Below are 115,343 nucleotides of genomic sequence, written 5' to 3'. Positions count from 1 at the left end.
AAGGTATCTACGTTATTTACAGCATCGTACTCAAGCTCTGTTTTATACTGAGCAGGTAACGTGTAGGCTGTAACGCCTTCTGCCAGATTCTCAGTCCGCCAGCCTTCAGGTACCGCAACAGTTGTAGAAGATTTTTGGGTTTCTTTGATTTGGGTTTTGGTTACTTCTCCTATCTCATTTAATGGCTGAAGTTGCGATACATTCACCGAATACCAGCAGGCGATCGCCGTTATTGCAATTCCGACTGTAACAAAGCTTGGCTTTATGGGTGCAAAAGCTGGAGAAGTTTTAGACATGGGAAATAGCCCTTGATGGCTCCAAAGGGTTAAGACAAGTAAGAATGGTTGCAATGTTAAGAATGGGCAATCTGTACCCGGCAAAGTTGGCTTCCCTTCATCTTTGCTGATACAGACTACCCGGTAGCAGCGCACTCAACCTGCCGCTGTTATTAGCCATTGTGGAAGAAAGCCCTGCTTCTCGCCATGACCCCCAAGGGTTATTTCTCTGGCTTATTCGTCCACTTTGCCGCGCATCGTCTTAATCTGTCCGCGTTTTGCTTTACTGTCTAAACGCTTTCTCTTAGCGCTTAGACTAGGGCGACTGGGCTTGCGTTTTTTGGTGACAGCGATCGCACTTTTAATTAATTCTTGCAGCCGTCTGAGCGCTTCCTCACGGTTTTGCTCTTGGCTGCGATGTTCTTGTGCCTTAATGACCACTACGCCGTCTTTAGTAATGCGTTGGTCACTTAGCTGCAAAAGTCGTTCTTTGTAAACCTCAGGCAGCGAAGAGGCTTTAATGTCGAAGCGTAAATGAATAGCGGATGCCACTTTGTTCACATTTTGCCCGCCTGCGCCCTGCGATCGAATTGCAGTGGTTTCGATTTCGTGGGCAGGAATTGTTACAGTTTTAGAAATTTGCAGCATAGAGCCATTCTAACTGGGTGACCTCTCATGTTCAGAAGTCACGATCGCTGGCTCAGATAAATTTACCAACGGGTCTAGGGAAGGGGCTTCATCTTCTGGCTTTTTGGGTTTGGGCTGAGGCTCAGGTATGGTTTCTGATGAATTCGATTGAGTTGCGGTTGATTCGCTTGCTGAATTTGTCGCCAGATTTGTCGCCAGATCATTCAACGCATCATTGGGTGTAACGAGAGGCGTGAAACCTACCGCTTCTGGCTTGACCCGTTTAATCGGTAAATTTGCAATCAAAGCAGTGGTTCGTTGGTCGCTTTCTAGCGAAAACTCTGATTCATCAGGATCAATTTCTACGTATCGAGCCACAACCTCTAGAATTTCCCTCCGCATCTTCTCAACCATTGCTGGGTTAAGGTCAGAGCGATCGTGCGCTAAAACAAACTGCAACCGTCGCTTGACCGTTTGGCGGCTGTTCTCAGAATTACCGCGAGAGAAAATTCGGTCTAGGAGTTCGCTAATCATGTTGCTGTTGATGGGCATAGGAAAACTCTTGAAAAATGAAATAATAGGAGTGGATAAATATCATGACTTTATCTTTAAAAATCACAGAGACGCTCCCATAGAACGCCTCTGTTGCACTTCACTGTTAGCTTCGCGAACCCTTGAAAAACCGACGAACCCGTGAAAGCAAATCATCAGGCACGTTAAGGTCTAAAAGTGGCACTCGCTCCCCTTCTAAGCGTCGAACAATATTGTTGAGAGCAATACCTGCCAGCGAAGAACCCTCTTGGGCTAGCACCAGCGGTTCGCCTCGGTTGGTCGAAATAATTACTTTTTCATCATCGGGCACCACACCCAACAGCGGAATCGACAGAATTTCCTGGACATCTTTGACCGACATCATCATGTCTTTTTCGACCATGGCAGGACGAAGACGGTTGACAATCAGGTGCATTCGTCGCACGTCGTTGGCTTCGAGTAGCCCGACAACACGATCGGCATCTCTAACTGCCGAAATTTCGGGAGTCGTGATGATAATCGCTTCTTTAGCTGGGGCGATCGCATTTTGAAAGCCCATTTCAATTCCCGCAGGGCTATCAATCAGCACATAGTCGTAAGACTGAGCTAAAGCCGCCACCAGCTTCTTCATTTGATCTGGAGTAACTGCCTCCTTTGTCCGATTTTGGGCAGCAGGCAAGAGGGCTAAATTAGGCTGACGCTTGTCTTTAACCAAAGCTTGATCAAGCCGACATTCGCCTGCTAAAACCTCAACCGCCGTATAGACAATTCGGTTTTCTAGCCCCAGCAGCAAGTCTAGATTTCTTAAGCCAAAGTCGGCATCAATGACTGCTACTTTGCGTCCGCGTTTAGCAAGCGCCATGCCCAAATTGGCTGTGCAAGTCGTTTTGCCAACTCCGCCCTTACCCGATGTAATAACAATTATGCGACTCATGGATTACTGATATGAATGATTGATTTTGGCTTTGGGGGCTTGTTAAAGAAACAGTTTACTTAAACTAAGTCATTGGTCAACTGATTTTTAGAAAAGTCGATCGCCCGCGTGATCCGAATACCGCCGCCGCTAACATGGGCAACCTCAGGATGATACTGGTTGGGCGGACTTTCTGGAGCACGAGCCACAAAATCGGCAATGCGAATTTGGGTCGGTTCCATGCGTAGCGCCATAATCATACAACTCGCGTTACCCGCTGCTCCAGCTTGAACTAAACCTCGCAGCGACCCCCACACCAACACATCGCCATTGGCAATGATACTGCTTCCAGGGTTGGTATCGCCCAACACGACGACGGTGCCCGGATGCCGGATTTCAATGCCCGATCGCAGCGTGGTTTGAATGTAGAGCGGCTCTGCTAAAGCCTGCCCGTTTTCAGTTTGATTGAGGTGCGTCAGGAGAGAATGCTGCTCGACTGATAGTCCTGCGGTGACAGCGGCAACTGCGGTTTGGCGGCGACTGGTATACACGCGCTTTAGCTGAAGTTCGGCATTAGAGAGCGCATCGGCAATGTCTTGAATCTGACGACCATCAAGGAGGCGATCGCGGGCAATGAGATGAACCGGAGTTTGGGGCTGCCAAAACCGCTCTCCAGAATTCAGCCGTTGCTTCAATTGCTGCCAAACCTCCATCCAGGTTAGTGCCGAACCGCCTTCTGTCTCAGACGGCAATAGCAACAGCAACCGCCCCTCCTCTCCCTTAAAACGCACTTGGGCTTGGGGAGGTGCCGGAGTTTGAGGCATTGCCAAGGTGGAATCGGTCACGAGAGAATCGGAGTTCATGAATTAACTGGGTAAGTAAGTATACATTGAGATGTCAAACCCGCCGACGCTAACAGCACACTTCATATTAGTCGGCATGATGACCATCAGAACAAAATTATTGGAAAAATTAGGTTCGCTTTAAGTTCATTTTGTTTTAGGTTTGTTCATGTCTCGGTTGAGAGATCAGACGTTGATAGGCTGCGCCCAAAGCATGGCGATCGCCCACATTTCCTGGAAACAACACAACAGGCAAATTAGGCAACCGATGGTGGTCAGGCGTACACACCACCGACACACCCGGAAGAATTTGCCCCAATAGGCGGGCCGTCGTTAACGCCAGCCCCGTACTCAAAACATCATTTGAAGTAATACCACCCTTACTAATTAAAAACCCAATGTCTTGGGGTAAACCCTTGACAACATCCATTAATAAATCAGAAACGGCTAAGCCAAAATCGAGGCGGGTTTGAACATCATCAAACGTTAATTCATTCCGGCTGGTAAAAATAACTGGAGTTTTGCCTGCGGCATGAATGGCATTAACTTGCTCCAACGTCCGGTCTAGAAGTAAAAGTTTTTCAGAGGAAGGCTTTAATAACTGCGCCACGTTGATCTCAACGGCTTCTGTTCCTGGAAGCTTTAGCAATTCCTCTAGCTGATCAGTCGTTTTTTGAACGTGCGAACCGACAACGACGGCTCCGGGTTTGCCTTCGCGGGTGTAGATTGCCATATCTTCGGGAGCAACGGGCTGGGGCGGCAGATCTGCCAGGGCGGTTAACAGACTAGCGGCGCTACGAAATAGGAAGCGTTTGCCCTGTGCTGCTGCCGCTAGAATATCTGCGGCAAAGTGATTCATGTCTGCCTGGGTTTCTGAATCGACCACGACACATGAGTTATTATGCAGAGCCAGTAATCGTTCCAGCACGCCAGCGCGAATATCGCTGAGCACAAACCGCTCAACCTCGGCGGCAGGAATGCGTCCCTGGGTTTTCTCTTCTACATAGTCTGGCAAGTAGCTGTGGCTGTAGCCAAATACAGAGTCTTCAGCAAATTCTGTTTCATGGACGGGAGTGGGCGCGCCGTTAGGCTTAATCAAGTAATGAATGCTGTTTTTGGTAAACCGTCCGCCCTCGAAGAATGCGGGGGTCAGAAAATGAGCATCGAAAGACCCAAGTTCCTGGGCGATCGCATCCGTCTCTACGGGGTAATGTCCCCTCAGAGTAGAGTCAGAGCGGCTGACTATAAGAAAGTCGGAAATATTTTCAGCGGCGATCGCGGCTTTTAGGTTTTGGCAAACTTCTTGGGTTGTTGCTAGGGCTTGGTCAGCAGGGAGCGATCGGGTGTTGGTCAGCACAAAGAAAATCGGAGCTTTGTCGGCTAGCCCGAGGCGCAGTGTTTCTACATCCCAATGTAAAAGTAACAAACAGCTATGAACCGTTTGCGACCCAGTAGGATCGTCGTCTAGCACGATAATCTTAGGTTTGCTGGTCATTCCCTCATCTCCTCTTAAACATCCAATGGTCTATGATTGCGTTCCTCCATCCTCCCACTTTTCATCCTCCTGTAGGGGTCGTCTATCGGAGGTTTGGTTTGGGTACAATCTCTTTGAGCAAGCGGGAAGCGGCACGAGGCTTGAGATTAAATCTGGAGTTTTGCATTATTTTCTAGGTTTGGAGATATCATCGACAGTCAAAAGCGATCGATCACAAGCAGTCCGCTAGATCTGGCAATTTGTTTACGAGCTTACCAAAGAGGTTGGACAGGAATGGGGCGGCTAGAAAATCTACCCAAAAACATCGAGTCATCCGAAGGTTCGAGAAGTGCAGATGACCTTCTACGAACAATGACCCAGGACTTGCAAGATTTACAGCAAGAAGTGGTAACCCATCTCCAACAAGATGTCCGACGACTTCAGACCGAAAAGTCGCGGCTGATTAACGAAATTGAAAAGCTTCAGAACCAGCATGAAGCTGCTCAGTCTCAATATGAAGTCATTTTGTCGAGACAGCAGCAGGAACAGCAGCAAGTTTGGGCGAAGCAGTTGGCGCTGGCGCTGGCAAATCATTTGCAAGTTGCCCTGAGTCAAAAGCTGCGTCAGGCTGATCCCTTTTCAGACTTACAGGTTTTTTCAGACGTTTCGCCAGCCGATGAAGGCACGATCGCTTCGAGATCTCCGCAAGGCATCGCTTCACCCCAACTCACTGCGATCGATGACACCCTCAACCGGACTTTTACAACCCTACGGAGTGACCTCAACAGTTACCAAAGCTCCTTGTCTCAGCAGATTGACCGAATGCAAAACATGGGAAAACAGGGAGAGGCGATCCTGGAGGTTTTGGTTCGACGAATTAGCCAGCAACTGCAACTAGAAATGGCGCGATCGCAGGGCACACAGACTCAGCTACCGGGCGAAGCCCCAATGCGCCAAAATGAACGGTTAAGTCCCAGCCCCTTAAGTAAGCAGAATCTGAGACAGCGCGTTGACCAGATCTCAAACCATTTTCAGATTCCTAAGCACATTCAGAGATTGGCGGCGGTACCGCAAAAATTTTCGTCGTTTCAGTTGGGGCTAATTTTAATCCTGCTGTCTACGGTGGCACTCTCGTTGCACAACGTGGTAGTAGGAATTGTGGGCAACCCAAGTCAGCTTTTTGGCGTGTTGCCTGTGGGTGGGTTCATTAGCCTCAAGAGTTTAGGGAGTTCGCTACTGCTGTTGTGGCTACGGATGTTGGTCGTTGTGCCACTGATGGCGTTTTGGTTAGCAACAAGGCTGTACAAACCCGTCTGGAAGGATGTTAAAACGTTTTGCTTGTCCAAAGATCGGCGGCTAATCAGCAGCGTGATAGGCAGTGGTTTTTTTCTATTTTTGTCGCAAGTGATGATTTACATTGCCATTGGTCAAGTGGGACCGGGAGTGGCAATTACAATTTTGTTTATGTATCCGCTGGTGACGGTGCCCTTAGCGTGGGCGTTGTTTGGCGATCGCCCTACGTCTCTGCGCGTTCTCGTCATGATCATGATTAGTTGTGGAATTGCCCTCACTACGGTTAAAGCAACTGCATCAAACTGGTCGGGCACAGGCATTAGTGCAGCGATGGTTTCTGGCGTTTGCTTTGCTTTGTATCTTCTCACCATGCAAGTCAGTTTTCGGAAGCTCCATCCGATTCCAGTTAGTTTGATTCAGTTTGCTACTATTTTTGTTCTAAGTAGTCTGAGCTTAATTGCGATCGGTATTGATACTCCACCCAGCAATTGGGCAGGACTTATCGGCGGCAGTTTAATGTTGGGAGGCTTAACCTTAGTCGGCTATCTGCTTAATAATTTTGGTGTTCGTTTCATGGGTGCGGCGCACGCTTCGATTATTGCGGCGAGTGGCCCTGCTTTAACAGCGCTCTTGGCAGTCATCATTAACCCCGGTGAACGCACATTTCTCTCGCTAGCGCAGATTGTTGGAATTTTGGTGGTGACGCTGGGAGTTGTAACACTGAGCTTTGAGAAGATGTTAATTCAACAAAGTAAGCCAATCAGACAAAAAAGGTAATTTTTCGCCGAAATCTCCTCAACATTTCTGAGTCAGTTTTTCTGAATTAACAATTGATAGTTTAGGGTTGCCTGAGCGCCTGACTTCAGGGTACCTTCTACAGGAGCCGCACTTTGAGCCGACGCACTAGCAACAAGCGCCACATAACCCGCTGCCACCGCTAATCCGTGGGTAGGATCATATCCGCGCCATCCAGCACCCGGCAGATAAACCTCCGCCCAAGCGTGAAGATGGCGATCGCCACTATCTGCATCTCCTTCTTGGTAGCCACTGACAAATCTTGCCGCTAAACCGATGGCGCGACACACTTCAATAAACAAAACTGCCACATCTCGACAAGAGCCAATTTGTTGAGACCAGGTGATGCCAGGTGGGAACGGGGTGCCTGTCTCACGGATAGCATATTTACAAGTTGTGTAAATCCGTTGATTAAGTTCGCTTAAAAACGCCAGGGTATTGCCTTCTGCAAACTGCCATAATTCTTGGGCGAGTTGAGTGGCGATCGGGTCGAGGCGATCGGCAAATTGTCCTCCCAGGTAAGCATGAAGTTGGCGGGATAAGGAGATGGGATAATCGAGCGGGAGTTGAGTTGCCCAGGGTTCTAGCAAATAGTCGAAAGGGTTGGTGCGAAAGGTTTCAACCTGGGACAGAGTTTGAATAGAAAGAGAGGTCGTTTCGACTTCTTTGAACCATACTTTGATAATAGAATTACCGTCCAGGTCAACGAGTTCTGAAATGCCGTGGGGATTGGGTGAAACAGTGAGAGAGAATTGGCAAAGTCTTTGTGCTACATCGCTCCGAGGCCGCAGCCGGATCACATGGGGAGCAAGGATGACTGGGCGATCGTAGGTATAGGTGGTGATATGGGAAATTTGATACATCAGATCACAGATTAGCTCACAGATTGCAGTTCAAAAAATGTTTCAAAAATGCCCCGCCCCACCTGATTAAGCTGCATCTGAGTATCATCTAAAAACTCGTGTAACCCTCGCTTAATAATTTCTTCAATGGTAATGAAATCAAGTTCAGATCGGAGTTTTCCTAGAGTTCGATCGGCAGCGTTACTCCAGCGTCCAGGCGTGGTTTCGGTAATTTGGTAAAGAGATTTTTCTGCCTGTAAGAGGCAAAACTGAATCGATCGCGGAAAATCTCGATCTAAAATCAAAAACTTGGCAATGTCTTGAGGGCTAATGCGGTGCTGGCATTTACGATACATTTCATAGCCGCTGGCAGACTTAAGTAAAGCAATCCACTGAAGCTCGTCAAGAGCCGTGCCAATATCTTTGGCAGAAGGCAGCAGGATAAAGTATTTAACGTCCAGGGTGCGGGCAGTTTTATCGGCTCGTTCCAAAAATCTGCCCAGTTGTCCAAAATGCCAGCCTTCATTATGAGTCATGGTCGCATCCATCACGCCCGCAAATAAGTGGCTGGCTAACTTCACTTCGGCAAAAAAGCTAGGAAGCTGTGACAGCGGTGGAGCCTGAGAGATTTCTTTAACCATGAGATAAAACGCATTTACCCGCTCCCACATTTCTGAGGAAATAATTTCGCGTACCGATCGCGCGTTTTCGCGGGCTAGCCGCAAACAAGACGTAATGGAGTTGGGATAGTCGCTGTCAAACGCTAAAAACTGCACCACGTTATCGGCGGTGGCGGTGCCGTAACGCTCCTTAAATAGCTCCAAGTCTCCCGTCGTCATCACCAAGGGTGCCCACTGTTGCTCTACGCCCACAGGCGAATCTAACAGCAAATTCAAATTAACATCAACGAATCGGGCAATGTTTTCTGCCCGTTCGACGTAACGGTTGAGCCAGTAAATTGAACCAGCGACTCGGCTTAACATAGGGAATTTTGGAGTTTAGAGTTGGAAGAGCTATTGAACAACCCAAGTATCTTTGCTGCCACCGCCTTGGGAAGAGTTGACGACTAAAGAGCCTTTTTTGAGGGCAACGCGCGTTAAGCCACCTGGATTGATGTAGATTTCCTTGCCATATAGGATATAGGGACGCAGATCGACATGGCAACCTTCAAAGCGATCGCCAAATAAAGTCGGGACACGAGATAGAGATAACGTTGGCTGAGCAATGTAATTTCGTGGATTAGCCTTAATCCGTTCCGCAAAATTTTCTCGCTCTGAGGCAGTAGCGTGAGGCCCAACCAACATGCCGTAGCCGCCTGAGCCGTCCGCAGGCTTGACTACAAGTTGATCAAGGTTTGCTAGAACATAATTTTGCTGGTCTGGCTCCCAACAAAGATAAGTCGGAACATTGGACAATAATGGCTCTTCGTCAAGGTAGTAACGAATGATTTTAGGAACGTAAGCGTAAATTACTTTATCATCTGCAACTCCCGTTCCTAACGCGTTTGCAAGTGCTACCCGTCCAGCCCGATACACGTCCATCAACCCAGGGATGCCCAGCAATGAATCGGCTCGAAATGTGAGGGGATCAATAAAATCATCATCAATGCGTCGATAAACCACATCGACCCGCTTTAAACCTTTGGTCGTCTGCATTTGCAAGTAGCCATTAGCAATCACCAAGTCTCGGCTCTCGACCAGTTCAACGCCCATTTGTTGTGCCAGAAACGAATGCTCGAAATATGCCGAGTTGTACATTCCAGGCGTTAAGACAACAACGGTTGGATCGGGAAGTCCAAGGGGCGCTAGATTCAGTAAAGTTTCGAGTAAATGACTGGCATAATCTTCGACGGGCTTAATTGCCATTTTGTTGAAAACGAGCGGAAAGGTGCTTTTCATCACCCGTCGATTTTCTAATACGTAAGAAACACCCGAAGGACACCGAAGGTTATCTTCTAGAACGTACCATTGACCATCGCGATCGCGGATTAGATCTGTTCCGGTAATATGACACCAAATTCCCTGGGGCGGTTGCAAACCCATGCACGGCTTAAGAAACCCCGTTGCAGAATAAACTAATTCTTCAGGAATCACTTTATCTTTGAGAATTTTCTGTTCGCCATAGATATCTGATAAAAACAAATTAAGTGCATGAATTCGTTGCTTCAAGCCTTCCTCTAGGCGTGCCCATTCTCTCGCCGCCAAAATGCGAGGCACAATATCGAAAGGAAAAATGCGTTCTGTCCCTTGGTTGTCACTATAGACATTAAAAGTAACGCCTAACTGAAAGAGCGCAGTCTGTGCCGCCCGTTGACGCTGTTGAAGCTCTTCTATAGAGAGCGAATTAATCCGCTCGATCAGAGGAACAGCCTCTGCCCGGGGCTGACCACTTGCCAAGAACAGTTCATCGTAAAAATCGCCTGGTTCGTACTGCTCAAATCTCACGGTTTGTTCCCGAGCATTGCTTTCGCTAAAAGCATATAGAGGATGGTAGAAGACAGTATGTATTACAAGATACTGTTTTTTAGTGCTGTGCCTCTCTGTTGTTGCCAAGAAAAACTCAACTGTTAAGGGTTGCTCAGTGATTGACGTAACAGTTTCTAGGGCAAAAGATATGAATGATCCGGCTAATGAGTTACGATAAAACAAAAACTAGGTAACTGGGGTCGCGTTCTCAGACATTTGGCGATCGCAACTTTTTAGAGCAATTCACTGAGGCAACTCTCGCTACAAAGAACCTGGGTGTTTTTCTGCTACTGTTTGAGCTATTGCAGCTTAGACTGTAGAATTTCAGAGTAATTTCTGATCTGCCTCAAACGAATGTCATTTAGTGAGGAGCGCTCCCCCTTTTACCACTGAGCTACCATTCGATGTAAAGGCTAACCTGCATCTACCCAAGAGTAAAAATCGAGCCAAGAGTGAAAATCGAGCCAAGAGTGAAAATCGAGTAAGTAAGGAGCTAAGTGGTGACGATTGCAGCAGAGCTACTTCCTGGAACCTTAGTGGATCGTCGCTATCGCATTCAGCGCGTTTTGGGACGGGGCGGTTTTGGACGAACCTATTTAGTTGTAGACAAGTGGCGTTTTGGTGAACTCTGCGTCCTCAAAGAATTTGCCCCTAGCAACCGAGGTGATGCCGTTGTTACTCAAAAGCTTCGAGAATTATTCCAAAGAGAAGCCACCATTCTCCACAAGCTCAACCATCCCCAAATTCCTAAGTTTTTAGCAGTTTTTGAAGAAAACAGCCGACTCTTTATCGTTCAAGAATATGTCAATGGCAAAACCTACTGGAATCTGCTGCGAGAGAAGCATCAAAACGGCACCACCTTCACCGAAACTGAGATTTTGCAGTGGTTGAAGGATCTGCTGCGGGTGCTGGCATATCTGCATCAACAAAACATTGTGCATCGCGATATTTCTCCCGATAACGTCATGTTAGCCCGGGGGAAGAAGTTGCCGATTTTGATTGATTTTGGTGCAGTTAAGCAGGCGGCAACCCACTTAAATCAATCCCATACCCCTGCCGATGGGTTGATTCAAGCTTCGGTGTCTGTTGGTAAATCGGGCTATGCGCCCTATGAGCAACTGCGGCTGGGGCAATGTTCGCCTCGGAGCGATCTCTATGCAGTAGCCGTGACCGCAGTGGTATTGCTCACCGCAAAACCGCCCAGCCAACTCATTGACCCCAATTCTTTAGAGTGGAAGTGGCAAACGTTGGTCAAGCTTGATCCCGTTCTGATCAGGATTTTAGAAAAGATGATGGCAGAAAAGCCAAAAGATCGCTATGCCTCGGCAAAAACCATTTTGAAGGATTTACAACAAGTTCATCCAAACGCCGAAGCCCAGTCTGAGCGCATCTCCAAAAACTTATCTGGATGGGTACAGGCAGATACTCACGTGCAGTCTCAGCATCTAGGTTTGCTTCCTTCCCGACCTGCACAAACCACACGATCGCAAAAATCTTCTGCGGTCAACAGGTCTAAAATCTCTCGGAAACCCAAGCTTTTTCCTTCTCATCCCAATGTCTTTAAAGTCTCTAAAGCCCCCAAAGTGATGGTTGGCAAAATTGGCACATCTGAAGAAAAGTTTTTTCTGACCTGGAGCAAACTGCTCATTGGTGGCTGTCTGGCACTCTTGCCACTGGGCGGAATTTTAATTGGAGTGCAATCTTCTTATATTTCGGCGGTTTGCCAGACTTTAGATAACTGTGCAAACAATCAACAGGCAGAGTTGCTTTACCAACAGTCTGTTAGGCAAGCCACGACAGCACAAACTCTTTCAGAAATGGCAAAGAATTTGCCTGATCTGAAACTTGCCCATCATCAACTTTCGGCGGCTGTTGCACAACTCAGTGGCTTGGCTAATGACAGCAAGCTGGCTCCCATCGTCCAGCAAAGGTTAGCCCTTGATCGCGGTCACCTAGACTATCTGGAGTCTCGATTAGAAAAAGAATCTAAAGCGGCTGAGTTACTGAGTCGTGCTAAAGCAGAGGCTCAGAAGGCAACTGAGCTAACGACGATCGCTCAGAAAACTCAAGACTATGAAACGGCAAGGCGGCAATGGGCTAAAGCATTAGCAACCTTACAAGCTGTTCGACCCTCGACCTTTGCCCAAAATCAAGTCACCGCGCGATCGCAAGAATACACTGCCCGTCTCGAAACCCTTGATTTGCGCATTGCTGCCCTTAAACCTCAAGTCATTGCCCAAACCCCAGCCAATCCTTTTCAGCCCCTAGTCAATGAACCTTTAATAGAGCCAACCGTCGCTCCACGTCGCATTGCTCAACCCCCCCTAATTTCCCCCCCTGAGCAAATCGTCTATGCCCAGACAGCGGCTATTCCCCGAACTGCCCCAACTAGAGCAATCGCCCCTAGAACGGTGGCGCTTCCAGAACGAAGTCAGCGTCGCACCACCCAAAGAAGTGCACCCGTACAATTAGCTCAAGCCCCTAGTGCCAGCCGTCCACCTCAGGTTACCCGCCCCCCAGCGATCGCCTCTTCCCAACCTACACGCCTCCAACCTACACGCCTCGTGGCAACGGCTCCACCGCCCACCCTCAGCCCAGATATAGCGCCACAAACTTTGTCACAGCAAACCTTAAACAACGTATCCATTCAGCTTGACGACGCGAGAGTTTCGCCCAACGGGACAGTTGCCGCTAACTTAGTGGTCGAGAATCATAGCGATCGCACCTTTGGCTTTGTTCCGCTTTTTGCCGAAGTCGAAGATGCCAACGGCAACGTTGTCCGCTCCCGAGTTCACTTTACCAACAGAGAAGACGGCGTAGCCGAACCGGGAGAAGTCTTATATGGGCAAGTTCACATGTTTAATCGAGAGTGGAACTCATCTGGTTCCCAAAATCTAGCGCTCGTTATTCAAGAAGGAACGACTGGCAACCGTAATTTTCGTCTTGTCTTCTAGGCTCTTTTCTCAATATCCACTCGATATCCAATAGAAAGCTTTAACACGCAAGAAGCAAGAACCCCCATAGGGAATCCTTGCTTCTCAAGTATTAGCTTGCTTTTTGAGTGTTAACTTGACTCGTTACACTGCTGCACCTAAAAGGCTAACAGCCTCTTTCAGCAATGCTGCTTTGTCAGTTTTCTCCCAAGGTAAATCTAAGTCATCTCGCCCCATATGACCGTAGGAAGCCACATCTTGATAAAAGCGACCGCCCCGCTCAGCAGGAATTGTCGTTAAACCAAAGGTTTGAATAATGCCCGCTGGACGCAATTCAAAGTGGTCTTTAACCAAATTGAAGAGGCGATCGTCATCTACCTTGCCTGTGCCAAAGGTTTCCACCAAAATACTGACCGGACGAGCCACGCCAATGGCATAGCTTAACTGCACTTCGCACTTTTCAGCCAAGCCCGCTGCCACAATATTCTTTGCCACGTAACGCGCCGCATAGGCCGCGCTGCGATCGACCTTTGTAGGGTCTTTTCCCGAAAACGCGCCGCCGCCATGACGAGAATATCCACCATAGGTATCGACAATAATTTTGCGACCCGTCAAACCCGAATCGCCCTGAGGGCCACCTACTACAAACTTGCCTGTGGGGTTCACTAAGAAACGCGTTGTGTCGTCCGGCTTAATGGCAATATCTTCAAAAACAGGGAGAACCACCAGCGCCCATAGATCCTTTTTAATTTTGGCTTGAACTGCCACAGGATCTATGACCTCGCCAATCTCAGCAGTATGCTGCGTCGAAATCAGAATCGTATCGATACCGACAGGTCTACCATTTTCGTAAGCCACTGTCACCTGGGTTTTTCCATCAGGACGCAAGTACGGCAACTGTCCCATTTTACGGACAGCTGCTAGCTTACGAGCAATGCGGTGTGCCAGGCTAATGGGCAAAGGCATTAGCTCAGGAGTTTCGTTGCAAGCAAACCCAAACATCAAACCTTGATCGCCAGCACCTACGGCATCAAGATGTTCATCACTAGAAAGTTCTCGATGTTCCTGGGCTTGGTCTACGCCTTGGGCAATATCAGGCGACTGCGCATCTAGGGCAATCAACACAGCGCAGCTATTGGCGCAAAACCCATTCACTGCATCGGTGTAACCAATTTCAGCAATTTTTCCACGAACCAAATCAACATAATTGACTTGTGCTTTTGAGGTAATCTCGCCAGTGACCAACACCATCCCCGTGTTGACCACAACTTCCGCCGCTACTCGGCTAGAAGGATCTTGTGCTAGGAGTGCATCAAGAATGGTGTCGGAAATTTGGTCACAGATTTTATCTGGATGACCTTCTGTTACAGATTCAGAGGTAAAAAAATAGCGACGGGACAAGGAAAGACCTCCCTTTATCAAAGTTGAGCAATTGTTCAGAACTAGAACAGGAAACTACCACTTTTCGGATTCAGCAAAGTGAGCCTAAATTGCATCTACCACTTTGCCGATCGCCCAATAGGCAACCCAATTGAGTAATTCTGCTTTAAAAAACTGGAAGACGAGTAAACAACCCTGCCAAGGGAGCGAAAGAGAAAAGCGACTAAACCACTCGCTAATCAAGCTCCTGTTGTAAAACTTAAACGTAAACCTTTCTGAAAGCAAGTAGCTTTACCTAGAATTTACTGCTTTAGGATCTACATTAGACAGAATTTCAGACGAATGGGGGTTCGTTTAGAAACAAAGTCATTGACGGCAGAGTGGAAACAATATTAGCAGCTTTTCACCCCAATACTTCTTCCCTTAAGGACTCAGTTCTTCCCAGAGCCTTGTAAAAGACCCAAACCGAGTTGACTCTGTCGTCTTTTTGCTCCTCTAACTCAAGAATTTTTCTCTGTAGAATCTCTGAGAGATTAGCGATGTAAAAATATAAAAAATATAAACTTTAATATAGTCCTACTCTGAAAGAACTTCAATTTCCGCAAGTTGATGGATCACCGCATCGGCTGACAGATGAAATGCACTGCTCCAGCCGCCTGTTACTCCAATACAACCTGCTGCTCCTGATCGAGCCAGTTGCATATCGGCTTGTGAATCTCCAAGGACAAGGGTTCGACTTGGAGCAATGCCTAATCCATAACAGGCTTGTTGAAGGAGTTGGGGGTCAGGTTTGCTAAGCATTCCATGGGTTCCCATTTGAAGCTGAAAGTAGGGAGCAAGCTGATATTTCTCAACAAAGTCCTTAACGTTATTAGTGCTGTCAGACGATAGAATTCCTAGACGGAGTCCTGCTGTAGTCATCGTTTGTAAGAGGGGTAGAACTCCTGAAACTAAAGGCGTGTGATCAGCTTTGCGTTTCATATATTGGTCAGCTTCTGCAAACGCCGATCGCACCGTTTCGAGAGACTCTATCCAATCACGTCCTGTTTCAGCCACATAGGCAGCGGCAGCAATTTCGTTTTCTTGACGAGTGCCGATCGCCATTAACCCTGCCGGATTAAGTCGATCGCCATCCACTCCAAACGCCATGAGTAACGGCTCTTGAACACCAGGAAATTGAGCATCAATCAAGCGCGATCGCTTATGCGCCAAGCTTCGTAAAAATGACTCTGAATTTGCTAAAGTCCCATCTTTATCAAACAGCACTGCTTGAATACTGTGGAACGCTCTACCCTGACAACGAATAGTAACCATTGAAACCCCTTCCTAAAACTCCAAAAAAGAGGAGGGATGATTCCCTCCTCTTTCATCGCTAAACCAGCCATGGCTGAATCAGTGAAAAATCTATTCTTCCACCGCCGAGGGTAAATCTTCCTCAAACGCTTCTTCAACTTCGATCGGTTCTTCAGCGCTAACCGCATCTTCAATGTCGATCGCCTCTTCAACCTCACTCTGAGGCTGAGACTGTTGCAACATCTTTTCACGATATTTTGCAGCCATCTCTTCCGCCATGTCATAAACAATTTGCGGGTTCTTGACCATATCTCCTGGCTCTGGCTCAAGTTGCTTAGTAGAAAGAGAGATTCGACCTCGTTCCGCATCCAAGTCAATAATCATCACTTTGACTTCATCATTCACGTTGAAAACACTATGAGGCGTATCAATATGATCATGGGAGATTTCGGAGATGTGCAGCAAGCCACTCACACCGCCAATATCAATGAAGGCACCATAAGGTTTCAGACCTCGAACCGTTCCAATCACCACTTCGCCCACTTCCAAACGGTTCATCTTCCGCTCAACCAGTGCCCGACGATGGCTAAGAACTAGACGGTTACGGTCTTCATCTACTTCCAAAAACTTTAGGGGCAACTCTTCACCCACCAAATCTTCTTTAGGTCTGCGGCTACTGATATGAGACCCAGGGATGAAACCCCGGAGTCCTTCAATCCGAACCAACGCACCGCCCCTGTTTGTAGCGAATACACTAGAGCGAACTGTGGCATCTTCATTTTGAAGCTGACGCACTCGTTCCCAAGCCCGCATATACTCAATGCGGCGAATCGAGAGAGTTAGCTGCCCGTCTTCGTTTTCATCAGTCAAGATGAAGAACTCGCGGGTTTCATTCGACTGTAAAACTTCTTCTGGGTTGTCAATTCGGTTAATCGACATCTCCTGAATGGGGATGTACGCTGCCGTCTTGGCACCAATATCAATCAGTGCACCTCTGGGTTCGAGACTAAATACTGTACCCGCGACTACGTCGCCAGGACTGAAATGATAGTCATATTTATCGAGAAGAGCGGCAAAATCTTCAAGTGTAAAGCCGATATCTGTGGGCATGCGATAAGTTTCCTGGTGGTTTTCTCCGTTTTAGTAGTGGTCTGTTTACAATACGTATGCTGTGGACATCCTCATTCGCCTAAAAAAGACGAATGTTGTTCAGCTACTCAACGAATTTACTTCGCTGGAAGCTAAATTGTAATACTGTTAGACCCCAAGTGATCAATCATATCTCAATTTAGCTAAGAATCATTCTTTAGTCGGAATGATGTTTCCCAGATACGGTTAAAAAGACTTGAAAACTAATGAGTCATGGAAGGCTCGACATCAGATTGCCAGCTTTCTGGTTCAGCATGAGAGCTAATGTGAGGGTCGAGCAACGGCTCGGCAGATTCTGCTAAAGATCTATCAGACGATCGCAGCCGACTGAGGATATCAACAAAATCATTAAAGCCAGTAAACTGTTGATAAACCGAAGCGAAGCGAATATACGCCACTTCGTTAAGGGTTTGAAGATGCTTTAAGACAAGTTCCCCAATTTCGCTACTTGGGACTTCTCGAATCGATTGCTGCTGAAGTTCTGCCTCAATTTCATCGACCAAATTTTCGAGCTGAGGGTGCAGCACTCCTGTTTTTTCGCAGGCGCGAACCATTCCTCGCAGCAACTTAGATCGGTCAAAAGATTCACGATCGCCATTGCGTTTAATGACCACAACAGGAACAAACTCAATCCGCTCGTAGGTTGTAAATCGGCGATCGCATTTAAGGCATTCTCGACGACGGCGGACACTATGCCCGGATTCTGCTGAGCGAGATTCCAAAACTCGGTTGTCTGGATATTGGCAGAATGGACATCGCATGGGTGGCACCCTCCGAAAAGAATCAGACTAAAAAGATTGTTTGAGGGGCAATATCCTCAATTACTTTGCAATCATACTGCAATTGTAAATAGAAAAAACCTGAGTATTCCCGCTCAAAAAACAGCAGAAATACCCAGGCTTTTAGAAATACTTAAATTCAAGGCAATTTAAAAGAATTAAGAGAACAAGAGTTCTAATCCTTGTTAATGCGAGGGGGTTCACGAAAAGCGATCGCAAAGAACAGAACCCCAAGTGCAAGTGCCAAAACCAAAATGTAAGCAACGCTTTCCATGATCAAATCTCCCTACATTGAGGCAATTTATAGTCACTAACGAAGAGTAATACAAGAAGCGATCGCTGCCAGATATCTGCCGGCGATCGCCCTTTATCACACTAGACCGGCTCTTTTCTTCGAGAGGATTTATCACCCAACTTCTGATAAAAACCCCACTCTACCTGCTCTTCAGAAAGGTCAGGATCAATCCCTGCGAATACATCTCTAAACAAGGTACGAGAACCGTGCCAGATATGCCCAAAGAAGAACAGCAGCGCAAACACAGTGTGCCCGTATGTGAACCAACCCCGTGGGCTACTGCGAAGTACCCCATCAGAATTGAGAGTTTCTTGGTCAAACTCAAACGGTTCGCCCAATTGCAGCTTACGCGCATAGCGCTTGACAGCGGTTGGATCGGTGATGACCTGACCATTCAAAGCACCGCCGTAGAAGGAGGCAGTGACACCCACCTGCTCAAAGCTGTACTTCGACTCAGCCCGACGGAACGGAATATCTGCTCGAACAATCCCATCTTTGTCAGTCAAGATAATCGGGAAGTTCTCAAAGAAGTTAGGCATCCGACGAACGAATAGCTCACGACCTTCAGAATCCTTAAAGACCGGATGACCAATCCAACCCTTCGCAATTCCGTCACCCTTGTTCATTTGACCCGTACGGAACAAACCACCCTTCGCTGGGTTGTTGCCAATATAGTCATAGAACGCCAGCTTCTCAGGAATCGCTGACCAAGAATCTTCTAAGCTTACGCCTTCAGCCACGTTAGACTGAACCCGCCGCTGGATTTCTTGCTGGAAGTAGCTGCTATCCCATTGATAACGAGTGGGTCCAAATAGTTCAATGGGGGTGGCTGCGCTGCCATACCACATGGTTCCTGCAACCACAAAAGCTGCAAAAAACACTGCTGCAATACTGCTGGAAAGAACTGTTTCGATATTCCCCATTCGTAGAGCGCGATAAAGCCGCTCAGGAGGACGGACTGTGAGGTGGAATAATCCAGCAATGATGCCAACAATTCCGGCGGCAATGTGGTGAGCCACAATACCTCCAGGATTATATGGATCGAAGCCCTCTGGTCCCCAGGATGGTGCTACAGGCTGAACGCTGCCTGTTAGCCCGTAAGCATCGGAAACCCACATCCCAGGACCAAACAGCCCTGTGAGGTGAAATGCCCCGAAGCCGAAGCAAAGCAGACCGGATAGGAATAAGTGAATCCCAAACATTTTGGGCAAATCTAGAGCAGGCTCGCCAGTGCGAGGATCTCTAAATAGCTCCAAATCCCAATAAACCCAGTGCCAAACGGCAGCTAGGAAAAGCAGACCAGATAAAATAATGTGAGCCGCAGCAACGCCTTCAAATGACCAGAAACCAGGGTCAACGCCCGTTTCTCCAGTCACGCTCCAGCCTGCCCAAGAACCCGATACGCCTAAACGCGCCATGAAGGGTAAGACAAACATGCCTTGCCGCCACATGGGGTTGAGAACTGCATCACTGGGGTCAAAAATTGCCAACTCATACAATGCCATTGAGCCAGCCCAACCTGCCACCAATGCAGTATGCATCAGGTGAACGGAAATCAGCCGACCTGGGTCATTCAAGACCACTGTGTGTACGCGATACCAGGGTAGTCCCATTAACTACGCTCCTCCTATACGTTTCAACTCTTCTTTCAGCTTTTTATTAAGAAATCCCATACTGGTAAGACTACCAGATTTGGAGACACCATAAGATGTGCGATCGCCTACTGCCACCCATTCCTAAAGCTTAAAAGCCCGAAACAAATCAACATAAAGTTGTAATGACAGTAACCCTGGCACTCCCACAGCTTAGAACACATAGGATTCAGCTAGGCTAGGATACAGAATTCTGTGTCTCTTGCGAGCATTCACCTAGTCCACTGCGACAACCCAAACCCGCAAATTTGCTGGGCTTTCTGCCTAAATTTTGTAAAATGAAAGGGTATAAAGAAGTGTAACCAGTGTGAGAGGCGATTGCAAGCATGACCCAGGCAAGCTCCGAAGAACAGATTCAAGACCCCTCGCAAGCCCTGGCAACGGCAGCTTCCGAAGATAAATCTTGGAAACCTATAAGTATTAAGTTTCTTAACGAAAAGAAGGAAGTGATGGCAACCGACGGAGCCAATCTTCGGTTTAAAGCCTTAGAGAGCGGCATTGATCTCTATACCTTTGGTGGCAAGATGATGAACTGCGGTGGCTACGGTCAATGTGGCACTTGTGTCGTTGAGATTGTAGAAGGGATGGAGAACCTATCGCCTCGAACCGAGGTGGAAGATCGGAAACTACGGAAACGTAATGCCCAATGCCGTTTAGCTTGTCAAACTTTGGTGCATGGAGTGGTCAGCGTGGTGACAAAACCCAAGAAGTGACATGACGCATTCAGGGCTTATTGGGAAAAGATCCGCCGCTTTTTCACTCGGTTTTGGGCGAGTTGAGGTGTATCCTTAAAATGATAAGGGTTCGTTAAAATCAGCTTGAATTACCGAGGCGAGTTCTCATGCAAGTTAATGATTTGGGTTTTATTGCCACTATTTTGTTTGTGATGGTTCCTGCACTTTTTCTAGTGATTCTGTATATTCAGACAGCAAGCCGCGAAGCGAAGTAAGTGTCTATTTTCCATATAAGTGAGTCTGTCAGCGTCTGAGTCCTGCTTTTGACGCTGACAGACTTATTTTTTATTCCAGTACTTAGCGGACAAGCAGAACCGGACAGTTAGCATACACCCGGACGTAATCTGACAGCGATTGACCTAAAAGGCGATCGAGATCGGGTAAGCCTTTGGCAACAGAGGGACGGCGATCGGGGGAGCCAAGTATTAACAGATTAACATTGAGTTCTTCAGCAATTTGGCAAATTCTGGCACCCGGTTTGCCCTCGGGAGCAACACATTTGAAAGCAACGCCATATTTTTTGGCTTCTGCGATCGCAGGCAGTAACACCGGGTCTTCGTTTGGGTTCACAGCGATTTCGCCCGGCTTAAGTTTCAGGTCGGCATTGGTGTGGGCAAGAATAATTTGGCTATTTTTAACATCTCTCAGCAGGGTTAAGGCTAGCTTTAGAGCTTGTTGAGCCGACTCGGATTTGTCGATCGCCACCATGACTCGGTTAATTTTTTTAACAAATAGGTCATCCCGCACTAGCAGCATGGGACGGGATGAAAGCTGAAACACATATTGGCTGACCGAGTTTTCTAAAATTGCCTGAATGCGCTTCAGACCCCGTGAACCCATGATGATTAAATCAGAATCTACTTCTTCTGCAACCTTGCACACCACGTCTTTAGGATCGCCTTCTCGTAGCATTGCGGTTACTTTAGTCGGGTCAAGGTTGAGAAATTGAATGGCACTGGCTAAGCTTTTACCGCCGAGTTCCCATTTCTCGGTCATGGCATCGGCGGTCACTTGTGGGGGGACGACTTGTAAAACAGTGACCTGTGCCCTTTGAATAAGGGGAATGTCCATTAAGGTTTTGAGCATGGCTTGTCCCGTTTCAGAATTTGCCAACAAAATTTTTTCTATCATAGATACTCCTTAAACCTAGGCTTTTGGCTAATGTTGTGAACAGAAATTAAATTCATGTCTAGTTTATGATGGGGCGATCGCTGACTTTTGAATTAATCATCAAACGTTTCAATTCATCTTCCTTACTTCACATCAAATAAAGCCCAAATCCCCAACAGCGCTAAAACCGCACCCAAAATTGACCGCAAGCTCACTTTTTCCCGCATCCAGAGTGCAATAGGAATCACAAATAGGGGGCTGGTTGCAGTTAGGGCTTGAGCAATGCCTGTGGCTGTAAACTTTAGCGCAATCTGCTGTAGCCAAATGCCTAAGTAGGTGCTGGCAAAAGAAGTTGTGATCAAACTGAGCAGGAAACGGCGATCGCGCAAAGGATAAAATTCTGCCCAGACTTGACGCTGGCAAATCATGAGAATTAGCAGGATAAAAACTCCTGCCAATAGCCGAATCAAGCTTCCCCAAAGCGGACTTACGCTGGTTTCAGCCAAGGCTGCCCGTGATAAAACTGCTCCCGAAGCTTGAGCAAGTGCAGATAGAACTCCGAATCCAATGCCACGCCAAAGATGCAATTTACCCTGGAAATCATTAGGAACTCGCTCTAGAATGACCCATGTGACCCCACCCACGGTCAGAAAAATGCCAATCCAGGCTCGGGAGTTGAGGGTTTCGTTTAGAAAAATGGCAGCAAATAGGGCAGCTAGTGGAGGGGCGAGGGCTTCGATGAGCAGCGATCGCCTGGCTCCTAAGCAGTTCAACGCTTCAAAAAATGCAGTATCGCCTAAGCCAATGCCGAGGGCTCCGCTGACGAGCAGTAATCCTAACGGCAGCATTCCTGTTTGCAGCGAAAATCCGGGCGAAAAGTCGCCCATGAGCCATAAAGTCAGCAAACTGAGGATAATGGCGATCGTACATTTGGCAAAGTTCAGGACTAAGGGCGGAATTTGTCTGCCCATGATCACATAGACAAAGGAGGCGATCGCCCAGATTAGGGCAGCACTCAAAGCAGCGAGTTCGCCTTTGAAAGAAACAAGGTTCATGGGAAAGGCTCTCATTCCGCCATCTATTAAAATGACAGTTGCGTCAGGTAGATCGTGCTAATTTTCAATTCTTGATCTCTAATTTATGTCTTCTTCTCAAAATTTGACTGCACTGGCGCAACTGATTGCCGGAGAGTTTGACAACAAGCTTCAGGCAATGGAACAGCCTACTTGGTTTGTTCATCTTCGGTTGTGGTATCGCCCTCTTCCCATGCGGATTGAAGGAAATCTGGCGCTGTTTGCAGAACAGGCAAATGCGTTAACGTGCGATCGCCCTTATCGTCAGCGCGTTGCCGTCCTCGTAGCATCTTCAGACTCTCTTCAAGTGCAATATCTAGCATTGAAACAGCCTGAGAAGTTTCTAGGAGCAGGGGCAAATCCTAGTTTATTGGAGTCGTTGAGTTTGGATGATTTGGAAACACTGCCAGGATGTGAGCTAACGGTGACTGAACAAGCAGGTAGATTTAAGGCAGTGCCACCGCCAGGAGCAAAGTGCTACTTCCAGTACGATGGAGCGACCCGGCAGGTTGTTTTGGGATTTGAAGTCAGTCCAGGCAAATTTTGGAGCTATGACCGAGGCGTTGAGCCTGATACAGGTCAGGGGCTATGGGGAGCGCTAATGGGTGCTTACGAGTTTCAGAAGTGCGAAGATTTTGCAAAAGAATTACTCATTTGAGGTAATGCTGGCTTTAACGGTACAGGTTCTTGGGAAGCTCAGAAAACTGGGAGGTGATTTTGAAGCGGAGTTGGTTGGGCGGCGGTGCCGCGATCCGGGGGACTTCCCCCCGTACCCCCGCGATGTGGGGGCCTAACTCCCCCACGCCCCCCGAAAGGGAGGGTTAAATTTGTGCGTTATTTTGGGTTAATTTAGGTTCTGAGTAGAGCGTTCTTTGTGTCGGCATCAGCCTAGCCCCGATTTCAGGGTTTGACGAGCAGCCTCAAGCGCGTCTGGCAACTTATTGGCATCTTTGCCGCCTGCTTGTGCCAGGTTAGGACGACCGCCGCCGCCGCCGCCGCAAATTTTGGCGATCGCACCGATCAACTTGCCTGCCTGTAATCCTTTTTGAGTCACATTAGGGCTAAACGCTGCTACTAAACTTACTTTCTCTGGCTCCGGCACTGATCCCAGCACAACGGCTCCTTCACCCAACTTCTGTAACAAACTTTCTGCCGCAGTCTTCAAAGACTCGGCATCTACACTTTCTAGGGAAGCAATGATAATTTTGAACGAGCCGACAGTTTCAGCTTGGGAAAGAAGCTGATCAGCCTTTGCTAAGGCTAATTCCGACTTAAGAGATTCCAGTTGCTTTTGAGTCGTCTTCAGTTCGGTCTGTAATGCCATCACCCGATCGCCCAACTCTTCTGGCTTCACCTTAAAACGATCGCCTAACTCTCGTACCACTTTCTCTCGCACATTCAAGTACTCCAACACCGCTGCCCCTGCAACCGCCTCAATCCGACGAATGCCTGCTGCCACACCCGACTCTGAGATCACCTTGAACAGTCCAATTTCGGCAGTATTGTTAACGTGAACACCGCCACAAAGCTCCATCGATACTCCCGGAAAGTCAATGACGCGCACTTCATCGCCATACTTTTCGCCAAACATTGCCACTGCACCGTTCGCTCTTGCTTGGGCAATAGGCATAACTGCAATATCTGCGGCGTGGGCTTCGGTAATCCAAATGTTAATTTGGTCTTCAATTTGGTGCAGTTCGTCTGGTGTCACAGCCCGCGATAGGTTGAAATCAAAACGCAGGCGATCGAACGCCACTAACGAACCGGCTTGAGAGATGTTGGCATCGACAATCTTTTTCAAGGCTGCTTGCAGCAAATGGGTTGCCGTATGGTTTGCCTGTGCTCGTCGCCGACTTGCCAGATCAACTTGAGCCGTGAGCCGATCGCCTATCTCCAGTATTCCCACTTCCACAGTGCCAAAGTGAACGAAAAGACTCCCTTCCTTTTGCACGTCCCTCACTTGAACCCGAACCATATCGTTAAAGAGGAAGCCGCGATCGCCCACCTGTCCGCCAGATTCTGCATAAAAAGGCGTTTGATCGAGAACTAGCTGCACATCAGTGCCAGCTACCGCCGACTCCACTGCCTTCCCTTCTGTTAGCAGCGCCTTTAACTCTGCTTCACTGACAGCCTGGGTATAGCCCAAAAATTTTGTCTCATGCAGATGTTCCGCCAATTGGTCAAGGGTCGATTGCACGGTTAGATCAATAGTGTCTTGCGCCTCGCGCGATCGCCCACGCTGCTCTTCCATGCGCTTTTCAAACCCGGCAACATCAACCCTTAAATTATTCTCTTCAGCGACCTCTTGAGTCAATTCCAGTGGAAAGCCAAAGGTGTCATAAAGCGTAAAGGCATCATCGCCCGATATTTCGCCTCGCCCGCCTTGCTCAGTCAACTGGCTAATAACCTCGTTGAGCAGCTTTTCTCCCCGGTCTAACGTTTCGCGGAAGCGAGATTCTTCGGCTCTTAGCTCAGTCTGAATCGCTGTCTCCCGATCGCGGACACTAGGATAAGCCGCCTCAGCCAGAGCGATCGCAGTCTCTGCCACTTCGCCCGTAAAGTCCTGCTCAATGCCAATCAATCGCCCGTGGCGCACCACCCGCCGAATCAGCCGCCGCAGAATATAGCCTCGCCCCAAGTTAGAAGCCGTGATCCCATCCGCAATCATATGAACCACCGATCGCACATGATCCCCAATCACTTTTAGCGAAACTTGAGTAGGTTCATCCACTGCAAAATAATCGATTCCAGCAATCTGTGCCGCCTTTTTAATGATCGGGAAAATCAAGTCCGTCTCGTAGTTATTGGGCACCTCTTGAAGAATCTGCGCCATCCGCTCTAGCCCCAAACCCGTGTCAATATTCTGGTTTTGCAGCGGCGTTAGATTGCCTTCAGCGTCTCGGTTGTACTGCATGAAGACGAGGTTGTAGAACTCAATGAAGCGCGTGTCGTCCTCTAAGTCAATGCCTTCATCGCCTCGCTCTGGATGAAAATCGTAATAAATCTCTGAGCAAGGCCCACAGGGACCCGTCGCGCCCGAAACCCAAAAGTTATCCGCTTCGTCCATGCGAATAATTCGCTGAATAGGCACGCCCACCTGATCACGCCAAATCGCAAAAGCATCATCATCCTCTCGAAACACGCTCACGACCAGTCGTTCGCACGGAAGTCGAAAGACCTGAGTCGAGAGTTCCCATGCCCAAGCGATCGCCTGTTCCTTGAAATAATCGCCAAAGCTAAAATTGCCCAGCATCTCAAAAAACGTATGGTGCCGTGCCGTCCGACCAACATTTTCGATGTCGTTTGTCCGAATGCACTTTTGGGAGGTCGTCGCTCGCAAAAACTCTGCCGTGCGTTGCCCCAAAAAGATAGGCTTAAAAGGTAACATGCCAGCAATGGTCAAAAGCACCGTAGGATCTTCAGGGATAAGAGAGGCACTGGGTAAAATTTGATGCCCCCGATCTTGATAGAAGGTCAAGAAAGTTTGCCGAATTTGGGAGCCGCTGAGGAGAATGGACATGGGGAGTTGTACAGTTCAATGAAGGAATTAGTGGTGTTCCGCTTTAGGTTCTGCCATACGTTTGAGCAAAAAGATGGACATTAGACTCTAAACTGGTGCGGTATACAATGAACGACATTAGATCGGGATTTACTGAATTCTATGATGTTTGTCGAGAGCCTGTCCTGATTTATGTGTAGCAGTGCGTAACTTTAGACAATACCGACCTGCTATTTTCAATTATGTCTTTGAAGTAGCTTCATGCATAATAGCGTCACATCTTTTTGGCAGGCAGCGCTCATCCCAAGGAACCATTGCCCTGACGATGTATTCTGCCTTGATTTAGATTAGAAACTTAAATGAGCGCTTCACTGATCTGCGTTGGGGAGAACAATTTTCGATCTGCCCTTCAAACTTTAATTCATGACTCTGCCACCTTCACAGTGGAAGTTGCTGCAAATCCGTTTGAGGCAATGCGGCTCGTTCAAGTGCAACAGCCAGACCTTGTGCTAATTCAAGCCCAGCAGCAGGGAGGAATTGAGCTCTGCGAACAGATAAAAATCCAGCATCGCCTTGCCTGGATCTACTGTATTGTCATTGAGGATCGTCCCCCTAATGATTCTCATATTCAAGCGCTTGAGAAGGGGGCAGATGCTTATCTCAAGCTCGACTTGCAACACCCTAACTCTAGCTCTACTAGACTCCTCCTTGCCCAAATGCAGATAGGATTACGTCAAGTGCTAGCCTATCAGAACCTAATGCGAGAGAACAATCTTCTAAGTTCTATTGCGCTTTCAGATCCCCTCACGAATCTTAGCAATCGCCGCTCTTTGGAGTGGGAACTGCCACGAGTTATTGCAAATGCCCGTGCCCGTAAGCAACCGATTAGTCTAGTTATCATAGACGTAGACTTTTTTAAGATCATTAATGATACTCATGGACACCTGGTCGGCGATCGCGCCTTAGAAATCTTAGCAACCCGTTTGCAGCACAACCTTCGGCTTTATGATACCCCGTACCGTTACGGCGGCGAGGAATTTGTCATTATTCTAAGCGACACTCACAGCATAGAAGGAGAAGCGATCGCTAACCGAATTTGCCAACTGATCCGAGAACAACCCTTCGTCGTCAATAGTGACCTAGCGTTAAACGTCACCATTAGTGCCGGAACTGCCACCCTACAACCCCACGATGATGCTGACGGTCTTAGCCTACTTGAGAGAGCCGATCAACGACTGCTCAGGGCAAAAACTGCGGGACGCGATCGGGTTATTGGAGGAGATTGAAGAATTTTAGCCGTATCTCAGCTACTGCCTACCAGCCGGTTGATTGCTGGGCTGACCTGCACCGCTGGGCAACGGTAGACGAGAAGACCCAGGTTGAGTCGAGGGGGCGCTCAATCTAGGCGAGGTAGGATTGTTTGACGAACTGGGCAAAGTTGGCTGAGCAGAAGGTAACCCAATCCCTGGCAGAGAGTTTTGGTTAAATGAGTTTTGCTCAAGCGAGTTAGGACTGAGTCCTGAGGGTGCAGGGTTCGTTAAACCCGGCAAAGTAGAAGGATTAAACGGCTCGCCAATAGGGTTTGAACCTGGAAACTGATCAACTTGACTGCTGCCCGGAAGTGTGGCTAGGGCAACGCGAGTGCCACCCACCGATCGCAGCAAGTCCAACACTCTCACCACATCGTTGTAGCTTGAAGCGCGCGAGGCATAAAGCACCATCAATCCATCAGGACTCTCTTTGCGAAATCTCACCAAAGCATCCATCAACTGAGACTGCGTCACCGGGTCTTTTTCCACATAGGTCTGTCCAATCGGATCGATACTGACTACTAAAATTTGCCGCATTTGAGTCGTGCCCGTTTTGGCAGCAGGCAAATCGACATTGATAGCTGCTTGACGGGTCAGCGTGACAGCCGCCACGATAAAAAAGGTGAGGATACAAAAAATGACATCAATTAAGGGAACTAGCTCAATCCGAACATCAGGCTCGGTACTGTCAACATCAATTTTCATCATGGCAAAAACTTTGTAAGGGGCGAGGATATATTAGAAAGTCTGCTCAGTCGTTTCTCTCATTGTTCCAGCAGGCTGCAACCAGTCTTGGCGATAAATCAGTTCTAAATCATTTCCAGACTGTCGAAACACCTTCGCTTGCCCTGAGACAAATCCTTGGAACAGTCGATAGAACGCCAACGAAACGATCGCCACAATCATCCCCATTGCGGTACTAATCAAAGATTCTGAGATTCCCAAGGTCACGCCTGCCGTAGCATCAGTTCCTAAATCGCCTAAGCGAATCGAGCTAAGAGAGCCAATTAAGCCCAGTACCGTGCCCAGCAGACCCAGCAGCGGAGCCAGAGTAGTAGCGGCTTCCAAAATCTTGTCCCCTCGGCGCATGGTAGCAAGCTCTTCATCGGCTGAGGCTTGCAGTGCCAGTTCAAACACGTCGGGCTGGGGGTTCTGAAGCTCTAGGGCAGAGTAAAGGAAGCGACCAATGGGCTGATTAACCGATTTGCGGGCAATTTCTGCCGCCGCGCCCCAGTCGCGCCGCGCCGCCTCTAGCACGCGCCCCGCAATTTCGCGCTCATGGGTCAAGACTTTTGACCAAAACCAAGCCCGTTCAATAACCACACTTAAAGTCAAAAATGAGAGTAACATCAGAGGCCAAATTGTAGGGCCGCCTTTTTCAAATAGCTCAGCAATATTCACAGTTTCGGTTTACCTCCCCAATTTTATCGTGACGAAAGAACTTACAAGAAGGAATGCTCCACAAGTTCTATCGCCACTCATTCTATAAAGACTCATCTAATAAGAACCAAGTTTTTGCCGCTGATTGCGTGGATTAGCTTCAAACCAATATAGATGAATTGGTCAACCTCCGGCAGTTGGATTTCAATTTTTAAGCAAGTTCCTTCAGTAACGTGAAGATATCTCCCTCCGATCTTTTTACAGGCTCTTGCTTCCAGGGTCGGGATGAAATGGCGGCAGGCAAAACGCTATCTTTGAAGAATGAAATTTCCCAGATCTCAACGGGTTCGAGCTCATCGATCGCCCCAAGCAAAAAATTCTCGAACCCTCTCTATCTTCCGGTACTGTGGTCGTGCTGTCGCCTTAGTTTGGACAACTCATCGTCAGCTAACCTTAGTTCTAGCTATTTTGACCCTGATCGCAGGCCTAATTCCAGCCGGGATTGCTTACTTAGGAAAGCTGATTGTTGATGGAGTAGTGTTGGCAGCCCAGTCACAGCGATCGATCGATCGCCTCCAGGCACTTCAGTACTTAGCCATAGAAGCGATCGCCGTGGCATTCCTTGCGGGTTGTCAGCAAGGTACGGCGCTATGTCAATCGCTGCTGCGGGTGCTGTTGGGGCAAAAGGTCAACGTGCTGATCTTAGAAAAAGCCTTAACGCTTGACTTAGCCCATTTTGAAGATTCTGAGTTCTACGACAAAATGACGCGGGCGCGACGAGAAGCCTCGGTGCGCCCCCTTAGCCTGGTTGGGCGCACATTTGGTCTAGTTAAAGATGGCTTGTCGTTGGTTACCTTTGGCGGATTATTGCTCAACTTTTCGCCGATCGCCGTGCTGATGCTAATGCTGGCAGCAATTCCGGCCTTTGTAGCCGAAACTCGCTTTGCCGGAGCAGCCTTTCGTCTATTTCGGTGGCGTGTCCCTGAAACCCGAGAGCAGCAGTATTTAGAAAACCTGATTGCCCGTGAAGACTTTGCCATGGAAGTCAAGCTTTACCAATTGGGTGAAACTTTGCTGAACCGCTATCGAAACACGTTCAATCGCCTTTACGTTGAAGATCGGGATCTAACGGTGCAGCGAAGCACTTGGAGCTATTTTCTAGGCTTAGTCAGCACTGCAACCTTTTACGCTACCTATGTTTGGATTGTGTGGGAGGCGATCGCCGGACGCATTTCTCTAGGCGATCTGACCATGTATCTTGTCGTTTTCCGTCAAGGACAATCGACCTTCTCATCTATCCTGACTTCAGTGGGTGGGATGTACGAAGACAGCCTCTACTTATCTAACCTTTACGAATTTCTAGAACAAGAAATTTCGCTTCCCCTCGGATATGCCCAGCGAGGCACCCTTCCTGGCGATGGCATTCGTTTTGAAAACGTATCGTTCACCTATCCAGGCAACAACGAGCCAGCCCTTTACAAAATTTCCTTCCACTTACGTCCGGGGGAAAAGTTGGCGATCGTTGGCAAGAATGGCTCCGGCAAAACCACGCTGATTAAGCTGCTAACACGCCTGTATAGCCCCGATTCGGGGCGCATTTTGCTGGATGGCTTAGACTTAGCCCAGTGGGATGTGAACGTGTTGCAGCGTCGCATTGGGGTAATTTTTCAAAACTTTGTCCGCTACCAATTTACCGTAGGCGAAAACGTTGGAGTAGGCGATGTCGATCATTTGGAAGACCAGCCCCGCTGGGAAGAAGCCACAGATATTGCGACAGCTCGACCTTTTATTGAATCCATGCCCGATAAGTTTCAAACCCGTCTAGGCAAATGGTTTAAGGGTGGACGAGAGCTATCGGGCGGGCAATGGCAGAAAATTGCATTGTCACGAGCATTTATGCGAACCAAAGCCGATATTTTGGTGCTTGATGAACCCACCTCAGCCATGGACGCAGAAGCGGAAGTCGAGATCTTTAATCACTTTAGAGCCGTGACTCAAAACCAAATGGCAATCCTCATCTCCCATCGCTTTTCGACCGTTCGGATGGCGGATCAGATTATGGTGATGGAGAACGGTCGCATTACAGAAAGCGGAACGCATGAGGATTTGGTGCAATCGGGGGGAGGATATGCCCGGTTGTTTGAGTTGCAGGCAGCAGGCTATCAGTAAACTTTTCACCTAAAATCCAATCACTTATAAATCATCCAGATCTTCGTCATCGCCCCAGTCTTCCCCTACAGGCTCAGGGGCGATCGCCCTTTCCTCTTCACCAACGGTTTCACCAACTTTAACCTCAACCTCAACCACTTTAATCTCGACAGCTTCAATAATTTCATCAACACCAGCGAAGGCATCCGTCTCCACCAAGGCAACGCCGTCTAACTCGATGATTTCTAGCTCTATGATTTCTGAACCAACGACTTCAGGCTCCTGCTGGGCGATCGCTTCCTCAAATACTCCCTCCGCTAGGATCGTTTCAGGCTCTTCAACAACTGCCGCGATCGCCCCCTCAATCTCTTCCCTCAACGCAATTACTTCTACATCTACCCCTTCTACTCCTTCCTGATCATGTTCTGAAGGCGCTGAAGTAGAATCACCTTCCATCAAAGCAGGTTGCTCCTCCATTGGAGCAGGTTCAATCTCAATAGGGAGCATCTGATCAGCGCTCTCGATCGCCTCATCAACACTCTCAACCCGTTTTTCCACGCTCTCGATCGCCTCATCAACACTCTCAACCCGTTCTTCCATGCTCTCGATCGCTTCTCCAACCCTCTCTTCCACAACAGCGACGATCGGTTCCTCCTCAACCACCGTCTCCTCCACTACAGTCACCTTCGGCTTAACTGGCTCCACCGGACGAATAATCACAGGCTTAGAAGGCTTGGGAATCAAAGTCGGCAAAATGCTATTCACCCGAAAACCCAACAGCGTAAAATCTGTAGGCACCTGCTCCACTGGATAAGGCTGCGTCGCCGTAAAAGTCCGATCGCCAATTAAAAGCACCCGCCCTACGCTGACAGGCACCTGGAGAAAAAGGTTGGCAAAAAAGAACGCGATCGCCGCCACCAATAACCCAGTACCGCGCGTTGCCATCGGAAAAATTAGACCATTGGCGATCGGGGCTACCTGGTAAAACCGCCATAGCACCCCCGCCATGACGACCGCTACGCCTACCGACAAAAATTGATTAACCGGACTCTTAAAAAGTCCTAAAAGCTTCCGCTGATCTTCACTCAGATGATCTGGTCGCAGAGAGAACAGCAACAAGCTAAAAATGCAGAATGGCTTCTGCCACTGCATCCAAAGAATCGGCGCAATCCCCAAACCACCCACAAACAGTAGCTCAAACCAAACTGGCATCAAAGATCTGCCCATCCCTAAACCCAGGAGGCACAGTTCTAGAAAAATGGGGACTGCCGCTACCCCTGCCAAGTGAACCCACAGATAAGGATCAGAGCGAAACGATCGCATAAATCACCTTTAAAGGCATTTGCAAGCAACAGTGTCATGTTAGCCGGAAAGAGGGGTTCGGTAATCATTCTGATGAACCCTAAATCACAAGTGCTATGCTATATCAGTCTGATGTTGCAAAGGATTACGGAACGTTGAAACTTTTCTCCTCAACTGCGTGCTCCTGGATGCCACTCTGGCACCTAGAAGTCAAATTACAACGGAAGCGCTTGACTGACCCGGCTCTGTCCTGGGCAGTGCGCTGCGAAGGGCCCAGTATCGGCTGATCGATCTGTAACTTAAGGTTTACGAGGTAGCTAATCTCCGTAGACTGGATCGATCGCAAGCTCATCCCCGAGCTTTAAGCAATTTACCGATAACTTTGATTATCTGATTACTAACGTAGAGTGCATTTTGTTTAATGCATTCTACAAGCTTTTGTTGAACCTCTAATTTGACTGTTGCAGATGGGTGGAATTCAGCAAAGAATGCTGAGTTGATAAGCCACTTCAGCCGCTTGTCTTGTCATTCTTAAGTGCGTCTAAATGGGAACTTTAGATTTCAAGACGTGTTCCAAAATCTAGATTCCTCCCTTCCACCTAGTCTTCCGTCCACTTCTCTCAACTTCGGAGTATCACCATGTCTCAAAAAATCCTCAGCCGTAAAATTGCGCCTTCACCCATGCCCGCCGAAATTAGCGTCGTAGACCTAATCGACAGCTACTTTACTGCCTACAACTCTGCCCGTTTACGAGAAATCTGCCAGCTTCTAACTCGCGAAGTCATGCAAGCAGGCGTGACTGTGGGTCTCAGTTTATCGGGGGCGATGACTCCGGCAGGTTTTGGGGTTTCGGTTTTGGCTCCGCTAATTCGCAACGGCTTTGTTGATTGGATCATCAGTACAGGTGCAAATCTTTACCACGATCTGCACTATGGTTTAGGACTAGATTTGTATGCCAGCAACCCATTTGTTGATGATGTGAAACTGCGGCAAGAAGGTCGAATTCGGATTTATGACATTGTGTTTGGCTACGATGTATTGCTAGAAACCGATGCATTTATTCGAGAATTGCTGCGGGCAGAGGCATTTCAAAAGCGGATGGGAACGGCGGAGTTTCATTATCTGCTGGGCAAGTATGTTTACGAAGTGGAGCAGCAATTAGGAGTGGAAAATCCTTCCCTGCTGTCCATGGCGTATCAATGTGGCGTTCCTATTTACACTTCCTCGCCTGGAGATAGCTCCATTGGCATGAACGTGGCGGCGCTGGCATTAGAAGGCTCGAAGCTGATTCTTGACCCGTCGATGGATGTTAACGAAACGGCGGCGATCGCCTATTCTGCCCGTGATTCTGGGTTGCCTGGTGTAGAAGGTAAAAGCGCTGCCTTAATCATCGGCGGCGGCAGTCCTAAAAACTTCCTGCTGCAAACTCAACCCCAAATCCATGAGGTGCTGGGGCTAGAAGAGCGCGGTCATGATTACTTCATCCAAGTTACCGATGCTCGCCCTGACACGGGTGGATTGTCTGGAGCAACGCCAGCCGAAGCGGTAAGCTGGGGCAAGGTAGACCCTGAAGAACTGCCCAGCACAGTTGTTTGCTACACCGACAGCACGATCGCCCTACCCATCATGACAGCGTATGTCATCAACCAATGTGCGCCCCGTCCGCTCAAGCGGCTGTACGATCGCCGGGATGAATTAGTCGAGAAGCTGCGTCAGGACTACTTGGCAGCCCTATCTTACTCAGCGGAACAGCCTCGGTCGGAAGAGCAGCCCATAGAAGTGAAAGCGCCTCGTGAACCTGTAGCGACATATCCTTGCGGAACCCCGATTCGGACGCGGTAGACCGATGGAAAGCGATCGCTAATTTGCCAAAAGATCTCTGGCTCAGCTAGGGATCTTTTGATTCCAAGATTAGAAGGATTGCGATACAACTGGGAGGTCAGTTCCTTCGCCCCAGGAAAAACTATGACCTATCTTTTGGCATTAATTGTGGGATTAGGCAGTCTAGGGCTTTACCTGGCTGCTTTTTTGTTTGAGGAAGTGCATCGGAAGTCTGATTTAATTTGGAGTGGCGTTGGCATGTTTTATGCCCTCGTGCTTTGGGTGTGTGCCGGACGAATTACTGGCGGTGTGTTGTTGGGACAAATGGCGGCAGTCTCTTTGCTAGGGTGGTTAGGTTGGCAGGTCCTGGAGATGCGGTGGGAACAAATTCCTTTGCCGCAACGGGCAGCTTTGCCCCACTCTCCAGCGTTGTTGCTCGGAGTGTTGCGCGATCGCGCTCGCCAACTTCAGATTAATCTGCAACAAAGTTCCTGGCGATCGTCTTCTCTCAATCAAGTGACCCAGTTTGCCGAAAAATCGGTGCGTTTAATGATTGCGCTGTTTGATTGGAGTGCGGCATTAATCGGCACGACGGTGAAATCCTGGGATGTAAAATCTTGGGAACAGCCCGTTCCGCCATCTGAACCCACACCCCCTGAATCTCCTGAATCAGTAGAATCTCCTCCCAAAACTGTTCAAGAATCATCCCCCTTCAATAACCAGAACCCGCTATAGGTCATCCCTGAATCATCCGGTTGCACCAATAAAAAATGAAGTCCCTTAGCAGCTTGTTGCCGTTGCCGAAATGTTTGAGCAGCAATCATTACGTCCGTATCATCGAACGTGGTTAGAATCCAGCGATCGCTTAATCCTGCCTCTAAAATTAAGCCATCTGGATCACCGGGAATAGATTGCAGGGCGTAGGGGCGCGATCGCTCTACCCATCTTGCTAACGGCATCGCCTGTCGTCCTCCATCAATGATTACGCCAGGAATTGCAGTCGTAGAAGGAAGGTTGAGATTTTTAGGTAACAGGCTTTCTGGCATTTCTCGGACTGGAATGATGCGGTTGCTAAAAATAGGAACCAGATCTTGGGCAGCGATCGCTCCGAAACGCCACTGTTCTCCCCACAGATTTTCAGGCAACGGCACAGGCGGCGGTTTCTCTAGCTCGATCACGCCATATCTTTTCTCAATTAACTGCTTGAGTGCAAACGTACGACGGGTTGGCTCAACAAGAATTCCTGAAGGCTGACAGGCGGCTTGCAGCAGGCTCAAACATTGGGGACGAAAGACTTGAATGCGATCGGGAAGATCGGCAATTTTCTGTATCTGCTGAGTCAGCCATAGGGAATTGGCTTCGCGTTGAGGACAGAAGGCGCTCAGAATTTGCTGTCCTTCTGCATCACAAATTAGGAGTTCCCATAGTTGACCACTCGGCTCGGTTTGGAGAGGACGGCGATAGAAATCGGCTTGCCAAATTTTCATGACTTCATGATCCCATAATTCGATCGCTCTCCATAGGTAAGGCAATACTAAGGAGTCTTATAAAAACAAGTGGTGCAAGCGAGATGCTAACGCCAAAATTTTAGCTGGCTGTTAGTTATCTAGACTTAGGCTGGCATCAACCCAAGTTGCTGCATCACTGCCAATAAATTGCACTCATACCACCACTCCGAAATCTTATCTTCAGATATTCGGAGTAAGGTAAAGTCATTGATCTTGACACATTTACCCGTAGGTGGAATTCCTAGGAATTCGCCTGTGTGGGTTCCCTGTAGGGTTGTGCGATAGACAACTCTGTCACCTTCAGCGATCGTATCCTCGATCTGGTGATGAATGTCAGGAAATCCTTGAAAGAGGTTAGCGTTGAATGCTTTGTTGGCTTCCAGCCCAACAATTGGCTCTAGGGAACTATTGAAATGATAGATGACATTAGTACTCATCAACTCATCCCAAATCTTTTTCCAATTGGAATTTGTGCCCCACCCATCTTGGGCAAAGCGTAGAGCGATCGATTTGTTTTGTTCTACTTGAGTCATAATACTTTTCTTTTGATCCAACATACAGTAGTGTATGGCAAGACTGTAGCAATCTCATTTTGGAATGTCAATACACTACTGTATGGAAAAAGAGCTAGCATCCAAACTAGGTCGGCAAGATTGGCTGACAATTGCCATCCAAACCTTGATCGACAAAGGAATTGAGGCGGTTAAGATTGACCCTTTAGCCAAGCTGCTAAACGTGACCAGAGGTAGTTTTTATTGGCACTTTAAAAATCGGGATGATCTATTGGCAGAAATATTGCACGAGTGGGAAGCCCGAAATACCAAGAGCGTAATTGCACAGATTGAAGAGTTAAACAGTTCTCCTAGCTCCAAATTATTGAGTTTGTTCGAGATTGCTGCCCAAGATGACAATCGACTAGAGAAAGCTGTCCGCATTTGGTCGGTAAATGATGATAGAGCAGCAGCAGCGATCAATCAGATTGATCAACAGCGACTAGATTATCTCCAAAATTTGTTCTTACAGCTTGGCTTTTCCGAAATAGATGCCAAAGTGCGTGCCCAAATTGTTTACTCTGTAAGGCTGGGTTGGTTTGTGATGGCATCGTCAAGCCAGTCAACAGAACGTTTAACAGAAATCAGACTCGTTCACACCATTTTGACTCAAATAAATAATCTTGAAGCAGTTCCCAACCAATAACTTGAGCAGCATAACTACCCGTTGTAGTACTGCGACATCACGAATCGATGACTACCCTAGTAGTAGACGATTTTGCAACCCAAACTCGTCTACTACTACGCCGAGGCATTTCCTTCGATTTTCCTGTCAAAACTTAAAGGCATCGAATGATATCTCGGAACGCCATTACTGTATCAAACTGTTCAGTTGGATTCACATAACTGGCTAAAAGTTGAATATCAAGACTCGGAACAAGTTCACTATTAGGAATCTGTTCATACCCAGTTGAGCGTAAATGAAAAATTACAAATTGTCCCTCTTGCCACTGCCAAATTTCTGCTACGCCCAAACCCTGGTAAATCTCTAATTTGTTGACAATGCCACTGGTCAAAACGACCTCGATCGCCAAATCAGGGAATTCCTTTTTTGTTCCCAAACAGTAACATTCGTCTGGCTCTAAACCCCGAAGTTTCATGGCTTTACGAAAGGTCGTAGATCCGAGTGCGTGAAAGCGAGTACGAGTTTCTTGAAAGTAAGCCTCTAAAAGCATTCCGATAACTTTTTTAAGTTCTTCATGCTCTGGAGAATTGGTCATAATTTCTAAAGTACCTTTCAGGTAATTCAACCGAAGATTGGGGAAATCATCACCCAAGGTTGCTAAAAGTATTTCATATTGCTGCCAACTGATTCCCTCTAACACCAGTCGCTGTTCGGCTGGCTGAATATCTGATTGTGTCAGCATTTGAGAATTCATGGACAATCAAACCTTTGATAAAATCTCTTCTTTATTGTAAAAGCAATCTAATCTACATTGTCGTTTTTGCTGCCTCAACTAAGCCCATTCGCGTAATAAAATAGAGAGTTGGTTTTATTACAACAATCTCAACCCATTACGTCCAAGGTTTTTTATGAGTGCTTCTTCAATTCGGTTCATGATGTGCGCGCCTGACCACTACGATGTGGATTACGTTATTAACCCTTGGATGGAGGGAAACATTCATAAGTCATCCCGCGATCGCGCTGTTGAGCAATGGCAAAAGCTTTACGGCATTTTGAAAGACAATGCTACAGTCGATTTAATCCAGCCTCAGAAGGGTGTGCCCGACTTAGTATTTACCGCCAATGCAGGCTTAGTATTGGAAAAAACTGCCGTTCTCAGTCGCTTTTTCCACAAAGAACGCCAAGGCGAAGAGCCTTACTTTCAACAATGGTTTGAAGAAAACGGCTTTACAGTTCATGTTTTGCCTAAAGACTTGCCGTTTGAAGGGGCAGGCGATGCTTTGCTTGATCGGGAAGGACGTTGGTTATGGGCAGGCTACGGATTCCGCTCTGAGTTAGATTCTCATCCTTACTTAGCAAAATGGCTGGATATTGAAGTCCTGTCTTTGCGGTTAATGGATGAACGCTTTTATCATCTTGATACTTGCTTTTGTCCGCTGACCGATGGCTACTTGCTGTATTATCCGCCCGCCTTCGACTCATACTCCAATCGGCGAATTGAAATGCACGTACCGCCCGAGAAACGTATTGCTGTTACTGAACTTGATGCCGTAAACTTTGCGTGCAACGCAGTCAATATCGATAGGCTGATTGTGATGAACAAAGCCAGTGATGCTTTGAAGGAACAGTTGGGAGACGCTGGCTTTCGCATCATTGAAACGCCGCTAACAGAGTTTTTGAAAGCAGGCGGAGCCGCTAAATGCCTGACGTTACGCTCTACAGAATCGGTCATTCATGCTCACCCCGTGGTTGAAAAAACCGAGAGCCGCACCATTCGATTAGAAGGTCAGTTGTTAGATCATGGATTAATTAATCGGGCGCTTGATCTCATTGTGGAAGGCAGTGGTAGCTTTCAGGTTTTGAACTTTAATTTGGGCGAGCAACGGCAAAGTCCTTCCTTGGCAGAGGTCAAAGTGACAGCGCCTTCCCATGAGGTGATGGAAACCATCATGTCACAGTTAATTGACATGGGCGCAATGGGTCTGCCGCAGGAGATTTGCGATTGTTTACTAGAACCCGTTACTTTAAGGGGCGTTGCTCCCGATGATTTCTACGTCACTACGATTTATCCGACTGAGGTACGGGTGAATAGTCAATGGGTGCGGCTAGAGAATCAGCGGATGGATGGGGCGATCGTCGTTTCTGATAACGCTGGGAAAGCGATCGCCCAATGTAAGCTATTGCGCGATGTTCAGGTCGGCGAACATGTCGTTGTCGGCGTAGAAGGCATCCGCGCCATTCGCAAGCCTGAAGCGCGGGAGCAACGTCAAGAGTTTAGCTTTATGGGAGCGGGGGTTTCTAGCGAACGCCGCGTAGAATTAGTGGTTGAGCAAATTGCTTGGGATTTGCGCCGAATTCGGGATCAGGGCGGCAAAGTTGTTGTCGTATCTGGGCCTGTCGCTATTCATACAGGCGGGGGCGATCACTTAGCGCGCTTGATTCGGGAAGGCTATGTGCAAGCGTTGCTGGGAGGGAATGCGATCGCGGTGCATGACATCGAGCAATCTTTAATGGGAACGTCTCTCGGCATGGATATGAAGCGGGGCGTTTCGGTGCGCGGCGGTCATCGGCATCATCTTAAAGCCATTAACACCATTTGTCGCTGTGGCAGCATTGCGAACGCAGTTGAACAAGGTGTGCTGACGACGGGCATTTTCTACGAATGCATTCAGAAGAGTATTCCTTTCTCTTTGGCAGGTTCCATTCGAGATGATGGTCCCCTGCCCGATACAAAAATGGATTTATTGGAAGCGCAAGCCGATTATGCACGTCTGATTCAAGGCGCAGATATGATTCTCATGCTGTCTTCTATGCTGCATTCCATTGGCGTGGGTAATATGACTCCGGCAGGTGTAAAAATGGTATGTGTCGATATCAACCCGGCTGTGGTCACTAAACTCAGCGATCGCGGTTCTGTCGAGTCGATCGGAGTGGTCACAGACGTAGGATTGTTTCTCAGCTTGCTGGTGCAACAGTTGAGTAAACTGACCAGCCCTTACCAGGTGAACCAAATGGTATAGGCGATCGTTAGATTCCGGACTGTTCCAAAAGTCCGGAATCTAGATCTTGTCCTTAATCCACTGACGTAGTGCCCGAATGACGCTAATGTCATCTTCCTCTTCAGCAAGTTGTATAAACTGCATTAACGCTGCTCCAGAAACCATCGAGAACGTTGGACTAAATTCGCACTCCTGGTAGTCCCCATCTACAAGCTGATAAATGGTGATGCCTTGCCGTTGCGTGTAGCGCCAAACTTCGGGGATTTGGAGTTGTAGGTAAATGCCAAAGCGACGACGGGAAGAACTGGCTAGATCAATCTCAACTGCCAAATCTGGTGGTGGATCGGTTTCCAGATTTAGCTTTTTGCCAAGGATGCGATCGACATTTTGAATGTAAAAGCAAGAATCAGGTTCAGCGCCTTTTTCCAAGTCTTCACGGTCTAGCGTCGTTGAACCATAATTCTTGATTCTTAGGTCAAGTTCATCAACTAAGGTTGTAATTATTAAAGCGAGTAGCCGATTCAGAGTCTCGTGTAAGCTGGAGGGCATAATAATTTCTAAAACTTCTTGGTCATAAGCAAGTCGAGAAGACCGATGATCGCCCAAATCTTTCAGCAGTCTTTGGTAAGTCTCCCAAGTTATGCCTCTCATAATGATATGTTGGGTTTGCTGTCTTGCACCTGAGAGTAGAGTAATCGTCATGTTTTGTTCTCCTCTTGATCGGTCATCTGTGGATGAAAATAATCATAAATTTGTTGCGCCATTTTCGCCCCAATTCCCTGCACCTCAGCAATTTGTTTTACCGAAGCTTCTCGTAAATAATCGATCGACCGGAAATGGGCGAGCAATTGCTTTTGGCGATGGTGACCTAATCCTGAAATTTCTTCCAGACGCGATCGCTTCATGCGATCGCTGCGCTGTTGCCGATGGAAGCTAACGGCAAATCGGTGCGCCTCATCTCGGAGCCGCCGCAAAAGCTGAACTCCCGACTGTTCCGCCTCTGTCTTCAGCGGCAGTGATTCACCCGGCAGAAAAATCTCTTCCCGCTGCTTCGCCAAACTGACCACGCGAATATCTTCCATCAAATTCATTTCGCGCAGCACTTCCACTACCGCCGACAACTGCCCTTTACCGCCATCAATCATCACCAAATCAGGAAAGTCAGGATTGCCTACCCGCTTCAACAATGGATCTTTGGCATACCGCCGGAAGCGCCGACCAATCACCTCTGCCATACTTGCAAAGTCATCAGAATGTCCCGATCGCACCGTTGGATCTTTAATTTTGTAATGGCGATAGTGCTGCTTTGCGGGAATGCCATCGACAAATACCACCTGCGAAGCCACCGCATCCGACCCTTGAATATGAGAGATATCGTAGCCCTCAATGCGGTGCGGCAAGTCGGGCATATCCAGCACGTCTGCCAAGTCTAGTAAAGCTTGGTTGTTGCGATCGGCAAACCGTTGAGTCCGGGCTAACTCAAACCCGGCATTGCGCTCTACCATATCAATCAAGTCTGCCTTAGTCTGGCGCTGAGGCATATAAATACTAACCTTCCGCCCCTTCCGCTCTGATAAAAATTCCGTCAAAATTTCTGTCTCAGGTAGCTCATGCTGCACCATAATTTCTAACGGAATTTCGACTCCTTCAACCGACTGATAATGTTCTTCTAACACTCGTTGCAAAATTGCGCCCGGCGTACCCGACTGCGCATCGGCAACAAAGCCCAGCCGCCCCACTAACTTACCTGCGCGAATTTGGAAAAGCTGGATACAGGCATGATGTTCATCTGCCATGAGGGCGATCGCATCCCGCGACACCGTATCATCTGGCAATGCCACTTTCTGATCAGCCCCCAATGATTGAATGCCCCGAATTTGATCACGCAATCGTGCTGCCACCTCGAAGTTCAACTCCTCCGAGGCTTTCTCCATCTGCGCCATCAAAATATCTTCCAGTTCGGTCGTTCTTCCCTGAAAAATCATCGCAATACGCGCAATAATTTTGCGGTAGTCTTCAGGCGTAACCAGTTTTTGACACACGCCAGGACAGCGCCCAATGTCATAGTTTAAGCAGGGACGGTCTTTAAATAATGGCTGCGGGCGTTGGCGTAACGGAAAAATTCGTCGCACTAAGTGTAAGGTGCTGCGCAACGTGTGAACATCGACATAAGGCCCATAATAGCGATCGCGCTGTTTTCCTAACTTGCGTTTGCGCGTGATAAAAATCCGAGGGTATTCCTCCGACCAGGTAATACAGAGATAAGGATACTTTTTATCATCCTTCAGCAGCACATTAAAGTGAGGCTGATGCTGTTTAATCAAATTGGCTTCTAGCGCCAAAGCCTCAGCTTCAGTATCAGTGACGATAAACTCGATATCAACCACCTGCATCACCATCAAGGCAATACGAGGGTTATGGTCATTGCATTCGCGAAAATAGGAGCGAACCCGCGATCGCAGCTTTTTAGATTTACCAATGTATAAAATATGGTCAGTCGCATCCCGCATGAAGTAAACCCCCGGCTCTGGGGGAATCTCTTTGAGGCGAGCTTCAAGGCGATCGGGATCTTTAAAGAAAGGTTGGGGTTTAGAAGAGGTAGTCGTCACAGATAAACGTGTAGACTTTAGGGGGCGTTAGGAGGACTCATGTACTCACTCCCTTTAGGATACTGTGTTGGCGATCGATCCGGCATTGTAGAACCGTACGGTTTCCTTCAACCGTGTAGCGTATCTGTTGATATTAAATTTTTTCTAATTGCCGACAACTTTCACATTCAAGTTATCCAAGGCATAGAGCCTCTGAAGTCTTGACTATATTCTCGTTAATTCTAGTAAAACTGAATAATTCCAAAGGATGCCAGCAAAGCTTTCAATCTCAAGAAGAGAATTGAGTACCTGAAGTTGAGTTACGGAAACTATAGTCTGCGACTTCTTTTGCAAAAATACATCGCTCGATCAGCTTCTTCCCAAGTTTCAAATAGTCCTTCGTTTGGTTTTCGTACAGCAATTCCCAAAGAAGCATCAACCGGATGTAAAGCAAGAGTAGTCTTAATTCGCTCCATTAGCGCCTCACCATTAATAAGACTACATTCTACGCACAGAATAGCAAACTCATCCCCACCCACACGAGCAGCAATATCTTGCTTGCGGATGGCTTGCCGTACAGTTTGACCCGCTTTGTGTATTAATTCATCGCCTTTTGCATGACCCTGTGTGTCATTGACTTGCTTCAAGCCATCCAAGTCAATTGCAATAATACAAGCCGGATGTCCATACTGCCGACATCGCTTTTCTTCATTGACTAGCAGTTGATCCCACCCCCGACGGTTGTATAGTCCACTCAAGATATCAGTCAAGGCTTCGACTCGGGCTTGTTCAGCACAACGAGCTTGTTCAGAGGACTTTAGATCAGCATTAAGTAAACTACTGAGCAATTTTGCTAACAATTCAATCAAGGGAAGTTCTGCCACAATTGCTTCAGGCTGAGACGTAGGATGAATCGCACAGAGAGTACCAAATAAAGCACCATCGTCATAAACAATTGGAACGCCTACATAAGCCCCGATCGCAATTTTCTTTACTTTAGCGTTCCCTGGTATCTTGAAAAGTCTAAATAGTTTCAATAAGGACTATTGCATCTGAAAATGGGTGTGGCTGAATTTTGGCATTGCCAAGTCATAACACAAACCCTGGTTCTCTTAGAGAAGAGACTGAAAGTTAGATTCAGTAGTCAATATTGCTAGAGAAACCTCTCTCTAAATCCCTCTCCTCAAGAAAAGGGACTTTGAAAGGTTGACCTGCTTTACTTTTCCCACTGCTCTAACAAAAACGCATACTCGAACGCAACTTCCTTCAACTGCTCATACCTTCCCGACACGCCCGCATGTCCTGCACCCATGTTGATTTTAAGTAACAGCACATTGTGATCGGTCTTCAAATCGCGCAGCTTCGCCGTCCACTTGGCAGGTTCCCAGTACGACACTCGCGGATCATTCAAACCCGCTGTAATCAACATTGCCGGATAGTCTTTTGCCTCTACATTGTCGTAGGGCGAGTAAGACTTCATGTAGTCATAATATTCTTTGTCATTAGGGTTGCCCCACTCTTCCCATTCCATTGCCGACAACGGTAATGAGGTATCTAAAATGGTCGACACCACATCCACAAAAGGGACTTGTGCCACAACCGCTTTGAACAGGTCGGGACGCGCATTGACCACTGCACCCATCAGCAATCCGCCAGCGCTGCCGCCCGAAATTGCCAAGTGTTTTGCCGAAGTCCACTGCTGTTGAATCAAGTATTCGGCACAGGCAATGAAGTCAGTAAAAGTGTTCTTTTTCTGAAGGAATTTGCCATCCTCATACCATTTACGCCCTAGTTCCGAGCCTCCTCGAATATGGGCGATCGCCAACACCACACCCCGGTCTAATAACGAGAGCCTGACCGATGAAAAATTATCGGGATAGGTATAGCCGTAGGAACCGTAGCCACTCATCAACAGCGGATTTTCACCGTTTTGAGCAGTGCCTTTTTTGTAAATTAGAGAGAGAGGAATAGCAGTACCATCAGGAGCGATCGCTTGTACTCGTTCACTCACATATTGCGTCCGGTCATACCCACCCAATACTGGAGTTTCTTTTTTCAGTTCGCGCGCCTGCGTGTCCAAGTCATAATCAAATACCGAGGCAGGCGTAACCAAGGAGGTGTAACTAAACCGCAGCGTTTTAGTATTAAAGTCTGGGTTCGCTCCTTCGCCCACTTCATAGGTAGGTTCTGGAAACGTCATGTAATGTTCTTGCTCTGTCGAAAGCTTACGAACCCGAATCTGTGGCAATCCTGCGGCTCGCTCATAAATTACCAGATGATCAATAAACGCACTCACATCTAAAAGCATCACATCCGGACGATGAGGAATGACAGTTTGCCAATTCTCTAGACCGGGCGATCGCACGGGCGCACTCATTAACTTAAAGTTGATCGCGTCATCATTAGTAACGATATAAAACACATCATTGTGATGTTCAACGTCATACTCCACACCCACAGTACGCGGACGAACAATTTGAAACTCTCCTGTCGGATGATCAGCCTCTAGATAATGAATTTCAGACGTAATTTTACTACTCAAGCTCATGATCAGATACGCTTCGCTGCGCGTCTTGTCTATGTCCAAATAATAGGAATCATCTGGCTCGTGATAGACCAACGTGTCTGCTTCAATGGCAGTATTTAACTGATGCCGGAACAGCTTAAAGGGGCGATGAGCCGCGTCTACTTGAGTGTAAAACACTGTTTGGCAATCATTGCCCCATGCAAATGAATAATAAGTCTCGGGAATGGTTTCGGAATAGAGTTCGCGGGTGTTGAGGTCGAGGAAAAACAGCGTATAGAGTTCTGCACCGCTGGTATCCACAGAGTAGGCTAGAAGCCGATGGTCGGGGCTGATTTCAAACGTCCCTAGTTCAAAAAATTCGTATCCTGCTGCTAGTAGGTTTTCGTCAAGCAGAATTTCTTCGGCGGCATCTAGGCTACCTTTTTTACGACAATGAATAGCGTAAGCCTGTCCGGCTTCTGTCCGCGAGTAGTAATAATAGTCGCCATCTCGGTAAGGCACTGACAAATCGGTTTCTTGAATGCGCGACAGCATCTCTTTGTACAGGGTAGTTTGTAGCAGCTGAGTGTGCTGCATGGTCGCCTCAGTGTAGGCGTTTTCAGCCTCTAGATAGGCGATGACAGCCGGGTTCTGGCGATCGCGCATCCAAAAATAAGGATCAATGCGTTCATCACCATGCAAGGAATGAACATAGGGAATTTTTTCAGCTTTAGGGAAGAACACGTTTAATTTAGACTATTTTCCAAAACAATACATTTTGAGCATTTCTAGAGAAATGCATTGAGTTATCCTATCGCATCGACCCCTAAATCGGCTTCAGGCTGATCGAAGCTATCCACATTCCTGTCCACCCAAGTTAGTAGGCGCACCTTCCAGCCCCAACGTGATCCAACCTGTTGCAGGAGCCGTGATGTAGACCCAACGCCGATCGCCAGCCTCCGACTGTGTGATTCTAGCATCGCGCGTAAACTGAAACTCGTGGGTTCCAGGTGCGAGAGTGGTCAAGTAGGTTTGTTCTGATACAGTGGGTTCGCTCCGCACCACTAAACCATTGGCAGGCAAAACATCACAGGTGACTTTGACAGGAGCGCTGTTCGCTAAATCTGGCTGGGGAGGTGAAGCAGGCGATGTCGGGGGCAATGCAATAATTTGTTGCCTTGGTGAATTTTGAATGGTGGTTGTGCCGTTACCTGTGCCATTACTAGCTGCGCTATTGCCAGCTGTGTCATTGCTAGCTGCACCATTCAGAGGATCACAAGAAACTGATGGCGTTAAATATCTAGACTGCACCCACCCAATTAGCGGCTGATTAATTCTTGCCCAGCCTTCGCCCTTACTTTCTAGCCGAACAGTTTGAGCGGGGGGCAGTATTCCTTGTGAGGCACTGTCTAAGTTAGGCTGAACATAGACTCCGGTCGAGACATTGGTTTGACGGCAGCCTAGTTCTGCATTTTGTGCTAGCTCCGTACTTTGGGCAAATACCAACTGTGCTGAACGATGACGGAGCAGAGCATCCCTGGGAACACGGCTTGTTAGATCTGCCTGAACAGCCTGAGTTGAAGTAGAGAAAGCGATCGCTTCGATCGCCTCACAAGGGGTTATCCCTATCAACCCTATCCCTAACGCAAAAAAAATTCGTAGCCTCTTCATCTGCATTTACCCATCCTCCATTGATCGCCCCAGACCCCACTGGCAAAGGATGATAGCATGATTCGTACTGCCAATTAATGCTTTCTCATTCAGCAAGGGATTTAGGTTAAAAACGGACGCGCCAACATAAAGCTGGCAATGGTTTTTGCATCTACAGATTCGCCCTGGTGAATAGCATTTTCTAATGCTTGCGGAGTCATGAGTACCACTTCAATATCCTCATCTTCGTCCTGCATCGGCGGTGTTTTTAGCTTTTCTAAATCCTGTGCCAAAAATGCATAGATGACCTCGTCTGAGTAACCCGGAGCCAAGAAAAACTTCCCTAAACTCCGCCACTGATGAGATCGATAACCCGTTTCTTCTTCAAGTTCACGCCGAATCGTTTCTGCTGGCTCTTCATCAACTTCTAGTGTTCCGGCTGGAAACTCTAAGAGTCGTCCTGAGGCTGCAAAACGGTACTGTCGCGTTAACACCAAATGTCCATCAGGGGTTATCGGCACTGCCAAGGCACCACCCGGATGGCGAACGCATTCCCAGTCACCCTCGGCTTGGTTGGGCAAGCGTAAACGATTGACCTCGAAGTCAAATTTTCGACCTTTATAAAATAGTTTTTGCTTTAAAAGTTGGGGTGGCTCTTGACCGAGGGGCATAGGAGAAGGGGGATTTTTTGAACACCGGAGCAGTCTAATTGCTGAACTAAAAAAGCGATCGCTTTGCCCGAAATAGGTTCAACCCAATTAGCGGCAACATCTGCTAATGGTATCAGCACAAATGCCCGCTCTACCATCCGTGGATGGGGAATCTGTAGACCAGTCTGCTCCACCACCCAATCCTCAAACAGCAATAAGTCTAGGTCAAGTAACCGAGCGCCCCATCGCTCTCGGCGCACCCGTCCAAACTGTGCCTCCACCTCAAGTAGGGTATCGAGCAATCCCTGTGGCTCCAAACTTGTAGAAAGCACAGCGCAGGCATTCAGGTAATCGGGCTGAGGGGGTCCCACAGCTACGGTTTGATAAAGATCTGAAACTGCCTCCACCCTGATGCTAGGAAGACAATCCAAAGTTTCCAAGGCAGACGTGAGAATTTGGCAAGAGTCGCCAAGGTTACTACCCAGGGCGATCGCCGCGCGATGAATAAGCATGAAACATGAGGAGAGAAAGAACTTAAAATTAGCGCCGATTCAGCGCAGTAAAAAAGGAAAGACGCTACGAATCCCCTGTCGTAAACGAATCAAGGTGATTAGTCGTCGTAACTCAGGATTGAGAATCGCAGTGGTTTGCCGACGTGCCTGGAGTTGAACTTGCAGTTCGGCGTATTCTGCCGCTGTCAAAGGTTTACCATCAAGGGGCGATCGCGCTTCTGTAATAATTTCAGTCCGTTGAATTTCTTCGGGCTTGTCTTCGGGTGGTGGCAGCGCTAGAACAGGAGCAATGCTGATCTCCAATAGACTAGCCCCAAATAACAGCGTCACCCACGTTGCGATCGCTTTTGTTTGTTGCATCTTTACAGCAATCCTGGAGGGAGTGGTTCTTGGCACAATTCGTGAATTTGGCGAATGCGGTCAAACAGCCACGGATACTGCTGACAGTAGGTCGGAATTAAGGCTAGAGGGCTAAGCAAGGCAGCGGCAGTCAGGTCGGCAGCAGTCAGCCGATCGCCAACCAGGTATTTTTCTACGGCAGCCCCCTGATAGCTCCAGCGATGACTCAGAAAAGCGATCGCCCCTTCCAGCCGTTCCCTCGCCAATTCTACGCTGACTTGATTAATACCATACTGCCAGCGTACCACCCGAATCATGGCTTGGCTCGACAGCGACGGATCAACCTGCTTGCCCTCACCCGTCCGGAAATCGTAGTAAACAAAGCGTGCCGCCACCCCAATACTTTCATCAAACCAATCTTCGATCGCCCAAACTTCAGCGTTCTGCTTGGCATCTATCAAACCCAAAGCCCGTTCAGGCTGATATCGATCTAGAAAATGAAAAATCCGGGTCGAGTCGCTTACGGCTTCCGGGTATCCTGGCTGCTGAGGCAGCAACACCGGCATAGTCGTCATCCCTGTCAACGGCTTGAGCTTAAGAGCATGTAGCCCTGGGGTGAGGTTTTTCACCTGGTATTCTAGACGCTTATATCCCAACCCCAGACGAGCTTTGCGACAATAGTGAGACGTACTAAACTGCAAAATTAGCATCTAAGCTCAAAAATAAAACAGCCCAAAGACGTAATTTACTAATCTAAACAGCCTACTAATCTAAACAGCCTACTAATCTAAACAGCCTACAGATGCCATGCTAGCAAAAACAAAGATAGAGCAAGCCATCTTTAATTTTGACAAAACTTCTGTAGGCTGAACTATCTACTCCAATAGACATTCAAGGCTCAGTTTCAGAGATGTGAAAGCAAGCCTGAACGATGTGCTCCTAAACTAAGGAGAAGTTGTAGGAGAAACAGTAGGAGACATTGCAGGAGACTCGCCAGTAGTAGGAGTCGTTGTATCACCACCACCACAAGCTGCCAAGCTAGCTGCCATACCTAAAGCCAAGAGCAAACTGATCGCTTTCTTATTCATAGAATTCCCTTTGGTAAATTGTGATCAACGTCAGAAGTTGGTAGTTAGAAACCACCAGATAGACGGGAAAACCTCGCTATTATACAACCAAAAACCCTTCTCAACGCTTACTGCCAAATTGCTTCAAAAAGCTAAGCAGATCGTCAACTCAGATTCTAATGACTGACTTTTAGCCCGGTTTCCAGCGCCTGACAGGAATGAACTACTTTTGGTAGCCTTATTTCTAGGAGATTCTATCGTGACTTTTTAAAAATGCAAGGGGTTATAAGTCTGGCGATCGCTTATCTCCTTTTCTCATAGCTATTTCAAAACCTCAACAAAAAGACTTAAGAGACGGCGTTGAATCACTGCGCGGTAGAAACTCTTGAATTTTATCCCCATCAGTCATCGCCTCCTAACAAAAAACCTTTGTCTCCAGACAAAGGTTTCTAGAAGCTCAAAAATATTGGGGGTTCCCCGCAGCGCCGTTTTACCTCAGTTTTCGACCTGGAAGACTCCAGGTGGGTACCTCTGCCTCAATATAAAGTTTCCGAGTACAAGCTCGGTATACTGCCATTGAAGCTTAGTGGGGTTCCCTTATTCACAAAGCAAGATCAAAAAACTTTGTTGGCAGTCACCAACGCCGCAGTAGAACCTGTTGCCTATTGTAACGATTGCAGGAGCGATCGCAAGCCCCTAATTTCCCCAGTCTTTTGTCTAGCACCCAGAAACCCGCACCTCATCAGTCCATAAAGTTACCTAAATTTAGATCATTCTTGTTCCAACCCAGTCAGCCCACGCCATACTTAGAGACGACCAGCATTAGCCAAGCACCAAGTCACAATTTTTTAAGCTAGAGATGCCGGATATCACTATCCCGGAACAGTATGGTAAAACAAACGGCAATTGTGTTGACCTAGATATTGACTCAAAATCGACAATCAGGTTGTTAGATGAAACTATGCAACAGAGCGAACTGCAAGCGTTAGGACAACATATTCAGGCAAAACTGCAACAGCTTCCCAGCCCTATTCGGCTTCGTGTTCGGTGTGCCTTTCGCGAAGAAGCGCTGCTGGTGTTAGTAGAACATCTTCTCCACGTTGAACCCTCCCCTCGGCAAGTCTTCGCCACGATCGCCGATGTGCTGCAAGACTATACGCCTGAGCTAATGAAGTCGGGCTTAGTCAGAAGCGGCATTGGTGGGACAAAGTTCTTACCTGTGCGAATCTATTTACGAGTTGCTGGATATCAACAGCCCTATGACTCCTTTGTTTTCTCGCTCAAGCCATCAGCGCCGCCTGCTTCTACAAATCCTCCAATCTCTACTTTTGTTCCTCCTATTGTCGTTAAGCTTCCAGAGCCTGCGACTCTATTGCAAATCCAGGTTGAGCCAGAGACTGTCAAAGTTGAACCTGTTGCAGAAGTTGAGCTATCTGAGGAACAACCTGAACTAGCTGAAGAGCCACCTGAACCCTCAGACTACTCGATTGCCCCGATTGAGTCTGCAATAGAACCTGCGGTCGAACCAGAAAGTGTCGAACCAGAAAGTACTGAAGTTGCGCCACTCGAAGAAATTGAACTATCCCAAGAAATTCTGCTAACCGAAGAAATTGCACCTGTTGCGGAAGTCGAACCTTTTGTAGAAGTCGAACCAGTCGCAGAAATCGAGATTGCTGAAGAGCCACCTGAACTTTTAGATGACTCGATCGCCCAAATTGAGTCCGTGACAGAACCTACTTCTGCAATAGAAACGAGTAATCTACAGCCAGACCAGGCTTTTGATAGCCCGACCGCTGAAGTTAGTTTTGTTGAAATTGCTCAGTCAGAACCTACCCTATCCGAGACTACTTTAAATGAGCCTGTTTTCATAGAAAACGTTGATGTTGCACAGTTACCTGTACCTGCTTTAGAAGATCCAATTCTGGCAAGAATTGCAGAGCCGCCGATCGAAGAAGACGCGATCGAAGAACCCCCGACCATTAACCTCGAAGACCCACCCGTCAAACCTGAAGCGATCGAAAACGTGTGGCATTTAGAGGAAGTTTCGTCTGCTTCAGAAGCAACTCCTCTGCCGCAAGAAGCTACAGTTGTGCCAGCAGCGATCGCTCCCATAACAGACGATGGTTCTGTGACAGCGGCTCAAGTTAGCCTCGACCCTAACGAAATCCAGGATCAACCTGAGCCAGTCATTATTCTGACAGATCTGCTCGTAGAGGAATCTATCAGCCTAAAAGACGCGATTGTAGAAGACCCGATTGTAGAAGACCCGATCATAGAAGACCCGATCGCGATTCAGGATGAACCTGAGGTATCTGGTGCGCAGGAAGAACCAACCGGAGCAGAGCCAATTCAATCTGCCACATTTTTCCAACCCACCTTGCCTTCATACATCAGTACCCCTACCACACAACCAACGACACAAGACCGCTTCCTGGCATCCTTGAGGCTAACAGATGCTGATTTAATCCCTCCTGCAAGACTTGCAGAGGTAGAAGACGTAGAAGAAGTTGAAATAACCAATGAAGCCGAAACTATCGAAGTCTTCAACTTGCTAGACCTCGACACGGCTCCACCCGAGTCAGACATAGCTTCCATACCCCAAGAAGCCCCTGAACCCGAGAATCTAGCCCTAGACTATAGTTTTCCTTTAAAAGAAATAGCCGTTGCAGAATCAGCGATCGCAGACGAGCCCTACACTAACGAGCCTTATACCCACCTTGATGCCCCAATCACCCCAATCTCTGCTGATGCACTAGACCCAGGAGATCGGAGCACGCCACCTCCTAGTCCGCCCGTCCATGCTCCTAAGCCATCTTCCTCCAACATCATGTTAGGAACAGCGATCGCGCTTTTTGGTCTTTTGGGATGGTGGTACATTCTCAGTCGTCCTTGCGTGCTAGGCAGTACTTGCGAACCCTTGGAAAAAGCGCAGCAAATGAGCCAAACAGCGTTTCAAGCCGTTCAATCAACCGAGTCTGCGATCGCCATCGCCAAAGCCTACGATGACCTGGGCACTGCCAACAAACTACTCAAATCTATTCCAGGCTGGTCAGGTCAGCACCAAGCAGCCCAAACGCTAATAGCAGATAACAATGCTAAAAGCGCTGTCATTGGACAATTGGTTAGAACCTTGAGAAAAGGAAACGAAGCCGCTAATCGATCGCAAAATCCTCCCCATCCTCTTCCCGAATGGCGAGAAATCCAACGACTCTGGCGAGAATCGATCGTCGCCCTCGAAAAAATTCCGAACAACACTGCGATTTATCCCGTTGCCCAGCGTAAAATCGCCGAATACCGCGCCAACCTAGAGGGCATTAACAAGCGTGTTGTTGTAGAACAACAGGCTCAAGAAGAAGTTGAGAACGCTAAGAAAACGGCTCAACTTGCTGAAACTCGCACTGGAATCGCGACCTCTGCGCAAGGCTGGCAGGAAGTTTATACTTCTTGGCAGGCTGCGGTTAATCTCTTGAACAACGTTCCTAATGGCTCTGCTGCTCGTCTTGAGGCAGAAGAACTACTGAGAATTTATCAAGGCAAGCTAGCTGCTGCTGGCACCCGGCGTGATCAAGAAAATACTGCTCTTGCAGCTTATACCGAAGCCATTACCCAATCCGATCAAGCCCAAAGTTTTCAGCAAAAAAATCAGTGGCAGAATGCGATCGCCGCCTGGGAAAGTGCCTTTGCCAATCTTCAAAAAGTGGCTCCAGGCACAACTCCTTACACCCAAGCCCAGCCTCTCATTGCCACTTACCAAGCTGCCTTAGCTCAAGCTGAGAGCGGCTTACAAGTTTCAGAAGCGATTCAAGCCGCAAAACCTGCCCTCGATCGCTCTTGTGGCGGCACACCTAAGGTCTGTCAATACGATGCCGCCCCTACAGCCATTCGGGTGCAAATCACCTATGGCTATGACCAAATGGTTGAAGGTGCTATGGCAAGTGCCCAACTCCAAGGAAATTCTGCTGTTCAAGCGGGCGTGGTCAGTCAGGTCAACACTTTTTTACAGGAACTTGCGCTCATTAGCCAAACGGCTCAAGTCCCGATCGATTTGTACAACGCCAATGGCTCTAAATTCGGCACTTATTCCCCTAAGGCATCTGGCTTTATTCCTCAATAGGCAATTTCAGTAGGCAGTTTCAGGGAGCGGCTTTACGCTACGAAACTTTCGTTTTCACATCCCCTTCTACCATCTCCAAGCTCTTCACCAAGTTCAGCGCCGAATAGTAAGCTTCCTCTGTCCATTCCCGTTGCTCATTGGGCGTATCAAAAGTGTCATCCATCATTAAGCTTAAAGAACCCACCAAGCGGTTTAAGCGGTTGCGAATTTCGTAAGAGGTGTGAGCCAGTTCGCTCTGAGCAGTCTTCGTGGGTGTCCGGTCAGGATCTGTCTTTGCAGCCAGTTGCATTTTACAAAGGTCGGCATAGTAACCCTTCTTTGCCAAAAGTTCTTCATGGGAACCTAGCTCAACGACTCTGCCCCGATCCAGCACAGCAATCTGATCTGCCTTTTGAACCGTGGAAAGACGGTGAGCGATGACTAACGTCGTGCGATCGCGGCTCAGGCGATCGATCGCCTCCTGTACCAATCGCTCTGAAACTGTATCCAACGCACTTGTTGCTTCATCAAGAATCAGAATTTCAGGATCTTGCAACAAGGCACGGGCGATCGCAATCCGTTGACGTTGCCCGCCAGAGAGCAATACGCCGCGATCGCCAAGCTGAGTTTCCCAGCCATTAGGCAATTGGGTAATAAACTCGTAGGCGTTCGCCCGTTTTGCCGCCTCAAAGATTTCTGTATCCGTTGCATTAGGACACCCATAGGCAATGTTGTTGCGCACTGATGTGTTAAACAGGAACGTATCTTGACTCACAATGCCCATCGATCGCCGCAAACTTCGCGCATCCAATTCTCGCAGATCAACGCCATCCACCAAAATGCAGCCCTGGGTTGGGTCATAGAAACGCGGTAATAAATCTGCCATCGTAGACTTGCCTGCGCCCGAAGAACCGACTAAAGCCAGCGTTGTATTGCGCGGTAGATAAAGATCAACGTCATTCAAAACCACTTTTTCGTGACCGGGATAGGACAGTGAAATATGGTTAAAGTGAATTCCTTCTTGAAGCGAGGTGTAGGGAATGGAACCCTTGCTCATAAATGGCTTGCGATCGCGTCGTAAAAAATCATGAACAATCTCCAGGCTCGAAGACAAGTTAGCAAGCTGATTCCGCGCTGAATTGAGTTGAGTAATCAGGGGCAAAGTGCGAAACAAAATAAACAAATACACGAGCAAAACCGTCGTTAATGCCTCGACTTCACCCCCCAAAAACGCTCGACCCACCAGCACAATGCAAACCAGAGCCACCATCCCCGTCATTTCACTGACAGGTTCTATTAACGCCGAATTTGCCTGAGATTTGAAATCGGCTTGCTCCCGCGATCGAATTAACTGACTAATTCTGTCATATTCAAAATCCTCTGCCGCCGAAGATCGCACCAGCCGCATTCCCCCCAACATATCGAGAAAAATGGTGGAGTACTGCTTAGAAATTGCCGATAGCTGCATCCCGTAAATTTTAGAGCGCCCAACTGTCATCTGATTCATCAACACCACGATCGCCATCAACGCAGTCGAGACGATGGTAATCTGCCAGGAAGTCCACAGCAGCATTCCCCCAAACACCAGCGTAGTAATGCTCACCGAGATGGCTTTAGCGATCGTCGCGACGGCTCGACCCGCTCGATAAATTTCGTTATTGAGATTATTAACAATATTGCCGATGCCATTCTTAACAAAGAAATCTACATCAACTTCTAATAACAGCCTCAGCCCTTGTTCTTGCAAGCCGCTGGAGAGCGATCGCTTAAGCGCTCCCGAAACCAGAGAGTTTGCATAATTCGCCAAATTTTTCAATAGAATTAGCGCTAAAATCGCCCCTGTCATGAGCGCTAGGTTGTACTCGCCTATGCCCTGCTGAAACGGTGCTAATAATCCCTGCAACAGGGGCGGAGCACCCTTCATTGTCATGGGCTGTCCCAAAAAACCCAGCAAGACCGGAATGATCAGCGTTGTGCCAATTCCATTAAACACGGCTCCCGAAAATCCCAACACGACACTTAACGTGAACAGTTTGGGATATTGCCGGGACAGGCTAAAGAGGATTTTTCCAGAGGACATTTAGGATTCCAGCTAACGTGAAACAGACAATAAACGAAGTCGAACGTAGGATGCCCTAGAACTTGGGCGAAGGAACAAGCTGATTAATCACAGGCGCAAGCTGATGAGACATCGCATCAATGCTGTAATGTTCAATGCATCGCGATCGCGCTTTTTTGCCTTGAGCGATCGCCACTTCCGGCTCTGCAAAAATTTGCCGAATTGCCATTGCCACCTGCTCTGGTGCATCTGCATCTACCAAATAGCCTGTATCTCCCAAAATCTTAGGAATATCGCCCACCCGAGTTGATAAAATCGGCTTTGCCATCGCCATCCCATCGGTTAGCTTTAAGGGAAACTGCGCCTGAGCCGCTGGCGTATCGCGCTGAGGCACGACAATCACATCTGCCGCTGCAATTACCGCTGGCATTTCGTTGTAGGACGTTTTAGGCAGTTTAATGATCCAACGTCCCCAACTTTCCATCAGTTGTTGGTCATAGTCATCGTAAGGACTGCCACCCACAATCACCAATCGCAAATCAGGCTGCTCCAGTAAATCCAATGCTTTTAAAACATCCTCAACGCCTTTATAAGGACGGGGCGCACCCGGAAACATCAGCACTCGATAATTTGATAGACCGTAGTGGGCTTTCAAGGCAGGCACATCGTACAAGTCTGGGTTAAACAGCGCAACATCTTTGCCATTAGGCACATAAACTCCTCCAAAGCGTTGCTGGAGGAACTGCGTATGAACGGTGACGGCAGTCGCCCGAGGCACGAGTCTCTCCATCCAACCTAAGTACAGGCGATGGTCAGGATTTCTCAAAGCGCCGTCGGCTTTGAAGATATCCTTCGCAAGCTGTTTGGGCGTGGAGTTATACTTCCAACTGTCTCCTCCGTGCCAACTCAGTTCCCAATCATCAATATCTAAGATTAACGGACGACCTTTGGTCAGCTTGCCCAGGAGCGACAAGCCAAAACTGGAAGGTTTCGGCTTGTAGGCGTAGAGAATATCGCCGTCTATCTGGCTGAGCAGCGATCGCGCCGACTTGACAAACTGCGGGTAGTGACCGCCAGGGGTCGAAACAATCGATAGCTCTGAAGTAGAAGCGATCGCCAAATCATCTCCCTGGGTAAACCCAAAAATCTTCACCTCACACCCTAACTGCCGCAGTGCCTGAGCTAATAGAAACGGACGCACCGCCCCACCCCATCGCCCCGCCCCACTTTTGGATAAATCGCTAACAATTAGTGAAATTTTAGGCGGCGAGATTTTAAGCATTGGCATTAGAGAATTCAGCAGAGTTCACGATAGGAAAGCCGTAGGGGTCAAGTCGCCATATCATTCCCCGCAATCTAATGATCTTGATCTCTAATAAAAAAATGTGCTAAAAAAGCGCCACTCTCAAGCGAATGACGCAACACTATCCACGCAAAGCTTATAAATATTTAACAAAAATCAATAAAAATCTGTTGAGCAGCTAATCCTCTAGTTTCAAACGACCAATCTGGAGATAATCGAACACGCGATTAATTTGACGGCGTTCTTCATCAGTCATCTGATGGTCGGAGAGCATAGCGGATGTGAGGTGGATATGTTCCTGACGGTTCATTTTCCCCTTCTCTAAAATTTGCTCTACAGTGGGCTTGATGATTTGCAACCGAGTTTTGCCTTGAGCAAGCCGTACCATACAATCTACTCCTGTGCTTTGCGTATGAACCCAGATTGAGTGCCCTAGTGAGATCAGGACAGGGATATGCTTCTGGGAAATAATTTCCTCATTCTCTAGCGTTGTACCGCGTTGTAGGCGAAGCTAGGACATAACTCTGTAAAGAGTTGATGAAAATCTTGGCTTCGCTGCAGCGCCATCGCGATCGCTCGCCTCGCCATGTTCTTAGCCTATTGCTCTTTTGCTACAGAACTCAGAGGAGAATTACGTAAATGAAAATCCATCGTATTCCAGTTCTTTCAGATAACTATATTTTCCTAATGGTTGATGCTGAGACAGGCACGGCGGCAGTCGTTGATCCAGCAATAGCAGAGCCAGTTTTACAACTTGTTCAAGAGCTCAAAGTGGAGTTGGTGGCAGTTTTTAATACTCATCATCACGGAGATCATGTCGGTGGCAATACTCAACTTTTGCGCCACTTTCCTCAAGCGATCGTGTATGGCGGAGCCGAAGATCGGGGCAGAATTCCGGGGCAGCAAGTTTTTTTGCAAGAGGGCGATCGCGTCTCCTTTGCCAATCGTGAAGCCCAAGTTCTGTTTGTTCCCGGACACACAAAAGCTCATATCGCCTACTACTTTTCACCATCAGATCCCCATAACCTAGGCGAACTATTTTGCGGTGATACCTTGTTTGCCGGAGGCTGCGGCAGATTATTTGAAGGCACACCTGCTCAAATGGTCGATTCTCTCAGCAAAATTCGCGCTCTGCCCGACTCAACAAGAGTCTGGTGCGCTCATGAGTACACCCTTGGCAATCTGCGCTTTGCAGTCACGGTAGAAGAGCAAAATAAGATACTACAAGCGCGACTAGAGCAGGTCAAGGCAATGCGACAACGATCGGAAGCCACTGTTCCTTCTGTACTAGGTGAGGAAAAAGCAACGAATCCGTTCTTGCGGTGGGATCAACCTGGGTTGCAAGCCCGGGTCAAGAGTCAAAATCCAATTCAAACCTTTGGGAGGCTCCGAGGAATGAAGGATGTATTTTGATCCTCAATTCTTCCAATCTTGCTTTGCTTGCTCCGTCACATACTTGGCGACCGTTGTAATTTCCTCGATGCTTAAGCGATCGCCGTACGCCGACATTAAACCTCTACCATGGGTCACCAACTGGGCGATCGCTTCTACAGAATCGACACCATTTTTTTGCAAGGTCTTCAGCTTTAGGTTCTTGCCACGCCGCACAATGTTGCCGCCATTGACGTGACAGCCTGCACAATTATTCTCAAAGACGACTGCGCCATTGGGCACTACGCTATCAGAAGGGGCAACTCCTTGGAGGTCATTCGAAGCGATCGCAGGTTCAATGCAGAGGAAGAAGCTGAGAAGAAGCGTCAAGGCGATCGCAGCTAACCTTGAGACGGAGAAGCTAAGAAATTTCATAGAAACAATTGCGAGGGTCTTCTCCACCCTACACCGTTCAGTCTGGACTCAAGGATAATCTCAAATCAAGGACTATCTCGACTCAAGGACAATTGATCAATTCGCTAATTCAAGGTGGGCACGTCCGACAAAAAAGAGCCTGTTAGCATCAGTGCCGTTTGGGGAGTAACGATCCCCGTTTCAGCGATTCCCATCGCTTTTTGAAATTGACGGACTACGGGTTCTAAAACTGCGCGATCCACCGAAGTATTTTGTTGAGCAGCATTTTGTTGAAGATAACCCAAACGATGCAAATAATCAGCAGTTTCGACAGCCGTCAGAGTCACATCTTGGGGGCGAAAAACAGGGAGATATTCTTTGCGCCAGATGCGCTCAAATTGTTCTTTAGAAACTTGAAAATACTTACCAAATGCGGGGTCAGCAATCGTGGCGATCGTATCACTTAGCCCCACCAGTGCAACAGCATGGGGATCGCGCCGACCTTCGGAATAAAGCCAGGTTGCCAAAACTCCAGGACGATTGATTTTCTGCATCTGCTCCCAAGTGGGCGAAAGTTCGATCGCTCCCATATCGATCGCTGCCAACGCTGCCACAAGCTGAGGCATAGAAGTTCCGAGTGAGCTAGTTCCGGCAAGGCGCGCTAGGCTTGACTCGGTTTCTTTTAGCCCCCAGCGGTGCAGAATTGTTGCAAGGGCAGAAGGAGCGCAACTGCTCGGAGAGGTTTGCTCAAAAATGCCATTGGCGTTGAGGTTATCTTTGAGTTCAGTGTAGATAGGGGCGAGAAAATAAGCTTCGGTAGCGTTGAAACTGCTGATGCCCAGAATGCCCAAGAGCGCGATCGCCACAATTTGCAGGCGGGCAGTTTGCCAACTAACCGCAAAAGTAACGCCACAAAATCCTAGTAAAATGACCCGAATCAACGTCCACGTGATCCGCATCCCCGATATTCGCCACTCTAGGGGCAATGCCTGCCACTGCGGCACGTAAAGCGCCAACATCAGCAACCCCATATATATCCCTAAGAACAACAGAGAAGCTGAGTTTCCCTTAAATAGGTTGTTAGCAGTGGCACCTTGCTGAAGCAGCATTTGACCCAGGCGCGTTCCCCACCAAAATGCTAACCCACCTAGAAATAAGGTGGCGATCGCCTCTAAATGCATAGTTTTGATTGGATAAATGGCACTGTCAATTTAGGCTAGATTTCCCCAGTTAGAAAAAATAGCCAACAAACAAGCTTATATTTCAGCTTCGTCAACATAATAAAGAGGTGTCAAAAAACCTTTTTTCTTTGCATAGTTATGACTCTAAGCGCATTGTTTGATATTTCTAATGTTTTTGTATTGCCTTTCTGGGCGCTAATGATCTTGCTGCCGAACTGGGGTTGGACGCGCAGAGTCATGGGTTCACTTTTACCTTTTGTGGCTTTATCAGGTTTATACATCTACCTGTTTATTAACAGCCTTGATCCAGACTCTGCTCAAGCGTTTGCGAACCCTCAGTTGTCTGATTTAGCGCAGCTTTTTGCCGATGAGCGAGTCATGGCAACTGGATGGATACACTTTTTGGTGATGGACTTATTTGTAGGGCGTTGGATTTACTGGGAAGGGCAACGAACGGGCGTTTGGACAGTTCACTCTTTAGTGTTTTGCTTATTTGCAGGTCCCCTAGGCTTGCTAAGCCATATTCTCACCCAGGGGATCACTAATCTTTTTTGGAAAAAAGTGACAGAATCTAGCCCAGACTCTGTAGTAGTGGAGTAAAACTAGCAGGAGAAAACCTTCTCTTACTTTCGTCTTATGATCAGGTTGCGGCTTAGGTATTGATAAATGCGATGAAACCACTCACAGATAATCCTGAAGAAAATACTCAAAGCTATGACCTGACGGGTTTACGGATGCCTCGAAAGCGAAGAGCAGAGTCTCCTGGGTTTTGGGTGCCGTTAGTAGGCGGATCGCTGCTGTTGCATGGGGCTTTGTTGGCGATCGCCCTCCCCTTAGCTGCGCGTCTGTCAGCAGCATCCCAGTCCGGCTCTCCGACTCCTGTAGAATTTGTAGAGTTATCTGAGCCATTTCCTGAAGTTGCCCTCAGCCAGCCATCTACGGAGTTTGCTGCGCCTCCTTCTCAGGAACCGATTTCTCAGGAACCTGCTTCCCAAGAACCTGTGCCCGCAGATCTGGTACCCACACAGCCCGCGTTCAGTGAAAGCATTCCTCCCAGTGACATCAGTTTTGCGCCAGAACCTTCCCCGACAATTTTGCCATCACCTACCCCATCTCCTGAAGTTTTACCTTCACCAGAGTCTTCTTCTGAACCTGTTCCCGAAATTTCTCCTTCTCCTGTCTTTGCAGAAACTCCTTTTGAGACGGCAGCTATCCCTCCTCAACCTGACTCCTTACCGCTGCCAGTCCTTCCTTCAGTGACTCCCGTCCAGCCCTCTTCTGAGCCACCGCAACCGCTAGGAGCTTTAGAAGCAACGCCTGAAGCCCCGATTCCCGAAACTCCAGATTCAGAAGCGATCGCTCCTGAATCTTCTTTACCCGAGGCTCCGCTAGATACAAGCGGCGATCGCCCTCAACCTGAGTCTTTTCCCGCCGATCTACCCGCTACGACGCTGCCGCCACCCGATCTACCCGATCCTCCACCTCAGAACCTGCCCAGCGAACCAGATCTGCAAACCACAGCGATTGACACCCCTGTACCCGATGTTTCAGAATCGATCGCAGTAGCTCCCAGCACCGTAGATTCTGACAACCTCAATTCAGCCAACAGTGAAGCAGCCCCCTTAGGAGTCACGCTTACGCTCTTTAGCTCTAGCCGAGGTGCTCCCGGAGCAGGGACAGCAGACGAAACCTTAGAGCTTGCCCGACCTGTTAACAATAGCAGCACTTTTTTACCAGACCCGTCTGCTTCTGCGTGCCAAGTCACCCCTGAGGTATTAAACCGTGTAGGCACCCCGATCGCCCTTACGATTACGACAGAGAATCAGCCTGATAAACCAATTGATGTCAAAGTTTACCAGTCCAGCGGCAGCTTCGACTATGACGAGCTAGCGGCTTGTCTAGTTAGAGAGCAGTGGGTTTTCGAGCCTGCAACCATCCTAAATGCAGAAGGAACCCAAAGACAGACGATCCGTAGTGATGAACTTCTCATGACCATCACCATTAATCGTAGCTAGCGCCTTCTACAACATATTGAGTCTAAGCCACATCTAACGACACCTTTGCAGAGCGAAGCCATTGCCTAAGAAAGCCCCGGAGCCAGTTCTCAACCGTAGTCGCGTGCTGCAAATGCTGGTGAAGCTGTGCTTCAACGCTGGGGGCACCTGGCTGAACATGATAATTTGGCGCAGCAGCGACCCAGCGACGAATCATGTTATGAGTAATCTCTGGATGAAACTGAATGCCATAAGCATTGTCATATCGGAAAGCCTGGTTCGGAAACACTTGCCCTTCTGCCAGTAAAATAGCCTCTCGCGGAATCTCAAACCCTTCTTCATGCCAGTGATAGACGTGGGTCAACCCCGATAAATCAGTGTATTCTGACACAGGCTGAATTTTAGAATAACCAATCTCTTTGACCCCCTCAGGATGGAGCGAAACCTGTCCACCTAAAACCCGAGCCAAAAGCTGAGCACCTAAACAAACTCCTAGATAAGGCGTTCCAGAGTCTAAAACTGAGGGTATCCAGTTTAATTCATCTCGAATAAAAGGGAGAGTAGTATCGTCATTGGCGCTCATGGGCCCTCCAAAAACGATCGCCCCATCATACTCATCCATTGTAGTGGGAAGAGACTGAGCGGCGGCTGGACAGCAGATTTCTAAGTCGTACTGTAGATCTTGAAGAACTTGACCAATTAAGCCCGGTTCAGAAGTAACTTGATGAACAACTAGAAGAATTTTTCTCACGATCGCAGGATTAAAACTCTCTCAGAGTCTAGCGGTTTGGAAATAGAAAAACTGTTGGATTAAGTCATGTTTTCAAAACTTTTTCCTTATAAAGCTCTAGGCTACGGTGCCAACAGATCCATTCGCTTTGCGAGGTCAATATCCAAATGGCTAATACCTTTTGCATCGTGGGTCGTTAGGTCTACCGTGACCTTGTTGTACACATTAAACCACTCCGGATGATGTCCCATAGACTCGGCAACCAAAGCAACGCTAGACATAAAACCAAAAGCTTCTACAAAGGATGGAAATTGAAACTGACGATGGAGCTTTTGATTTTGAATGTTCCAATTGGGTAATTCACCCAAAGCTTTTTCTAAATCCTGAGGCGACAAAAGTGTAGGAGCGGGCATCGTTTCCTCCTGAATAGGGAATTGAGCAAAAGCAGGTTGAGATGGGCTTGCAAGCAAACCAGGTAGAGGGCGTTGAAGCAATACAAGGATAAGCAGGATGATAAGAGGAGCAATTGCTCCTCTTATCATTTGCTTTGCATGATGCCATCGGTTCACGACTTTGACGGGGTTGTTTTAGTAGTTTTAGTGGTCTTCGACTTTGCCGCACTTTTAGTCGCAGTCTTAGTCGAGGTTTTCTTTGGGGTGGTCTTTGCTGCAGTCTTTTTCGTGCTATCTGCTTTGTCACTAGAGCCAGCCTTCGCTGAACCCCGAGTCTTTTTCTTTGTCCCAGCCTTTTCCGCTAACGCTTTCACTGCAATATCTATAGGAATAGCTTCAACCGTTTGTCCTTCAGGAATAGAGGCATTCACCTTGCCATGCTTGATGTAAGCCCCGTAAGGTCCATCATAGATATTGACAGGTTCGCCATCTTCAGGATGGGTTCCTAGCTCTCTCAGGGGCGTAGCAGCGGCTTTACTACGTCCACGACCTGCCTTAGGTTCTGCCAATAGCTCGATCGCCCGACCTAAGCTGATTAACAAAACGTCATCTTCCTTTTTAAGCGAGCGATAATCTTTGCCTGCCTTACCTTGGTCATGAACCACATAAGGACCAAAACGCCCTAAATTTGCCTGAATTTTCGCTCCGGTTTCGGGGTGTACACCCAAGTTACGAGGCAACGCCAGCAAACCTACGGCAATATCTAAAGTAACGTTCTGAAACGTCATTCCTTTGGGCAAAGATGCCATTTTAGGTTTGGGGTTCTCTTCAGTTTTATCGCCCAGTTGAACGTAAGGGCCATAAGGACCAATCATTTGGTAGATCGGTTCGCCTGTTTCAGGATGAAATCCAACCTTATCAGGGCCTTCAGTCTTTTGACGAAGTAAGAGTTGAACCTGCTCTGGATCAAGATCAGCCGGGGTTAGATCTTGGGGAATTGAGGCCTTGACAATTTCTTCGCCGTTACTAGCCTCAATGTAAGCGCCATAGCGCCCAATCCGAATTTTGGCATCCAGTCCCTCTAACTCAATTGTGCGGGCTTCTGTAGGATCAATTAAGCTCTCTTGTTGCTTGACCTGAGTATCTAACCCCTGTTCACCGGAATAGAATTTTTTTAGGTAGGGCAGCCATTGCGCTTCGCCCGTAGAAATCTCATCTAGGGTTTGCTCCATGCGGGCAGTAAAGCGGGGATCAACCAATTCTGGAAAATGTTTTTCCAAAAGAGCCGTAACTGCAAACGCGGTAAAAGTCGGCACCAGGCTGTTATTAGTCATCTGGGCATAGCCTCGGTCAATAATAGTGCCGATAATGCTGGCGTAGGTACTGGGGCGACCGATGCCTTCACTTTCCAGGGTTTTGACTAAAGAGGCTTCGGTGTAGCGGGCAGGCGGCTGCGTTTCGTGGGCGATCGCTTCTAAAGCCTCACAGTTCGGCACATCCCCAACTCGTAGCGTGGGCAGCACAACTTCCTGATCCTCGATCGCTGCATCCGGGTCATCCGACCCTTCCACATACGCCCGAAAGAACCCCGCAAAATCAATCCGTTTCCCGGTTGCCCGAAAACCTGCATCATCCGCCTGAATTTGAATCGTCACATGGGTCTGCCGTGCCTCAGCCATCTGAGTCGCCACCGTCCGCTTCCAGATCAACTCGTACAGCTTCAGTTCCCGACCGCTCAAACCTGTCTCCTGGGGCGTACGAAAGGTATTACCCGCAGGACGAATGGCTTCGTGAGCTTCCTGAGCGCCCTTGCTCTTACTAGAATACTGGCGAGGTTGAGGGCTGAGGTAGCTAGCACCGTACATATTTTCAACGCATTCACGGGCAGCCGCGATCGCCTGTTGCGACAAATTCACCGAATCCGTTCTCATGTAGGTAATGTAGCCTTGCTCGTAAAGGCTTTGCGCCGTCCGCATCGTGTCTCGAGCCGAAAGTCTCAGCTTCCGGTTAGATTCTTGCTGAAGGGTAGAAGTTGTAAACGGAGCCGAAGGCTTGCGAGTAGAAGACCGCTCTTCAAGGTTAGCCACTGTCCAAGGCTGAGCTTGCAAGCGCGCCTGAAGTGCCAGTGCCTCCTCTTCACCCAGCAGCAGCACCTCGCGTCCTGCCATCACCTGCCCCGTCGCCTCATCAAAGTCACCGCCATTAGCAATGCGCGTACCCCCCAGGCTAATCAACTTGGCTTCAAAAGGCACCTTGTCTTTGCTCAAACTAGCTTTCAAGTCCCAATAGCTGCCGCGACGGAAAGCTCGACGTTGTTGCTCCTTGTTAACGAGAAGGCGCACCGCAACCGATTGAACTCGTCCAGCAGATAACCCCCAGGCAATTTTCTTCCAGAGCAGAGGCGATAGGGTATACCCTACCAATCGGTCTAAAATGCGTCGGGTTTCTTGCGCCCGCACCACATGCTCATCGACAGTGCGGCAATTCGCGATCGCCAATTGAATCGCTTCTTCAGTAATTTCGTGGAACACCATGCGCTTAATCGGCACCTTCGGCTTTAAAACCTGTAGCAAGTGCCAGCTAATACTCTCTCCTTCTCGGTCTTCGTCAGTCGCTAACACAAGTTCATCGGCACCCGCCAGGGCCTCTTTCAGCATCTTGACGACCTTTTTTTTATCTTGTGGGATAATATAAAGCGGCTCAAAATCTGCCTCTACATTGACCCCAATCTTCGCCCATTCTTGAGCCTTAACCGAGGCTGGAATATCCCCTGCCGACTGTGGCAAGTCACGGATATGCCCCATTGATGCCTCAACTTGGTATCCCTGAGGGAGATAATTACGAATAGTTTTGGCTTTGGTTGGAGATTCAACAATGACAAGAGTTGACATGGGCTTATGGCTCGGTGGAACGGTCGGTAAAAAGAAAAGACTGAAATGTTGAAGGTAATTAAACCTATGCTTAAACTTATAACTGCTCCTAATGCAATCCAAACTAACGAGACAAAGAATTTATTGCAACACCTAGATCTACTTAATATAGATCTTTGTCAATGAAAGCTAGAGGGAAATTTTAGACTGAATCCCATGCCGACCCTACAATTTGAAGAGGTTTGGGAGTTCACAAGGTATGATTTTCAGAGTTAAGGAATTTTTACAAGTTGCTCAGGCGACGGTAAATTTTCCATTCCCCCGCTAAGCTTTATAGAACGTCTGACTAAAAGCCTGACCTTAAAGCGTTACTTGTCGATACTGCTGGCTAGAATCTTATGGATTTTGCAAACCTTGCTGCTCAATTGAATGTAGGAACCATCCTGCCGGAAGGAATTGTCATCATTACCATTATGGTGGTTTTGATTGGAGACCTAATTGTAGGGCGATCGTCCTCTCGTTGGACACCCTACGTCGCGATCGCTGGATTATTGGGGGCGATCGGTGCCCTCTACTTCCAATGGCACAGCGCTATCCCAGAATCTTTTCTCGGCAGCTTCATGGGCGACGACCTGAGCGTCATCTTCCGAGGCATCATTGCTCTAGGCGCAGCCATCACCGTGCTCATGTCAGTGCGCTACGTTGAGCAAGCCGGAACTGCCCTCGCTGAGTTTCTCGCTATTCTCCTAACCGCAACTCTGGGCGGCATGTTTCTCTCAGGGGCAGACGAACTGGTCATGATTTTCGTCTCACTAGAAACCCTCAGTATTTCTTCCTACCTATTAACGGGCTACATGAAGCGCGATCCTCGCTCCAATGAGGCAGCGCTCAAGTACTTACTCATTGGCGCAGCCAGTTCAGCCATTTTTCTATATGGCATATCGCTGCTATACGGGCTGTCAGGAGGCGAAACTCGGCTTAGCATCATCACGACTAATTTGTTGATAACTAGCGGTGAGCCCTCTATTGGCGTTGTCATTGCCCTAGTATTTGTGATCGCTGGGATCGCCTTCAAAATTGCTGCTGTGCCCTTTCACCAATGGACTCCAGACGTTTACGAGGGTTCGCCTACTCCGGTAGTAGCGTTCCTATCGGTGGGTTCTAAAGCAGCAGGCTTTGCCCTCGCGATTCGTCTGCTAGTCAATGGATTTCCCATGGTGTCCGATGAATGGCACTTCGTTATGACTGCCCTAGCCGTACTTAGCATGGTGTTAGGCAACGTTGTTGCCCTGGCACAAGGCAGCATGAAGCGGATGTTAGCGTACTCTTCGATCGCTCAAGCAGGCTTTTTAATGATTGGGTTGATCGTAGACACTGATGCCGGATACGCCAGCATGATGTTTTACCTAATGGTTTATTTATTTATGAACTTAGGCGGCTTTGCCTGTGTCATTTTGTTTACGCTACGCACAGGCACCGATGAAATTACGGCATATAGCGGTTTGTACCAAAAAGATCCGCTCTTAACGCTTTGTCTCAGTCTTTGCCTTTTATCATTGGGTGGCATTCCCCCTCTAGCTGGATTCTTTGGAAAAATTTATCTGTTTTGGGCGGGCTGGCAAGCAGGTGCCTATTGGCTGGTACTCATTGGTTTACTAACTAGTGTTATTTCCATCTATTACTACATTCGTGTCGTCAAAATGATGGTGGTAAAAGAGCCGGAAGAGATGTCCGAAGCCGTTCAAAATTATCCTGAAATTCGTTGGGATTTGCCTGGAATGCGCCCCTTACAGGTGGGTTTGATCATTTGTTTAATTGGGACTTCTCTAGCAGGAATTTTGTCTAATCCGTTGTTTGAGCTATCCAATAACTCAGTAACAAGCACAGAATTTCTTCAATCTACAGTTGTGAAAATAGAGCGTCCTCTTGCCAGCATGTCTCATTCGTCCCTTCCCCGAACTCCTTCTCTCTAGAAAAGGGCAGAGAGTATAGGGTTCTAAAATGATGGCGCAACGAGATTAACTTTCGCAGCCGCTTGGGGAACCCTGTACTCAACCCCGAACTCTTTTCTTGCTATGTCTCATTGCTCCAAGCGATCGCTTCTGACTGGTGCATTCTGTCTCAGCCTAGTCTTGCCATCTCCTGTCTATGCTACTCAAATCTCGGCTCCTCCTGCTCCCAGGAACTGGACAGGGATGATTATGACGGCATTGGTGGTTACCAGCACCGTTGGGGGAATTGCTTACAACTGGGGTTACGGTCAAGGGCGTACTAAATCTTCAAGTGGGGCTTTAAACGAAGATTTGAATTTAGAGTTGTCGCCCTCGCAGTCTTCTGTGCCGCTTGTACCTGTTCTTTCCGACAGCATCGAACTTGAGCTACAGAAGCAATCTGACCTTTCTCAGGTTGGCTCCATGTCTGTAGAAACGTCTGTAGAAACGACCGTTTCAGATACAACTCGTCTGGCAAAGATGGATGTGGTATTGGAGCTAATTGAGGATTTGCAAAACCCAGATCCGAGCAAACGTCGAAAAGCAATTTGGGAATTGGGGCAGCAAGCGGACTCACGGGCAGTGCAGCCTCTGGTGGATTTGATGAGAGACTCGGATTCTGGTCAGCGCAGCTTGATTTTGGCAGCGGTGTCAGAAGTTAGCATGAAGACTTTGCAGCCCATGAATCGGGCACTGATGTTGTCGCTGCAAGATAACAGCTCGGATGTACGGAAGAACGGAATTCGGGACATTACCCGGCTCTATGAGTTAGTGGGGCAGGTTAGCCAGCTTTTGCACCATGCGACCAGTGATCCAGACCCAGAAGTGCAAGAAACTGCAATCTGGGCGTTGGCGCAACTGAATCATATTCGTCCGCTTTCAAGGGTCGATGATTTACATCAGTTACCCAATGGAACTCTTAAAGAATTAGGAGTGGGGAAAAAGGCTGAGAAATAGAACCAATTGATTGAAGATTCATCTTGGAGGCGGAGCTACAAGAAGCAGCAACTTACGTACGATCGCTCCTTCCCAAGCTGTGCGATGCACCGATTGCAGTAGATTTTCAGTTTCTGCCCAGTAAATATTTAGGGGGCGATCGCTTTGATTATTACTGGCTGGATGCAGATCAATTTGTAATTTACCTATTGGATGTATCAGGACATGGATTGGGGCAGCACTATTTTCCGTATCAGGGCAAAACGTGTTGCGATCGCAATTGGGAGCCATGACGCTGGTAGGAATTTGTAAAGATTTAGAACTAAGGGCAGGGTATTTTAGCAGGAGCGGTAGAAAAAACAGCCACCGCGATCGCTGCCTACCAGCAAGTCAAGGTTGCATTACAAGCTGAACGACAGCGTTAGCGTTATCAAAAAGAAGGACATCAACGACTGCCCCTGGCTCAAAACTTACTTCTACTTCGATGTTGCAGGACAAAAGAGCTTTAACTTTGCCAACAATTTACTACATCCATAGATTGTTATACCAATACTTAGATCGGTTACAGTCCCTGGTCGCAAAGGGTACTGCCATCAAAGTCGACCCGTTTTGTGACCTCAATGCCATGCTCGACACGATCGCCAACACTGCTAAACCTAAATCCTCCAGTAACTTCAATCCTTCTGCCTGATCAAACTGAGATCGATCGATGACTACACCATCGGGGCGTATCCGTTAAATCGATTTTTGAGCAGGGCTTAGTCAGAGCGATCGCTGTTTGTATATCTCGCGTTCCAACTTCAGTCACAAAGCGATCGATAAAATCTTGATTTCGATCAATTGTTAAAATTTGCGTTAGAGCCGATTTTGCTATGAAAAATCTGTTCCTTGTTTCATTACCAAAGGGCAGCTTAAAACTTGAGTTGGAACATTACAGTTGGCATTTGCTAAGCGTTCCTAAAATTGCGTTTCCTGCGCATTCAAAATATCCTGCTGCTTACCTAAATCAAGTATTGGCTCTGGCTTAAACTCCTTAATAACATGGTTTAGGCGATATCCCAACCCATAGACAGTTTTAACTAAATCTTCTGCTCCAACAGCTTTATTTTTGTCATTGAGCGTTTCTTTTACTGTTAGGGAGTTGCGTGAAAATAAAACACCAGTGAAATGCATTGACTTTTCAGCCTCCTGAATCCCCCATTCTGGGGACTTTGAAAGGTTCGGAAGTCCCCCAGAATGGGTAGGGCTGATTCGTTAGTTGGAGAAAAAACTTAAATCCCGCATTGTTACGTTGCTCCTATTTTGATGGCTAACGAGATTATGGGATTCAAGCAGTTTTTCTCTTCTTAGAGAATCGTCCCTACCCAGAATGGGGGATTTAGGGGGCGGTTCGGGGCGTTATTTAATTGCAACTCCCTTAGCAGCAACACCAAGGATTGACTACTCTTTTCTCTCAAGCGACGACAAAAGCTGATGCCACCCAATTTTTGATCAACAACATTGACAGAGGAGCTAGGCTAACGACTGAGAACGCTTGACAAAGCTGTAGATTTATGAGGTAACTGGAGTAAGTTATTCGTTGCCCAAGCTATTGATCCAAGCTACTGAATGGCTAGCCCATTAATACTAGTTTTTGTTTAAAGATTGTCTTTGTCTAGAATGTCAATGAAGCAGGTTTAAGACGCGATCGCCCTTCAACCGCTATTCTATAAATACCCTAATCCCCTTAACATCTGATTATGCCAGCAAGGTTGCAAATTAAATCTGAAGATTGCTCGCCCTTAGGACGATTGATTTTGCAATACCTTGAAGAACAATCCATCAGCATGAATCATTTGGCAGAATTATCAGGCATTCCCCAGCCTCGTCTGCGGGGAGCTTGTTTTAAGGGCACTTGCCCCACCCCCGAAACCCTAAGAAAACTGTCGCGGGGCATGGGCATACATCATCTAGAGCTTTACACGCTGGCATATGAAGGCAGAATTGAAAACTTGCCCGAAGATGCTCAAGATACTTCTTTAGATTTACTCATGCGGGAACTGTTTGAAACAGCAAGAGAACTAGGACTTAATGCCCCTCAAGTACGTCCTTCTAAAACCAAAATTCGTAAAGCTTTGATCGACCTAGGATTTCAACCAGAGCATCAAGCGACGCGCCTTTTAGAAAATGAAGACTCTGCCTAAGTGATAGAAACCAAACTCCGAAATTAAACTACAAAAAATTGAACTATAAAAAAGGAGGGAGAAACATTTTGCTTCTCTCCTCCTTATTAATCTAGAGATAAATCTAGAGATAATTTACAGGTTATCTTTAACGACGAGGAACCGATCCATAGATATCAATGTTGGCGGTTGATAGCTTTTGAGGGGTATTTCCGCGTGCATTAAGGCTCCGCGCCATATCAAGGAACAGCGATGGGCTGCCCGTTTTGGCTTTCTGGTCTTGAGGAACATAGCTGCGAACAGTAGACTGCCAAATAACTTGAGGGAACCCAAGCTTGCGGCGAGTGTACTCATCGTAACGAGGAGACTTGATGTTGAAGGGTCTTTCGCCTTCAGTTCGACCGGGCAGTACCCGACGACGCTGATAGGGCAAAATGTCATACCCAAAAGCCTCAATGTACTCTGGGCTATCGAGAAGTTGATCGATAAACCCAACAATGCCCTTAGTAGCAACGGTAATTGACCAAGCGAGTTTCTCTTGGTTGTTATACACATCGCGACCGAGCACCCGTTGTACGGTTTGCTCAACAAAGCGATAGTTGCTGTTGAGATCGTAGAAGCTACGTCTGTAGGTGTCAGACAACACCAAACCGCGAACAAAGTCTCGAACGGTAATCTGACCGCTCCGGAGTTGGGACTCCAAGAAACGCTCGCGATCGACTGCAAAGGCATGGAAGAAGATTTGGCGGTATGCCGCTTCAATCAAGTCCCCAATGTCACTGTCGTCGAGCAAGTTTTCAGTCGAATAAATTCTGGGCTGCTCATCGCTCCCGACCTCATAGCCAGCTACACGCTGGTTTTGAGAAGAAGGAGAATATTCTAAAAGAGGAATTGCCACGCTTACAAAAGCTCCCTTTTCATATGGATTCTTACAAATTTATCAATCATCATACGGTCATGGGGGGCATTATTCGCTTTAGTCTAATAAAAAAGTCATACAACTTAACTTAACGTGAGTTCGCGTTAAGCAGGAAAGCTACATCATTCAGCAATGCCTGCTTTTGGGGCTAGTGACAGTAGGCAATTAAGCCCGCCATTAGATTGACTGCAAAGTTGATGGGACTACGATGCCTCGGATGCTCAATCTGGGCAATGTTCTTTAACTGGTCAATCACCGACTCAGTCACAACTTCCGGCTTTGCCGGAGGCTTTAAACGCTTTTGCATAGAGAGTATTGAGGAACAATATACAGTGTGTCTAATAATACATTTGATAATCCCCATCTGGATTGAGATCTCAGGGTGAGCTAAATGTAGAAGTGGTGAATCGGGATGATGCCCAAAAACTAGAGCAATGGTTTGAAAATCGTTGGGAGGATAACTTTTGCCTGGATATTTCTGAGCAACTGGCAGAAATTATTGATGAAAGTTGGGCAGGGCGATCGCTCAAGCCCTATTTTGTCTATCTAAAAATGGCGTATCACTGTGTGTGATTAACCCAGAGGAAAGACGAGATGGGGCGCAGATTATCTGTTCGATGGGGTTATTCCAGGACTAAAGTAGAGGCAGGTAGGTAAGGCTTGAGAGGATGTCTGAGAAGTTTAAATTGCTTCCGATCCGCCTCCTAAATCCCCCATTCTGGGGGACTTTGAAGGAGCATTGATTCGGAAGTCCCCCAGAGTGAGGGGTTGGGGGGCAAGTGTAAGAATCTTTGATACTTCTCAGACATCCTCTGAGATCGTGTTCGTTATTTGATGCTTTCAAGGAGAAAACCTGGTGTCTCAAATCAAGAATTTAACCTCCCTCTACGAACAGGATATTTTGTTGTGGTCAGAAGATACAGTTGCCAAGCTCAAGGCGCGGGAGTTTGACCATCTAGATATTGCGAATTTGATCGAAGAGGTAGAGGCGCTGGGGATTTCTCAAAAGAAGGAATTGATTAGTCGTTTGATTGTTTTATTGGAGCATTTATTAAAACGGTTATATGTCAACTCACCCAATGACTACAACGGTTGGGAGCGAACGATTCGGGCTCAGCGGGGAGAGCTAGAAGTTTTGTTGGGCATAGTTCTCAGCCTCAGTACCCGCTGGAAAACCAGTTTTGATAAGGCTTGGTCAATTGCGCTAAAAAGTGTGCGTAAGGAATACCCTCAAATCCCCTTTCCTGATATATGGAGCTACGATCGCTCACCCGAAAAGATGCTCGATCGAGATTTTTGGCTTGAACTATTTTCTGAGGAGTAACTGTATGTCATCCAATCTCTATGAAACAGATTTTTATGCTTGGACTTTGGAACAAGCTAAGTTACTGCAAGTGGGTGATTTTAAGGGATTAGACATTGTGAATTTGGTGGAGGAGCTTGAATCTTTGGGCAAACAACAGCGGCAGGAATTACGAAATCGACTTGGTGTCTTGATAGGACATCTTCTAAAGTGGGACTCTCAGTCAGAAAAGCGAAGCAAAAGCTGGCGGGCAACTATTCGAGAGCAACGACGAGAAGTTTTGCGACTTTTGCAGGAAAATCCTAGCCTTAATCCCTATTTGGCAGAGGCGATCGCCTCTGCTCACGAATCTGGTTTGGATTTAGTGGTCAAGGAAACCCCTTTAGATTATGGGGATCTGCCTGAAAATTGCCCTTATACATTAGAGCAGCTGTTTGATCCTGACTTTCCTGCTAATTTAAACCCGACCTGAGTTGAAAGACCATGCCACTCAACCGCGATCACGCCCAGAAGTATCTCCAGACGTTTGATTTTGAGCCCCTATTCACGCCGAACGCGATGGCAAAAAAATCGCCGTCGAAATTAAAAGCTTTATTAACACCTCTACCGTTGCTGATTTCTATCTCGCGATCGGGCAATTTATTTAACTACCGTGTGGCATAAAAAGTAGCAGATCCAGAACGAAAACTATTTCTTGCTGTTCCAGATATCGCCTATAAAACATTCTTTCAAAAAGAATTTCCGCGCATAGCTATTCAACAGTATGAACTTGAACTCTTCGTTTATGACATTGAAAATGAGGTGATCATCTTATGGCAAGTCTAGAAACACTCCAAATTTATCGAACCACAATTAAGCAACTGCTTAAGCAATATGCTGCTTACAAACCATCCTATGGTGATATTGAGATTCAAACCGTTTTTGACACCGAACACGATCATTACCAGGTAGTTGCGATCGGCTGGGACAAAAAAGAAAGAATCTACGGCTGTTCAATTCATCTAGACATTAAAAATGAGAAAATTTGGATTCAGATTAACAACACTGAATTAGATATTGGTCAAGATCTGGTTGAAACAGGTATCCCCAAAGAAGATATTGTCATTGGGTTTCAACCGCCTTATTTACGCCAATACTCAGGCTATGCAGCAGTCTAAGCCCTATCCTTGACATGAATAATCCGTCACGGCTCTAAAGTTGCAAACCATCACACCCAATGATTCTGCTTATCCGGTAGCACTCACAAACTGCATTGCCTTCAAAAGCCTCCCCACATTGAGCGCGATCGGCAATCTTAGCCTGATTCAAAAACCTGCGATTGCCCTCTTCTGTTCTATGAAATGCCCTGGCGACCTCATCCTCAAAACCTATGACCTTGTCCAAGCCCTGCGAGATGCAGACATTCCAGTCATCAGCGGTTTCCACACCCCAATCGAACAGGACTGCCTCAAAATTCTGCTGCGTGGCACCCAACCGCTTATCTACTGTCCTGCCCGCAGCATTCATAACATTCGCTTCTCCGCCAAGCAAAAACAGGCAATGGACGAAAATCGTTTACTCCTGATCTCGCCCTTTAGTGCCAGCTATGCCCGTGCCACGGCTGAACTGGCTAAAAAAAGGAATGAAATGATTGGGGCGATCGCTCACACCCTCTTTGTTGCCTATGCCGCCCCCAACAGCAAAACTTTAGCCTTTGCCCAACGTCTGACCAAGGCAGGAAAATCTGTGGTTACCTTTGATAGTTCCAGCAACTCATTATTACAAGAGCAGGGCATCGCGAGTTTGGGTGTGGATGCGATCGTGCGACGCTGCTTAGATGCTCAAACATCCTAACCCAGGCAAACTTCAAGCCTGGAATACTGAACCTGCTCATTGACAGGGGAGAAAGTTTGCTATATCCCGCGATCGCACCCAGAATTACGCCCACAATCATCATCTAATGAATTGCGCCCACAAACTTACTCAACCTGAATTATATAAGCTCTTCAAGGCTATTAAGTTCTCCAAAGCAGTCAGCATTTTTAGCCAGACGACAAGTTATAAGCGATAATGATTATCATTCGTAATATAGTGAGCATTCAAAATATGGTCAACATGGCAACAGTCGATTCAGTTCCTGTGACTCTGCTCACAGGCTACTTGGGTGCAGGCAAGACTACGCTGCTAAATCGCATCCTCACCTACGAACATGGCAAAAAGGTCGCGGTGATCGTCAACGAGTTTGGCGACGTGGGCATTGATCACCAGCTAATTATCAACGCAGACGAAGAAATCTTTGAGATGAATAACGGCTGTATCTGTTGCACAGTGCGAGGTGATCTGATTCGGATCATCGGCAACTTGATGAAGCGCCGCGACAAATTTGATCATCTGGTGATTGAAACGACGGGACTGGCTGACCCGGCTCCGGTGATCCAAACTTTCTTCATGGATGAGGATGTGCAGGCGCAAACTAATCTTGATTCAGTCGTAACGGTCGTGGATGCCAAGCACATTTGGCAACACTGGGAAGCAGAAGAGGCGCAGGAGCAAATTGCCTTTGCCGATGTCGTGCTGCTTAACAAGACCGATCTGGTTACGCCAGAGGAGTTAGATGAACTGGAGCGACGGATTCGGAGCATGAATGCACTTGCTAAAATCTACCGCACCCGCAACGCCGAACTGGCAATGGATGCGCTCCTGGGCATCGGTGCTTTTGACTTGAATCGGGCATTGGAAATTGATCCGGAGTTTCTGAATGAAACCGCTCATGAGCATGATGAAACGGTAGGTTCTGTGGCGATCGTAGAACCGGGTGAATTGGATGGCAATAGGCTCAACGAATGGCTGGGTCACTTGCTGCAAACTCAGGGACCGGATATTTTTCGGATGAAAGGAATTCTGACGATCGCCGGAGAAGATCAGCGCTTTGTGTTTCAGGGTGTTCATATGCTGTTTGATGGCAGAGCCGATCGCCCCTGGAAGCCAAACGAAACGCGCAAGAACGAACTGGTTTTCATTGGTCGCAACCTAGATGAGGCTCAACTGAGAGAGGATTTCCGGGCATGTCTAGTTTAAAAACAAAGGGTTTAAAGACAAAGAAACAAGGTGAATTCGATCTTCATTGGCAAGGGACGCTGTCGGATTATGTGATGGCGATCGCTTGGTCGCCCGATGGCAAGACTCTGGCAACGAGTTCTGCTGCGGGTGAAGTGGTTCTATATCAAGAGACTAAAACATTCCAGGCAATGCCTTTTCAAGGAGTGCCTTTACAAGTGATGAATGGGGACTCGGTAGATTGCCTTGCCTTCTCTCATGATGGGCAATTCTTGGCGGCTGGCGGACAAAACGGACAGGTTCATATTTGGCAGGTGCAGTCAAACTTGCCAGAATTGATCGCGCCTAAATTGGTCGCTACAGTCGGAAAAACAGCAGCTTGGGTCGATCGCATGGCATGGAGTCCCACTCAAAATCTACTGGCATTTAGCCTAGGAAAATATGTGCAGGTTTGGGATGCTAAGTTAGGAGACGTTGCCACCACCCTAAACTTTGACACCTCCTCCGCTTTGGATCTTGCTTGGCATCCAGATGGACAGCGGTTGAGCGTTAGTGGTTATCAAGGTGTAAAAATCTGGACAGCAGAAGATTGGGATGATGATCCGTATTTCCTGACTATTCCTTCAGCAAGTGTGGCGATCGCTTGGTCGCCCGATGGAAAATATATTGCATCCGGCAATCTCGATCGAACTATGACGGTACTGGAGTGGGAGAATCCTCATCCTTGGGTGATGCGCGGCTTCCCCGGTAAAATTCGTCAACTCGCCTGGTCAAATGTGATGACAAAAGCGGGTGCATCGTTGCTTGCTTCTGCCAGTGCTGAGGGCATTGTAGTTTGGGAAAAGCAGGAGGATCTGTCATTGGGTTGGGAAGGTCGCGTTTTAGCAGGACACGAAGGCACAGTGCAGTCGATTCAATTCCAACCTGATGCTCTTTTATTTGCCTCGGCAGCAGCAGATGGACGGGTTTGTTTGTGGCAGAAAGCCCAGCATTTAGCCCAAGTGCTGAACGGTGCCCCCAATGGGTTTTCTTGCTTGGCTTGGCACCCTAAAGGACATCAACTTGCAGTGGGCGGACAGAACGGAGAACTACTCATTTGGGCAAAGGTGTTGCGGGGAAAGGGTTTTGGACAACGTGAGAAGACTTGAAATCAGGAATCACGCAAGTGTCTCATGTAAATGTGTAACGATCGCTGGGTAAAAGTCGAATTAATGAGCTATTCGCTTCGTTTGAACAGACCTAGGCGACGCATAGCCCTAGCTGTACTTCCAGTCGGGTTAGGTTGAGTCAAAATCCCTTGAGACGGGCTAAGGAGCAATGCCAGCAGAAATAAACTAGACGACACCAGCACGATCGCTGGCCCCGAAGGTAAGTTTTGATAATAGCTGAGGTAAACCCCAGAGATACTGGCGATCGCACCCAGAATTGCGCCCAAAATCATCATCTGATGCAATTCTTTGACCAACAAATAAGCAGTTAACGCTGGTCCAATTAATAGAGAAATTACCAGAATTACGCCTACTGCTTGCATACTAGCAATGATAGTTAGTGTAATAGCTGCCATAAAGCCGAAGTAAAGCATGTTAATCGGTAAGCCGATCGCCTGAGCACCCGTTTTGTCAAAGGTATAGAACAGTAATTCCTTGTAAAATAGTTTGACTACGAACAGAATTAATGCAGCAATTACAAAGGTTCTCTGAATGTCGTGTGGTGTCACGCCCAAAATGTCGCCAAACAGAAAACTATCCAGGTCAAGCTTGTTCTTTAGCACGGTAATTAGCGTCACGCCTAGCGCGAAGAAAGTCGAAAAAGTCAACGCCATTGCCGCATCAACTTTGACTCGGGTTTGAGAACGAATCCAGGCAATTAACAAAGAACCCAAAATGCCAGTGCTAAAAGCACCAATCAGAATATCAACCCCGAAAAAGAAAGAGATTGATAACCCTGGTAAAACGCAGTGGGCGATCACGTCTCCCAGTAACGCCATGCGTTGCACAATTAAATAACTACCCACCACAGGACAAAGAATGCCAACCAGTACGCCAATGGCGATCGCGTTGCGCATGAATTCGTAGCCAAGCGGTTCTAGCAAGAGGTTGAGCATGGGGACCGGGAAGTAGGGAGTTAGCAGAAAAAAGATGTCTCTAAATCTTGATGGAGTGGGTTTCCTAAATGGGTGCCGTAAGCTTGATGCAAATTTTTGGGAGTCATCACTTGTTGCGGTGAACCATCGGCAATCAGGCATTGATTGAGTAACAGTAATCGATCGAGTTTATTGAGCGACTGTCCCCATTCATGGGTACTCAGGAGCAAAATTTTGCCCTGCGATCGCAACTCCTCAAACACTTCTAGCATGACGGCTTCGGTTTTTTTATCCACACCTGTAAAGGGTTCATCAAACAGGAATAAATCTGCCTGTTGTGCCAAAGCTCGTGCGAGAAACACCCGCTGCTGTTGTCCGCCTGAAAGCTCCCCAATGCGGCGATCGCGCAGATTGAGCATTTCGACTCGTTCCAGCGCCGCTTTAACAATTTCTTTTGCCGCCCGACCCGGACTACGAAACCATCCAAGCTGACGAGTCCGTGCCATCATCACCACATTCCAAACTGTGATCGGATAATCCCAGTCGATTTGCGATCGCTGTGGAATATACGCCACCCGCTCTAACTGCTGGTGCAGCGGACAGGTGCAATAGTGAACTACCCCGCCCGACTTAGGCACCAAGCCTAGCAGAGCTTTGAGTAACGTACTTTTGCCTGCCCCGTTAGGACCAATGATGCCCACCAGTTGCCCCGGATTCACCTGGAAACTCACTGGCTCTAGCCCCCGCACACCTCGATAATTGACAGCAAGCCGCTGAACCTCTAACATGAAACCCTAAGATGAGAACGGTTATCATTATAAGCTTAACTCCCTCAATTCAGAACTTAGAACATCATGCAAATTCAGCGCTATCAAACCTGGGGAAGCAGCCTCCTCGCTCTAATGTTTGGCATCCTCAGCGCCTGTGCCTCATCCACGCCAACCCGCCAAACTAGCCCCCTGACTTCTACTGATACTGCCGCTACCAGTACAAATTTGAAAGTAGTTGCCACCAGTAGCGTTCTCTGTGATCTAACCAAGACCGTTGCCGCCGAAACCATTGATCTGACTTGTCTGGTCAAAGCAGGAACAGACCCCCATGTTTATGAGCCAACTCCAGAAGACCGCAAGGCGATCGAAGATGCCCAGCTTGTGCTTTATTCTGGCTATGACTTTGAACCGAGTTTGATCAAGCTCATTACAGCCTCTTCTAGTCCTGCCCCTAAAATTGCTGTGGGTGAAGTCGCGGTCCCCAAGCCTCTAATGGGTGAACATGAGCATGGGCACGAGGAAGAACATGCCGAGGAAGAGAAATCTGCTGAGGGAGAAGCTCACGCTGAAGAGGAACCTGATCCCCATGTTTGGCACGATGCCCAGAATGGAATTGAGATGGTGAAGGTGATTCAAGACAGTTTGACAAAAGCGGCTCCGGCAAACTCTGACCTCTATGCCGAAAATGCTCAAGCTCTGACCGCAGAACTGACTCAGGTTGATGGCTGGATTAAATCTCAGATTGCCACCATTCCAACAAACTCACGCAAACTGGTAACAACTCATGATGCCCTAGGGTATTACTCTGCGGCTTACGACATCCCGGTTGAGGGGGCATTGCAGGGCATCAGTACCGAAGAAAAGCCTACCGCCGCACGAGTGAAAGAATTGACAGAGGAGATTAAAGCCGATGGGGTGCCGACCGTTTTTGCTGAAATCACTGAAAGCACGAAGCTACTAGAAACGGTTGCGAAAGAAGCAAACGTCGAAATTTCTGAGCAAGAACTGTTTGCGGATGGTTTGGGAGAAGCAGGCTCTGAGGGCGATACCTACCCTAAAATGCTGGTTGCCAATACCAGGGCGATCGTCGAAGGGTTGGGTGGTCAATACACTGCTTTTCAGCCGAAGTAGTTCACTTGGACAGAGATTCACTGATTCAAGTAACAGTGGCAATCTGGCTTTTCAATGAGCGATTCTACTAGCGCATTGAGCGCAGTGGCAGCCAGTAACCCGCCCCCTAATGTGCCTTCGATCGTGACAAAAGGAATGCCAGACTGCATCAGTTGACGCTTCGCAGCCGGGGCATGGCTGAAACCGATCGGCATTCCAATCACTAAGGCAGGTTGAATAATGCGCTGGTGAATGGCTTCACAGACTGCCAGTAACACTGATGGCGCATAGCCGATCGCAATTACACACCCGGTTGGCAGTTGCTGCAAGTGGTCTTTCCAAGCATGATTTCGCCAGAAGGCTTGTTCTGCTTCGGCAGCGCTAGTGATGTGAGGATTATCAATCAGCGTTTGCATCAGACAACCCAAATGAGCCAGTCGGGTTCGATCGATCGCCGCACTCACCGTTGGCACATCCACCACCACATGACAACTCGAACTGAACGCAGCGCGACTAGCCGCGATGGCTTGATTTCCCAATCGTACAAATGGGACTAAGCTAACATCGCCACTTGCCAGCACCAGCTTGGAGAGCAAATCTACCTCAATTTCCGATCGCTCGGACAGATCAGGCAGCAACCGCTGGAGTGATTCCTGAAAGGCTTCTGGATGGGCATGAACTTGGGCATCCAAGCCGTGCCAAAGTTTCTCCAATCCGCCTAATCCTGTCTGCGTTTCAACTTCTAGCAGCTTGAGTTGAGACAGAACTTCGGCTTGGGTGGTTTGGCAGTGGCGATCGCGCCCCAATAGTCCTTCTAGTGCCGATGCCGTTTGCCGCAGTTGCGCCATTTGCTGAATGATGGTGCGGTACTGCTGCTGAAGTTGAATCATCAACGTGGCTTGTTCCGCTTCCGGCTCCGCTTCCAGTAGTTTGTGAATGTGGGAAAGCTGAAAGCCTTGCTGTTTGAGTGCCACAATTCGTTGCAGTCGCTGCACATCCTGATCAGTATAAAGGCGATAGTTACTGGGCGATCGCTCTGGCTGGGGCATTAATCCCAATTGGTGATAGTGCCGCACCATGCGGGGTGTGATGTCGCTGCCAACCGAGTCCGTTAGTTCTTTGATGGTGAAACTTTGACCCATCATCTTAAGTCCCAAAAGCTGATAAGTCCCAAAAGCCGATTCCTTGACATTAACACCAATGTCAAGGTTTAGGGTAAGAAAATCTCCTCACTCACGGCTCATGCTTTACCCGTCGCGGCTACCCCAACTGGCAAAAAAACACTCCGAGGCTTTTGCGGCTCTCCTCTGTGGCTGCTTGCTGCTACTTGGATGGATGGCGCTACATCTAGGATGGATTGGACTGGCGTTGCTGATTCTGCCTGCGGCTTACGTGGCTGGAGGGTACGAGAGCGCCCGTGAAGGTTTAACCACGCTCTTCAAAGAAAAAGAACTGGATGTCGATCTGCTGATGATTGTGGCAGCTTTGGGAGCCGCAGGACTGGGCTTGTGGCGACAGGAATACTACCTGATCATTGATGGAGCCGCGTTGATTTTGATCTTTGCAATTAGTGGCGCATTGGAAAATTACGCGATGCAGCGCACCGATCGCAGCATTCGCAGTTTGATGAGTCTGACCTCTGATACGGCACAAGTGCTGCGATCGGGCAGAGAAGTATCGGTGCCGATTGACCAATTAGAGTTGGGTGATCAAATTGTGGTCAAGCCAGGAGAACTCATCCCAACTGATGGATTGATTCTGGAAGGATTTAGTACATTGAATCAGGCAGCGATCACAGGAGAATCGATTCCAGTGGAAAAGACGATCGGGGATGAAGTCTTCGCTGGAACGCTCAATGGGAATGGAGCGCTAAAACTCAAAGTCCATCAACTGCCAGAGAGTAGCCTGCTGCGGCGCGTGATTCGCTTAGTGGAGCAGGCACAAACAGAGACACCACCCTCGCAGCAATTCATTGAACGCTTTGAACATGGGTATGCTCGCGTCATTGTCGTGGCTGGAATATTGCTGGCAGTGCTGCCGCCTTTTTTGCTGCAATGGAGTTGGGAAACAACAATTTATCGGGCATTGATTTTTCTCGTCGTTGCGTCGCCCTGTGCGTTAATGGCGGCGATCATGCCGACGTTGCTATCGGGTATTGCCAATGGCGCGAGACAGGGAATTTTGTTCAAGAACGGCGCTCAGCTAGAGCAGATTGGCAAAGTACGGGCGATCGCCTTTGACAAAACAGGGACGCTCACCACCGGACATTTGCAAGTTTGTAAAGTTATTCCGGCAGCAGAATTTTCCGAATTAGCAGTTTTGCAAATCGCCGCTGCCCTAGAATCTAGCTCAGAGCATCCGATTGGGGCGGCGATCGTTCAAGCGGCGCAAGCATTAGACTGGTCACGCGCCACAGAGGTACAAGCATACCCTGGTCGAGGCATTGCAGGGAGTTGGCAGCAGCGATCGGTGTTCGTGGGCACGGCTGGTTTTGTGAACCAATTCGTCACTCATTTACCCATTGAACTGGTTCAGTTTGCGAATTTGCTAGAGCAAGATGGAAAAACCGTTGTCTGGGTGGCTCAGGCGCAACAGGCGATCGGGGTAATTGCGATCGCCGATCAAGTGCGACCCGAAGCAGCACGGGCGATCGCGCAACTCAAAAAGCTAGGCATCGAACAAATCATCATGCTGACTGGCGACAACCCACGTACCGCTCAAAGCATTGCTCAGGCGATCGGAGTCGATCAGGTTTATGCCGAACTGTTGCCAGAAGACAAGTTGCACCTCATTCGTCAACTCCAAAAACAATACAAGACGGTGGCAATGGTCGGCGATGGGATTAACGACGCTCCTGCCCTAGCTCAAGCCTCCGTTGGGATTGCGATGGGCATTGCTGGAAGCGATGTGGCGCTAGAAACCGCTGACATTGTGTTGGTGGCAGATCGGTTAGAGAAAATTGCGGCAGCCGTTAAGTTGGGGCGGCGATCGCACCGAGTGGTTAAACAAAATATCGTGTTTGCGATCGGTTTTATTGTGTTGCTGATTGGGGTTAATTTTGCAGGTAATATCACGTTACCCGTCAGTGTCGTGGGACATGAAGGATCGACAGTGCTGGTCATTTTGAGTGGGTTGCGATTGCTCAGAAATTAGCAAACCCAAACCCTTGAAGCAGCACATCATCTAACTCGAATACATGCCCTAAATATTCACCTTCCTGCAAACTCATCAACCCATGAACTTGCTCACGAGATAACCCCAGTCAATCTTTGGAAATGCGATAAATCACACCTGTGACTACCGTGATGAATAACAGAATCATCACAATTGGTGCCATCATACGGTGTAGTTTTCTCATTTGTTGCTGATGTCTCATCATACCTGGGGCAAAATCATTACAAATATGAGACACAAAGTTTGCAAGTCCTACTCAAAAGGTGTACATTTACCGCCTAATCCCTTAACAATGGTGCAGGTGTTATATTCCAACATGCCCTGATAGCTGCCTGCTGGAGTTCCCTGTTTGCCGATGCCGTCCGCAATCAGGACATCATCTGATATTTTGACCCCAGACTCATTGGCAACTGTTCTCAACACCTTGTCATTGGATGTCAGTTCTGCAAAAACCGTCGGCACACCCACTGACTTGATGCCTGTTGACAATGTTTTGACTTGAGCCGCTGTCGGTTCCTCTTCCGTTGAAATGCCCAGCAGCGTCCCTTCCACAGTCAAGCCATAGGCTCTGGCGTAATAACTCATGGCATCGTGGGTCGTGACTAACCGCCGCTGATTTACAGGAATCGTGGCAATTTGCTTTGGAATCCAGGTATCTAGCTGTTCCAACTCGCGAATCATTGTTGCTGCATTGCTGGCATATTTTTTAGCATTAGCAGGGTCTTTTGCTGACAAGGTTTGTTCAATCAATTTCACCATGCGGGTGCCATTTTCTACATCGTGCCAAATGTGCGGATCAGGTTCTACGTCGCCTTCCTCCTTAACTTCGATCACGTTGTTAACCGCTTTCTCATGCACAGCAATCTTGGGAGCCGCAGTATTAGTTGCCTCAACCATTTGAATAATGGAGGGTTCAAAGTTGAGTCCGGCATAAAATACAGCACTAGCCTGCTCAATTGCCTGACGATCGGATGGGGTAGCTTCGTAAGTATGAGGATCTTGGTCGTAACTAATTAGACAAGTGGGTTTTAGAACATTAGCAGCAACTTGTTCAACCATGCTGCATAGCACACTGTAAGATGCCACAACACTAGGAGCATTTTCCGCTCCAGTCGTTGTTTCACTACTTCCTTCGGATTGGGTGGCTGTGTCTGAAGGCGTTCCACAACTGGCTAAACCCAAGGTGCAGACCAAGACGGTTACTTCCCAAATGAAACGAGACTTGGAGCGGAAAAGGCTTAACATACACTACTTCCAAATTAGATGAATGCTTCAAATTAAATCAGCTAAGGCAGAAATGTAAAACAGGATTGAGTAAGGCAGAATCAGGATCTAGCAGTTCTTCTGCTCCGTCTAAAGAGGGTTGAATTTGGACACTCACTTGCGGTAGATTCTTTCATATTTGTCTCATTTTCTTTTCATTGTCTAGTCATTTTTCGAGAGGGGCGATGCTGCAAGTTCAAAATTTGTCTGTTAGCTACCGGGGCACTTGTGCCCTTCAAAATGTAGATTGCACCTTTAGAGCGGGTGAGTTAGTGGGCATCTTTGGACCCAACGGTGCGGGTAAGAGTACGATGATCAAAGCTATGTTAGGGTTGATTCAGTCTGTTAAAGGAGACACCCTGTTTCACGGGAAGCCGCTGATTCGGCAACTTTCTCAGGTGGCTTATGTGCCGCAGCGATCGCAAATTGACTGGGATTACCCGATTACGGTGTGGAACGTGGCAATGATGGCGCGAACGATCCAAACGGGATTGTTTCGTCAACCTAGTCGTCAGTCTCGTGAGTTGGTCAAGGCGGCATTAGAGCGAGTGGGCATGTATGAGCTACGCGATCGCAGCATTGGAGAATTGTCTGGCGGGCAGCAGCAGCGCGTTTTTCTAGCTCGTGCCCTGGCGAAGCAAGCCGATCTGCTGATTTTCGATGAACCTTTTGCAGGAGTAGACCGTAAAACAGAAGATATCATGTTTGAGATTTTTGCTGAGTTAAAGTCTGAAGCCAAAACACTGCTTGTGATTAGCCATGACCTGAGCGAAACATTAGATTACTACGATCGGTTGATGCTGCTCAACAAACGCCTGATCGCGATCGGGACTCGTCATGAAGTCATGACTACTGACAACCTTCAAGCTGCTTATGAAAGCCCAATGCGTTTTATGGCAGCTTAACCAGGCGCAACGGTTTTATTGACAAAAGGAGTTTTGATGTTGAATGGATTGATGGAACCCCTGCAATTTGAGTTCATGCGAAATGCACTAGCAATGGGGATATTACTGGGCATTCTCTGTGCGGTGGTCGGTAGCTACATGATTGTGCAACAGCTAGGCATGATGGGAGACATGATTTCTCACTCAGTGATGGCAGGTTTGCCGGTCGCGGTTTTTTTAGGACTGCCCCTCTCGATCGGCGCACTGGTAGCGGGTGTGCTTAGTGCTATTGTCTTGTCTGGCATTGAATCTCAATCGCGGCTCAAGCTAGATTCTATCATGGCACTGGTGTTAGCCTCATTTCTTGCCATTGGCACCACGTTAGTGACTATCTTGCCGGGGGCAAACCGGATCGATTTGATCCATGTTCTGTTTGGCAATATTTTGGGCGTAACTCGGAATGACCTACTGCTGACCTTTGGGATCACCATTCTGGTTCTGATTGCGGTTTGGCTGTTTTATAAAGAACTTTTGTTTTATACCTTTGATCCCATTGGCGCACAGGCTGGGGGAATGCCTGTGCAATGGTATTACCTCGGTGTGGTGACTGCGATCAGTCTGACTGTTGTTGCCAATTTGCAAACAGTGGGTGTTTTGTTGGTCATTGCGATGTTGGTTGCACCAGGGATGACGGCGTTCCTGTTGGTCAAAGAACTGCACCAGATGATGATACTGGGTGCAGGCTTGGGCGCGTTATCAGGTATTTTGGGTATGTATTTAAGCTACTACCTGGACATTCCTTCAGGTGCCGCGATCGTGCTGGTGGCGTTTGGGCTATTTCTCTTAGCATTTTTGTTCAGTCCATCTCAGGGAGTGTTGACTCAATCTGAGATTAAACGCCAGTTAGTCGATCGGTTGCGGGGGATAATCAAACAATCGTAGGACTTAATACAAAGATTTGCTGTATAGTTTTGCTTGTCCTTTTCTCCTTAGGAAGGAGGGAGCCAGACTTTTGTCCTCTCTGCTTTTGGGAGAGGGCTAGGGTAAGGTAGGCTTTTGGCTGTTCATCCCTTGATTTAGCAATGCCCATTACCGTTAGTTTTTAGAGCGATTCGTTTGCAGTAATAATAGAAGGAGATCTACTAGGTCGTCTTCACGGGTTGGCTTGATGCTTGATTTGTTTCTTCTGTTTGTTCTGGGTTTTCTAGGGAGCTTCGGGCATTGTGCGGGCATGTGTGGCCCCATTGCAGCGGCATTTTCTCTGTCGCAACAACGCGAGAATTCTGTCGGGCGATCCCTTGCGGGTATCTCGAAGAGATCGCTCCTGTTCCACCTATTACTCAATTTAGGACGGCTGCTGAGTTATGCCTTAATTGGGGCAGGCATTGGTGCATTAGGTTCGGTGCTGATCGCTGGTGGGCAGGTTGCCGGAGTTGGCAGCCTGTTGCGGCGGGTGATGGCATTACTAACAGGTAGCCTGCTGATTTGGTTTGGTTTAACCCAGGTGAGTCCAGAAATTTTGCCGCGATTGCCATTTTTGCATCCGTTGCTTCAAGGCAAACTGCATGAGCGGTTAAGTAGCGCCATGGTCAAGATATCGTTTGGCGATCGCTGGTGGACACCCTTTTTCTTGGGTGCAATTTGGGGGCTAATTCCCTGCGGTTTTTTGTATACGGCGCAGATTAAAGCGGCTGGAGCAGGTAGCGCTGGGGCAGGGGGACTAACCATGTTGGCGTTTGGGCTGGGAACGGTGCCAACGATGCTGCTGGTAGGTATTTCAACTGGGATGTTGAGCCGCGATCGCCGTAGTCAACTCTTCCGAATGGGCGGTTGGGTCACGTTAATGATTGGTGTCCTAACGCTGTTGCGAAGCGCCGACACAATGGTGGATTATACAGGTCATGCCGCGATCGTTTGTTTAATGTTGGCATTAGTTGCGCGCCCGGTTAGTCGCCTGTGGATATTTCTGTTACGCTATCGTCGATCATTGGGTGTAGGCGCGTTCATTCTATCGATCGCCCATATGTTTCACATGGTGGTACATTCCTGGAACTGGCAAGTAGAAAAACTGTTCTTTATGCTGCCTCAACATCAACAGGGAATTGTGATGGGAGGAATTGCTTTGTTGCTCATGTTGCCTTTAGCCGTAACTAGTTTTGATGGAGCGCAAACATGGCTGGGACGAGGCTGGCGATCGCTCCATCTATTATCAATCCCCGCACTAATTCTGGGTGTAATGCACACAATTCTAGTGGGTTCCCATTACCTAGGAGCGTTGCAACTGAGTGACTTTAATCGAGGCGCAACGGTGATGTTGGGGGCGATCGGGGTAATGGTTTTGTTGATTCGGTATCGGTGGATGTGGTTGTTGCTAGGTTTAGAAAAATTCTATGTTTCGCCCATTCAAAATCAGCGAGTTCAATCTGACCTGGTTGAGGCTGAAGGCGTTGGATCTAAAAAATAACTGCTTTGGGTCTTGGCATAGCAACGCGCACTGAGTTACGCTTTGGACGAAACTTTATTTATGTCATTCAGTCTAAAATTTCCGGTTTTTAGCCCCTTTAACCAGATTTTTTTAGAAATAGTACTTTCCCAAAGGTAAAATCATGGATCCTGTTACTCTCACCGCTTTTCTAGCCCCTTTCCTACCCGCTCTGCTGAACTTAGGCGCTGAGGTTGCGGCAGGTGCTGCGACTAAAGCCGGAGAAACGGCAGGCACTCAATTGACTGCAAACGCCTTGGACAAAGCTAAAGCCATCTGGGAGAAGCTGCACCCTAAAGTGGAGGTAAAGGAATCTGCAAAAGAAGCGGCTGAAGATGTGGCTAAAGCCCCAGACGATGCTGATTCACAGGCATCATTGCGCGTGCAATTGAAGAAGATTTTAGAGGCGGATCCAGACTTGGCAGAGGCGATCGCCCACATCCTCCAAGCCGATGCTCCCGATGGTACTTCTGGCACCCAGATTGTTCAGAATGTTGTGGGCAACCAGAATCAGGTAATCGGGCAAGTTTCGGGTGGTACGGTGCTGGGCAACATTACAGGTAATGTTAATCTTCCGGGTACTTAGGCTATGTCAACTAAGCCTGATGCTTCGCTGCCTAACGCTTCAGAGGTGAGTGTGAAAATTCCGCAGGATAGCAAGAGCGATCGCCCCATTGATCAACAATCTGAGGGCAACCAAAATCAAATCATTGGTCAAGCCGTTAGCAGCACCATCGTCAATGTCACAGGTGGACAAGTCACCATCTACCCGTCTCAACTCGATCGCCCCTGCCCAGTAGAAACCCAGCCCTCGACCTCAAAGATCGGGGCAAATCCTTATCAAGGACTGCTGGCATTTCAAGAAACTGATGGCGATCGCTTCTTTGGGCGAGAAAAAGAGATTGCCATTCTCTGGGAGAAACTTAGCAAACTGCATGAAGCAACCACTGTCACTAGCATCCTGCCCATCTTCGGGCCCTCCGGCTCAGGAAAATCCTCCCTCGCACGAGCCGGACTCATTCCAGAACTCGCCCGCCAACCCTTGCCAGGACGCGATCGGGCTAGAGTTGCAATCCTCGTGCCCGGAACGTATCCTCTTGAAGCTCTAGCAATAGCACTGGCACGAGTCGCTACGAATGACCTGACTCCTGTAACCAAAACTCGTGAGTTCGTCGCAGAACTGGCGCAAGCAAACTCGTCTGGGAAGTACGACGGACTGCGGCGAATCATCAACGTCTTGCCCGAAACTGATGTCTCACCGCTGATTTTATTGGTCGATCAGTTCGAGGAAATTTATACCCTTTGCAAAAAATCGGTAGAGCGCGATCGCTTCATTGAGAACCTGCTAGAAGCGGCACAAGAAGAGTCCCAACAAGTTCTAATAGTTATCACGTTACGCAGTGACTTTTTAGGCGAAATTCAAAAACATCCTGAGCTAAATCACCTGTTTTCACGGCAAGGATTTCTGGTGCCCGCCATGAATGAAGCGGAACTACGGCAAATTATCGCTAAACCCGCAGAACTGGCAGGGCATCCCCTCGACGAAGCTACCATCTACCTATTAGTCGAAGACACCGAAGGGCGAGAAGGTGCTTTACCACTACTACAGTGTGCCCTCACTTGCATTTGGAAAGGACTCGCCAAAGGCATCACGCCAGCCCAAACTTTAGAACAGATTGGAGGGGTTGGGGGCGCACTGGCAGGCGAAGCCCAAGAAGTGTATGACAGCCTCAGCTTACCTGAACAAGCCATTGCTCGCCGCTTGTTCCTTGGCTTGGTGCAGTTGGATGAAGGCACAAGGGATACCCGCCGTCGAGTTACAATAGACTATCTCATTTCTCACCAAGACAACCCAGAGCAGGTTAAACAGGTCATTAATCAATTTTCAGAACCAGAGGTGCGATTAATTACTTGTTCAACCCGTCATAACGGCATTGAAACAGCCGAAATTACCCATGAAGCATTATTTGACCATTGGCAATTGCTAAATCAGTGGATAGAACAAAGCCGTAGTGACCTGCGCTTTCAACGCCGTTTAGAAGATGATGCCGAGTACTGGGAGCAAAATGGTCGCCCGGAAGGCTGCCTCTGGCGACCTCCAGAACTGGATATGCTGAGGCAGCATCAAGAGCGGGTCGGGGCAATCATCACTCACCTGCAAATGGAATTCTTTATGGCATCTCAGAAGGCTGAAGCGATCCGCCAGCAGCAGGAAACTCAGCACCAGAAAAAGGAGCGGCAACAACGGCTTCAGAAATGGGCATTGTGCACTTTAATTCCGGGTGTGATGGGTCTTACTTTTTATCAACAGCAACAGGCAAAAGTGCAGCAAGTAAAACAGTTAGCAGATTTTGCAGAAACATTACTCTCTAACCAACCTTTGAATGCCGAAAATAATGTTCTGGCTCAGATTAACGCGATCGCAGCCGTTGACCTCAGTCAGTCGGCATTCATTCCTCTAACCCATGATGCGATCGCCAACTCTGCTTCTAGTACTCTGTTGCACTCTATTCAAGTAGACCAGGGCAGAAGGCTCTTATCGGATAAAGTCATTTCAATTGCGTTCAGTTCCGATGGCAAAAAAATTGTTAGTGGTAGTAAAGACAACACAGTGCGCCTGTGGAACACCAACACTCAGCAACCCATTGGGCAACCCTTAAGGGGACACCAAAAAACAGTTCTAGCAGTTGCATTCAGCCCCGATGGCACCAGAATTGTCAGTGGCAGCGTTGATAAAACAATCCGCTTGTGGGATACCGCAACAGGTAAGCAAATTAGGCAACTGGAAGGACACAAATATTCGGTTGTTTCAGTGGCATTTAGTCCCGATGGCACCAGAATTGTTAGCGGCAGTGATGACAAAACAATTCGCTTATGGAATACCGCAACAGGTAAGCAAATTAGACAACTGGAAGGGAATGACTTTCAGCCCGTCTTGGTTGGCTTCAGTGCCAATGGTGAGACGGTTTTAAGTAGAAGTTATAACAACACAGTACGTTCATGGAATGCAAGTACAGGTGAACTTAAGAATGAATTAAAAGAAGATGTTTTTCAGACTGCTCCAGTTCTCTTTAGTGCTTCTGGCAAAACAATTGTCAGTGGCAGTTATAACCACGTAATAGATCTAGAAGAAAGTTTATTGACACCTGCTTGTAGCCAACTGAATGAATATCCAAATTTAATTAAATCTGAAACGACTATTGGTCGGAAAGTTAAACAAGTTTGCGATCGCTATTTATAGAATAAAAATCCAGAGCCATCACTTGTTAGAAAAGATTTATAGACAGAAAACAATTCCTTGTCTAGAGCGATACAATAGTTCTTATACTCAACCCATCAGTGGCAATGGTTCAAGCTCCTACCAAACCCCTCACCCTTGACGAGTTCCTTAAACTGCCAGAGAGCAAACCAGCAAGCGAATTCATCAATGGTCAGATTCTTCAGAAACCTATGCCCCAGGGAAAACACAGCACAGTTCAAAGCGATCTTGTTCCAGCCGCAAATGCAGTTCTAAAACCAAACCGCATTGCCCGTGCTTACTCTGAACTGCGTTGTACATTTGGTGGCAGATCAACTGTGCCCGATGTCAGTATATTTATCTGGGAGCGCATTCCCCGCGACGAGAATGGCAAAGTGTCCAATACATTTGCGATTGCTCCCGACTGGACAATCGAAATTTTTTCCCCTAATCAAAGTCAAACTAAAGTTGTGCGCAACATTCTTCATTGCCTTGCTCACGGAACTCATATGGGCTGGTTGATTGATCCAGAAGAAGAAATGGTGTTTGGTTACTTTAGCGATCGCACCATCGCTCTTTTTGAGGAAAAGAGCGATCGCCTTCCCGTTCCACATTTTGCTGAAGCCTTTAGTCTTACAGTGGATCAATTGTTTGGTTGGCTAGAGGAATAGTCCCCAAAAGCTCCCCTACGATTGACTTTTCTAAAATCGGGATGACAGGATTTGAACCTGCGGCCCCCGACTCCCGAAGTCGGTGCGCTACCAAGCTGCGCTACATCCCGTTGCTGCATTTGACCTGTCAATAGAGTATCACAGGACTTTATAATTAGCAGAAGATTTAGTTTGAAGAGGATATAAGCCTTCTCTTCAAAAATTCCGCAGAATTGGAAAAGATTGATAATCTGTAAACTAGGCTCAAATTCATAAGTCGTAACAATTCCCTCGTCACCATGACTCATCCCTTTCTCGCTCGCTTGCACAGCCCCGATCGCCCTGTCTTGGTTTTTGACGGCGCGATGGGAACCAACATTCAGTCCCAAAACCTGACCGCTGAGGACTTTGGAGGAGCGGCATACGAGGGTTGTAATGAGTATTTGGTGGTGACTAAACCAGAGGCGATCGCCAAAGTCCACCGCGACTTTTTGGCAGCAGGAGCCGATGTAATCGAGACAGACACCTTTGGTAGCAGCCCATTGGTGCTAGTAGAGTACGATCTGGCTGACCAAGCCTATGACTTGAGCCGCAAGGCAGCAGAGTTGGCAAAACGTTGTACCGCCGAGTATTCTACGCCCGAAAAGCCGCGATTTGTGGCGGGTTCCATTGGCCCTGGAACGAAGCTACCGACGTTGGGGCACGTGGGCTATGACGAGTTGAAAGCGGCGTTTGTGGTGCAGGCAGAGGGCTTGTTTGATGGCGGAGTGGACTTATTTTTAGTCGAAACTTGTCAGGATGTACTGCAAATTAAGGCGGCGCTGAATGCTATTGAGGAGGTGTTTGCGAAAAAGGGCGATCGCCGCCCCATCATGGTTTCAGTCACTATGGAACAGCAGGGAACCATGCTAGTAGGCACTGATATCAGTGGTGTGTTAGCAATTTTAGAGCCTTATCCCATTGATATTCTGGGGTTGAACTGTGCCACAGGGCCCGACTTAATGAAGCCCCATATTCAATATTTAACGGAGAATGCGCCCTTTGTGGTGTCATGTATTCCTAACGCAGGGCTACCCGAAAACATTGGAGGACATGCGCATTATAAGTTAACGCCAATGGAACTGCGGATGGCGTTGTTGCACTTTGTTGAAGATATGGGAGTGCAGGTGATTGGCGGTTGCTGCGGCACTCGTCCTGAGCATATTCGGCAGTTGGCAGAGGTAGCAGCGACCTTAACACCAAAAGAGCGATCGGTACGGGTCGATCGCCAACATTGGAAAAATGGAGCGGTTTACACTTCTGATATTCCTCGTCCTAACTTGGGGTACACGCCTGCTGCGGCATCGATTTATTCAGCGCAACCTTACGAGCAGGATAATTCGTTTTTGATTGTGGGTGAACGCTTGAACGCCAGCGGTTCTAAAAAGGTACGGGAACTTTTGAACGAGGAGAATTGGGATGGTTTGGTGGCGATCGCCCGTTCCCAAATCAAAGAGGGAGCGCACGTTTTAGACGTGAACGTAGACTTCGTGGGGCGAGATGGCGAACGCGATATGAAGGAGTTGGTATCGCGCCTAGTTACTACTGCTACTATCCCGCTGATGCTGGACTCGACAGAGTGGCAAAAGATGGAGGCGGGGTTGAAGGTTGCAGGAGGTAAGTGCATTCTTAATTCTACTAATTATGAAGATGGCGATGAACGCTTTTTGAAGGTGCTAGAACTGGCAAAAACCTATGGTGCAGGGGTAGTGATTGGCACGATTGATGAAGAGGGAATGGCACGAACTGCTGATCAGAAGGTTAAGATTGCAGAACGCGCTTATCATGCAGTGCTGGAATATGGTATTCCACCTCACGAGATTTTTTTTGATACGTTAGCGTTACCTGTTTCAACCGGAATTGAGGAAGATCGGGAGAACGGCAAAGCGACTATCGAGTCCATTCGCCGGATTCGGGAATTATTGCCATCCTGTCACTTCATGTTAGGCGTATCGAACATTTCTTTTGGTCTCAATCCGGCAACTCGGATTGTGCTGAACTCGATGTTTTTGCATGAGGCGATCGCTGCTGGCATGGATGGCTCCATTGTCAGTGCGGCAAAGCTGCTGCCTATATCAAAAATTACGCCAGAGCAGCAGCAAGTCTGTCGAGATTTAATTTACGATCGCCGTCGTTTTGAAGGCGATATTTGCGTTTATGATCCGCTGACTGAACTGACAAAAATGTTTGAAGGCGTGTCGGTTAAAGATGCCCGTTCTACTGCCACACTGGCAGATTTACCGATTGAGGAACGCCTGAAGCAGCACATCATTGATGGCGAACGTATTGGCTTAGAAGATGCGCTAAAAATTGCGCTAGAGCAGTACAAGCCGCTGGATATCGTCAATGTTTTTTTGCTAGATGGCATGAAAGTAGTGGGCGAATTATTCGGTTCGGGGCAAATGCAATTGCCCTTTGTGCTGCAATCCGCCGAAACTATGAAGTCGGCGGTAGCGTTCTTAGAACCTATGATGGAGAAGATTGAAGGCAGCAGTGACTCGAAAGGGGTTTTTCTGATTGCTACCGTTAAGGGAGATGTTCACGACATTGGTAAGAACCTCGTGGATATTATTTTGACTAATAATGGTTACAAAGTAATTAACTTAGGTATTAAGCAGCCTGTTGAAAATATTATTAATGCCTATAAAGAACATAAGGCAGATTGCATTGCGATGAGCGGTCTTTTAGTTAAATCAACTGCGTTCATGAAAGATAACCTCCAGACGTTTAGCGATCAAGGCATTACAGTTCCCGTTATTTTAGGAGGAGCGGCTCTAACACGTAAGTTTGTCTACGAAGATTGTCAGCGAGTTTATAAGGGCAAAGTGATTTATGGCAAAGATGCCTTTGCTGATTTGCACTTTATGGATAAGCTCATGCCTGCCAAGACAGAGCATCATTGGGATGACCTGAAGGGCTTTTTGGATGAGGCAGGTCATCCTGTTGATCTGATTAAGGATGAAGAAGTAGAAGAAGAGACAGCGATCGCACCAGCGGTAACAACAGAGCCAGTAGAGGAAGATACGCGGCGATCGGAAGCTATTGATGCTAACATTGCTCGCCCTACGCCTCCGTTCTGGGGAACCCAAATTCTTAATCCTGTTGATATTCCCTGGGAAGAGTTATTCTGGCATCTTGATTTGCAAGCCTTGATTGCTGGACAGTGGCAGTTTCGCAAGCCTCGTGAGCAAACCCGCGAGGAGTATGATGCTTTTTTGGAGGAAAAAGTCTATCCCGTTTTGGCGCGTTGGAAAGCTCGAGTTTTGACAGAGAACTTGCTGCATCCTCAAGTTGTGTATGGCTACTTTCCCTGTCAATCGGAAGGGAATTTACTTCATGTTTATGACCCAGATGTTTATGACTCAGATGGCTCTCGCACTCAGCCGTTTGTCACCTGGAAATTTCCTCGGCAAAAATCTATGCGCCGCTATTGCATTGCCGACTTCTTTGCCTCAAAAGAGTCAGGGCAAATGGATGTGCTGCCCATGCAGGCGGTAACGATGGGTCACATTGCCTCTGAGGTGGCTCAGGAGCTATTCAAAGCCAATAACTACACCGAATATCTTTACTTTCACGGTATGGCAGTCCAGTTAGCGGAGGCGTTGGCTGAATGGACTCACGCTCGCATTCGTCGAGAACTGGGCTGTGGCGACCAAGATCCTGATAATATCCGTGATATGTTGGCGCAGCGGTATCAGGGTTCTCGGTATAGCTTTGGCTATCCGGCGTGTCCCAATATTCACGATCAGTTTAAGCAATTGGAGTTGTTGAAAAGCGATCGCATCAATTTATATATGGATGAAAGCGAACAAATTTATCCTGAGCAATCGACTACGGCGTTCGTGGCATATCATCCGATGGCGAAATACTTTAGCGCTTAAAGATCTGCGTCAGCCGCTGATCCCATTGCTCAAAGGCGGGTTTCTCGCCTCGAATGTAGGGTGACCAAGCAATGAGTTGGATTAGGAGCCGATTCACCAGCGAGGCGGGAAACCGCATCGGACGAATAAAATCAATAAATAAAACGGCTCGAATTCCGTCAGTATGGTTCCACGCATCGTGGGGATAAGTATCGTCAAATAGGATAACTTTTCCTTCTTCCCAGTGCTGAACTTCTTCTCCCACTCGAATAGCGCATTCGGTCGCAGGTTCTGGAACTTTGAGGGGTAAATGCATCCGCACCACTCCTCTATAGGGGCCGCGATGAACTGGAATTGTCTTGTGGGGCATTAAAATGGAGAAAAATGCCAGATTGATGCCAGGAATGCTTTCAATTAAACGGGCAGTTTCGGGGCATTGTTGACAGTTGCCTTCTGCTTTAAAGCCATAGGCATAAAAAAAGTAAGTCTTCCAGAGGTTATCCGTAGTAACAGCATATTGATCTTTAGAAATATCTTGAAAATTAGGAAGTTCGTCCACTTTCTCTAGCAATACATCTAGCTCTTTACGAACGACTTGCCAATTTGCTTCTATTTCAGGAATCCAACTAAATTGTTCAGCCGCCAGAAAGGGTGTATCGCCTACGAGAGAATTGCGCCCAATGTAACCTTCTACGCGGCGGATAGCTTTCTCGCCTTCTGTTAAAATCCATTGTCGGTATTTGGCTTTCAGGTTTGTATAAAACGAATTCATTGAGCCATCCTCTTAGGGGAACAAGAATCATTTTTAACCGCCCAGAGCGTCAGTGAAATTTCGCCAGGGATCAGCAGTTTGGGTTGGTAGACAGGAACGATCGCCCTCTGAGCGACAATGGCGGCACGGAACTCTTTTGAGGGGTTAAAAAGGAATATCTGCTGACAAACGTTAGGAATACTTGAAGGATCACTTTGGGATAATATCTTAATTTCTATATTCTCTGCAAGATTCCGACTCAGGGATAATAAATCCATCGTTTGGGTTGATTCAGCAATGACTAGGGGGGCAGGCTTCGAGGTACCTGCAAGGGGTTGCACTTGGTTAATAACAGTAGCGATCGCCAGATTATGCAGATTCCGAATCTTTTGATATTTGGGTGATGTTTCTAGGTTCGCTGCGCAGGATAATATCCCCATTGAGATTAACACAACCCATAACATTTTCCAGACCTGTGGTTTTTCTGAGCGTAACTTGTGGCTAAACACAAAAGCGATCGCCAACTGTACTGCAATTTGACAGGGAATTAGATACCGAGGAGCCGTTGAGCTTTGACCGTTGGTCATCCAATCAATCACAACTAGACATAACGGTGTAGCGATCGCTAGCGTGAAAATAAATAGATGGACTGGACGAACTGATTGAGCTTGTACAAAGTAAAAGGAAAATCCAATCAGCGTTAACAACCCAATATCGGCAATGATCGCCGCAATGATCACGGCATCAACAGGAACATAAACCGGAAAGTCTACAAATCCGATCACAACGCTGTACAGCCCGATCGCCACTCTAGGCAGAAAACCCATCGGCACTCGCATCCAGGTTGTATTGTCCTGAAGCCGTTGCCAGTGCTGAACCATGATCCACAGCCAGGGCGTAAAGGCAAAGAGGGCGCTAGTGAAAGCGATCGCAAAATTCCTCAGCCGCGATCGTCTCCCCAGCATGATCCACGCCGCCTGACCTAGAGCGACCCAAATTGAGAGCAAAGACGTGTAAAACCCAAAGACAAGAGATAGCGCATAAAGCACCCAGATTCCGCGTTGATTGAGCCGTACTGCTTTCAACAACAATAGGCTAGAGAGTAGAATTGCAACCAGCCAAAGACTATAAGGACGGGCTTCCTGGGCATAAGCTACAAAGAATGGAGAAATAGCAGCCAGTGAAAGGGCAAGACTAGCGGCAAAGTGCGATTGAAAAAGCTCTAGCGTTAGTCCATAAAGACAGGGCAAGGCAATCAGGCTAAAGAGAACAGAGGGCGATCGCATTGCCGCCGCAGAACTGCCGAATACCATTGCCCAAGCTCTCACTATTAAAAAATAAAGCGGTGCATGTTCAGGGCTATTAGACAAGGCTCGGAAGGTGTCCTGCAAGTCTCGCTGAGGCGTGAGTTTTTGATAGTTGAGTAAATCTTGCGGATGAAGGATTTTGCCCGATGTTACCTCATTAATAATTTCAGTTCTGGTATAGCCCGCCACCCGAATTGACGTAGCCACTTCATCGACCCAGTAGATCTTGCGATCGAGATTAGCAATGCGAAAAAATAGACCTAGCAATAATAGGAGAATGACGAGCGATCGCCAGTTATAAACCCGGCTCAATGGTTTACTAAAATTCATTCCTTAAACCAGTTCCTACAGAATGTTTTCCTACAACAGCCCTGTGAACTCATATATCTGCCGCACTACATTCAAAATCTTCGTACCGTACTGGGTGTCTGCCGTCCAGCGCCCGCTCAGTTGATCTAACAACGGCGCAATGCCTCGCCGCACAAAGCGAAAGCGTGGATCAACCTCAGCCTGTCGCAATGGCTCTGTACTGGCATAGGCTTTGAGGTGCTGAATATGTGCCCGCACTCCCAAGCGCGCACTAGAAAAAGTTGCACCGCCCTCGCCTGTTCCAATCCCGCCCAAGCGCGCAAAATTGTTTTGTTCTGGTTTTACAATGCCACCAAAGCGCAAAAAGTTGGTTTCAATTCCCATTTGGGCAAAGGCAATATCAAAGTTAACGCCCTCTGCGTTGCCTTCTTCGCGGTAGAACTTGGGTAAGTCGGGAAAGCGGTTGAGAGCATCGGGGTTTTTGCTTTTTAGGAACGTGATCAACTGTACCAAAGAAGTATTGCCATGACCCATGATGCGATCGATCTGATCACCGCAGATTGACAGCGCCGATCGCAATGAAACGGTGCGGGTGTTGCCGTCCCAACCCACAGAAACATTAAAATCTCTTAGGTCAACGGCTCGAATAAAAACAATATTTTGATAGGTAATGCGGCGGTAGGAAAGGGGCAACTCAATTCCTAATTGATCAACTAAATCTAATGGAATATAAGCATTGCCCTCGACGACAATGCCCCGAGCTTCAAAAATACCGCCGTTGAGGTTGATGTTGCAATCTGGGTAAAGTCCTGGTGTAGGGACTGGGCTGGGCGACGGGTTGGAGGGAACTCTGCCCAGGCTCCAAGTTGCCAGTCCTTCAGCAATGCCAAGAGCCACATCCTGACGCTGATTTTGCAGAATGCGGCGATCGTCGGAATTTGTGAGCAGTCCAACTTCCATCAGCAAGGAAGGAATCACCACTTGCCGACAAAATGCCAGGTTGCCTAATCCTGTCTGGGTATCGGGTTTAGCACCTCGGCTGGGCATTTGGGGCACCCGGCGAATGTAGGTTTGCAGCAGCAGTTCTGCCTGGGCTTTCCGCTCTTCGTTGTTGGCAAGGTAAAAAACAGCAATGCCCCGCGTCGTTGTGTCACTGAAGGCGTTGGCGTGAATTTCTAGGGCAATATCGCCAACGGTAGCGCGACTGTTGACCCAATCGAGGGTTTGCTGCAAACTCAGGTCGTCGGGAACGGCGAGGGCTTCGTAATTGCGCGATCGCAAGGTCTGCACAATCAAATCACGCAGCAAAATCATTTCCCGCGCTTCAGTGACTCCATCCACCACAGCACCCGGATCGCGGCTGCCACTCTCAATGCCGCCATGTGCTGCCGAAACAATAATCCTTCCCATTATTCACTCTCCAGGGTCGCCCAACATTGCTTTTGTTCAGATGATCTGCTTTGCCAATTTCGCCCGCCCCTTAGCGAACATGCGATGATAGAAATAGGTCAGGTGTACCTATCTGGCGCGATCGCCTACCTGAGGCAGCAGTTCGCCTTTATTTCTTACAGAGTTTAGTTTACTTTATTAAGAGTTACGCCAGATGTAGCGGATTAGTTTACAACTAAAGCAGCAGCAACACTATTTGAGACGACTGTGAGCATTCCCCACCTTCACCCCGACACCATTGAGCAAGTCAAGCAGCGCGTTGACATTGTGGATGTCATCTCTGAGCATGTTGTGCTGCGGAAGCGAGGTAAGGATTTTACGGGGCTGTGTCCCTTCCATGATGATAAGTCTCCCAGTTTTAGCGTTAGCCCCACCAAGCAATTCTACTACTGCTTTAGCTGCGGCGCAGGCGGCAATGCCATTAAGTTTGTCATGGAAATTGGCAAGCAATCTTTCGGGGATGTGGTACTAGAACTGGCGAACCGCTACCAGATTCCTGTCAAAACTCTAGAACCTGCCCAACGGCAAGAACTCCAGCGACAAATTTCTCTGCGTGAGCAACTCTATGAAGTGGTTGCTATTACCGCCAAGTTTTTTGAACATGCTCTGCGGCAGCCATCGGGCGAAGCAGCCTTGGCATATCTCAAAGATCAGCGGCGGCTGAGTGATGAAACGATTCAGCAGTTTCAACTGGGCTATGCTCCGGCAGGTTGGCAAACGCTGTATGGCTACTTGGTTGATCACAAAAGATATCCGGTAGAGCTAATTGAGAAAGCTGGGCTGATTGTGCCGCGTCAAGCTGGACAGGGCAGCGGACATTACGATCGCTTCCGCGATCGCCTGATGATTCCCATTCACGATTTACAAGGGCGAGTCATTGGTTTTGGCGGTCGCGCTTTGGGCGATGAGCAGCCCAAGTATCTCAACTCTCCCGAAACTGAGCTTTTTGATAAAGGCAAGACGCTGTTTGCTTTAGATAAAGCACGAGCCGCGATCGCCAAAACGGATAAAGCTGTCGTCGTCGAAGGCTACTTCGACGTAATTTCTCTCCATGCTGTTAATATTACTAACGTGGTTGCCTCTATGGGCACTGCGCTCAGTTTGCCTCAAGTGCGATCGCTAATTCGCTACACCGAGTCTAAGCAAATTATCTTCAACTTTGATGGCGATACAGCCGGGAACAAAGCGGCAGAACGGGCGATCGGGGAGGTGGGCGATTTGGCTTATCAGGGCGAAGTCAAGCTGCGGATTCTTAATTTGCCTGAAGGCAAAGATCCCGATGAATTCCTCAAAATCCAGTCGGCAGAAGTTTACCAATCGCTTTTAGACAATGCGCCGCTTTGGTTAGACTGGCAAATTCAGCGCACCTTGGACGGGGCAGACCTCAATCAAGCCGATCAGTTTCAGCAAAGCACTCAGGCGATCGTCAAGCTGTTGGGCGATTTACCCAATGCCACCTTGCGAACTCATTATATTCACCGTTGTGCGGAACTGTTGAGTCATGGCAATCCCCATTTAACAATGCAGCTAGAAGCCGACCTGCGAACTCAGGTACGAGGACAACGCTGGCACGGGCGATCGCAAAAATGGCAGCGACCGGGCGATCGCACTCTCCAAGAAGAAGCCGAAGCTCAGCTTTTGCGCCTCTATCTACTGTTGTCTGAGTATCGCTCCTTCATCCGAGAATCCCTAGATGAACGCGACTTGGATTTTAGCTTGGCGCATCATCGCTTCTTCTGGCAGCAGATGATGAACATTGAAGAAATGGAGTTGCACAACCCCAAAGAACTGATCGATCAATTACAAGACCGTTGCGCCGAGTATCCCGACAAACTGGCATACATTTATCACCTAATTCAACTCGATGAAAAAACTAAACGAGATGTATTGCGTGCGCCTCTGGTGATTCGGGCGGCGATCGCCTGCATTGAGCGTGTCCTGTGCGAAAAACGCTATCGACATTTGCTCAACCTCTGGGAAAAAACCGATGACACCACGGCTCCTGAATTGAGGCAGTATTACCAGCAGCAAGTGTATGCCGAGAAATTGCGCATTGCCGAACTCGACCAACAGCAACGCCAAACTACTTTCACCGACTTGGCTCTCATTCCCTGGGTAGGCGAGTTTGCAGAAGCCCTGGAGCGTTCTTAGGCAAGCGTCTTAGACAAGCTACAATGCGGACAACATAAGGACAGGAAGCATGAGGAGACGAGTCCAATGGTGCAAGCGATCGCTAAATCCATTACCTTTGATGAGTTCTTGGAGTGGTATCCCGAAGACGGCAAACGATACGAACTGATCAGCGGACAGGTGATTGAAATGCGACCCATTGGCGATCATGAAGAAATTTCTGGGCTGCTGACTCGCAAAATCGATCGGGAAATTGAAGCCCTCAATCTTCCTTTTTTCATTCCAAAAACCTGCTGCGTCAAACCTTCTGGAAATGAAGATGGGTATATTCCTGATGTGATTGTGCTCGATCGCCCTCAGCTTCAGAACGAACCGCTTTGGAAAAAAGCATCGACCATTATTCACGGTAATTCTGTGCCGCTGGTAATTGAAGTCGTTTCGACCAACTGGCAAGACGATTATGCTAAGAAACTAGAAGATTACGAAGAAATGGGCATTGCTGAATATTGGATCGCCGACTATCGGGCACTGGGTGGGAAACGACATATTGGTTCGCCAAAGCAGCCCACATTCAGCGTTTACGCGATGCAGAATGGTTTATATCAACTTCAACAATTTCGAGGAAGCGATCGTATCATTTCTCCTCTCTTTAAAACTCTTAGCCTGACCGCTAACGAGATCCTTGACTTAAACTAATCGCATTCCAACGTTTCACGAGTTTCTCGTCCGGTCGTAGGATTTGTACCCGTTGCCATTTCGCATAGAATATCGTGCATATCTTTCCGCATCAGCACATCGGTAAAGTCTGCGCCCTCAATGTTGGCACGATTGAACTTAGTGCTGGCAGCAAACGCTCCTTCTAATACCGCGTCTTTCAAATTAGCATCAACCATTCGCGCCGAGTCTATCGTGGCGTAGCTGAGGTTCGCCCCTTCTAGATTTGCCCCTTCCAAATTGGTGCCAAACATTTGGACTCCACGCAAGTCAGTATGGCTGAGATTGCTGCCGCGCATGTTGGCTTTGGTAAACTCAGCATCGGTGAGTACTTGCCCTGAAAAATCGGCTTTGATTAAGGATTCGCGGTTGTAGTCGAGGGCGAAGGCAGGAGGGCAAAAGAAAGAAAATGTGGCGATCGCGCTCATCAAGAGACAAATGCAACGCCTCATCCAGCCGAGAATAAGAACCACTTTTTGATGCAATACAGTCATATGAAATATAAGATAGGCTCAAACAAAATCTCTACTTTTGATCCTACCTGAATGTAGAGAGCATCGTAGAATTAGACTTCAAGTTGGGTACTCTTCATCTACTTCTTTGTGAATTTTACCCATGCTTCAACCCTCTTCTGGCAAAGCTGTCCGACAAGCCGCTCTCGCCAAGGGCACACTGGCAGAAGCTTTGGTGGCGCAATGGTTGATTGAGCAAGGCTGGGAAATTTTAGAAGAACGTTGGCATTGTTCTATGGGCGAATTAGACTTAGTGGCTTATCGTTCTCCTCGCTGCTCTGACATGCCTGCTAACCTGGCGTTTGTTGAAGTCAAGGCACGCAGCAGCGGTAACTGGGATGCCAATGGAATGTTGGCTGTGAATGCTCAGAAACAGATCAAACTATGGCGATCGGCTCAATTATTTTTAGCCACTTATCCGGCATTAGCAAACGTGGCTTGTTCATTTGATGTGGCACTGGTGCATTGTCGGCGAGTGACAGGTCAAACAGGGGATGGGCTAAAGATTCCGAGTCCCGTGGAGTTAGGGAAGGCAGTGGCGATCGCCGGATATTTCCTGACGCTTAAACAATACATTCCTGCTGCCTTTGATGCCATAGAAACTTGAACGACGGAAAAACGGACAAAAAAAAGGCGCACAATGTACGCCTCAAGTTCACCACCCAAAATTTAGTTCCACTCTAAGCCAGTGTTTCGGGGCAATAGCCCAAGCCTTGAACAAACTGCTGACGGAACTCTTCAATGTCTGTGCGATCAGGGTTGCCATGGGAAACCACTGCCACTTGGTATCGTCGCATCACCTCAACTGGAGACTGCCCCGTTTCCAAACCCCAAAGCGCCATCCGTACCCGGATCTCAGGCTCGTAGGGAATTCCCTGCTCGTTGAGAAAAGCCCGGAAATCACCGTCTTCTTGTTGATCTAAAGCGCGATCGAGTTTGACCTTAACGACCCACCCATCAATTTGATGGATCACTGTGATAAAGCGAACCGGAAGCCAAGGCATAACATGGAGATGCTCGACCACTCGAAGGGTCAGACTGGCATTTGCGAGGTAATAGAGGTATTCCATGAGTTGACAGTCCTGGCAAGCGCTTACATATTTATCATTGCGAGAAACGCCATAAACCGATAGGGGAGACATCCCCGTCCTACTATGGGGATTCCCCCCAATTTGGTTCAGATAGCCAAGTTTTAGAGGACTAACTTTCAAGAGTAATCCTCTCAAGCCTCTATCTTTTCTTTATTATTCCCAATAGCAGACTAAAACCGTGTCCAGCCTTTCTTCTTCCAATCTCAATCTATCGTTGTCAGCCTACGACTATCAATTGCCGTCTGAGCAGATTGCCCAAAATCCGGCTGTGCCCAGGGATAGCTCTCGCTTGCTGGTCGTGGGTGCTTTTTCCCATATTCAACACGAGATTTTCCAGGCTTTGCCCGAACAGCTAAAACCTAACGATCTGCTAGTGCTGAATAATACGCGGGTGATTCCTGCCAGACTGTATGGGAATAAGGTTGGAGGCAGCAAGGTTGAGGTTCTGTTGCTAGAAGAATTGCATCCCGATCGCTGGTTAGCATTGGTTAAACCCGGAAAGCGCTTAAAGTCGGGCGCTTGGATTAAATTTGGATCGCCCGAGGTAAGTTTGAAAGCTCAAGTTGTGGAGGTTGATGAGGCAACAGGAGGGCGCATTCTCCAATTTGAGTTGCTTTCAGAACGATCGCTAGTTGCCGTTCTGGCTGAGTTGGGAAGCGTCCCTTTGCCGCCGTATATCACTCAATCTCAAGCAGCGCCAGAGCAGTATCAAACGGTGTATGGCGATCGCCCTGGGTCTGCGGCGGCTCCGACCGCAGGCTTACACTTTACCCCTGAGCTTCTAGCCCGTCTCGAAGCCCAAGGAATCTCTCAAGCCTTCGTGACACTTCATGTAGGCGTTGGCACCTTTCGCCCTGTCGAAGCCGAGAATATTACTGAGCATCAGATGCACGCAGAGTGGGTAGAAGTCCCCCCCCAAACTGTAGAGATGGTTCAGCGAACAAAGGCTCAAGGCGGACGAGTAATTGCAGTTGGTACTACGGCAGCGCGATCGCTGGAAGGCGCATCGCAGGGGGGAATACTTGCGCCCTATTGTGGTAAGACCGAACTGTTTATTTACCCTGGTTACCAGTGGCGAACGGTAGACGGGCTAATTACCAATTTTCATTTGCCCAAGTCGAGTTTGCTGATGTTGGTAAGTGCTTTGGTGGGGCGGCAACGACTGATGGATTTGTACGAGATGGCGATCGCTGAGCAATATCGGTTTTATTCCTTTGGTGATGCCATGCTAATTTTGCCAGAGGCTCGGAGTGAAATTGCGTCTCCATGAAATCCTCACATCATGGGTATATATTGGACGGTATTGAAAGAAGAAATTGTTTTTGAGGAGCTTACTCATGATTCGTATTAGTCAATTGCTTGCCTTAGGTACGGTTGGTCTGTTGTCATTAGCAGGCTGTTCTAACCCTGACCAAGCCAGCAACCCTTCTGTGGTGGATTCGTCTCAGCAAGCTTCAACTGATGCGGCAAAAGATGCAGCTGGCGCGGCGAACACTGCTGCTGATGCGGCAAAAGATGCGGCTGGTGCTGCGAACGATACAGCCCAGAACACAGCGACTTCTGGCACGGTTGCCATGGGCGCAGGCGAACTCATGTCTGTGGTCACTAATACTGAGACTGCTGTTGAAGCGGGCGACTTTGCTAAAGCTAAGGAAGAGTTTGCTAAGTTTGGCGATTCTTGGTCAAAGGTTGGAGAAGGGATTAAAACCGCTTCATCGGATGGCTACACTGCGATCGAAACTAACGTAGGAAACGTTAATACAGCTTTAGGCGAAGCCCAACCTGATAAAACTAAGGTGATGGATGCCCTAACTGCACTGAGCACCAGCATTGCTAGTGTTGCAAAGCCCTAACAATGGACTTTAGGTAAAGATAAAGCCTGGAGAATATCTGTATTCCCCAGGCTTTTTACTGATGAAATTTTTACTAATAAAAACTCATAAAAAACCCCAGGCAATTTGCCTGGGGAATTAAAAGTTCCTGAAAATCGTCACTGGTTGCATCATGGCAAGAGAACGCAAATTGCACAAGAGGTGTGACACCCATCATTGACATGAAAATGACGTAGAAATGTAGTTTGTTGAATGCCGTAGATGATGGATGTTACGGGTTTCTAAGGAACGAGGGGATGAATTCCAGCTTGATCTAAAATCTGGGGAATGAGGTCTTCTCGTTTGACTGCCATCAAATGTACGCCCTGGCAAAGCTGTCGGGCAATCTTGACTTGCTCAGCAGCGATCGCCACTCCCTCTTGTAATGGGTGAGAAGATTTTTCTAGGCGATCGACAATTTCCGGCGAAATCTCAATTCCTGGCACATTGCGGTTAATGAATTGAGCATTTTTAGCAGACTTTAGTAGAAATATTCCCGCCAGCACTGGCTTGTTGCAACCACTCGCAATCTGGGTCATGAATTTGTCTAGCCGATCGAAATCACAAATTAGCTGACTCTGAAAAAACTGTGCTCCTGCTTCTACTTTGCGTTCAAACCGACTTTTCAACCCTGACCAACTGCCACACTGGGGGTCAACGGCTGCACCCGAAAATAATGCAGTTGCCCCATCTGTTAAAGGCTTATCATTGGCATCTATTCCCTGATTCAGTTTGTCAATTAGCCGCAGCAGCCGCACTGCTTCTAGATCAAAAACTCCTTTAGCATCAGGATGATCTCCGGCTTTAACCGGATCGCCAGTTAACGCCAAAATATTATTAATGCCCAATGCCTGGGCTCCTAGTAAGTCTGCCTGGAGAGCAATGCGGTTGCGATCGCGGCAAGCCAATTGACAAATTGACTCAATGCCCTGCTGCTGCAACAGCACTGCCGCTGCTAACGACGACATCCGCATGACTGCTCGGCTACCATCTGTAATATTGACCCCATGCACCCTCCCCTTCAGCAGATTTGCCATCTCAATCATGTGAGCCGGGTTTGTGCCCTTGGGCGGCATTACTTCTGCTGTCACTAAAAAATCGCCAGAAAGGACAGCAGCGCGGAAGCTGCCGTGAGTTGATGAGGAGGATGGAGAAGAGTGCGGAAGGAGCATTGGCAAAGGGGGCGTTCAGGACTTCCAAATTTGGCTTATTTCTGATTAGTATGTCTTAGTTTACGACTGCTCCTGATAATTTATGAAGGATTCCTAAAGTAGAGATTTTCTGCTGTAGACTCTCTCAGTCAGATTTTTGGTATCGTTTTCTCAAGATCTCTGGTATTTGAAAAGTTTTCTAGTTTTACTACCCCTTCATCAACCCCATCCGTAATTTCCTATGAAACACTGCGATTTGCATCAGCTTTTACCAGAACAGGTTTCCCACAATCCTGCTATTCAGAAAAAGGTGATGTTGCGTCTAGGAGATTTGCCGCATCTGACTAATTTTTCTCAAGCGCGCTTTGCTCCTGGACAAGTTGCTGCGGCGCACGCTCATGCTGATATGTGCGAAGTGTTTTTTGTAGAATCTGGAACAGGTGTGATTCAGGTTGATGGTCAAAGCTATCCCCTGAGTGCTGGGGTTTGCGTCGCCGTAGAAACAGGAGAAGTGCATGAGGTTCAAAACAATGGCGTGGAGGAACTGGTCTTGACCTATTTTGGGTTAAGGTCTTTGGGTTAAAGTCAAATCCCGCCTGATTGTCCTAGCTCCAGTCCTGCTACAACCGCAAAGATTAGGAATAGTGCGCCACCCAGGGTGGTGATGGTGCGTTCTGAGATGCGACCACAGACGAAACGACCGCACATCACAGCGATCGCTGCACAAATGGCATGACCCAAAATTGATCCTAGCGTGACCCCAAGCGGATTATTAGCCGCTGCCAGAGCAATGGTCGCAAACTGAGTGCGATCGCCCCATTCGGCTAAAAAGATGAGACTAAACGCCTCGCCGACAATGACCCAAGTCCCTCTGCCCCAAAATCCTCTGACCCCAGCACCTCGGTGGAATGATTTTTTAGAAAGCTTAGCTTCTGCTTTTTCTACAGCCTCAGCCGCTTCTTTCTGCTCTTCCAAATTCGGTTGATGGGTCATTTGAGTCGCATCATAAAGCAACTTCAGCCCAAAGGCGATGAACAATATCACCTCAGCCCCTCGCACATAGACCTTGGGAAAGTGGGAAACGGCTTGTCCCATTAAGACTGAAATGATAGTCATGGTCGTTAAGGCTGCGATCGCTCCAACCAAAACCCAGCGCCGTGGGTGGCGCATTGCCAAAATAGCGGTTATAAAAAAAGTTTTGTCGCCTAACTCAGAAAATCCAACCAGTAAAAGCCCTTTGGTAAAGGACTCAAACATCTGACTTTTAAGTAGCCCCGCATCTAATATCCCTAATTCGAACATCCATCTAGCCTCTCAGAAAATCGTAGTGAATCTGAGTGAGCTTGATAGATTTTTGAGACAATCCACCAAGCTCACATCGTGAACTTAGTGAAAGTCTCGCTCCCAAACGCAAAATTTTGCTTTGTCGCCTCAGCCAGGTTCATCACCAGTATGTTGACTAAGACGGACTGGTGAGGCTATGCAAACCTGCTCCAGTAGCTACTCCCTTTCATTAGTCCTACAGCTTACTAGGTTGACTGTAGCCTGTCAAATTTTCTCTAACGAAAACTTCCTAAGGCGCAGGTTTTGCCAGCACACCATTTAAGAAAATATCTGCTAAGCTCTCCGCCATTTCCTGCATTTCATGAGGTGCGGAGCCAGTCGGCATGATGGAGTCTTGGCTAAACCCAGCGACTGTGAACATGCCTAGAAACACTTGGGCGACCATCCGAGGATTCATTCGGCGGTAAATGCCTTGATCCATTGCTGTTTCAAAGAAGGCTTCGGCGACATCGGTCATTTTAACAATGACATCGGTTTGAATACGCTGTTGCAAGTCAGGATGACATTGCGCCTCAATGAAGCACACGCGCAGAAGGTCGGCGTTTTCATGGAGGTTCATCATTCGGCGACGCATGACTTGAGCGATCGCCTTGTAGCTGCCCATTTCGCTTAGCTCAGTCAACAAGTCGGTTAAAATCTCGATCCAACCTTGAGTTGCGACTTCTATCAAAATGGCTTTCTTATTTTCAAAATATCGAAACAGCGTTCCTTCTGCAACCCCTGCTGCTTGGGCTAGTTCGCGGGTTGTGGTGCCCTCAAACCCTCGCCGCGCAAAGAGTCGCTGCGCTGCCTTAAGGATTCGAGTTTGAGTTTCTGCCTCGGTTGGGGGTGTCGTCCGAAACGTGCGCATAACCGGAACTCCACAGGTAACTTATTTAGAGATAGTACTGGCAATGCCGGAGTGGTGAGGAGTTGAGGTGAAAAAATTTATAAATGGGGTTATCCTTCTGTGAGTAAGTTCTGGGCAACGCTTGTGGTTGGGTTGAGAATAATGGGCTGATGAGGTTGGCTTGCCATGAGGTGTTCGACTGCTGCAACATCTAGAGGTAAAGAAAAGAGGAAGCCTTGGGCATAGTCGCACTGAAGCGATCGCAACTGGGCTAACTGTTTCATTGTTTCTACGCCTTCTGCCACGACCTCCATACCCAAATTCCACGCCAGGGTAATAATGGTACGGGCGATCGCAAGCTGCTCACCATCGACATCAACTTTACTAACGAAGGAGCGATCGACTTTAAGCGTGTCAATGGGAAATCGATGCAGATAATTTAATGACGAATAGCCTGTCCCAAAATCATCGATCGCCAACAGCGTTCCCAGGGTTTTAAGCTGACTTAAAGTTGTCACTGCTGATTCAGCATTTTCCATCAAAATACTTTCAGTAATTTCTAGTTTGAGGTAATGGGGCGGTAGCTGAGTTTCTTCCAAAATTTGGCTAATTTGATCGACTAAATGGGGGCTAAATTGCTTGCTCGACAAATTTACATTCACAATTAAGGATTGGGCGCTCAGGAACTGTTCGTGCCAGCGCTGCATTTGACGACAAGATTCTTGCAGTACCCACCAGCCCATAGGGGTAATTAATCCCGTTTCCTCAGCGACTGGGACAAACTCACCTGGAGAAATCATGCCGCGCTGAGGATGTGCCCACCGAATGAGTGCCTCGAAGCCAGTTACTTGGCATGTTCTAAGAGAAACAATGGGCTGATAGTGAAGTCGTAGCTCGTGGCGCTCGATCGCCCGTCGCAGATCGGTTTCAATTTGCAGTAGCGCTACGGCTTTGCTATGCATTCCGGGTTGAAAAATAGCGTACCGCGCTCTACCGTGGGCTTTGGCGCGATACATGGCAATATCGGCATCGCGGAGTAAATCATCAGGGCGATCGTAACCGACGCTGCTGAAGGCAATGCCAACACTAGCAGCACTAAAAACCTCATGCCCATCCAGGTTGAATGGCAGCAACAGTTCTTCTTGCAGGCGATCGGCAACCCGGGTGGCGCTATCCCGGTCTTTCACATCTGCTAACAAAATCACAAACTCATCGCCTCCAAGCCGTGCAATGGTGTCTGTGGGACGAAGACAGTTGGAAATGCGATGAGAGATAGCAATTAAAAGCTGATCGCCAATCATATGCCCTAAGCTGTCGTTGATAACCTTGAAGCGATCGAGGTCAATGAACAGAACTGCAAACAGGTAATCGCTGTGGCGTTTTGTTAGCTGTAAAGCTTGCCGAAGGCGTTCCATTAGAAAGATTCGGTTCGGTAAGCCTGTTAAGGTATCATGTAATGCTTCGTAAACTAGCTTCTCTTCAGCGTGTTTCCAGGTGGTAATGTCGGTCTGAGAACCTGCTATCCGAAGGGCTTTCCCGTCTTCATTCCAAATTGCTGAGCCACGGCTCAGCATCCAGCGGTATTCTCCCTTTTGGTGCCGCATTCGATGTTGGCATTCAAACTGGGCAACTTGCTGCTCTAAATGGGCGGTCATTTCGTGTTTGACCCAGTGCAAGTCATCGGGGTGGACGCGATCGAACCATTCTTCAGGGCGATCGCTCAATCCATCCACCGAATAGCCCAGCATTGTCTTCCAGCGATGGGAAAAGAACACTTGATTAGTTTGCAAATTCCAGTCCCACACTCCATCATTTGCGCCTTGTGCCGCTAGCGCATATCGCTCTTCGCTTTGCCGGACTTGCTGTAGTTCCTCTTTTAACTGCAATAGCTCTACAGTATTAGTTAGAAGCATGTCAAATAAGGGGTGGTTCATGGATTCCCGGTATGCCCTACAAAAAAAATTCTTAAGTCAAGTCTGTTGTGCCCTTTAAGTGGCTGATAACATCTGTAAAAAGACATCTGTAAAAAACCCAAAATTCACCCAAATTCTACTAGAAACCTTCAACAATGTAATTCTGCTGTCTATTGTGTTTGCCATTAGAATTCCCGCAACTTCTCAAGTTCTCGCAGTTTCCCGGCGTTGGGGGAAACTCTAGGTTTTTGGCTACCTACTATTTCGTATAAAATAATACGAGTATACTTTGAGAGTTGTCGGTAAACACTGAATAAATCTTGTAAAACAGATGCATGAGTTTTAGAAAAAGGGGGCGATCGCGTCATGCCAATAATCGACCCTGAACCCCTAGACTAGGAAGTTGTAGCAAAGGGCGATGGCAATCATGACACAACTACTGGCAGGAGACATTGGTGGCACCAAAACGATTTTGCGATGGGTCGATGCCTATTCTAAAGCAGAGGGAACGACGCTGAAAACGCTGTACGAAGCTCGGTATATGAGCGCAGAGTTTGCAGATTTAGCCATCATGGTGCGGCAGTTTCTCGTCGAAGCCACCCAACAGGTCGGAGAGGTACCTGCTCCTGAAAAGGCTTGCTTTGCGATCGCGGGGCCTGTTGTCAACAACACTTCATCGGTTACTAATCTGTCTTGGTTTTTGGAAGCTAAGCAGTTAGAAAAAGATTTGGCGATCGCTCATGTGAATTTAATCAATGACTTTGCTGCTGTGGGCTATGGCGTTGGGGGGCTGGAATCTTCCGATTTGCGAACGCTTCAAATTGCCGAGTCTCAGCCTCATGCTCCGATCGCTATTTTGGGGGCTGGAACAGGCTTGGGCGAGTGCTTCTTGATTCGCCAGGATCAGCAATACCAAGTTTTTGCTTCAGAAGGAGGACATGCAGACTTTGCGCCTCGTTCAGAGCTAGAGTTCCAGCTTTTGAAGTATCTGCGGGAGAAGCATCAAATTACTCGTATTTCAGTAGAGCGAGTAGTATCGGGGCAGGGAATTGTGGCAATTTACCAGTTCCTGCGCGATCGCCAGTCTGCCGTTGAGTCGCCCCAAGTGGCGGAAGCTATTCGGACTTGGGAACACGAGGCGGGCATTAGCGAAAAGTCGGTTGACCCGGCAGCTGTGATTGCGATCGCTGCTGGACAAGATTATCTGTGTGAACGGACAATGCAGCTTTTTGCCGAAGCTTATGGTGCGGAAGCTGGAAACCTGGCACTGAAGCTTTTACCCTATGGCGGCTTGTACATTGCCGGGGGCATTGCAACTAAAAACTTATCCCTGCTTGAGTCGGGTGGATTTATGAGAGCAATGACTGATAAAGGAAGAATGCGACCCCTAATGGAGCAAATTCCAGTTCACGTTATTCTTAACCCGCATGTTGGGTTAATTGGCGCTGCCCTGTACGCTAATTTCTTTTAAAAAAGAACCCCGACTTTTTATAAGTCGGGGTTCTAGATTATTGGCAGAGTTAGTTGGATTAGACGGCTACTGCTTCTACAGACTTGACTTGTGCCAAAAGTTGATGAAGTTCAGTGCCTTCAATGACCTCTTTATCCAACAGCTTGGTCGAAATGGTTTCTAACAAGTCGCGGTTCAGCTTAAGGATTTCTAAGGCATGATCGTGGGCTGATTCTACGATGCCTTTGACTTCCTGGTCGATCGCCTCTGCTGTCTGAGGGCTGACCATGCGGCGAGGATTGGGGCCTTCATTGCCCAGATACATGTTTTGTTGCCCTTGCTGATATGCCAGAGGCCCTAGCACCTTGCTCATACCATAGGTGGTCACCATGCGTTCTGCTAGGTCGGTTGCGCGTTGCAGGTCATTGGATGCACCCGTAGTAATGCTTCCAAAAATAATTTCTTCTGCCGATCGCCCCCCTAACAGCGTCGCAATTTGTCCTTGCAATTCGTCTTCACTCATTAAAAAGCGATCCTCTGTGGGCAATTGCAGCGTGTAACCTAGCGCCGCCATCCCGCGAGGCACAATCGAGATTTTCTCAACTTTGCCACTGCCTGTCATCAGGGAGCCGACTAAAGCGTGCCCTACTTCGTGATAAGCAACAATCTTTTTCTCTTTTTCGTTGAGGACTCGGCTCTTCTTTTCTAACCCCGCTACAACCCGCTCGATGGCTTCAGCAAAATCTTCTTGTGCTACGGCTAATCGTTTGTTGCGAGCGGCAAGCAATGCGGCTTCATTAACCAGGTTTGCCAGGTCTGCTCCGGCAAAACCTGGGGTCCGAGTGGCGATCGCCTTAAGGTCAATATCTGCACCCAGCTTCACCTTTCTAGAATGAATCTCAAGAATGGCTAGACGACCGGAAAGATCAGGGCGATCGACTAGGACTTGGCGATCGAATCGACCTGGACGCAGAAGCGCAGGATCAAGGGTTTCTGGACGGTTGGTAGCTGCTAGGACAATGACGGTTGCTCCGGTTGCCGCAAACCCATCCATCTCAGTTAACAACTGGTTGAGGGTTTGCTCCCGCTCATCGTTGCCTCCATAAAAACCGTTAGAAGCCCGAGACTTCCCGATCGCATCTAGCTCATCAATAAAGATAATGCAAGGAGCCTGCTTCTTTGCTTGGTCAAACAGATCACGTACCCGTGAGGAGCCAACGCCCACAAACATTTCTACAAATTCTGAACCCGAAATACTAAAGAATGGCACACCTGCTTCACCTGCCACTGCCTTAGCTAGCAGCGTTTTTCCAGTTCCTGGAGGTCCAACGAGCAACACGCCCTTTGGAATTCGCGCCCCAATTTCTGTAAATCTTAGCGGTTCCTTCAAGAAATCCACGACTTCGACAAGTTCTGTCTTCGCTTCTTCAACACCTGCAACGTCGGTAAAAGTTACCTTTCCCGAATCTCCCTCAACATAGACTTTGGCTTTGCTTTTACCAATCGATAAAACGCCCTGCTGTCCACCACTGCGCCCTAAAAACAGTTGCCAAATAGCTACAAAAATCAGGGGCGGTATTACCCAACTCAAGACGCTGCCTAACCAGCCATTCTTAGGCGGCGGCGTAGCGGCAAATTCTACCCCTTTTTCTTCTAAAAGTTTAGGCAACTCTAGGTCAAAAATTGGGGTCGTCGCATAAACTAGCCCAGGCTCCTCATTTTCGCCCTTCATCTGGTATCGAATTTCGTTCTGACCCACCGAAACTCCCTGAACCTGTCCGTCTTGGACTTCATGAATAAACAAGCTGTAGGGAACTCTTGGAATCGGTGTACCTAGCAAGTTGGGCAAAAACAAGTTTGCCAACAGGAACAAACCAGAAAGTAGCAATAGAATGCTACCAATTTGGCGTGAACGGGGGGGCTGGGGCTGGTCTTTAATCGCCATAGATTCAACGTCCCTTTCTTAAGTTTTATGTACTTATCGTAATTTGTTTGGCGATTTCACAGTAGCAAAAGGAGGGCGGAAAACCCTACCCTGACCTAAGTTCTTACTATTGGAGTAGCTCATTTTGAGGAGAGTTGAGGTAGTCCACCAATAGCCCACTGATGATTAAGAACTTTAGAGGCTTAGGCAGTTTCCATCCAATCAAAAGCACGTTCTAGTTGCTCAAGGGTAATCAGTCCGTACTGCCACAGAACAACAGGCAGCAAGTTGGAGCCCTGCTCATTAAGGTGGCGTAATGCTAGCGCGATCGCCGCGGCTGGCACTGCTAGTTCTTCTTTTAGAAAGTGGATGAGTCGAGCTTGTGCTGTAGATTGTCCCTCCATAGTTGTCACCTCTTTTTTAGTCGAATGTAATAAGAAGACTGCGATCGGATTAGATGTACGTGCGTGAATGTTTAAAATACAGCACTTATGTAAAGCAATGTAAAGCAATTTCAGTATTATTGAGGGCATTATAACGAAGAAATTGCACTTGTTAGCATTTTTTTAAGAATTCTCGATTAGTGACTTCCGCCCTTACGGCTTAAGGATTCCAGGATTCTCAAAGTTCTTTTGGTTGGGCTGTGAATGATTCTATCCACAGATTCACTGTTGACAACTCTTTCTCCGGACAGAGCTAAAAATGAGAAACCCTTTGAGATTTCTGAGAATCCTGAGAGGTTGTCTGAGAAGTTTAGGTTGCTATCCAATCCGCCCCCTAAATCCCCCATTTTGGGGGACTTTGAAGAAGGAGTGGCTCAGAAGTCCCCCAAAATGGGGGATTTGGGGGCGAGTGTAAGAATCTTCGATACTTCTCAGACATCCTCTGATGCTTCCTTTTACTTCACTAGCCTGTACTTAATAATCTGCACTTATTAAGTTCACGAGTTGTTATCAAGACAAGAGTATGACGTTGCCACTTCATTTTGAGGTTTGTCCATAAAACTTAGATGGCTGGGCGACATGCATTCTCTGGCGGAACTCGATACTATAGGCTTACTTGTTTTACGCTGCAAATTAACCATGCCAGAAGAAACCACTTCCCAAACTCCAGAATCTTCCACCTCAGTAACTGAAGAAGCGACTGCTAAAACTGCTCAAGTGACGGCTGAAGAAAAGCCTGCTAAAGCAGTCGGTGGAGAAAAGCCTGCTAAAGCTCCTAAGAAGGAAAAGCCCCCTGCTTTGGAAGCTAAGCCTTTTGACGAGTTTATTAATCAGGATTATTTGCCTGCTTTGAAGCAAACTTTGCCGAAAATGGGGCTAGCGAATGTTGATTTGAAGTTTGAGAAGAAGCGGATGCCTGTAACAGGTGAGGGGGATTG

At 47.9% G+C, this 115,343-nt stretch carries 102 protein-coding genes, 1 tRNA gene, 1 other RNA gene and 3 pseudogenes (2 of these 107 only partly in view); 45 read left to right on the top strand and 62 right to left on the bottom strand.

Annotation, left to right across the window (positions count from 1 at the left end; all coding sequences use genetic code 11):
* The 6 genes from KME11_12290 to KME11_12265 all read right to left on the bottom strand — a co-directional run.
* Positions 1-296, bottom strand: partial view of a hypothetical protein gene (locus KME11_12290; protein ID MBW4515989.1) — the beginning only. The gene continues 592 nt to the left of window position 1, outside the view; only the first 296 of its 888 coding nucleotides appear in the window; it begins with the start codon at positions 294-296; its stop codon lies off the left edge, out of view.
* 213 nt (positions 297-509) lie between these two features.
* Positions 510-923: an aminoacyl-tRNA hydrolase gene (gene arfB, locus KME11_12285; GenBank protein MBW4515988.1), complete on the bottom strand. Its 414-nt coding sequence runs from the start codon at positions 921-923 to the stop codon at positions 510-512.
* Positions 924-932: 9 nt separating this feature from the next.
* On the bottom strand, positions 933-1,436 hold the full coding sequence (gene minE, locus KME11_12280; protein ID MBW4515987.1) for a cell division topological specificity factor MinE: 504 nt from the start codon (positions 1,434-1,436) through the stop codon (positions 933-935).
* Positions 1,437-1,560: 124 nt separating this feature from the next.
* The gene (gene minD / locus KME11_12275; protein ID MBW4515986.1) at positions 1,561-2,367 is read right to left on the bottom strand and encodes a septum site-determining protein MinD; all 807 of its coding nucleotides are present in this window, start codon (positions 2,365-2,367) and stop codon (positions 1,561-1,563) included.
* Between the two features lie 59 nt (positions 2,368-2,426).
* A complete protein-coding gene (gene minC, locus KME11_12270) occupies positions 2,427-3,209 on the bottom strand; it encodes a septum site-determining protein MinC (GenBank protein ID MBW4515985.1) in 783 nt (260 codons plus the stop codon).
* A gap of 136 nt (positions 3,210-3,345) precedes the next feature.
* On the bottom strand, positions 3,346-4,683 hold the full coding sequence (locus KME11_12265; GenBank protein MBW4515984.1) for a four-carbon acid sugar kinase family protein: 1,338 nt from the start codon (positions 4,681-4,683) through the stop codon (positions 3,346-3,348).
* Positions 4,684-4,956: 273 nt separating this feature from the next.
* On the opposite strand from KME11_12265, the gene KME11_12260 reads away from it, so the two are divergent.
* A complete protein-coding gene (locus tag KME11_12260) occupies positions 4,957-6,732 on the top strand; it encodes an EamA family transporter (protein MBW4515983.1) in 1,776 nt (591 codons plus the stop codon).
* Positions 6,733-6,764: 32 nt separating this feature from the next.
* Here KME11_12260 and KME11_12255 read toward each other — a convergent pair whose 3' ends face one another.
* Genes KME11_12255 through KME11_12245 form a run of 3 tightly spaced genes read right to left on the bottom strand, consistent with a single transcriptional unit; the run spans position 6,765 to position 10,036 of the window.
* Positions 6,765-7,616, bottom strand: coding sequence for a transglutaminase family protein (locus KME11_12255; GenBank protein MBW4515982.1), 852 nt, complete (start codon positions 7,614-7,616; stop codon positions 6,765-6,767).
* Between the two features lie 8 nt (positions 7,617-7,624).
* The gene (locus tag KME11_12250; GenBank protein ID MBW4515981.1) at positions 7,625-8,575 is read right to left on the bottom strand and encodes an alpha-E domain-containing protein; all 951 of its coding nucleotides are present in this window, start codon (positions 8,573-8,575) and stop codon (positions 7,625-7,627) included.
* 30 nt (positions 8,576-8,605) lie between these two features.
* On the bottom strand, positions 8,606-10,036 hold the full coding sequence (locus KME11_12245) for a circularly permuted type 2 ATP-grasp protein (GenBank protein MBW4515980.1): 1,431 nt from the start codon (positions 10,034-10,036) through the stop codon (positions 8,606-8,608).
* A gap of 521 nt (positions 10,037-10,557) precedes the next feature.
* Between KME11_12245 and KME11_12240 the strand changes: the two genes are divergently transcribed.
* Positions 10,558-13,011: a protein kinase gene (locus KME11_12240; GenBank protein ID MBW4515979.1), complete on the top strand. Its 2,454-nt coding sequence runs from the start codon at positions 10,558-10,560 to the stop codon at positions 13,009-13,011.
* A 123-nt stretch (positions 13,012-13,134) separates the two neighbouring features.
* On the opposite strand, the gene metK is transcribed toward KME11_12240, so the two are convergent.
* The 6 genes from metK to psbB all read right to left on the bottom strand — a co-directional run bounded on the left by metK (position 13,135) and on the right by psbB (position 19,499).
* Complete coding sequence (metK, locus tag KME11_12235; GenBank protein MBW4515978.1) at positions 13,135-14,391, bottom strand: methionine adenosyltransferase; 1,257 nt, start codon at positions 14,389-14,391, stop codon at positions 13,135-13,137.
* 555 nt (positions 14,392-14,946) lie between these two features.
* Positions 14,947-15,684, bottom strand: a complete 738-nt coding sequence (locus tag KME11_12230; protein MBW4515977.1) for an HAD family hydrolase — start codon at positions 15,682-15,684, stop codon at positions 14,947-14,949.
* A gap of 90 nt (positions 15,685-15,774) precedes the next feature.
* Positions 15,775-16,773 carry a 30S ribosomal protein S1 gene (locus tag KME11_12225; GenBank protein ID MBW4515976.1) on the bottom strand — a complete coding sequence of 333 codons (999 nt, stop codon included), beginning with the start codon at positions 16,771-16,773 and terminating at the stop codon, positions 15,775-15,777.
* 242 nt (positions 16,774-17,015) lie between these two features.
* Entirely contained in the window at positions 17,016-17,573 is a 558-nt protein-coding gene (gene nrdR / locus KME11_12220; protein ID MBW4515975.1) for a transcriptional regulator NrdR, read from the bottom strand.
* 193 nt (positions 17,574-17,766) lie between these two features.
* Complete coding sequence (locus KME11_12215) at positions 17,767-17,865, bottom strand: photosystem II reaction center protein T (GenBank protein ID MBW4515974.1); 99 nt, start codon at positions 17,863-17,865, stop codon at positions 17,767-17,769.
* Positions 17,866-17,966: 101 nt separating this feature from the next.
* Positions 17,967-19,499 carry a photosystem II chlorophyll-binding protein CP47 gene (gene psbB / locus KME11_12210; protein MBW4515973.1) on the bottom strand — a complete coding sequence of 511 codons (1,533 nt, stop codon included), beginning with the start codon at positions 19,497-19,499 and terminating at the stop codon, positions 17,967-17,969.
* A 365-nt stretch (positions 19,500-19,864) separates the two neighbouring features.
* On the opposite strand from psbB, the gene KME11_12205 reads away from it, so the two are divergent.
* Positions 19,865-20,251, top strand: coding sequence for a (2Fe-2S)-binding protein (locus KME11_12205; protein MBW4515972.1), 387 nt, complete (start codon positions 19,865-19,867; stop codon positions 20,249-20,251).
* 128 nt (positions 20,252-20,379) lie between these two features.
* A complete protein-coding gene (locus KME11_12200) occupies positions 20,380-20,487 on the top strand; it encodes a photosystem II reaction center protein M (GenBank protein ID MBW4515971.1) in 108 nt (35 codons plus the stop codon).
* Positions 20,488-20,569: 82 nt separating this feature from the next.
* On the opposite strand, the gene KME11_12195 is transcribed toward KME11_12200, so the two are convergent.
* Positions 20,570-21,403, bottom strand: coding sequence for a universal stress protein (locus KME11_12195; protein MBW4515970.1), 834 nt, complete (start codon positions 21,401-21,403; stop codon positions 20,570-20,572).
* Between the two features lie 122 nt (positions 21,404-21,525).
* A complete protein-coding gene (locus KME11_12190) occupies positions 21,526-22,437 on the bottom strand; it encodes a DMT family transporter (protein ID MBW4515969.1) in 912 nt (303 codons plus the stop codon).
* 85 nt (positions 22,438-22,522) lie between these two features.
* Between KME11_12190 and KME11_12185 the strand changes: the two genes are divergently transcribed.
* Positions 22,523-23,113 (top strand): chromophore lyase CpcT/CpeT, encoded by a 591-nt coding sequence (locus KME11_12185; protein ID MBW4515968.1) that lies wholly within the window; start codon positions 22,523-22,525, stop codon positions 23,111-23,113.
* A gap of 225 nt (positions 23,114-23,338) precedes the next feature.
* Here KME11_12185 and alaS read toward each other — a convergent pair whose 3' ends face one another.
* A complete protein-coding gene (gene alaS, locus KME11_12180; protein ID MBW4515967.1) occupies positions 23,339-25,975 on the bottom strand; it encodes an alanine--tRNA ligase in 2,637 nt (878 codons plus the stop codon).
* A gap of 338 nt (positions 25,976-26,313) precedes the next feature.
* Here alaS and KME11_12175 point away from each other — a divergent pair, with 338 nt between their 5' ends.
* Positions 26,314-27,240 (top strand): diguanylate cyclase, encoded by a 927-nt coding sequence (locus tag KME11_12175; GenBank protein MBW4515966.1) that lies wholly within the window; start codon positions 26,314-26,316, stop codon positions 27,238-27,240.
* Between the two features lie 21 nt (positions 27,241-27,261).
* Here KME11_12175 and KME11_12170 read toward each other — a convergent pair whose 3' ends face one another.
* Positions 27,262-27,969, bottom strand: coding sequence for a biopolymer transporter ExbD (locus tag KME11_12170; GenBank protein ID MBW4515965.1), 708 nt, complete (start codon positions 27,967-27,969; stop codon positions 27,262-27,264).
* 33 nt (positions 27,970-28,002) lie between these two features.
* A complete protein-coding gene (locus KME11_12165) occupies positions 28,003-28,665 on the bottom strand; it encodes a MotA/TolQ/ExbB proton channel family protein (protein ID MBW4515964.1) in 663 nt (220 codons plus the stop codon).
* 300 nt (positions 28,666-28,965) lie between these two features.
* Here KME11_12165 and KME11_12160 point away from each other — a divergent pair, with 300 nt between their 5' ends.
* Positions 28,966-30,813 (top strand): ABC transporter ATP-binding protein/permease, encoded by a 1,848-nt coding sequence (locus KME11_12160; GenBank protein ID MBW4515963.1) that lies wholly within the window; start codon positions 28,966-28,968, stop codon positions 30,811-30,813.
* Between the two features lie 24 nt (positions 30,814-30,837).
* Here KME11_12160 and KME11_12155 read toward each other — a convergent pair whose 3' ends face one another.
* Entirely contained in the window at positions 30,838-32,115 is a 1,278-nt protein-coding gene (locus KME11_12155) for a low-complexity tail membrane protein (GenBank protein ID MBW4515962.1), read from the bottom strand.
* A 618-nt stretch (positions 32,116-32,733) separates the two neighbouring features.
* Between KME11_12155 and KME11_12150 the strand changes: the two genes are divergently transcribed.
* Entirely contained in the window at positions 32,734-33,936 is a 1,203-nt protein-coding gene (locus KME11_12150; GenBank protein ID MBW4515961.1) for a deoxyhypusine synthase, read from the top strand.
* A gap of 123 nt (positions 33,937-34,059) precedes the next feature.
* Positions 34,060-34,650, top strand: coding sequence for a Ycf66 family protein (locus KME11_12145; GenBank protein ID MBW4515960.1), 591 nt, complete (start codon positions 34,060-34,062; stop codon positions 34,648-34,650).
* On the opposite strand, the gene KME11_12140 is transcribed toward KME11_12145, so the two are convergent.
* Positions 34,611-35,402, bottom strand: a complete 792-nt coding sequence (locus KME11_12140; GenBank protein ID MBW4515959.1) for a Tab2/Atab2 family RNA-binding protein — start codon at positions 35,400-35,402, stop codon at positions 34,611-34,613. The genes KME11_12145 and KME11_12140 overlap by 40 nt on opposite strands.
* A gap of 125 nt (positions 35,403-35,527) precedes the next feature.
* Entirely contained in the window at positions 35,528-35,980 is a 453-nt protein-coding gene (locus KME11_12135) for an ester cyclase (GenBank protein ID MBW4515958.1), read from the bottom strand.
* Positions 35,981-36,020: 40 nt separating this feature from the next.
* Between KME11_12135 and KME11_12130 the strand changes: the two genes are divergently transcribed.
* Positions 36,021-36,620: a TetR/AcrR family transcriptional regulator gene (locus KME11_12130; GenBank protein ID MBW4515957.1), complete on the top strand. Its 600-nt coding sequence runs from the start codon at positions 36,021-36,023 to the stop codon at positions 36,618-36,620.
* Positions 36,621-36,753: 133 nt separating this feature from the next.
* Here the strand turns inward: KME11_12130 and KME11_12125 are convergent, their stop codons facing one another.
* The gene (locus tag KME11_12125; protein MBW4515956.1) at positions 36,754-37,353 is read right to left on the bottom strand and encodes a Uma2 family endonuclease; all 600 of its coding nucleotides are present in this window, start codon (positions 37,351-37,353) and stop codon (positions 36,754-36,756) included.
* Positions 37,354-37,507: 154 nt separating this feature from the next.
* Here KME11_12125 and KME11_12120 point away from each other — a divergent pair, with 154 nt between their 5' ends.
* On the top strand, positions 37,508-39,619 hold the full coding sequence (locus KME11_12120) for a TIGR00300 family protein (protein ID MBW4515955.1): 2,112 nt from the start codon (positions 37,508-37,510) through the stop codon (positions 39,617-39,619).
* A gap of 39 nt (positions 39,620-39,658) precedes the next feature.
* Here the strand turns inward: KME11_12120 and KME11_12115 are convergent, their stop codons facing one another.
* The 11 genes and pseudogenes from KME11_12115 to ssrS all read right to left on the bottom strand — a co-directional run bounded on the left by KME11_12115 (position 39,659) and on the right by ssrS (position 49,565).
* Entirely contained in the window at positions 39,659-40,300 is a 642-nt protein-coding gene (locus tag KME11_12115; GenBank protein ID MBW4515954.1) for a Uma2 family endonuclease, read from the bottom strand.
* Positions 40,297-42,207, bottom strand: a complete 1,911-nt coding sequence (uvrC, locus tag KME11_12110) for an excinuclease ABC subunit UvrC (GenBank protein ID MBW4515953.1) — start codon at positions 42,205-42,207, stop codon at positions 40,297-40,299. Before uvrC ends, KME11_12115 begins: the two co-directional genes overlap by 4 nt.
* 308 nt (positions 42,208-42,515) lie before the next feature.
* Positions 42,516-43,223, bottom strand: a complete 708-nt coding sequence (locus tag KME11_12105) for a GGDEF domain-containing protein (protein MBW4515952.1) — start codon at positions 43,221-43,223, stop codon at positions 42,516-42,518.
* A gap of 179 nt (positions 43,224-43,402) precedes the next feature.
* Positions 43,403-45,427: pseudogene (locus tag KME11_12100) on the bottom strand (S9 family peptidase).
* Positions 45,428-45,544: 117 nt separating this feature from the next.
* Complete coding sequence (locus tag KME11_12095) at positions 45,545-46,369, bottom strand: hypothetical protein (protein ID MBW4515951.1); 825 nt, start codon at positions 46,367-46,369, stop codon at positions 45,545-45,547.
* 95 nt (positions 46,370-46,464) lie between these two features.
* Positions 46,465-47,013 carry an NUDIX hydrolase gene (locus KME11_12090; GenBank protein ID MBW4515950.1) on the bottom strand — a complete coding sequence of 183 codons (549 nt, stop codon included), beginning with the start codon at positions 47,011-47,013 and terminating at the stop codon, positions 46,465-46,467.
* Positions 46,980-47,504 (bottom strand): 2-amino-4-hydroxy-6-hydroxymethyldihydropteridine diphosphokinase, encoded by a 525-nt coding sequence (gene folK / locus KME11_12085; protein ID MBW4515949.1) that lies wholly within the window; start codon positions 47,502-47,504, stop codon positions 46,980-46,982. Before folK ends, KME11_12090 begins: the two co-directional genes overlap by 34 nt.
* Positions 47,505-47,543: 39 nt before the next feature.
* Positions 47,544-47,834, bottom strand: a complete 291-nt coding sequence (locus KME11_12080; GenBank protein ID MBW4515948.1) for a hypothetical protein — start codon at positions 47,832-47,834, stop codon at positions 47,544-47,546.
* A 32-nt stretch (positions 47,835-47,866) separates the two neighbouring features.
* A complete protein-coding gene (locus KME11_12075) occupies positions 47,867-48,553 on the bottom strand; it encodes a glutathione S-transferase N-terminal domain-containing protein (GenBank protein MBW4515947.1) in 687 nt (228 codons plus the stop codon).
* Positions 48,554-48,787: 234 nt separating this feature from the next.
* Positions 48,788-48,931: a hypothetical protein gene (locus KME11_12070; protein ID MBW4515946.1), complete on the bottom strand. Its 144-nt coding sequence runs from the start codon at positions 48,929-48,931 to the stop codon at positions 48,788-48,790.
* A gap of 449 nt (positions 48,932-49,380) precedes the next feature.
* A non-coding RNA gene (gene ssrS / locus KME11_12065) (6S RNA) lies at positions 49,381-49,565 on the bottom strand.
* A 204-nt stretch (positions 49,566-49,769) separates the two neighbouring features.
* Between ssrS and KME11_12060 the strand changes: the two genes are divergently transcribed.
* Positions 49,770-53,024, top strand: a complete 3,255-nt coding sequence (locus tag KME11_12060; protein ID MBW4515945.1) for a hypothetical protein — start codon at positions 49,770-49,772, stop codon at positions 53,022-53,024.
* A gap of 37 nt (positions 53,025-53,061) precedes the next feature.
* On the opposite strand, the gene KME11_12055 is transcribed toward KME11_12060, so the two are convergent.
* The 3 genes from KME11_12055 to KME11_12045 all read right to left on the bottom strand — a co-directional run bounded on the left by KME11_12055 (position 53,062) and on the right by KME11_12045 (position 56,753).
* Positions 53,062-55,083, bottom strand: a complete 2,022-nt coding sequence (locus KME11_12055) for an ABC transporter ATP-binding protein/permease (GenBank protein MBW4515944.1) — start codon at positions 55,081-55,083, stop codon at positions 53,062-53,064.
* A gap of 55 nt (positions 55,084-55,138) precedes the next feature.
* Positions 55,139-56,344 carry a glycosyltransferase family 4 protein gene (locus tag KME11_12050; GenBank protein ID MBW4515943.1) on the bottom strand — a complete coding sequence of 402 codons (1,206 nt, stop codon included), beginning with the start codon at positions 56,342-56,344 and terminating at the stop codon, positions 55,139-55,141.
* A 199-nt stretch (positions 56,345-56,543) separates the two neighbouring features.
* Entirely contained in the window at positions 56,544-56,753 is a 210-nt protein-coding gene (locus KME11_12045; GenBank protein MBW4515942.1) for a hypothetical protein, read from the bottom strand.
* 251 nt (positions 56,754-57,004) lie between these two features.
* On the opposite strand from KME11_12045, the gene gloB reads away from it, so the two are divergent.
* Positions 57,005-57,778: a hydroxyacylglutathione hydrolase gene (gene gloB, locus KME11_12040; GenBank protein MBW4515941.1), complete on the top strand. Its 774-nt coding sequence runs from the start codon at positions 57,005-57,007 to the stop codon at positions 57,776-57,778.
* 3 nt (positions 57,779-57,781) lie between these two features.
* Here gloB and KME11_12035 read toward each other — a convergent pair whose 3' ends face one another.
* Positions 57,782-58,171, bottom strand: a complete 390-nt coding sequence (locus tag KME11_12035) for a c-type cytochrome (GenBank protein ID MBW4515940.1) — start codon at positions 58,169-58,171, stop codon at positions 57,782-57,784.
* A gap of 104 nt (positions 58,172-58,275) precedes the next feature.
* Positions 58,276-59,331: a peptidoglycan-binding protein gene (locus tag KME11_12030; GenBank protein MBW4515939.1), complete on the bottom strand. Its 1,056-nt coding sequence runs from the start codon at positions 59,329-59,331 to the stop codon at positions 58,276-58,278.
* 138 nt (positions 59,332-59,469) lie between these two features.
* On the opposite strand from KME11_12030, the gene KME11_12025 reads away from it, so the two are divergent.
* Both KME11_12025 and KME11_12020 read left to right on the top strand, forming a co-directional pair.
* The gene (locus KME11_12025; GenBank protein ID MBW4515938.1) at positions 59,470-59,931 is read left to right on the top strand and encodes a DUF4281 domain-containing protein; all 462 of its coding nucleotides are present in this window, start codon (positions 59,470-59,472) and stop codon (positions 59,929-59,931) included.
* A gap of 71 nt (positions 59,932-60,002) precedes the next feature.
* Positions 60,003-61,346: a hypothetical protein gene (locus KME11_12020; GenBank protein ID MBW4515937.1), complete on the top strand. Its 1,344-nt coding sequence runs from the start codon at positions 60,003-60,005 to the stop codon at positions 61,344-61,346.
* Positions 61,347-61,368: 22 nt separating this feature from the next.
* Here KME11_12020 and KME11_12015 read toward each other — a convergent pair whose 3' ends face one another.
* From KME11_12015 to topA, 3 genes are all read right to left on the bottom strand, one after another.
* A complete protein-coding gene (locus tag KME11_12015; protein MBW4515936.1) occupies positions 61,369-62,076 on the bottom strand; it encodes a gamma-glutamyl-gamma-aminobutyrate hydrolase family protein in 708 nt (235 codons plus the stop codon).
* A 101-nt stretch (positions 62,077-62,177) separates the two neighbouring features.
* Positions 62,178-62,468, bottom strand: coding sequence for a 4a-hydroxytetrahydrobiopterin dehydratase (locus tag KME11_12010; protein MBW4515935.1), 291 nt, complete (start codon positions 62,466-62,468; stop codon positions 62,178-62,180).
* A 152-nt stretch (positions 62,469-62,620) separates the two neighbouring features.
* Positions 62,621-65,338, bottom strand: a complete 2,718-nt coding sequence (gene topA, locus KME11_12005; protein MBW4515934.1) for a type I DNA topoisomerase — start codon at positions 65,336-65,338, stop codon at positions 62,621-62,623.
* A gap of 377 nt (positions 65,339-65,715) precedes the next feature.
* Here topA and KME11_12000 point away from each other — a divergent pair, with 377 nt between their 5' ends.
* From KME11_12000 to KME11_11985, 4 genes are all read left to right on the top strand, one after another.
* Positions 65,716-67,290: an NAD(P)H-quinone oxidoreductase subunit N gene (locus KME11_12000; protein ID MBW4515933.1), complete on the top strand. Its 1,575-nt coding sequence runs from the start codon at positions 65,716-65,718 to the stop codon at positions 67,288-67,290.
* Between the two features lie 102 nt (positions 67,291-67,392).
* Positions 67,393-68,265, top strand: a complete 873-nt coding sequence (locus KME11_11995) for a HEAT repeat domain-containing protein (protein MBW4515932.1) — start codon at positions 67,393-67,395, stop codon at positions 68,263-68,265.
* A 23-nt stretch (positions 68,266-68,288) separates the two neighbouring features.
* Complete coding sequence (locus tag KME11_11990) at positions 68,289-68,537, top strand: hypothetical protein (protein ID MBW4515931.1); 249 nt, start codon at positions 68,289-68,291, stop codon at positions 68,535-68,537.
* Between the two features lie 218 nt (positions 68,538-68,755).
* Positions 68,756-68,935 (top strand): hypothetical protein, encoded by a 180-nt coding sequence (locus tag KME11_11985; GenBank protein MBW4515930.1) that lies wholly within the window; start codon positions 68,756-68,758, stop codon positions 68,933-68,935.
* A gap of 266 nt (positions 68,936-69,201) precedes the next feature.
* On the opposite strand, the gene KME11_11980 is transcribed toward KME11_11985, so the two are convergent.
* On the bottom strand, positions 69,202-69,417 hold the full coding sequence (locus KME11_11980) for a hypothetical protein (GenBank protein ID MBW4515929.1): 216 nt from the start codon (positions 69,415-69,417) through the stop codon (positions 69,202-69,204).
* Positions 69,418-69,983: 566 nt separating this feature from the next.
* Between KME11_11980 and KME11_11975 the strand changes: the two genes are divergently transcribed.
* Positions 69,984-70,427 carry a helix-turn-helix transcriptional regulator gene (locus tag KME11_11975; protein ID MBW4515928.1) on the top strand — a complete coding sequence of 148 codons (444 nt, stop codon included), beginning with the start codon at positions 69,984-69,986 and terminating at the stop codon, positions 70,425-70,427.
* A gap of 127 nt (positions 70,428-70,554) precedes the next feature.
* Here KME11_11975 and KME11_11970 read toward each other — a convergent pair whose 3' ends face one another.
* On the bottom strand, positions 70,555-71,304 hold the full coding sequence (locus KME11_11970) for a phycobilisome rod-core linker polypeptide (GenBank protein MBW4515927.1): 750 nt from the start codon (positions 71,302-71,304) through the stop codon (positions 70,555-70,557).
* A gap of 169 nt (positions 71,305-71,473) precedes the next feature.
* Positions 71,474-71,593: pseudogene (locus KME11_11965) on the bottom strand (IS982 family transposase).
* A 101-nt stretch (positions 71,594-71,694) separates the two neighbouring features.
* Here KME11_11965 and KME11_11960 point away from each other — a divergent pair.
* From KME11_11960 to KME11_11925, 8 genes and pseudogenes are all read left to right on the top strand, one after another.
* The gene (locus tag KME11_11960; protein MBW4515926.1) at positions 71,695-71,898 is read left to right on the top strand and encodes a hypothetical protein; all 204 of its coding nucleotides are present in this window, start codon (positions 71,695-71,697) and stop codon (positions 71,896-71,898) included.
* 283 nt (positions 71,899-72,181) lie between these two features.
* Positions 72,182-72,649, top strand: a complete 468-nt coding sequence (locus tag KME11_11955) for a DUF29 domain-containing protein (protein ID MBW4515925.1) — start codon at positions 72,182-72,184, stop codon at positions 72,647-72,649.
* A gap of 4 nt (positions 72,650-72,653) precedes the next feature.
* A complete protein-coding gene (locus KME11_11950) occupies positions 72,654-73,100 on the top strand; it encodes a DUF29 domain-containing protein (GenBank protein MBW4515924.1) in 447 nt (148 codons plus the stop codon).
* Positions 73,101-73,170: 70 nt separating this feature from the next.
* Positions 73,171-73,453: pseudogene (locus tag KME11_11945) on the top strand (hypothetical protein).
* Positions 73,441-73,785 carry a XisI protein gene (locus KME11_11940; GenBank protein MBW4515923.1) on the top strand — a complete coding sequence of 115 codons (345 nt, stop codon included), beginning with the start codon at positions 73,441-73,443 and terminating at the stop codon, positions 73,783-73,785. Before KME11_11945 ends, KME11_11940 begins: the two are co-directional and overlap by 13 nt.
* Before the next feature lie 40 nt (positions 73,786-73,825).
* The gene (locus KME11_11935) at positions 73,826-74,461 is read left to right on the top strand and encodes a DNA-processing protein DprA (protein ID MBW4515922.1); all 636 of its coding nucleotides are present in this window, start codon (positions 73,826-73,828) and stop codon (positions 74,459-74,461) included.
* Between the two features lie 252 nt (positions 74,462-74,713).
* A complete protein-coding gene (locus tag KME11_11930; protein ID MBW4515921.1) occupies positions 74,714-75,685 on the top strand; it encodes a GTP-binding protein in 972 nt (323 codons plus the stop codon).
* Positions 75,673-76,812, top strand: a complete 1,140-nt coding sequence (locus KME11_11925; protein MBW4515920.1) for a WD40 repeat domain-containing protein — start codon at positions 75,673-75,675, stop codon at positions 76,810-76,812. The genes KME11_11930 and KME11_11925 overlap by 13 nt, the downstream gene beginning before the upstream one ends.
* Before the next feature lie 68 nt (positions 76,813-76,880).
* On the opposite strand, the gene KME11_11920 is transcribed toward KME11_11925, so the two are convergent.
* Entirely contained in the window at positions 76,881-77,768 is an 888-nt protein-coding gene (locus KME11_11920) for a metal ABC transporter permease (GenBank protein ID MBW4515919.1), read from the bottom strand.
* Positions 77,769-77,788: 20 nt separating this feature from the next.
* Complete coding sequence (locus KME11_11915; GenBank protein ID MBW4515918.1) at positions 77,789-78,535, bottom strand: metal ABC transporter ATP-binding protein; 747 nt, start codon at positions 78,533-78,535, stop codon at positions 77,789-77,791.
* A gap of 66 nt (positions 78,536-78,601) precedes the next feature.
* Here KME11_11915 and KME11_11910 point away from each other — a divergent pair, with 66 nt between their 5' ends.
* Positions 78,602-79,648: a zinc ABC transporter substrate-binding protein gene (locus KME11_11910; protein ID MBW4515917.1), complete on the top strand. Its 1,047-nt coding sequence runs from the start codon at positions 78,602-78,604 to the stop codon at positions 79,646-79,648.
* Between the two features lie 17 nt (positions 79,649-79,665).
* On the opposite strand, the gene KME11_11905 is transcribed toward KME11_11910, so the two are convergent.
* On the bottom strand, positions 79,666-80,772 hold the full coding sequence (locus tag KME11_11905) for a precorrin-8X methylmutase (GenBank protein MBW4515916.1): 1,107 nt from the start codon (positions 80,770-80,772) through the stop codon (positions 79,666-79,668).
* 97 nt (positions 80,773-80,869) lie between these two features.
* On the opposite strand from KME11_11905, the gene KME11_11900 reads away from it, so the two are divergent.
* A complete protein-coding gene (locus KME11_11900) occupies positions 80,870-82,780 on the top strand; it encodes a heavy metal translocating P-type ATPase (GenBank protein ID MBW4515915.1) in 1,911 nt (636 codons plus the stop codon).
* A gap of 273 nt (positions 82,781-83,053) precedes the next feature.
* Here the strand turns inward: KME11_11900 and KME11_11895 are convergent, their stop codons facing one another.
* Positions 83,054-84,046, bottom strand: a complete 993-nt coding sequence (locus KME11_11895) for a zinc ABC transporter substrate-binding protein (protein MBW4515914.1) — start codon at positions 84,044-84,046, stop codon at positions 83,054-83,056.
* Positions 84,047-84,249: 203 nt separating this feature from the next.
* On the opposite strand from KME11_11895, the gene KME11_11890 reads away from it, so the two are divergent.
* From KME11_11890 to KME11_11865, 6 genes are all read left to right on the top strand, one after another.
* Positions 84,250-84,969, top strand: coding sequence for a metal ABC transporter ATP-binding protein (locus KME11_11890; protein MBW4515913.1), 720 nt, complete (start codon positions 84,250-84,252; stop codon positions 84,967-84,969).
* A gap of 36 nt (positions 84,970-85,005) precedes the next feature.
* On the top strand, positions 85,006-85,890 hold the full coding sequence (locus KME11_11885) for a metal ABC transporter permease (protein ID MBW4515912.1): 885 nt from the start codon (positions 85,006-85,008) through the stop codon (positions 85,888-85,890).
* A gap of 226 nt (positions 85,891-86,116) precedes the next feature.
* Positions 86,117-87,412, top strand: coding sequence for a sulfite exporter TauE/SafE family protein (locus KME11_11880; protein ID MBW4515911.1), 1,296 nt, complete (start codon positions 86,117-86,119; stop codon positions 87,410-87,412).
* A 142-nt stretch (positions 87,413-87,554) separates the two neighbouring features.
* A complete protein-coding gene (locus KME11_11875) occupies positions 87,555-88,016 on the top strand; it encodes a hypothetical protein (protein MBW4515910.1) in 462 nt (153 codons plus the stop codon).
* 3 nt (positions 88,017-88,019) lie between these two features.
* The gene (locus tag KME11_11870; protein ID MBW4515909.1) at positions 88,020-90,671 is read left to right on the top strand and encodes a WD40 repeat domain-containing protein; all 2,652 of its coding nucleotides are present in this window, start codon (positions 88,020-88,022) and stop codon (positions 90,669-90,671) included.
* A gap of 104 nt (positions 90,672-90,775) precedes the next feature.
* Entirely contained in the window at positions 90,776-91,339 is a 564-nt protein-coding gene (locus tag KME11_11865) for a Uma2 family endonuclease (GenBank protein MBW4515908.1), read from the top strand.
* Between the two features lie 36 nt (positions 91,340-91,375).
* Here the strand turns inward: KME11_11865 and KME11_11860 are convergent.
* A tRNA-Pro gene (locus KME11_11860) sits at positions 91,376-91,449 on the bottom strand.
* 168 nt (positions 91,450-91,617) lie between these two features.
* On the opposite strand from KME11_11860, the gene metH reads away from it, so the two are divergent.
* Entirely contained in the window at positions 91,618-95,238 is a 3,621-nt protein-coding gene (metH, locus tag KME11_11855) for a methionine synthase (protein ID MBW4515907.1), read from the top strand.
* Here metH and KME11_11850 read toward each other — a convergent pair.
* The 3 genes from KME11_11850 to KME11_11840 are packed head-to-tail and all read right to left on the bottom strand — an operon-like array spanning position 95,228 to position 98,994.
* Entirely contained in the window at positions 95,228-95,989 is a 762-nt protein-coding gene (locus tag KME11_11850) for an aspartyl/asparaginyl beta-hydroxylase domain-containing protein (protein MBW4515906.1), read from the bottom strand. The genes metH and KME11_11850 overlap by 11 nt on opposite strands.
* The gene (locus KME11_11845; GenBank protein MBW4515905.1) at positions 95,986-97,605 is read right to left on the bottom strand and encodes a glycosyltransferase family 39 protein; all 1,620 of its coding nucleotides are present in this window, start codon (positions 97,603-97,605) and stop codon (positions 95,986-95,988) included. Before KME11_11845 ends, KME11_11850 begins: the two co-directional genes overlap by 4 nt.
* A gap of 30 nt (positions 97,606-97,635) precedes the next feature.
* Entirely contained in the window at positions 97,636-98,994 is a 1,359-nt protein-coding gene (locus tag KME11_11840; protein ID MBW4515904.1) for an N-acetylmuramoyl-L-alanine amidase, read from the bottom strand.
* Between the two features lie 246 nt (positions 98,995-99,240).
* On the opposite strand from KME11_11840, the gene dnaG reads away from it, so the two are divergent.
* A complete protein-coding gene (gene dnaG / locus KME11_11835; GenBank protein MBW4515903.1) occupies positions 99,241-101,184 on the top strand; it encodes a DNA primase in 1,944 nt (647 codons plus the stop codon).
* Between the two features lie 66 nt (positions 101,185-101,250).
* The gene (locus tag KME11_11830; GenBank protein ID MBW4515902.1) at positions 101,251-101,859 is read left to right on the top strand and encodes a Uma2 family endonuclease; all 609 of its coding nucleotides are present in this window, start codon (positions 101,251-101,253) and stop codon (positions 101,857-101,859) included.
* On the opposite strand, the gene KME11_11825 is transcribed toward KME11_11830, so the two are convergent.
* Positions 101,856-102,371, bottom strand: a complete 516-nt coding sequence (locus KME11_11825) for a pentapeptide repeat-containing protein (protein MBW4515901.1) — start codon at positions 102,369-102,371, stop codon at positions 101,856-101,858. The two genes, KME11_11830 and KME11_11825, sit on opposite strands and share 4 nt — an antisense overlap.
* Before the next feature lie 121 nt (positions 102,372-102,492).
* Between KME11_11825 and KME11_11820 the strand changes: the two genes are divergently transcribed.
* Positions 102,493-102,996 carry a YraN family protein gene (locus KME11_11820; GenBank protein ID MBW4515900.1) on the top strand — a complete coding sequence of 168 codons (504 nt, stop codon included), beginning with the start codon at positions 102,493-102,495 and terminating at the stop codon, positions 102,994-102,996.
* A 73-nt stretch (positions 102,997-103,069) separates the two neighbouring features.
* Here KME11_11820 and KME11_11815 read toward each other — a convergent pair whose 3' ends face one another.
* Positions 103,070-103,459 (bottom strand): hypothetical protein, encoded by a 390-nt coding sequence (locus tag KME11_11815; protein ID MBW4515899.1) that lies wholly within the window; start codon positions 103,457-103,459, stop codon positions 103,070-103,072.
* Between the two features lie 199 nt (positions 103,460-103,658).
* On the opposite strand from KME11_11815, the gene queA reads away from it, so the two are divergent.
* The gene (queA, locus tag KME11_11810) at positions 103,659-104,750 is read left to right on the top strand and encodes a tRNA preQ1(34) S-adenosylmethionine ribosyltransferase-isomerase QueA (GenBank protein MBW4515898.1); all 1,092 of its coding nucleotides are present in this window, start codon (positions 103,659-103,661) and stop codon (positions 104,748-104,750) included.
* Positions 104,751-104,817: 67 nt separating this feature from the next.
* Positions 104,818-105,333, top strand: a complete 516-nt coding sequence (locus KME11_11805; protein MBW4515897.1) for a hypothetical protein — start codon at positions 104,818-104,820, stop codon at positions 105,331-105,333.
* Between the two features lie 260 nt (positions 105,334-105,593).
* Here KME11_11805 and KME11_11800 read toward each other — a convergent pair whose 3' ends face one another.
* On the bottom strand, positions 105,594-106,523 hold the full coding sequence (locus KME11_11800) for a methylenetetrahydrofolate reductase (protein ID MBW4515896.1): 930 nt from the start codon (positions 106,521-106,523) through the stop codon (positions 105,594-105,596).
* 220 nt (positions 106,524-106,743) lie between these two features.
* Between KME11_11800 and KME11_11795 the strand changes: the two genes are divergently transcribed.
* The gene (locus tag KME11_11795) at positions 106,744-107,085 is read left to right on the top strand and encodes a cupin domain-containing protein (protein ID MBW4515895.1); all 342 of its coding nucleotides are present in this window, start codon (positions 106,744-106,746) and stop codon (positions 107,083-107,085) included.
* A 2-nt stretch (positions 107,086-107,087) separates the two neighbouring features.
* On the opposite strand, the gene KME11_11790 is transcribed toward KME11_11795, so the two are convergent.
* The 3 genes from KME11_11790 to KME11_11780 all read right to left on the bottom strand — a co-directional run bounded on the left by KME11_11790 (position 107,088) and on the right by KME11_11780 (position 110,588).
* A complete protein-coding gene (locus KME11_11790; protein ID MBW4515894.1) occupies positions 107,088-107,759 on the bottom strand; it encodes a TMEM165/GDT1 family protein in 672 nt (223 codons plus the stop codon).
* 316 nt (positions 107,760-108,075) lie between these two features.
* A complete protein-coding gene (locus KME11_11785) occupies positions 108,076-108,696 on the bottom strand; it encodes a TetR/AcrR family transcriptional regulator (GenBank protein ID MBW4515893.1) in 621 nt (206 codons plus the stop codon).
* 89 nt (positions 108,697-108,785) lie between these two features.
* On the bottom strand, positions 108,786-110,588 hold the full coding sequence (locus KME11_11780) for an EAL domain-containing protein (protein MBW4515892.1): 1,803 nt from the start codon (positions 110,586-110,588) through the stop codon (positions 108,786-108,788).
* 427 nt (positions 110,589-111,015) lie between these two features.
* Here KME11_11780 and KME11_11775 point away from each other — a divergent pair, with 427 nt between their 5' ends.
* Positions 111,016-112,059 carry a glucokinase gene (locus tag KME11_11775; GenBank protein MBW4515891.1) on the top strand — a complete coding sequence of 348 codons (1,044 nt, stop codon included), beginning with the start codon at positions 111,016-111,018 and terminating at the stop codon, positions 112,057-112,059.
* 58 nt (positions 112,060-112,117) lie between these two features.
* On the opposite strand, the gene ftsH4 is transcribed toward KME11_11775, so the two are convergent.
* Entirely contained in the window at positions 112,118-113,983 is a 1,866-nt protein-coding gene (gene ftsH4 / locus KME11_11770) for an ATP-dependent zinc metalloprotease FtsH4 (protein MBW4515890.1), read from the bottom strand.
* 182 nt (positions 113,984-114,165) lie between these two features.
* Positions 114,166-114,366 carry a DUF2949 domain-containing protein gene (locus KME11_11765; GenBank protein ID MBW4515889.1) on the bottom strand — a complete coding sequence of 67 codons (201 nt, stop codon included), beginning with the start codon at positions 114,364-114,366 and terminating at the stop codon, positions 114,166-114,168.
* A gap of 678 nt (positions 114,367-115,044) precedes the next feature.
* Between KME11_11765 and KME11_11760 the strand changes: the two genes are divergently transcribed.
* Positions 115,045-115,343, top strand: partial view of a DUF2996 domain-containing protein gene (locus KME11_11760; protein ID MBW4515888.1) — the 5' portion only. It continues 223 nt past the right edge of the window; the window shows 299 of its 522 coding nt (coding positions 1-299); it begins with the start codon at positions 115,045-115,047; its stop codon lies off the right edge, out of view.

Source organism: Timaviella obliquedivisa GSE-PSE-MK23-08B (assembly GCA_019358855.1).
In the GTDB taxonomy this organism is placed as follows: domain Bacteria; phylum Cyanobacteriota; class Cyanobacteriia; order Elainellales; family Elainellaceae; genus Timaviella; species Timaviella obliquedivisa.
This window is presented reverse-complemented; position numbering and strand designations above follow the sequence as displayed.

Excerpts from the sequence above, each read along its gene's own strand:
- arfB (MBW4515988.1), bottom strand. The coding sequence starts at position 923 with ATGCTGCAAATTTCTAAAACTGTAACAATTCCTGCCCACGAAATCGAA.
- minE (MBW4515987.1), bottom strand. The coding sequence starts at position 1,436 with ATGATTAGCGAACTCCTAGACCGAATTTTCTCTCGCGGTAATTCTGAG.
- minD (MBW4515986.1), bottom strand. The coding sequence starts at position 2,367 with ATGAGTCGCATAATTGTTATTACATCGGGTAAGGGCGGAGTTGGCAAA.
- minC (MBW4515985.1), bottom strand. The coding sequence starts at position 3,209 with ATGAACTCCGATTCTCTCGTGACCGATTCCACCTTGGCAATGCCTCAA.
- KME11_12265 (MBW4515984.1), bottom strand. The coding sequence starts at position 4,683 with ATGACCAGCAAACCTAAGATTATCGTGCTAGACGACGATCCTACTGGG.
- KME11_12260 (MBW4515983.1), top strand. The coding sequence starts at position 4,957 with ATGGGGCGGCTAGAAAATCTACCCAAAAACATCGAGTCATCCGAAGGT.
- KME11_12250 (MBW4515981.1), bottom strand. The coding sequence starts at position 8,575 with ATGTTAAGCCGAGTCGCTGGTTCAATTTACTGGCTCAACCGTTACGTC.
- KME11_12230 (MBW4515977.1), bottom strand. The coding sequence starts at position 15,684 with ATGGTTACTATTCGTTGTCAGGGTAGAGCGTTCCACAGTATTCAAGCA.
- KME11_12225 (MBW4515976.1), bottom strand. The coding sequence starts at position 16,773 with ATGCCCACAGATATCGGCTTTACACTTGAAGATTTTGCCGCTCTTCTC.
- nrdR (MBW4515975.1), bottom strand. The coding sequence starts at position 17,573 with ATGCGATGTCCATTCTGCCAATATCCAGACAACCGAGTTTTGGAATCT.
- KME11_12215 (MBW4515974.1), bottom strand. The coding sequence starts at position 17,865 with ATGGAAAGCGTTGCTTACATTTTGGTTTTGGCACTTGCACTTGGGGTT.
- psbB (MBW4515973.1), bottom strand. The coding sequence starts at position 19,499 with ATGGGACTACCCTGGTATCGCGTACACACAGTGGTCTTGAATGACCCA.
- KME11_12205 (MBW4515972.1), top strand. The coding sequence starts at position 19,865 with ATGACCCAGGCAAGCTCCGAAGAACAGATTCAAGACCCCTCGCAAGCC.
- KME11_12200 (MBW4515971.1), top strand. The coding sequence starts at position 20,380 with ATGCAAGTTAATGATTTGGGTTTTATTGCCACTATTTTGTTTGTGATG.
- KME11_12195 (MBW4515970.1), bottom strand. The coding sequence starts at position 21,403 with ATGATAGAAAAAATTTTGTTGGCAAATTCTGAAACGGGACAAGCCATG.
- KME11_12190 (MBW4515969.1), bottom strand. The coding sequence starts at position 22,437 with ATGAACCTTGTTTCTTTCAAAGGCGAACTCGCTGCTTTGAGTGCTGCC.
- KME11_12185 (MBW4515968.1), top strand. The coding sequence starts at position 22,523 with ATGTCTTCTTCTCAAAATTTGACTGCACTGGCGCAACTGATTGCCGGA.
- alaS (MBW4515967.1), bottom strand. The coding sequence starts at position 25,975 with ATGTCCATTCTCCTCAGCGGCTCCCAAATTCGGCAAACTTTCTTGACC.
- KME11_12175 (MBW4515966.1), top strand. The coding sequence starts at position 26,314 with ATGAGCGCTTCACTGATCTGCGTTGGGGAGAACAATTTTCGATCTGCC.
- KME11_12170 (MBW4515965.1), bottom strand. The coding sequence starts at position 27,969 with ATGAAAATTGATGTTGACAGTACCGAGCCTGATGTTCGGATTGAGCTA.
- KME11_12160 (MBW4515963.1), top strand. The coding sequence starts at position 28,966 with ATGAAATTTCCCAGATCTCAACGGGTTCGAGCTCATCGATCGCCCCAA.
- KME11_12155 (MBW4515962.1), bottom strand. The coding sequence starts at position 32,115 with ATGCGATCGTTTCGCTCTGATCCTTATCTGTGGGTTCACTTGGCAGGG.
- KME11_12150 (MBW4515961.1), top strand. The coding sequence starts at position 32,734 with ATGTCTCAAAAAATCCTCAGCCGTAAAATTGCGCCTTCACCCATGCCC.
- KME11_12145 (MBW4515960.1), top strand. The coding sequence starts at position 34,060 with ATGACCTATCTTTTGGCATTAATTGTGGGATTAGGCAGTCTAGGGCTT.
- KME11_12140 (MBW4515959.1), bottom strand. The coding sequence starts at position 35,402 with ATGAAAATTTGGCAAGCCGATTTCTATCGCCGTCCTCTCCAAACCGAG.
- KME11_12135 (MBW4515958.1), bottom strand. The coding sequence starts at position 35,980 with ATGTTGGATCAAAAGAAAAGTATTATGACTCAAGTAGAACAAAACAAA.
- KME11_12130 (MBW4515957.1), top strand. The coding sequence starts at position 36,021 with ATGTCAATACACTACTGTATGGAAAAAGAGCTAGCATCCAAACTAGGT.
- KME11_12125 (MBW4515956.1), bottom strand. The coding sequence starts at position 37,353 with ATGAATTCTCAAATGCTGACACAATCAGATATTCAGCCAGCCGAACAG.
- KME11_12120 (MBW4515955.1), top strand. The coding sequence starts at position 37,508 with ATGAGTGCTTCTTCAATTCGGTTCATGATGTGCGCGCCTGACCACTAC.
- KME11_12115 (MBW4515954.1), bottom strand. The coding sequence starts at position 40,300 with ATGACGATTACTCTACTCTCAGGTGCAAGACAGCAAACCCAACATATC.
- KME11_12095 (MBW4515951.1), bottom strand. The coding sequence starts at position 46,369 with ATGCAGATGAAGAGGCTACGAATTTTTTTTGCGTTAGGGATAGGGTTG.
- KME11_12090 (MBW4515950.1), bottom strand. The coding sequence starts at position 47,013 with ATGCCCCTCGGTCAAGAGCCACCCCAACTTTTAAAGCAAAAACTATTT.
- folK (MBW4515949.1), bottom strand. The coding sequence starts at position 47,504 with ATGCTTATTCATCGCGCGGCGATCGCCCTGGGTAGTAACCTTGGCGAC.
- KME11_12075 (MBW4515947.1), bottom strand. The coding sequence starts at position 48,553 with ATGCTAATTTTGCAGTTTAGTACGTCTCACTATTGTCGCAAAGCTCGT.
- KME11_12070 (MBW4515946.1), bottom strand. The coding sequence starts at position 48,931 with ATGAATAAGAAAGCGATCAGTTTGCTCTTGGCTTTAGGTATGGCAGCT.
- KME11_12060 (MBW4515945.1), top strand. The coding sequence starts at position 49,770 with ATGCCGGATATCACTATCCCGGAACAGTATGGTAAAACAAACGGCAAT.
- KME11_12055 (MBW4515944.1), bottom strand. The coding sequence starts at position 55,083 with ATGTCCTCTGGAAAAATCCTCTTTAGCCTGTCCCGGCAATATCCCAAA.
- KME11_12050 (MBW4515943.1), bottom strand. The coding sequence starts at position 56,344 with ATGCTTAAAATCTCGCCGCCTAAAATTTCACTAATTGTTAGCGATTTA.
- KME11_12045 (MBW4515942.1), bottom strand. The coding sequence starts at position 56,753 with ATGGTACGGCTTGCTCAAGGCAAAACTCGGTTGCAAATCATCAAGCCC.
- gloB (MBW4515941.1), top strand. The coding sequence starts at position 57,005 with ATGAAAATCCATCGTATTCCAGTTCTTTCAGATAACTATATTTTCCTA.
- KME11_12035 (MBW4515940.1), bottom strand. The coding sequence starts at position 58,171 with ATGAAATTTCTTAGCTTCTCCGTCTCAAGGTTAGCTGCGATCGCCTTG.
- KME11_12030 (MBW4515939.1), bottom strand. The coding sequence starts at position 59,331 with ATGCATTTAGAGGCGATCGCCACCTTATTTCTAGGTGGGTTAGCATTT.
- KME11_12025 (MBW4515938.1), top strand. The coding sequence starts at position 59,470 with ATGACTCTAAGCGCATTGTTTGATATTTCTAATGTTTTTGTATTGCCT.
- KME11_12020 (MBW4515937.1), top strand. The coding sequence starts at position 60,003 with ATGAAACCACTCACAGATAATCCTGAAGAAAATACTCAAAGCTATGAC.
- KME11_12010 (MBW4515935.1), bottom strand. The coding sequence starts at position 62,468 with ATGCCCGCTCCTACACTTTTGTCGCCTCAGGATTTAGAAAAAGCTTTG.
- topA (MBW4515934.1), bottom strand. The coding sequence starts at position 65,338 with ATGTCAACTCTTGTCATTGTTGAATCTCCAACCAAAGCCAAAACTATT.
- KME11_12000 (MBW4515933.1), top strand. The coding sequence starts at position 65,716 with ATGGATTTTGCAAACCTTGCTGCTCAATTGAATGTAGGAACCATCCTG.
- KME11_11995 (MBW4515932.1), top strand. The coding sequence starts at position 67,393 with ATGTCTCATTGCTCCAAGCGATCGCTTCTGACTGGTGCATTCTGTCTC.
- KME11_11980 (MBW4515929.1), bottom strand. The coding sequence starts at position 69,417 with ATGCATTTCACTGGTGTTTTATTTTCACGCAACTCCCTAACAGTAAAA.
- KME11_11975 (MBW4515928.1), top strand. The coding sequence starts at position 69,984 with ATGCCAGCAAGGTTGCAAATTAAATCTGAAGATTGCTCGCCCTTAGGA.
- KME11_11950 (MBW4515924.1), top strand. The coding sequence starts at position 72,654 with ATGTCATCCAATCTCTATGAAACAGATTTTTATGCTTGGACTTTGGAA.
- KME11_11940 (MBW4515923.1), top strand. The coding sequence starts at position 73,441 with ATGGCAAGTCTAGAAACACTCCAAATTTATCGAACCACAATTAAGCAA.
- KME11_11930 (MBW4515921.1), top strand. The coding sequence starts at position 74,714 with ATGGTCAACATGGCAACAGTCGATTCAGTTCCTGTGACTCTGCTCACA.
- KME11_11925 (MBW4515920.1), top strand. The coding sequence starts at position 75,673 with ATGTCTAGTTTAAAAACAAAGGGTTTAAAGACAAAGAAACAAGGTGAA.
- KME11_11920 (MBW4515919.1), bottom strand. The coding sequence starts at position 77,768 with ATGCTCAACCTCTTGCTAGAACCGCTTGGCTACGAATTCATGCGCAAC.
- KME11_11915 (MBW4515918.1), bottom strand. The coding sequence starts at position 78,535 with ATGTTAGAGGTTCAGCGGCTTGCTGTCAATTATCGAGGTGTGCGGGGG.
- KME11_11910 (MBW4515917.1), top strand. The coding sequence starts at position 78,602 with ATGCAAATTCAGCGCTATCAAACCTGGGGAAGCAGCCTCCTCGCTCTA.
- KME11_11905 (MBW4515916.1), bottom strand. The coding sequence starts at position 80,772 with ATGATGGGTCAAAGTTTCACCATCAAAGAACTAACGGACTCGGTTGGC.
- KME11_11900 (MBW4515915.1), top strand. The coding sequence starts at position 80,870 with ATGCTTTACCCGTCGCGGCTACCCCAACTGGCAAAAAAACACTCCGAG.
- KME11_11895 (MBW4515914.1), bottom strand. The coding sequence starts at position 84,046 with ATGTTAAGCCTTTTCCGCTCCAAGTCTCGTTTCATTTGGGAAGTAACC.
- KME11_11890 (MBW4515913.1), top strand. The coding sequence starts at position 84,250 with ATGCTGCAAGTTCAAAATTTGTCTGTTAGCTACCGGGGCACTTGTGCC.
- KME11_11885 (MBW4515912.1), top strand. The coding sequence starts at position 85,006 with ATGTTGAATGGATTGATGGAACCCCTGCAATTTGAGTTCATGCGAAAT.
- KME11_11880 (MBW4515911.1), top strand. The coding sequence starts at position 86,117 with ATGCTTGATTTGTTTCTTCTGTTTGTTCTGGGTTTTCTAGGGAGCTTC.
- KME11_11875 (MBW4515910.1), top strand. The coding sequence starts at position 87,555 with ATGGATCCTGTTACTCTCACCGCTTTTCTAGCCCCTTTCCTACCCGCT.
- KME11_11870 (MBW4515909.1), top strand. The coding sequence starts at position 88,020 with ATGTCAACTAAGCCTGATGCTTCGCTGCCTAACGCTTCAGAGGTGAGT.
- KME11_11865 (MBW4515908.1), top strand. The coding sequence starts at position 90,776 with ATGGTTCAAGCTCCTACCAAACCCCTCACCCTTGACGAGTTCCTTAAA.
- metH (MBW4515907.1), top strand. The coding sequence starts at position 91,618 with ATGACTCATCCCTTTCTCGCTCGCTTGCACAGCCCCGATCGCCCTGTC.
- KME11_11850 (MBW4515906.1), bottom strand. The coding sequence starts at position 95,989 with ATGAATTCGTTTTATACAAACCTGAAAGCCAAATACCGACAATGGATT.
- KME11_11845 (MBW4515905.1), bottom strand. The coding sequence starts at position 97,605 with ATGAATTTTAGTAAACCATTGAGCCGGGTTTATAACTGGCGATCGCTC.
- KME11_11840 (MBW4515904.1), bottom strand. The coding sequence starts at position 98,994 with ATGGGAAGGATTATTGTTTCGGCAGCACATGGCGGCATTGAGAGTGGC.
- KME11_11830 (MBW4515902.1), top strand. The coding sequence starts at position 101,251 with ATGGTGCAAGCGATCGCTAAATCCATTACCTTTGATGAGTTCTTGGAG.
- KME11_11825 (MBW4515901.1), bottom strand. The coding sequence starts at position 102,371 with ATGACTGTATTGCATCAAAAAGTGGTTCTTATTCTCGGCTGGATGAGG.
- KME11_11820 (MBW4515900.1), top strand. The coding sequence starts at position 102,493 with ATGCTTCAACCCTCTTCTGGCAAAGCTGTCCGACAAGCCGCTCTCGCC.
- KME11_11815 (MBW4515899.1), bottom strand. The coding sequence starts at position 103,459 with ATGGAATACCTCTATTACCTCGCAAATGCCAGTCTGACCCTTCGAGTG.
- KME11_11805 (MBW4515897.1), top strand. The coding sequence starts at position 104,818 with ATGATTCGTATTAGTCAATTGCTTGCCTTAGGTACGGTTGGTCTGTTG.
- KME11_11800 (MBW4515896.1), bottom strand. The coding sequence starts at position 106,523 with ATGCTCCTTCCGCACTCTTCTCCATCCTCCTCATCAACTCACGGCAGC.
- KME11_11795 (MBW4515895.1), top strand. The coding sequence starts at position 106,744 with ATGAAACACTGCGATTTGCATCAGCTTTTACCAGAACAGGTTTCCCAC.
- KME11_11790 (MBW4515894.1), bottom strand. The coding sequence starts at position 107,759 with ATGTTTGAGTCCTTTACCAAAGGGCTTTTACTGGTTGGATTTTCTGAG.
- KME11_11785 (MBW4515893.1), bottom strand. The coding sequence starts at position 108,696 with ATGCGCACGTTTCGGACGACACCCCCAACCGAGGCAGAAACTCAAACT.
- KME11_11780 (MBW4515892.1), bottom strand. The coding sequence starts at position 110,588 with ATGCTTCTAACTAATACTGTAGAGCTATTGCAGTTAAAAGAGGAACTA.
- KME11_11775 (MBW4515891.1), top strand. The coding sequence starts at position 111,016 with ATGACACAACTACTGGCAGGAGACATTGGTGGCACCAAAACGATTTTG.
- ftsH4 (MBW4515890.1), bottom strand. The coding sequence starts at position 113,983 with ATGGCGATTAAAGACCAGCCCCAGCCCCCCCGTTCACGCCAAATTGGT.
- KME11_11765 (MBW4515889.1), bottom strand. The coding sequence starts at position 114,366 with ATGGAGGGACAATCTACAGCACAAGCTCGACTCATCCACTTTCTAAAA.